At 73.8% G+C, this 113,698-nt stretch carries 104 protein-coding genes, 1 pseudogene and 1 riboswitch (1 of these 106 cut by a window edge); of the genes and pseudogenes, 72 read left to right on the forward strand and 33 right to left on the reverse strand.

What is annotated here, in order from left to right:
* Together AC07B0_RS32930 and AC07B0_RS32935 are read left to right on the forward strand one after the other, a co-directional pair.
* The coding region (locus AC07B0_RS32930; RefSeq protein ID WP_450913074.1) for a methionine adenosyltransferase domain-containing protein at positions 1-141 on the forward strand (141 nt) is incomplete at its 5' end.
* Positions 142-218: 77 nt separating this feature from the next.
* Positions 219-2,318 carry a primosomal protein N' gene (locus AC07B0_RS32935; protein ID WP_478899678.1) on the forward strand — a complete coding sequence of 700 codons (2,100 nt, stop codon included), beginning with the start codon at positions 219-221 and terminating at the stop codon, positions 2,316-2,318.
* Positions 2,319-2,468: 150 nt separating this feature from the next.
* On the opposite strand, the gene AC07B0_RS32940 is transcribed toward AC07B0_RS32935, so the two are convergent.
* Positions 2,469-3,002 (reverse strand): hypothetical protein, encoded by a 534-nt coding sequence (locus AC07B0_RS32940; RefSeq protein ID WP_356876693.1) that lies wholly within the window; start codon positions 3,000-3,002, stop codon positions 2,469-2,471.
* A gap of 253 nt (positions 3,003-3,255) precedes the next feature.
* On the opposite strand from AC07B0_RS32940, the gene fmt reads away from it, so the two are divergent.
* The 7 genes from fmt to AC07B0_RS32975 all read left to right on the forward strand — a co-directional run bounded on the left by fmt (position 3,256) and on the right by AC07B0_RS32975 (position 8,918).
* Positions 3,256-4,200, forward strand: a complete 945-nt coding sequence (fmt, locus tag AC07B0_RS32945) for a methionyl-tRNA formyltransferase (protein ID WP_478899679.1) — start codon at positions 3,256-3,258, stop codon at positions 4,198-4,200.
* 118 nt (positions 4,201-4,318) lie between these two features.
* The gene (locus tag AC07B0_RS32950; RefSeq protein WP_356876697.1) at positions 4,319-5,788 is read left to right on the forward strand and encodes an RsmB/NOP family class I SAM-dependent RNA methyltransferase; all 1,470 of its coding nucleotides are present in this window, start codon (positions 4,319-4,321) and stop codon (positions 5,786-5,788) included.
* A 98-nt stretch (positions 5,789-5,886) separates the two neighbouring features.
* A complete protein-coding gene (gene rpe, locus AC07B0_RS32955; protein ID WP_356876699.1) occupies positions 5,887-6,573 on the forward strand; it encodes a ribulose-phosphate 3-epimerase in 687 nt (228 codons plus the stop codon).
* Positions 6,574-6,711: 138 nt separating this feature from the next.
* Positions 6,712-7,725, forward strand: a complete 1,014-nt coding sequence (locus AC07B0_RS32960; RefSeq protein WP_281205210.1) for a sugar-binding transcriptional regulator — start codon at positions 6,712-6,714, stop codon at positions 7,723-7,725.
* Positions 7,726-7,820: 95 nt separating this feature from the next.
* Positions 7,821-8,042 carry a CarD family transcriptional regulator gene (locus tag AC07B0_RS32965; protein ID WP_281205152.1) on the forward strand — a complete coding sequence of 74 codons (222 nt, stop codon included), beginning with the start codon at positions 7,821-7,823 and terminating at the stop codon, positions 8,040-8,042.
* 49 nt (positions 8,043-8,091) lie between these two features.
* Complete coding sequence (locus tag AC07B0_RS32970; RefSeq protein ID WP_356876701.1) at positions 8,092-8,556, forward strand: guanyl-specific ribonuclease; 465 nt, start codon at positions 8,092-8,094, stop codon at positions 8,554-8,556.
* Entirely contained in the window at positions 8,553-8,918 is a 366-nt protein-coding gene (locus AC07B0_RS32975; RefSeq protein ID WP_469382083.1) for a barstar family protein, read from the forward strand. Before AC07B0_RS32970 ends, AC07B0_RS32975 begins: the two co-directional genes overlap by 4 nt.
* A 72-nt stretch (positions 8,919-8,990) precedes the next feature.
* Here the strand turns inward: AC07B0_RS32975 and AC07B0_RS32980 are convergent, their stop codons facing one another.
* From AC07B0_RS32980 to AC07B0_RS33000, 5 genes are all read right to left on the reverse strand, one after another.
* Entirely contained in the window at positions 8,991-9,470 is a 480-nt protein-coding gene (locus AC07B0_RS32980) for a group II truncated hemoglobin (protein ID WP_356876705.1), read from the reverse strand.
* Positions 9,467-9,796 carry a putative quinol monooxygenase gene (locus AC07B0_RS32985; protein WP_356876707.1) on the reverse strand — a complete coding sequence of 110 codons (330 nt, stop codon included), beginning with the start codon at positions 9,794-9,796 and terminating at the stop codon, positions 9,467-9,469. The genes AC07B0_RS32980 and AC07B0_RS32985 overlap by 4 nt, the downstream gene beginning before the upstream one ends.
* Before the next feature lie 79 nt (positions 9,797-9,875).
* On the reverse strand, positions 9,876-10,367 hold the full coding sequence (locus AC07B0_RS32990; protein ID WP_469382084.1) for a hypothetical protein: 492 nt from the start codon (positions 10,365-10,367) through the stop codon (positions 9,876-9,878).
* Between the two features lie 55 nt (positions 10,368-10,422).
* On the reverse strand, positions 10,423-12,240 hold the full coding sequence (locus tag AC07B0_RS32995) for an FAD-dependent oxidoreductase (RefSeq protein WP_478899681.1): 1,818 nt from the start codon (positions 12,238-12,240) through the stop codon (positions 10,423-10,425).
* Entirely contained in the window at positions 12,237-12,509 is a 273-nt protein-coding gene (locus AC07B0_RS33000; RefSeq protein ID WP_356876713.1) for a UBP-type zinc finger domain-containing protein, read from the reverse strand. Before AC07B0_RS33000 ends, AC07B0_RS32995 begins: the two co-directional genes overlap by 4 nt.
* Before the next feature lie 277 nt (positions 12,510-12,786).
* On the opposite strand from AC07B0_RS33000, the gene AC07B0_RS33005 reads away from it, so the two are divergent.
* From AC07B0_RS33005 to AC07B0_RS33140, 28 genes and pseudogenes are all read left to right on the forward strand, one after another.
* On the forward strand, positions 12,787-13,611 hold the full coding sequence (locus tag AC07B0_RS33005) for a type 1 glutamine amidotransferase domain-containing protein (protein WP_469382086.1): 825 nt from the start codon (positions 12,787-12,789) through the stop codon (positions 13,609-13,611).
* A gap of 19 nt (positions 13,612-13,630) precedes the next feature.
* Positions 13,631-15,274, forward strand: coding sequence for a thiamine pyrophosphate-binding protein (locus tag AC07B0_RS33010; protein ID WP_478899683.1), 1,644 nt, complete (start codon positions 13,631-13,633; stop codon positions 15,272-15,274).
* Positions 15,275-15,351: 77 nt separating this feature from the next.
* Positions 15,352-15,783: a nuclear transport factor 2 family protein gene (locus AC07B0_RS33015; protein WP_467298494.1), complete on the forward strand. Its 432-nt coding sequence runs from the start codon at positions 15,352-15,354 to the stop codon at positions 15,781-15,783.
* Between the two features lie 13 nt (positions 15,784-15,796).
* A complete protein-coding gene (locus AC07B0_RS33020) occupies positions 15,797-16,252 on the forward strand; it encodes a nuclear transport factor 2 family protein (RefSeq protein WP_356876721.1) in 456 nt (151 codons plus the stop codon).
* A gap of 4 nt (positions 16,253-16,256) precedes the next feature.
* Complete coding sequence (locus AC07B0_RS33025; RefSeq protein ID WP_478899685.1) at positions 16,257-16,637, forward strand: nuclear transport factor 2 family protein; 381 nt, start codon at positions 16,257-16,259, stop codon at positions 16,635-16,637.
* A gap of 12 nt (positions 16,638-16,649) precedes the next feature.
* Positions 16,650-18,254, forward strand: a complete 1,605-nt coding sequence (locus tag AC07B0_RS33030; RefSeq protein ID WP_478899687.1) for a GMC family oxidoreductase — start codon at positions 16,650-16,652, stop codon at positions 18,252-18,254.
* Positions 18,247-18,858 carry a DJ-1/PfpI family protein gene (locus AC07B0_RS33035; protein ID WP_356876727.1) on the forward strand — a complete coding sequence of 204 codons (612 nt, stop codon included), beginning with the start codon at positions 18,247-18,249 and terminating at the stop codon, positions 18,856-18,858. Before AC07B0_RS33030 ends, AC07B0_RS33035 begins: the two co-directional genes overlap by 8 nt.
* Positions 18,858-19,298: a VOC family protein gene (locus AC07B0_RS33040; RefSeq protein ID WP_478899689.1), complete on the forward strand. Its 441-nt coding sequence runs from the start codon at positions 18,858-18,860 to the stop codon at positions 19,296-19,298. The genes AC07B0_RS33035 and AC07B0_RS33040 overlap by 1 nt, the downstream gene beginning before the upstream one ends.
* Positions 19,299-19,301: 3 nt before the next feature.
* On the forward strand, positions 19,302-21,125 hold the full coding sequence (locus AC07B0_RS33045) for an AGE family epimerase/isomerase (RefSeq protein WP_478899691.1): 1,824 nt from the start codon (positions 19,302-19,304) through the stop codon (positions 21,123-21,125).
* 37 nt (positions 21,126-21,162) lie between these two features.
* Positions 21,163-21,513: an STAS domain-containing protein gene (locus AC07B0_RS33050; RefSeq protein ID WP_467298499.1), complete on the forward strand. Its 351-nt coding sequence runs from the start codon at positions 21,163-21,165 to the stop codon at positions 21,511-21,513.
* Entirely contained in the window at positions 21,510-23,651 is a 2,142-nt protein-coding gene (gene glgX, locus AC07B0_RS33055; RefSeq protein ID WP_478899692.1) for a glycogen debranching protein GlgX, read from the forward strand. The genes AC07B0_RS33050 and glgX overlap by 4 nt, the downstream gene beginning before the upstream one ends.
* Positions 23,652-23,677: 26 nt before the next feature.
* Positions 23,678-23,989 carry an STAS domain-containing protein gene (locus tag AC07B0_RS33060; RefSeq protein ID WP_356876737.1) on the forward strand — a complete coding sequence of 104 codons (312 nt, stop codon included), beginning with the start codon at positions 23,678-23,680 and terminating at the stop codon, positions 23,987-23,989.
* A 36-nt stretch (positions 23,990-24,025) separates the two neighbouring features.
* On the forward strand, positions 24,026-24,481 hold the full coding sequence (locus tag AC07B0_RS33065) for an ATP-binding protein (RefSeq protein WP_478899693.1): 456 nt from the start codon (positions 24,026-24,028) through the stop codon (positions 24,479-24,481).
* A complete protein-coding gene (locus tag AC07B0_RS33070; protein ID WP_356876741.1) occupies positions 24,463-25,722 on the forward strand; it encodes a PP2C family protein-serine/threonine phosphatase in 1,260 nt (419 codons plus the stop codon). Before AC07B0_RS33065 ends, AC07B0_RS33070 begins: the two co-directional genes overlap by 19 nt.
* Positions 25,722-26,468, forward strand: coding sequence for a MinD/ParA family ATP-binding protein (locus tag AC07B0_RS33075; RefSeq protein ID WP_469382093.1), 747 nt, complete (start codon positions 25,722-25,724; stop codon positions 26,466-26,468). Before AC07B0_RS33070 ends, AC07B0_RS33075 begins: the two co-directional genes overlap by 1 nt.
* Positions 26,469-26,538: 70 nt before the next feature.
* On the forward strand, positions 26,539-27,279 hold the full coding sequence (locus tag AC07B0_RS33080; protein WP_356876745.1) for a type 1 glutamine amidotransferase domain-containing protein: 741 nt from the start codon (positions 26,539-26,541) through the stop codon (positions 27,277-27,279).
* A gap of 36 nt (positions 27,280-27,315) precedes the next feature.
* Entirely contained in the window at positions 27,316-28,800 is a 1,485-nt protein-coding gene (locus tag AC07B0_RS33085; protein ID WP_356876747.1) for an aldehyde dehydrogenase family protein, read from the forward strand.
* A gap of 36 nt (positions 28,801-28,836) precedes the next feature.
* Positions 28,837-29,448: an NADPH-dependent F420 reductase gene (locus AC07B0_RS33090; protein ID WP_356876749.1), complete on the forward strand. Its 612-nt coding sequence runs from the start codon at positions 28,837-28,839 to the stop codon at positions 29,446-29,448.
* Complete coding sequence (locus tag AC07B0_RS33095) at positions 29,439-29,960, forward strand: (2Fe-2S)-binding protein (RefSeq protein ID WP_478899694.1); 522 nt, start codon at positions 29,439-29,441, stop codon at positions 29,958-29,960. The genes AC07B0_RS33090 and AC07B0_RS33095 overlap by 10 nt, the downstream gene beginning before the upstream one ends.
* The gene (locus tag AC07B0_RS33100; RefSeq protein ID WP_478899695.1) at positions 29,957-32,422 is read left to right on the forward strand and encodes a xanthine dehydrogenase family protein molybdopterin-binding subunit; all 2,466 of its coding nucleotides are present in this window, start codon (positions 29,957-29,959) and stop codon (positions 32,420-32,422) included. Before AC07B0_RS33095 ends, AC07B0_RS33100 begins: the two co-directional genes overlap by 4 nt.
* Complete coding sequence (locus AC07B0_RS33105) at positions 32,419-33,243, forward strand: FAD binding domain-containing protein (protein WP_478899696.1); 825 nt, start codon at positions 32,419-32,421, stop codon at positions 33,241-33,243. The genes AC07B0_RS33100 and AC07B0_RS33105 overlap by 4 nt, the downstream gene beginning before the upstream one ends.
* A 36-nt stretch (positions 33,244-33,279) precedes the next feature.
* Positions 33,280-34,542: an MFS transporter gene (locus AC07B0_RS33110; RefSeq protein WP_356876757.1), complete on the forward strand. Its 1,263-nt coding sequence runs from the start codon at positions 33,280-33,282 to the stop codon at positions 34,540-34,542.
* Positions 34,539-36,038 (forward strand): ATP-binding protein, encoded by a 1,500-nt coding sequence (locus AC07B0_RS33115; RefSeq protein ID WP_478899699.1) that lies wholly within the window; start codon positions 34,539-34,541, stop codon positions 36,036-36,038. The genes AC07B0_RS33110 and AC07B0_RS33115 overlap by 4 nt, the downstream gene beginning before the upstream one ends.
* 14 nt (positions 36,039-36,052) lie before the next feature.
* Positions 36,053-36,394, forward strand: a complete 342-nt coding sequence (locus tag AC07B0_RS33120; RefSeq protein WP_356876761.1) for a nuclear transport factor 2 family protein — start codon at positions 36,053-36,055, stop codon at positions 36,392-36,394.
* Between the two features lie 84 nt (positions 36,395-36,478).
* Positions 36,479-37,123 carry a TMEM175 family protein gene (locus AC07B0_RS33125; protein ID WP_467298521.1) on the forward strand — a complete coding sequence of 215 codons (645 nt, stop codon included), beginning with the start codon at positions 36,479-36,481 and terminating at the stop codon, positions 37,121-37,123.
* A gap of 73 nt (positions 37,124-37,196) precedes the next feature.
* Positions 37,197-38,474 carry an IS701 family transposase gene (locus AC07B0_RS33130; RefSeq protein ID WP_356876765.1) on the forward strand — a complete coding sequence of 426 codons (1,278 nt, stop codon included), beginning with the start codon at positions 37,197-37,199 and terminating at the stop codon, positions 38,472-38,474.
* A gap of 250 nt (positions 38,475-38,724) precedes the next feature.
* Positions 38,725-40,167, forward strand: a complete 1,443-nt coding sequence (locus tag AC07B0_RS33135) for a GuaB1 family IMP dehydrogenase-related protein (RefSeq protein WP_356876767.1) — start codon at positions 38,725-38,727, stop codon at positions 40,165-40,167.
* 222 nt (positions 40,168-40,389) lie between these two features.
* A pseudogene (locus AC07B0_RS33140) lies at positions 40,390-40,937 on the forward strand (sigma-70 family RNA polymerase sigma factor).
* A 143-nt stretch (positions 40,938-41,080) separates the two neighbouring features.
* Here the strand turns inward: AC07B0_RS33140 and AC07B0_RS33145 are convergent.
* The 7 genes from AC07B0_RS33145 to AC07B0_RS33175 all read right to left on the reverse strand — a co-directional run bounded on the left by AC07B0_RS33145 (position 41,081) and on the right by AC07B0_RS33175 (position 50,520).
* Positions 41,081-43,936 carry an ATP-binding protein gene (locus tag AC07B0_RS33145; RefSeq protein ID WP_478899700.1) on the reverse strand — a complete coding sequence of 952 codons (2,856 nt, stop codon included), beginning with the start codon at positions 43,934-43,936 and terminating at the stop codon, positions 41,081-41,083.
* 16 nt (positions 43,937-43,952) lie between these two features.
* Positions 43,953-45,224, reverse strand: coding sequence for a sensor histidine kinase (locus tag AC07B0_RS33150; protein WP_356876773.1), 1,272 nt, complete (start codon positions 45,222-45,224; stop codon positions 43,953-43,955).
* Entirely contained in the window at positions 45,221-46,954 is a 1,734-nt protein-coding gene (locus AC07B0_RS33155; protein ID WP_478899702.1) for a sodium/solute symporter, read from the reverse strand. Before AC07B0_RS33155 ends, AC07B0_RS33150 begins: the two co-directional genes overlap by 4 nt.
* A gap of 91 nt (positions 46,955-47,045) precedes the next feature.
* Positions 47,046-47,321: a hypothetical protein gene (locus tag AC07B0_RS33160; RefSeq protein ID WP_356876777.1), complete on the reverse strand. Its 276-nt coding sequence runs from the start codon at positions 47,319-47,321 to the stop codon at positions 47,046-47,048.
* A gap of 218 nt (positions 47,322-47,539) precedes the next feature.
* On the reverse strand, positions 47,540-48,403 hold the full coding sequence (locus AC07B0_RS33165) for a LytR/AlgR family response regulator transcription factor (RefSeq protein WP_469382105.1): 864 nt from the start codon (positions 48,401-48,403) through the stop codon (positions 47,540-47,542).
* A 93-nt stretch (positions 48,404-48,496) separates the two neighbouring features.
* Positions 48,497-49,474, reverse strand: coding sequence for an SCO0930 family lipoprotein (locus AC07B0_RS33170; RefSeq protein WP_356876781.1), 978 nt, complete (start codon positions 49,472-49,474; stop codon positions 48,497-48,499).
* 116 nt (positions 49,475-49,590) lie between these two features.
* Positions 49,591-50,520, reverse strand: a complete 930-nt coding sequence (locus tag AC07B0_RS33175; protein WP_469382107.1) for a GDSL-type esterase/lipase family protein — start codon at positions 50,518-50,520, stop codon at positions 49,591-49,593.
* Positions 50,521-51,160: 640 nt separating this feature from the next.
* Between AC07B0_RS33175 and AC07B0_RS33180 the strand changes: the two genes are divergently transcribed.
* From AC07B0_RS33180 to AC07B0_RS33190, 3 genes are all read left to right on the forward strand, one after another.
* Entirely contained in the window at positions 51,161-52,615 is a 1,455-nt protein-coding gene (locus AC07B0_RS33180; protein ID WP_356876785.1) for an amino acid permease, read from the forward strand.
* Positions 52,616-52,625: 10 nt separating this feature from the next.
* Positions 52,626-53,081: an Lrp/AsnC family transcriptional regulator gene (locus tag AC07B0_RS33185; protein ID WP_007262967.1), complete on the forward strand. Its 456-nt coding sequence runs from the start codon at positions 52,626-52,628 to the stop codon at positions 53,079-53,081.
* Between the two features lie 67 nt (positions 53,082-53,148).
* On the forward strand, positions 53,149-57,756 hold the full coding sequence (locus AC07B0_RS33190; RefSeq protein WP_478899704.1) for a hypothetical protein: 4,608 nt from the start codon (positions 53,149-53,151) through the stop codon (positions 57,754-57,756).
* Here AC07B0_RS33190 and AC07B0_RS33195 read toward each other — a convergent pair whose 3' ends face one another.
* On the reverse strand, positions 57,757-58,050 hold the full coding sequence (locus AC07B0_RS33195; RefSeq protein WP_356876789.1) for a WhiB family transcriptional regulator: 294 nt from the start codon (positions 58,048-58,050) through the stop codon (positions 57,757-57,759).
* A gap of 256 nt (positions 58,051-58,306) precedes the next feature.
* Complete coding sequence (locus AC07B0_RS33200) at positions 58,307-59,068, reverse strand: GNAT family N-acetyltransferase (protein ID WP_478899706.1); 762 nt, start codon at positions 59,066-59,068, stop codon at positions 58,307-58,309.
* A 150-nt stretch (positions 59,069-59,218) separates the two neighbouring features.
* Here AC07B0_RS33200 and AC07B0_RS33205 point away from each other — a divergent pair, with 150 nt between their 5' ends.
* The 4 genes from AC07B0_RS33205 to AC07B0_RS33220 all read left to right on the forward strand — a co-directional run bounded on the left by AC07B0_RS33205 (position 59,219) and on the right by AC07B0_RS33220 (position 63,355).
* Positions 59,219-59,347 (forward strand): hypothetical protein, encoded by a 129-nt coding sequence (locus tag AC07B0_RS33205; protein ID WP_356876793.1) that lies wholly within the window; start codon positions 59,219-59,221, stop codon positions 59,345-59,347.
* A 614-nt stretch (positions 59,348-59,961) separates the two neighbouring features.
* Positions 59,962-60,591 (forward strand): glutathione S-transferase family protein, encoded by a 630-nt coding sequence (locus AC07B0_RS33210; protein WP_478899708.1) that lies wholly within the window; start codon positions 59,962-59,964, stop codon positions 60,589-60,591.
* Positions 60,592-60,802: 211 nt separating this feature from the next.
* The gene (locus tag AC07B0_RS33215; protein WP_356876797.1) at positions 60,803-61,606 is read left to right on the forward strand and encodes a carbon-nitrogen hydrolase family protein; all 804 of its coding nucleotides are present in this window, start codon (positions 60,803-60,805) and stop codon (positions 61,604-61,606) included.
* Positions 61,607-61,657: 51 nt separating this feature from the next.
* Positions 61,658-63,355 carry a flavin monoamine oxidase family protein gene (locus AC07B0_RS33220; protein ID WP_467298544.1) on the forward strand — a complete coding sequence of 566 codons (1,698 nt, stop codon included), beginning with the start codon at positions 61,658-61,660 and terminating at the stop codon, positions 63,353-63,355.
* Positions 63,356-63,447: 92 nt separating this feature from the next.
* Here the strand turns inward: AC07B0_RS33220 and AC07B0_RS33225 are convergent, their stop codons facing one another.
* The 4 genes from AC07B0_RS33225 to AC07B0_RS33240 form a co-directional block, all read right to left on the reverse strand.
* On the reverse strand, positions 63,448-64,053 hold the full coding sequence (locus tag AC07B0_RS33225) for a hypothetical protein (protein ID WP_356876801.1): 606 nt from the start codon (positions 64,051-64,053) through the stop codon (positions 63,448-63,450).
* A 56-nt stretch (positions 64,054-64,109) separates the two neighbouring features.
* Entirely contained in the window at positions 64,110-64,793 is a 684-nt protein-coding gene (locus tag AC07B0_RS33230; RefSeq protein WP_356876803.1) for a DUF5995 family protein, read from the reverse strand.
* Between the two features lie 87 nt (positions 64,794-64,880).
* On the reverse strand, positions 64,881-66,284 hold the full coding sequence (locus tag AC07B0_RS33235; protein WP_356876905.1) for a uracil-xanthine permease family protein: 1,404 nt from the start codon (positions 66,282-66,284) through the stop codon (positions 64,881-64,883).
* A gap of 79 nt (positions 66,285-66,363) precedes the next feature.
* Entirely contained in the window at positions 66,364-67,578 is a 1,215-nt protein-coding gene (locus AC07B0_RS33240; protein ID WP_356876805.1) for an MFS transporter, read from the reverse strand.
* A gap of 56 nt (positions 67,579-67,634) precedes the next feature.
* Between AC07B0_RS33240 and AC07B0_RS33245 the strand changes: the two genes are divergently transcribed.
* On the forward strand, positions 67,635-68,798 hold the full coding sequence (locus AC07B0_RS33245) for an ROK family transcriptional regulator (RefSeq protein WP_356876907.1): 1,164 nt from the start codon (positions 67,635-67,637) through the stop codon (positions 68,796-68,798).
* Between the two features lie 161 nt (positions 68,799-68,959).
* Here AC07B0_RS33245 and AC07B0_RS33250 read toward each other — a convergent pair whose 3' ends face one another.
* Positions 68,960-69,700, reverse strand: coding sequence for an SDR family oxidoreductase (locus AC07B0_RS33250; protein WP_467298553.1), 741 nt, complete (start codon positions 69,698-69,700; stop codon positions 68,960-68,962).
* Between the two features lie 184 nt (positions 69,701-69,884).
* Positions 69,885-72,254: a chitinase C-terminal domain-containing protein gene (locus tag AC07B0_RS33255; protein ID WP_356876809.1), complete on the reverse strand. Its 2,370-nt coding sequence runs from the start codon at positions 72,252-72,254 to the stop codon at positions 69,885-69,887.
* A gap of 335 nt (positions 72,255-72,589) precedes the next feature.
* Positions 72,590-72,720: riboswitch (FMN riboswitch) on the forward strand.
* Positions 72,721-72,950: 230 nt separating this feature from the next.
* Between AC07B0_RS33255 and ribD the strand changes: the two genes are divergently transcribed.
* The 10 genes from ribD to AC07B0_RS33305 all read left to right on the forward strand — a co-directional run bounded on the left by ribD (position 72,951) and on the right by AC07B0_RS33305 (position 81,582).
* Positions 72,951-74,030 carry a bifunctional diaminohydroxyphosphoribosylaminopyrimidine deaminase/5-amino-6-(5-phosphoribosylamino)uracil reductase RibD gene (ribD, locus tag AC07B0_RS33260; protein ID WP_478899732.1) on the forward strand — a complete coding sequence of 360 codons (1,080 nt, stop codon included), beginning with the start codon at positions 72,951-72,953 and terminating at the stop codon, positions 74,028-74,030.
* A complete protein-coding gene (locus AC07B0_RS33265; protein WP_356876811.1) occupies positions 74,031-74,654 on the forward strand; it encodes a riboflavin synthase in 624 nt (207 codons plus the stop codon).
* Entirely contained in the window at positions 74,651-75,304 is a 654-nt protein-coding gene (locus AC07B0_RS33270; RefSeq protein WP_356876813.1) for a nicotinamide mononucleotide transporter family protein, read from the forward strand. The genes AC07B0_RS33265 and AC07B0_RS33270 overlap by 4 nt, the downstream gene beginning before the upstream one ends.
* Entirely contained in the window at positions 75,301-76,602 is a 1,302-nt protein-coding gene (locus AC07B0_RS33275) for a bifunctional 3,4-dihydroxy-2-butanone-4-phosphate synthase/GTP cyclohydrolase II (protein ID WP_356876815.1), read from the forward strand. The genes AC07B0_RS33270 and AC07B0_RS33275 overlap by 4 nt, the downstream gene beginning before the upstream one ends.
* Positions 76,603-76,686: 84 nt before the next feature.
* A complete protein-coding gene (gene ribH / locus AC07B0_RS33280) occupies positions 76,687-77,172 on the forward strand; it encodes a 6,7-dimethyl-8-ribityllumazine synthase (protein ID WP_007262951.1) in 486 nt (161 codons plus the stop codon).
* A 35-nt stretch (positions 77,173-77,207) separates the two neighbouring features.
* A complete protein-coding gene (locus AC07B0_RS33285) occupies positions 77,208-77,486 on the forward strand; it encodes a phosphoribosyl-ATP diphosphatase (RefSeq protein ID WP_356876817.1) in 279 nt (92 codons plus the stop codon).
* Between the two features lie 68 nt (positions 77,487-77,554).
* Positions 77,555-78,403: an ATP phosphoribosyltransferase gene (gene hisG / locus AC07B0_RS33290; protein ID WP_356876819.1), complete on the forward strand. Its 849-nt coding sequence runs from the start codon at positions 77,555-77,557 to the stop codon at positions 78,401-78,403.
* A gap of 61 nt (positions 78,404-78,464) precedes the next feature.
* Complete coding sequence (locus AC07B0_RS33295) at positions 78,465-78,929, forward strand: PH domain-containing protein (RefSeq protein ID WP_478899710.1); 465 nt, start codon at positions 78,465-78,467, stop codon at positions 78,927-78,929.
* A gap of 200 nt (positions 78,930-79,129) precedes the next feature.
* Complete coding sequence (locus tag AC07B0_RS33300; protein ID WP_356876823.1) at positions 79,130-80,542, forward strand: hemolysin family protein; 1,413 nt, start codon at positions 79,130-79,132, stop codon at positions 80,540-80,542.
* Entirely contained in the window at positions 80,539-81,582 is a 1,044-nt protein-coding gene (locus AC07B0_RS33305) for a hemolysin family protein (protein WP_478866371.1), read from the forward strand. The genes AC07B0_RS33300 and AC07B0_RS33305 overlap by 4 nt, the downstream gene beginning before the upstream one ends.
* A 69-nt stretch (positions 81,583-81,651) precedes the next feature.
* Here the strand turns inward: AC07B0_RS33305 and AC07B0_RS33310 are convergent, their stop codons facing one another.
* The gene (locus AC07B0_RS33310) at positions 81,652-83,595 is read right to left on the reverse strand and encodes an AAA family ATPase (protein WP_356876827.1); all 1,944 of its coding nucleotides are present in this window, start codon (positions 83,593-83,595) and stop codon (positions 81,652-81,654) included.
* Between the two features lie 377 nt (positions 83,596-83,972).
* Positions 83,973-84,608: a uridine kinase family protein gene (locus AC07B0_RS33315; protein WP_478899712.1), complete on the reverse strand. Its 636-nt coding sequence runs from the start codon at positions 84,606-84,608 to the stop codon at positions 83,973-83,975.
* Positions 84,609-84,762: 154 nt separating this feature from the next.
* On the opposite strand from AC07B0_RS33315, the gene AC07B0_RS33320 reads away from it, so the two are divergent.
* From AC07B0_RS33320 to AC07B0_RS33340, 5 genes are all read left to right on the forward strand, one after another.
* Positions 84,763-86,157 carry a peptidase C39 family protein gene (locus AC07B0_RS33320; protein WP_478899714.1) on the forward strand — a complete coding sequence of 465 codons (1,395 nt, stop codon included), beginning with the start codon at positions 84,763-84,765 and terminating at the stop codon, positions 86,155-86,157.
* Positions 86,158-86,239: 82 nt separating this feature from the next.
* Positions 86,240-86,671: an SPW repeat protein gene (locus tag AC07B0_RS33325; protein ID WP_356876833.1), complete on the forward strand. Its 432-nt coding sequence runs from the start codon at positions 86,240-86,242 to the stop codon at positions 86,669-86,671.
* A 137-nt stretch (positions 86,672-86,808) separates the two neighbouring features.
* Positions 86,809-86,961 carry an SCO1431 family membrane protein gene (locus tag AC07B0_RS33330; protein WP_356876835.1) on the forward strand — a complete coding sequence of 51 codons (153 nt, stop codon included), beginning with the start codon at positions 86,809-86,811 and terminating at the stop codon, positions 86,959-86,961.
* Between the two features lie 78 nt (positions 86,962-87,039).
* Positions 87,040-87,741: a TetR/AcrR family transcriptional regulator gene (locus tag AC07B0_RS33335; protein ID WP_356876837.1), complete on the forward strand. Its 702-nt coding sequence runs from the start codon at positions 87,040-87,042 to the stop codon at positions 87,739-87,741.
* Between the two features lie 149 nt (positions 87,742-87,890).
* Positions 87,891-89,063, forward strand: a complete 1,173-nt coding sequence (locus AC07B0_RS33340; protein WP_356876839.1) for an acyl-CoA dehydrogenase family protein — start codon at positions 87,891-87,893, stop codon at positions 89,061-89,063.
* A 20-nt stretch (positions 89,064-89,083) separates the two neighbouring features.
* On the opposite strand, the gene AC07B0_RS33345 is transcribed toward AC07B0_RS33340, so the two are convergent.
* Entirely contained in the window at positions 89,084-89,428 is a 345-nt protein-coding gene (locus AC07B0_RS33345) for a hypothetical protein (RefSeq protein ID WP_478899715.1), read from the reverse strand.
* Positions 89,429-89,703: 275 nt separating this feature from the next.
* Between AC07B0_RS33345 and AC07B0_RS33350 the strand changes: the two genes are divergently transcribed.
* Together AC07B0_RS33350 and AC07B0_RS33355 are read left to right on the forward strand one after the other, a co-directional pair.
* Positions 89,704-90,837, forward strand: coding sequence for an Rv3169 family protein (locus AC07B0_RS33350; protein WP_467298577.1), 1,134 nt, complete (start codon positions 89,704-89,706; stop codon positions 90,835-90,837).
* Positions 90,838-90,854: 17 nt separating this feature from the next.
* The gene (locus AC07B0_RS33355) at positions 90,855-91,955 is read left to right on the forward strand and encodes a phosphotransferase family protein (protein WP_356876845.1); all 1,101 of its coding nucleotides are present in this window, start codon (positions 90,855-90,857) and stop codon (positions 91,953-91,955) included.
* A gap of 13 nt (positions 91,956-91,968) precedes the next feature.
* Here AC07B0_RS33355 and AC07B0_RS33360 read toward each other — a convergent pair whose 3' ends face one another.
* Positions 91,969-92,409, reverse strand: a complete 441-nt coding sequence (locus AC07B0_RS33360) for a hypothetical protein (RefSeq protein WP_356876847.1) — start codon at positions 92,407-92,409, stop codon at positions 91,969-91,971.
* Between the two features lie 218 nt (positions 92,410-92,627).
* On the opposite strand from AC07B0_RS33360, the gene AC07B0_RS33365 reads away from it, so the two are divergent.
* The 4 genes from AC07B0_RS33365 to fxsA all read left to right on the forward strand — a co-directional run bounded on the left by AC07B0_RS33365 (position 92,628) and on the right by fxsA (position 96,532).
* Positions 92,628-93,068, forward strand: a complete 441-nt coding sequence (locus tag AC07B0_RS33365; protein WP_030011705.1) for an Lrp/AsnC family transcriptional regulator — start codon at positions 92,628-92,630, stop codon at positions 93,066-93,068.
* Positions 93,069-93,135: 67 nt separating this feature from the next.
* Positions 93,136-94,770 (forward strand): amidohydrolase, encoded by a 1,635-nt coding sequence (locus AC07B0_RS33370; RefSeq protein WP_469382116.1) that lies wholly within the window; start codon positions 93,136-93,138, stop codon positions 94,768-94,770.
* A gap of 312 nt (positions 94,771-95,082) precedes the next feature.
* Complete coding sequence (locus AC07B0_RS33375; RefSeq protein WP_356876851.1) at positions 95,083-95,850, forward strand: polyprenol monophosphomannose synthase; 768 nt, start codon at positions 95,083-95,085, stop codon at positions 95,848-95,850.
* 88 nt (positions 95,851-95,938) lie between these two features.
* Positions 95,939-96,532 carry an FxsA family membrane protein gene (gene fxsA / locus AC07B0_RS33380; protein WP_478899716.1) on the forward strand — a complete coding sequence of 198 codons (594 nt, stop codon included), beginning with the start codon at positions 95,939-95,941 and terminating at the stop codon, positions 96,530-96,532.
* 74 nt (positions 96,533-96,606) lie between these two features.
* Here the strand turns inward: fxsA and AC07B0_RS33385 are convergent, their stop codons facing one another.
* The 3 genes from AC07B0_RS33385 to AC07B0_RS33395 form a co-directional block, all read right to left on the reverse strand.
* Entirely contained in the window at positions 96,607-96,981 is a 375-nt protein-coding gene (locus tag AC07B0_RS33385) for an RNA polymerase-binding protein RbpA (protein ID WP_007262928.1), read from the reverse strand.
* A gap of 301 nt (positions 96,982-97,282) precedes the next feature.
* Positions 97,283-98,653: an MFS transporter gene (locus AC07B0_RS33390; protein ID WP_356876855.1), complete on the reverse strand. Its 1,371-nt coding sequence runs from the start codon at positions 98,651-98,653 to the stop codon at positions 97,283-97,285.
* A gap of 67 nt (positions 98,654-98,720) precedes the next feature.
* Complete coding sequence (locus tag AC07B0_RS33395) at positions 98,721-99,491, reverse strand: glycerophosphodiester phosphodiesterase family protein (RefSeq protein ID WP_469382118.1); 771 nt, start codon at positions 99,489-99,491, stop codon at positions 98,721-98,723.
* 181 nt (positions 99,492-99,672) lie between these two features.
* Here AC07B0_RS33395 and AC07B0_RS33400 point away from each other — a divergent pair, with 181 nt between their 5' ends.
* Positions 99,673-101,175, forward strand: a complete 1,503-nt coding sequence (locus AC07B0_RS33400; protein WP_356876859.1) for an SCO1417 family PLP biosynthesis transcription factor — start codon at positions 99,673-99,675, stop codon at positions 101,173-101,175.
* 24 nt (positions 101,176-101,199) lie between these two features.
* Here AC07B0_RS33400 and AC07B0_RS33405 read toward each other — a convergent pair whose 3' ends face one another.
* Both AC07B0_RS33405 and AC07B0_RS33410 read right to left on the reverse strand, forming a co-directional pair.
* Entirely contained in the window at positions 101,200-102,846 is a 1,647-nt protein-coding gene (locus AC07B0_RS33405; RefSeq protein WP_467298590.1) for a P-loop NTPase family protein, read from the reverse strand.
* A 56-nt stretch (positions 102,847-102,902) separates the two neighbouring features.
* Positions 102,903-103,097 carry a hypothetical protein gene (locus AC07B0_RS33410; RefSeq protein WP_007262923.1) on the reverse strand — a complete coding sequence of 65 codons (195 nt, stop codon included), beginning with the start codon at positions 103,095-103,097 and terminating at the stop codon, positions 102,903-102,905.
* A 306-nt stretch (positions 103,098-103,403) separates the two neighbouring features.
* Here AC07B0_RS33410 and AC07B0_RS33415 point away from each other — a divergent pair, with 306 nt between their 5' ends.
* Both AC07B0_RS33415 and AC07B0_RS33420 read left to right on the forward strand, forming a co-directional pair.
* Positions 103,404-103,808, forward strand: a complete 405-nt coding sequence (locus tag AC07B0_RS33415) for an ankyrin repeat domain-containing protein (protein WP_478899718.1) — start codon at positions 103,404-103,406, stop codon at positions 103,806-103,808.
* A gap of 342 nt (positions 103,809-104,150) precedes the next feature.
* On the forward strand, positions 104,151-105,548 hold the full coding sequence (locus AC07B0_RS33420; RefSeq protein ID WP_469382120.1) for a HEAT repeat domain-containing protein: 1,398 nt from the start codon (positions 104,151-104,153) through the stop codon (positions 105,546-105,548).
* A 54-nt stretch (positions 105,549-105,602) separates the two neighbouring features.
* Here the strand turns inward: AC07B0_RS33420 and AC07B0_RS33425 are convergent, their stop codons facing one another.
* From AC07B0_RS33425 to AC07B0_RS33435, 3 genes are read right to left on the reverse strand one after another with little or no spacing between them, the layout of a single operon-like run.
* Complete coding sequence (locus AC07B0_RS33425; protein ID WP_478899719.1) at positions 105,603-106,475, reverse strand: 5-oxoprolinase subunit C family protein; 873 nt, start codon at positions 106,473-106,475, stop codon at positions 105,603-105,605.
* Positions 106,472-107,095 (reverse strand): 5-oxoprolinase subunit B family protein, encoded by a 624-nt coding sequence (locus AC07B0_RS33430; RefSeq protein WP_478899720.1) that lies wholly within the window; start codon positions 107,093-107,095, stop codon positions 106,472-106,474. The genes AC07B0_RS33425 and AC07B0_RS33430 overlap by 4 nt, the downstream gene beginning before the upstream one ends.
* On the reverse strand, positions 107,092-107,871 hold the full coding sequence (locus AC07B0_RS33435) for a LamB/YcsF family protein (RefSeq protein ID WP_478899733.1): 780 nt from the start codon (positions 107,869-107,871) through the stop codon (positions 107,092-107,094). The genes AC07B0_RS33430 and AC07B0_RS33435 overlap by 4 nt, the downstream gene beginning before the upstream one ends.
* A gap of 72 nt (positions 107,872-107,943) precedes the next feature.
* Here AC07B0_RS33435 and AC07B0_RS33440 point away from each other — a divergent pair, with 72 nt between their 5' ends.
* From AC07B0_RS33440 to AC07B0_RS33450, 3 genes are all read left to right on the forward strand, one after another.
* Entirely contained in the window at positions 107,944-109,494 is a 1,551-nt protein-coding gene (locus AC07B0_RS33440; RefSeq protein WP_356876870.1) for a hypothetical protein, read from the forward strand.
* Positions 109,495-109,618: 124 nt separating this feature from the next.
* Entirely contained in the window at positions 109,619-110,521 is a 903-nt protein-coding gene (locus tag AC07B0_RS33445) for a hypothetical protein (protein ID WP_478899721.1), read from the forward strand.
* A gap of 53 nt (positions 110,522-110,574) precedes the next feature.
* A protein-coding gene (locus tag AC07B0_RS33450) for a hypothetical protein (RefSeq protein WP_478899723.1) crosses the window boundary here: on the forward strand, positions 110,575-113,698 show its 5' portion. 1,628 nt of this gene lie beyond the right edge of the window; the window shows 3,124 of its 4,752 coding nt (coding positions 1-3,124); it begins with the start codon at positions 110,575-110,577; the stop codon falls past the right edge of the window.

A 113,698-nucleotide genomic window follows, 5' to 3' on the forward strand; every position in this document is an offset into this window, starting at 1 on the left:
GCGATCATCCGTGACCTGGACCTGCTGCGGCCGATCTACGCCCAGACCGCCGCCTACGGCCACTTCGGCCGCGAACTCCCCGACTTCACCTGGGAGCGCACCGACCGCGTCGACGCCCTGCGCACGGCCGCCGGTCTGTAAGACCCTTTCGCGAACGGCCCCGGACCTCCTGAGGTCCGGGGCCGTTCGTTGTCGGCGGCGTTTGGTAAGAATGCTGTGTGAGCAGCGCGAACGATCCCCCGCCGGAACAGCTCGCACTGATCCGGGAGATGGTCGCCGAGGCGAAGGCCAAGGCGCCCAAGGCCAAACCGCGCACCTGGCGCGGAGCCGCCCTCGCCGAGGAACTCCCGGTCGCCCGGGTCTTCGTCAACAAGGGCGTCCTCCACCTCGACCGGCCCTTCGACTACGCCGTGCCCGCCGAGCTCTCCGAGGCGGCGCAGCCCGGCGTCCGCGTCCGGGTGCGCTTCGGCGCGGGCTCCCACCGGGTGCAGGGCGGCCGCCGGGAGGGCGGCGGGCTCATCGACGGGTTCATCGTCGAGCGGCGCGCCGAGTCCGACTACGAGGGGGCGCTGGCCGCCCTGGCCCAGGTCGTCTCGCCCGAGGTGGTCCTCGGCCCCCGCATGCTGGCCCTCGCCCAGGCCGTCGCCGACCGGTACGCGGGCAGCCTGGCCGACGTCCTCCAGCTCGCCCTGCCCCCGCGCAACGCCCGCGCCGAGGCCAAGCCCTCGCCCGAACCGCTCCCCCCGCCCCCCGCGCCCGGGCCCGGCGGCTGGCAACGGTACGGCGCCGGACCCGGCTTCCTGCGCGCCCTCGCCACCGGCGGCACCCCCCGAGCCGTGTGGACCGCGCTGCCCGGCCCCGGCTGGGCCGACGAACTGGCCCGCGCCATGGCGGCCACCCTCGCCTCCGGCCGCGGCGCCCTCGCCGTCGTCCCCGACGGGCGCACCGCCGCCCGGGTCGACGCGGCGCTCACCGCCCTGCTCGGAGAGGGCCGGCACGCACTGCTCACCGCCGACTCCGGCCCCGAGAAGCGCTACCGTCAGTGGCTCGCGGTCAGCCGGGGCTCCGTGCGCGCCGTCGTCGGCACCCGGGCCGCGATGTTCGCCCCCGTACGGGACCTCGGACTCGTCGCGATCTGGGACGACGGCGACTCCAGCCACGCCGACGACCGCGCCCCCTTCCCGCACGTGCGGGAGGTACTGGAACTGCGGGCCGTCAGCGACGGCTGCGGATTCCTCGCCGGGAGCACGAGCTGCACCGTGGAGGCCGCCCAGCTGGTCGAGACCGGCTGGGCCCGGCCGCTGGTCGCCGACCGCGAGACGGTCCGCGCCGCCGCGCCCCGGATCCGCACCGTGGGCGACGAGCTCCTCGCCCGCGACGGGGCGGCCCGCGCCGCGCGACTGCCGAGCCTGGCCTGGGAGACCGTCCGGGAGGGCCTCAAGGACGGTCCCGTACTCGTCCAGGTGCCCCGGCGCGGCTACGTGCCCCGGCTGGCCTGCGAACGCTGCCGCACCCCCGCCCGCTGCACCGTGTGCGCGGGGCCGCTGGAGGCCCCCGACGAGCGGGACCTGCACTGCGGGTGGTGCGGGCGCGCGGAGCCGGCCTGGCACTGCGAGGAGTGCGGTTCCTTCCGGCTGCGGGCCCAGGTCGTGGGCGCGCGGCGGACCGCCGAGGAACTGGGACGGGCCTTCCCGGCCGTGCCCGTACGGACCTCCGGGCGCGACCACGTCCTGGACGAGGTCCCGGACCGGCCCGCCCTGGTGGTGTGCACCCCGGGCGCCGAACCGGTCGCGACGGGCGCCGGGTACGCGGCCGCGCTGCTCCTCGACGGCTGGGCCATGCTGACCCGGCCCGACCTGCGGGCGGGGGAGGAGGCGCTGCGCCGCTGGATCGCCGCCGCCTCCCTGGTGCGGGCCGACGGGCAGGTGGTCGTCGTCGCGGAGCCCACGCTGCGGCCAGTACAGGCCCTGGTGCGCTGGGACCCGGTCGGACACGCCGTACGGGAACTCGCGGACCGGTCCCAGCTGGGGTTCCCGCCGGTCTCCCGGATGGCCGCCGTGGCCGGGCAAGGGGCGGCGCTGGAGGCCTTCCTCGCGGCCGCCGAGCTCCCGCCCGACGCGGAGGTCCTGGGCCCGGTACCGCTGCCCGGGCGGCGCGGGGAGCCCTCGCCCGGCGAGCGGGCCCTGGTACGGGTCCCGCCCGGCAGCGGAGCCGTGCTGGCGGCCGCCCTGAAGTCCGCGCAGGCCGCCCGGATGGCGCGCGGCGTGCCGGCGGGGGAGGCGGTCCGGGTCCGGATCGACCCGCCGGACATCGGCTGACCCGGGGCGCGGTCCCCGCCCCGGGCGCGGGCGGGCACGCCGGAAGCCCCCGGGGGGAGCGACCGGAGCGGTCGCCCCGCCGGGGGCGGGTGGTGCGGAGCCGGGGCCCGGCCGTCGGGGGTCGGCGACCCGGCGGCGACGGGCGCCCGGTCAGCCGTTGCGCGGGCCCGGGAAGGCCGGTGAGCGCGTGGCGGAAGCGGTCTGGGGGGACCCGGCGGCGGAGTCCTCGCGTACGGGCTGCGGCGGTACCGTGCGGGCCGCCGGGATCGTGGGCAGCGGGCCCAGGGTCCGGGTGGTGGTGCCCTCGGCCGGCGGCTCCGCGGACTCGGCGGGCTGCGCGCGGCGGGCCCCGTAGCGGCGGTGCACGGCCTGCTTGGTCACGCCGAGCGCCGAGCCGACGGCGTCCCACGAGAAGCCGAGCGAGCGGTCGAAGTCCACGGCCGCGGTGACCAGGGTCTCGACGCTGTCCCGCAGCTCCTGCGCGAGGCGGACGGTGGGTGCCGGTGCCCTGCCGTAGACGACGAAGCCCGTGGAGGGCCCGGAGCGGCGCGGGCGGTACACGTTGCCGAGCTGGGCGGTGAGCGTACGCAGAGCGTCCACTTGCCGGCGAACCCGCTCGATGTCCCGCACCAGGAGGTGCAGGCTGGCCCGTGCTTGGGCGTCATGGGTGGCGTGGTCGGCCATGGAGAAGCCTCTCGAACCGGTGCTGAAGAGCGGATCGGGCCGCAGACACCGTTCTCATTTCGCGGCCCGTTTCGGTCAATCTCTCTTGACCAACGCGCCACCCGGCGCCCAGGTCACGCACTGGGGGCGTGTCGGCATATGCGAGAGGCGCGCGTGTGTGCGTACGCCCCCTCGGGACCGCAGGTGGGCGGCCCCGCACGGGCCCCATAGACTGGTGTGCTGCTGACAGCCGAGATAGCGAGGTAGGACCCAAGTGAAGCTCGTCTTCGCAGGCACCCCCGAGGTCGCCGTGCCCGCCCTGGACGCCCTGCTCGCCTCCGGGCGCCACGAGGTCGCCGCCGTCATCACCCGGCCCGACGCACCCGCCGGACGGGGCCGCCGCCTCGTCGCCAGCCCCGTCGCCCAGCGCGCCGAGGAGGCCGGGATCGAGGTCCTCAAGCCCGTCCGCCCGCGCGACGAGGAGTTCCAGGCCCGGCTGCGCGAGATCGGCCCGGACTGCTGCCCGGTCGTCGCCTACGGCGCCCTGATCCCCAAGAGCGCCCTCGACATCCCCCGCCACGGATGGGTCAACCTGCACTTCTCGCTGCTGCCCGCCTGGCGCGGGGCAGCGCCCGTGCAGCACTCGCTCATGGCCGGTGACCAGGTCACCGGAGCCTCCACCTTCCGCATCGAGGAGGGGCTGGACACCGGCCCCGTCTTCGGGATCCTCACCGAGGACGTCCGCCCGACGGACACCAGCGGCGACCTGCTGACCCGTCTCGCCTTCGCGGGCTCCGGACTGCTCGCCGCGACCATGGACGGCATCGAGGACGGCACCCTGCGCGCCGTGGAACAGCCCGCCGACGGGATCTCCCTCGCGCCGAAGATCACCGTCGAGGACGCGCGCGTCGACTGGAACGCCCCGGCGCTGCGCGTCGACCGGGTGGTCCGCGGCTGCACCCCGGCCCCGGGCGCGTGGACCGTCTTCCGCGGCGAGCGGCTCAAGCTGATCTCGGTCGGCCTCGTGCCCGACCGCACGGACCTGTCGCCCGGCGTGCTCGCTCCCGCCAAGAACAACGTCTACGCCGGCACCGGCTCGCACGCCGTCGAGCTGCTCTGGGTCCAGCCGCAGGGCAAGAAGCCGATGAAGGCCGCCGACTGGGCGCGCGGGGTGCGGATCGCTCCCGGCGAGCGCCTCGGCGGGGCCGACGTAGGCTGAACCCAGCGGTGACGACCCCGGCGGCGCACGCCCGCGCGGCCCGTCGGCCCGTCACCTTCCTCTTCCGCGATCCTCTTCCGCACACCCGCAGCACTCGTACCTCCGGAGCACCTTTCACGTGAGCGAACAGCCCCGTCGCCGTCCCGCCCAGGGCGGCAAGCCGTCCGGCAAGCAGGCCAAGCCCTACCGCCGGCCGCAGAAGGACCCCGTCCGGATGCTGGCCTTCGAAGCGCTGCGGGCGGTGGGCGAGCGGGACGCGTACGCGAACCTCGTGCTGCCGCCGCTGCTGCGCAAGGCCCGCCAGGACGAGAACTTCCAGGCGCGGGACGCGGCCCTGGCCACCGAGCTCGTCTACGGGACGCTGCGCCGCCAGGGCACGTACGACGCGGTGATCAAGGCCTGCATCGACCGGCCCCTGCGCGAGGTGGACCCTCCGGTCCTGGACGTGCTCTCGCTCGGCGCGCACCAGCTCCTCGGCACCCGCATCCCGACGCACGCCGCCGTCTCGGCGAGCGTGGAGCTGGCGCGGGTGGTGCTCGGCGACGGGCGCGCGAAGTTCGTGAACGCGGTGCTCCGCAAGATCGCCGCGCACGACCTGGACGCCTGGCTGGAGCTGGTGGCCCCGCCGTACGAGGACGACGCCGAGGAACACCTGGCCGTCTACCACTCCCACCCCCGCTGGGTCGTCAGCGCCCTGTGGGACGCGCTGGGCGGCGGGCGCGCGGGCATCGAGGACCTCCTGGAGGCCGACAACGAGCGGCCCGAGGTGACGCTGGTCGCGCGGCCGGGCCGCTCCACCCCCCAGGAGCTGCTGGAGGCCGTCGGCGAGGACTCGGCGCTGCCGGGACGCTGGTCCCCGTACGCGGTCCGGATGGCCGAGGGTGGCGAGCCGGGCGCGCTGGAGGCGGTGCGCGACGGCAGCGCCGGAGTGCAGGACGAGGGCAGCCAGCTGGTGGCGCTGGCCCTGGCGGCGGTCCCGGTCCAGGGCCGGGACGCGCGCTGGCTGGACGGCTGCGCCGGCCCCGGCGGCAAGGCCGCCCTGCTGGGCGCGCTCGCCGCCCGCCGCGGGGCCTTCCTGCTGGCCTCCGAGAAGCAGCCGCACCGGGCGAGGCTCGTCGAGCACGCGCTGGCCGGCAACCCGGGCCCGTACCAGGTCATCGCGGCCGACGGCACGAGGCCGCCGTGGCGGCCGGGCTCCTTCGACCGGGTCCTGATGGACGTCCCCTGCTCCGGCCTCGGCGCGCTGCGGCGCCGCCCGGAGGCCCGGTGGCGGCGGCGGCCGGAGGACCTGGAGGGCTTCGCCCCGCTCCAGCGGGGGCTGCTGCGGCAGGCGCTGTCGGCGGTCCGCGTCGGTGGCGTCGTCGGCTACGCGACCTGCTCCCCGCACCTGGCGGAGACCCGCGTGGTCGTGGACGACGTCCTCAAGGGCCGCGGCGCGGGCGCCGAGCCGGTGGCCGCCGAACTGATCGACGCCCGCCCGTACATGGAGGGCGTACCGGCCCTGGGTGACGGTCCCGACGTCCAGCTGTGGCCGCACCTGCACGGCACGGACGCCATGTACCTGGCGTTGATCCGGCGCACGGCGTAGCCCGGGCCGAGGCCGCCGCCGCGGGGGCGCCGGCGGCCCCGGCCCCGAGTTCCGGGGCCATGGCCGGAAGTGGGCGGGGGCATGGCAGGCTTGGGGGCATGGCCGTTCAGATCAATCCCAGCATCCTGTCCGCCGACTTCGCCCGACTCGCCGAGGAGGCGAGGGCCGTCGAGGGGGCCGACTGGCTGCACGTCGACGTCATGGACAACCACTTCGTCCCGAACCTGACCCTCGGGATGCCGGTCGTGGAGTCGCTCAGCCGCGCCACGGACATCCCGCTGGACCTCCACCTCATGATCGAGGACCCGGACCGCTGGGCGCCGCAGTACGTGGAGGCCGGGGCCGGATCGGTGACCTTCCACGCCGAGGCCGCCGCCGCGCCGGTGCGGCTCGCGCGGGAGATCCGGGCCAAGGGGGCCCGGGCGGCGATGGCGCTGAAGCCGGGCACCCCGATCGAGCAGTACGAGGACATCCTCCCGGAGCTCGACATGGTGCTGATCATGACGGTCGAGCCCGGCTTCGGCGGGCAGTCCTTCCTGGACATCATGCTGCCCAAGGTGCGCCGCACCCGTGAGCTGATCACCAAGCACGGTCTGGACCTGTGGGTCCAGGTCGACGGCGGGGTCTCGGCCTCGACGATCGAGCGGGTCGCCGAGGCCGGCGCGGACGTGTTCGTGGCCGGCAGCGCGGTGTACGGGGCGGTCGATCCGGCCGCCGCGGTGCGGACCCTGCGCGAGCAGGCGGGCGCGGCCATCGCCGCGGCGCCCTGGGCTTGCGACCACTGAGCCAAGCGTTGGTGAACAGCTCGGTGAACGGAAGCCGTCCAGGCTGATCAACGGCCGTCGGATCTGACAGGATGAACGGCGAGTCGAGAGTGTGAACACGACAGTGTGAACAGCAGTGAGGAGAACGCGGTGTCTGCAATGTCGGCGGGACGGTCAGCCCTGCGGATGGGACCCGCGGAGCTGGTGCAGGCGGCGGCCATGGCGCGCCGCTTCTACCTGGAGGGCAAGTCCAAGATCCAGATCGCCGAGGAGTTCGGCGTGAGCCGCTTCAAGGTGGCCCGGGTCCTGGAGACCGCCCTCGAACGCGACCTCGTACGGATCGAGATCCGCGTACCGGCGGAACTGGACGCGGAGCGCTCCGACGCGCTCCGCGCCCGGTACGGGCTGCGGCACGCCGTCGTCGTGGAATCGCCGGCCGACGCCACCGAGGACGCTCCGGATCCGGAGAACCTGGGCGCGGTCGCGGCCGACCTGCTGGGCGAACTCGTCAACGAGGGCGACGTGCTCGGGCTGGCGTGGGGGCGCTCCACCATCCACATGGCCGCCTCCCTCCACCGGCTGCCGCCGTGCACCGTGGTCCAGCTGACCGGCGTGTACGACGCCGGGACCGCCGAGCGCGGGTCCGTGGAGGCCGTGCGCCGGGCCGCGCAGGTGTCCGGCGGGGACGCGCACCCGATCTACGCGCCGATGCTGCTGCCCGACCCGGCGACCGCGGCCGCGCTGCGCGGCCAGACGGGGATCGCGCGGGCCTTCGAGTACTTCGACAAGGTGACCGTCGCCGCCGTCTCGATCGGCTCCTGGGAGCCGGGCATCTCGACCGTCCACGACATGCTGACCGACGAGGAGCGCGCGCACTACGCCTCGCTGGGCGTCGCGGCCGAAATGTCCGCCCATTTGTTCGACGCCGACGGGCGCCGGGTGGGCCGGGACCTCGGCGAGCGGTGCATCACCGTGGAGGCCGACCGGCTGCGCCGGATCCCCGAGGTGGTGGCGATCGCGGGCGGGCTGCGCAAAGCCTCCGCGATCGGCGCGGTGCTCCGCTCGGGCCTCGTGACCAGCCTCGTCACCGACACGGCCGTGGCCGACTACCTGCTGACCGAGTCCGCTCCGGGACTGCGGCCGGCGCTGGACCGGGCCGACCCCGACGACTGACCGGGCCGTTTCCGGACCCCGTGATCGGGATGGTGCCGGAATCGAGACCCGAACAGCGGACCGCGAGGCGCCCCCGGGGGCGCATACTGGCTTCAATGACTAAGTCAGCAGTACCTCGCCGCCATTTGCCGTCCAGCCCGTTCAAGGCCCCCGTGGAACCGCCGCTCCGGCAGTTCAGCGTCGGCGACCGGGTGACTCACGACGAGCACGGCCTCGGCCGTGTCGTCGGTGTTGAGGAGGGAATCGCTGTTCTCGTCGACTTCGGTTCGATCCAGTGCCGTGTCCTGAGTCCGTACACCAAGATGGCCGCTCTCTGAAGCGACCGGGCGATTCGCGAGCGAATCGGATGTTTGGCACGATCGGTGCATGATCCTTCGGAACGTGCCCCGATCATTGCTGCGCGTGCTGGGGGCGCTGTTCCTCTGTGCCGCGCTGGCCGGTGCGGTGGGCTGCGGCGGTGATTCCGCCCCGGCCCCGCCTGCCGCAAGTACCGCCGAGGCCTCCTCCGGAGGTAAGCCCACGGGCGGCCCCGCGCTGCCCGGGTGGGCTAAGGGGATGGCGACCGTACGCGCGGACGCGCTGCCGTCGCAGGCGCGCGAGGTGCTCGCGCTGATCGACAAGGGCGGACCGTACGCCTACCGCCAGGACGGCACCGTCTTCGGGAACTTCGAGAAGGCCCTGCCCCGGCAGAAGCGCGGCTACTACCACGAGTTCACCGTGAGGACACCGGGAGAACGTGACCGCGGGGCCCGGCGGATCGTGACCGGCCAGGGCGGGGAGTTCTACTACACGGACGACCACTACGAGACCTTCAAGGCGGTTCTCCGATGAGCCTGGACCCGCGCCCGCTCGCCCCCGCGCTGAGCGCCGCCGAGGAGGCCGGCTGGACGACGCTGCGGCTGGACCTGGACGGCGTACGGAGCAAGGCCGCGGTGCTGCGCCGCTGCGGGCGGGTGCTGCGGGCGCCGGAGTGGTTCGGCGGCAACTGGGACGCCCTCGCGGACGTGCTGACCGACCTGTCCTGGCTGCCGGCGGCGCCGGGACGGCTGATCGCGGTGACCTCGTGGCGCGCGTACGCGGCCGAGCGGCCCGACGACTGGGAGACCCTCGGGGAGATCCTGGAGGACGCCGTGGACTTCTGGAGCCGGGACGCGGACGGCCGGCCGCCGCTGACGGTGGTGCTGGCGGACTGACGGGGGCGGACCGGCGGCGGCCGGACCGACGGGGCGCCGTGGGGGCGGCGCGAGCTGCCCCCACGGGTGTGTTCACTCCGCCGCCGCCTCCTTCGGGACCCACGGCGGGGTCTGGCCCCAGGACCAGACCGGGATCTTCGCCGCGTCCACCGGAGGGGGGTTGGGGCCCGAGTAGATCAGGGCCATCCGGGTGCCCCACTCGATGTAGTAGACGAACACCGCCCGGAACTCGGGGTCCGTGGGCAGTCCGACCTCGTCGGCGGTGTCCAGCAGCAGGTCTACCCAGCGGCGGCGCTGCCGCTCGGTGATGGCGCGGCCCAGGTGCTTGGTGGCCATGTGCTGGTGGCCGCCGTGGTGGGCCGAGTAGTCCGCCGGGCCGCCGAAGACCTCCGACAGCCAGACCGCGACGTGCCGGGGGTGCCCGGCGTCCATCCCCTCGAAGACCGGGGCCAGGACCTCGTCCCGCAGGGCGTGGGCGTAGAAGGCGTCGGTGAGGCGGACCATCGCCTCTTCGCCGCCCATCCACTCGTAGATCGTGGGCGTGGTGCTCATGACCGGCCGGCGGCCTTTCCCGGACCCGCCACCGCGGTCACGAGGTAGTGCTGCATCTCCTCGATGGCCGTCACGTACGGGCGGATCGCGGCGAAGAACGCCGGGAAGTGCTCGCCCTTGCGGAAGCCGTTCAGGTGGGCGTCGATCGAGGTCCAGCGGATGCGCAGGATGTAGCGCTCCCGCTCCTCCTCGCAGCGGGCCAGTTCGTAGTCGACGCATTCGGGCGAGGCGGCCAGGGCCTCGGCTCCCCGGGCGTACGCCTCCTCGAACGCCTGCTGGTCGTCCAGGGCGATCCGGTAGCGGATGTACTCGACGGTCGTGGTCATGGGTGTGCGTGCCTCTCCCCGGGATCTGGTGGTCTCGGTCACCCTTCCGTGGATCATGGGTGCCCGGAAGGGCTTCGGGTCATGCGGACCCAGACTTCGTGACGTCCGGGCCCTGTTCCCGGACCCGGCGCACCCCGTCGAGGGAGTCGCGCAGCTCGGTGAGCCACGGGTCGGCGTTCTGCCCGACCAGGCGCACGCACCAGGCCAGTGCGTCGGCCCGGCTGCGCGCCACGCCGCCCTCGACCAGGGTGTCGAGGACCTGGCGCTCGGACTGGCGCAGCCGGGTCATGACGGGTACGGCCAGATGGGTGAAGAGGACGGTCTCCTCACCCGACCGAACGCCCCAGGCCACCTTGCGGCGGTACAGCTCCTCCGCCGCCCGGGCGACCTCGACGCGTGCCTCGCGGGTGCGTTCGCGGAACCCCTTGACCGACTCGGCCGCCGGGAGGGTCCCGACGACCGTGATCTCCTCGCGGTCCACGGCGACCGAGACGAGGGACTCGTAGACGTCCGTCGGCAGGCGCTCGGCGAACCACGCGCGGAGCTCTTCGCTCTGTTCGGCTGTAATCATGTAATCAACGTTGCATCCGGTACCGCCTTGATCGCAAGGCCCGGGCCGTTCGCCCTCAGCCCATCGAGCGGTAGCGGTGGATCAGGGACACCGCCATCGCCCCCTCGCCCACGCCCGAGGCCACCCGCTTCACCGAACGGGCGCGCACGTCGCCGGCCGCGAAGACCCCGGGAACGCTGGTCTCCAGCGGGTACGGGGCCCGCTCCAGGCTCCATTCCGCCGGGAGTTCGCCCCCGTTCGCGATCAGGTCGGAGCCGGTGAGGACGAAGCCGTGCTCGTCGCGTTCCACGACCCCGTTCAGCCAGTCCGTGTGCGGCCGGGCGCCGATGAACGTGAACATGAAGCGGGCGGGGACCTCGGTGTCCGCGCCGGTGTCGCCGTCGTGCAGGGTGATCCGCTCCAGGTGCTCGCCGCCGTCGAGGGCGACCACCGTGGTGCGGACCCTGACCTCGATGTTGGGGGTCCGTCCGATCTCGTCGACCAGGTAGCGGGACATGCTCGCCTCCAGGGAGGCGGCGCGGACCAGCACCGTCACCCGGGCCGCGTACTTGGCGAAGTGCACCGCCGCCTGGCCGGCCGAGTTGGCGCCGCCCACGATGAACACGTGCTGTGAGATGCACGCCGAGCTCTCCGTGGTGGCCGCGCCGTAGTACAGGCCCGCGCCCTCGAAACGGTCCGCGCCGGGGGCCTGGAGCCGGTTGTACGAGACCCCGGTCGCCAGCAGCACCGTCTCCGCGCTGATCTCCGTACCGTCCGCCAGGGTCAGGACCTTCGCCGGGTCGTCCCGGGTCAGCGAGACCACCTCCACCGGGTGCAGGATCTCGGCGCCGAACCGGGAGGCCTGGATGGTGGCCCGGCGCGTCAGGTCCCCGCCCGAGAGGCCCGAGGGGAAGCCGAGGTAGTTCTCGATCAGGCTGGAGGTGCCCGCCTGGCCGCCCGGGGCGCGGGAGTCCAGCATCAGCGTGGACAGGCCCTCGGAGGCCGCGTACACCCCGGCGGCGAGCCCCGCGGGCCCGGCGCCGACGATGACGCACTCGTAGTGCGGGCGGGAGGCCGTCGTGGCCAGGCCGAGGCGCCGGGCCAGCTCGGTGTCGGAGGGGGCGGAGAGCACCGCTCCGTCCGGGAAGCGCACCAGGGGCAGTGCCGCGTCGGCCCGGGCGGCGGCGATCACGGTCAGCGCCTCGGGGTCCCGCTCCACGTTGAGGAACCGGAAGGGCTGGCCGTTGCGGGTGAAGAAGTCCCGTACGGCGTGGGTGCCGGGGGAGACCAGGTGGCCGGCGACGATGATCCCGTCGTAGGCGGGGCGGTAGGTCGCCAGCCAGTCCGAGAGCAGGTCGTCCAGCACCGGGAAGAGCCGCTCGTGGGGCGGGTCCCAGGGTTTGAGCAGGTAGTAGTCCAGGCGCACCCGGTTGATGGCGGTGATGGCCGCGTCCGTCTCCGCGTAGGCCGTGAGCAGCACGCGGCGGGCGTCCGGGAAGCGGCTGACCGCCTCCAGCAGGAACTCCACCCCGGTGACGTCCGGCATCCGCTGGTCGACCAGGAACAGCGCGGGATCGTGCCCGCGTTCGTCGAGGGAGTCCAGGATCTTCAGGGCGTCGGCCGCCGAGGAGGCGCCGAGGACCCGGTACCGGTCGCCGTAGGCGCTGCGCAGGTCCCGGCGGACGGCGCGCAGCACCTGGGGGTCGTCGTCCACGGCCAGGATGACGGGCTTGCGGCTCTCCGCCCGCTCGGCGGTGGCAGCGGCGGCGGCGGCAGCGACGTCGGCGACGGCAGCGGCGTCGGCGGTGGTGGTGGGAGTGGTGGCGGCGGGCGCGGCGGCCGGTGCGGCCGCGGCCGGGCCCCGCGCGGCGGCGTCCCCGCGGGCCGCGCTCATGCCGGGTCCAGCATCAGCTGGTCGGCGTAGCACCAGGCCCAGTCCTCGCCGGGCTCGTGCGAGGCCGCGACCGGGTGGCCGCTCGTCCGGTAGTGCCCGGTGGCGTGCCGGTTCTTCGACGAGTCGCAGCAGCCGACGTGCCCGCAGCTCAGGCACATCCGCAGATGGACCCATCCGTCGCCGGTCCGCAGGCACTCCTCGCAGCCCTCGGTGCCGGGTTCCACCGGACGTATCCGGTCGGCGTGGGTGCACAGCAGGTCCGTCGTCATCGTCCCCGTCCCTTTCCTCGCGCACTCCTGCTCCCCGGCCCGCCCGTGGTGCACGGCGCGTCCAGACCATAGGGCGGGCACTCGGAAAAGGTTCATCGATTCGGCCGAAGTCAGGTAGTCCGGAAGCTACTTCATGACCTCTCCGGGCGACTACGTGAGGTGCCCGCACCACCTTGCCCGCTACCTCACGAAGTCGCGTACGGGCGCTTTGACGCAGGCCCCGGGCGCACGCAGTGTGGGGGACGCCAACGACAACAGGCGGCGCCTGGAGGAATCCGTGAGCAGAAAGATTCTGGTCATTGTCTCCGAACACGGATATTGGGCCGAGGAACTCATCGGCCCGGTTTCCACGTTCGACGAGCGGGGCTACGAGACCGTATTCGCGACGCCGACCGGAAAGCGTGCGCACGCACTTCCGCCGAGCCTCGACGCGAACTACGTCGACCCCCCGCTGGGCCGCTCGGTGACCACCGAGGAGAACGCCCGGCTGGGCCGCGAGTTCGAGCAGTCGAGCCGGCTCGACTCCCCGCTCGACATCGAGGCCTGGGTGCCCGAGCGCCCGTACACGAGCGACGAGGGCTACCTGCGCAAGCTGGAGCAGTACCACCGCGATCTGGACGGGCTCGACGCCGACGTCGCCGGATACGACGCGATCCTCGTCGTCGGCGGCAGCGGGCCCATCGCCGACCTCGCCAACAACGAACGCGTGCACGCCCTGATCCTGGCCTTCCGGAAGGCCGGCAAGGTCGTGGCCGCCGAATGCTACGGAGTCGCCTGCCTGGCCTTCGCCCGGGACTGGAGCGACCGCAAGAGCATCATCTGGGGCAAGCACGTGACCGGCCACTGCAAGGAATACGACTACAAGGACGGCACCGGATTCCTCGGTACCGACTTCAACATGGGGCCGCCCCCGTATCCGCTGGAATACATCCTGCGCGACGCGACCGGCCCGCGCGGCGCGTACCACGGGAATTTCGGCAAGCCGGTCTCCGTCATCGTCGACTTCCCCTTCGTCACCGGGCGTTCCACCCCCGATTCCTATCTCACGGGGCAGAAGATCGTGGAAGTGCTGGAGGACGGCCTCACCCGCTACGGCTGGTAAATCCATCAGGGGGAGTTCCATGAAAGCCGAAGCCACTCCCGGACGGGAAAGGCTGATCCAGCAGTTCAAGGCCGACGGCCTGAAGGTGATGTTCGGAAACCCGGGAACGGTGGAACAGGGATTCCTCGACGCGGCGGACGCGGCGGCGGACTTCCGGTACGTCCTCGCCCTCCAGGAAACGGTGGCCGCGGGCGTGGCCGACGGCTACGCCCGCGCCACCGGCGGTGCCGCCCTGCTCCAGCTGCACTCCGGTGTGGGACTGGGCAACGGCATCGGCATGCTCTACCAGTCCCTGCGCGGCCACACCCCGCTCGTCGTGGTCGCCGGCGACGCGGGCGTCCGCTACGACGCCATGGACGCGCAGATGGCCTGCGACCTGGTGGCGATGGCCGGGCCCGTGACCAAGTACGCGACCCGGGTCACCGACCCCCGGTCCGTGCTGCGCACCATCAGGCGGGCCGTGAAGATCGCCCTCACCCCGCCGCGCGGCCCCGTCTTCGTCGCGCTGCCCATGGACGTGCTGGACGAGCTCAACTCCGAACCCGTCCTGCCGGCCACGGTGCCGCTCACCGACGTGGCGCCCTCACCGGCCTCGGTGGGGAGGGCGGCCGAACTGCTGGCCGCCGCCGAACGGCCCGTCGTCCTCGTCGGCGACGGAGTCGCCCTCTCCGGGGCGCAGGCCGAACTCGTCGCCGTCGCCGAGCTGCTGGGCGCCGACGTGTACGAGGTCGACTCCTCCGAGGTGAACATCGCGGCCTCCCACCCGCTGCGCCGGGGCCAGACGGGCCACATGTTCGGCCCGCACAGCAAGGAGCTGATCGGCGCGGCGGACGGGGTGCTGATCGTGGGCACCTACGTCTTCCCCGAGGTGTTCCCCGAACTGGAGAACCCCTTCCGGCCCGGCGCGAAGGTCGTGCACATCGACCTCAACGCCTACGAGATCGCCAAGAACCACCCCGTGGACCTCGGGCTGGCCGCCGATCCGCGGCACGCGCTGCGCGCGCTCGTCGGCGTACTGGAACAGCGGCTCACCCCGGCCCGGCGGGCCGCCGCGGCCGCCCGACTGGACCTGCGGACCCGGGAACGGGCCCGCGCCGCACGGCAGCCCGACGAGGACGGCACGCCGATGGCCGTCTTCCTGCGCACGCTCGCCGAGCGCACCGGCGGGGACCTGATCGTCTTCGACGAGGCGCTGACCACCTCCCCGCTGGTCACCCGCCACCTGCCCCCGGAACGCCCCGGCGACTACCACCTCACCCGGGGCGGATCACTGGGCGTCGGCTTCCCGGGGGCGGTCGGCGCGAAGCTCGCCCGCCCGGACCGGCTCGTCGTCGGCTTCGCGGGCGACGGCGGGGCGATGTACACCTACCAGGCGCTGTGGACCGCGGTCCGGCACGGCATCGACGCCAAGTTCGTGGTCTGCAACAACCGCAAGTACCGGCTGCTCGACGACAACATCGCCCAGTACTGGCGGGAACGGGACATCGCCGAGCACCGCTTCCCGGGCTCCTTCGACCTCTCGCACCCCGAGATCGACTTCGCGGGGCTGGCGCGGGCGCTCGGCGCCGACGGCACCCGCGTGGAGAAGCCGGACGAGGCCGTCGCCGCCGTCGGCCGGATGCTCGACCACCCCGGCCCGTACCTCGTCGACGTCCAGATCTGACCGGCCCCCCGCACCCGGCGCCGCCACCGGCGGCACCGGAACCGACCGAGCGACACCGACGGACAGGAGGAGACCGCATGCCCGCCGAGCGGCTGACCGAGGACGCGATCCGCACGTTCACCGAGAACTGGTACGCGGCCCTGGACCGGCACCTGCCGCTGGACCAGGTGCTCGCGCTCATCACCGAGGACCTGGAGTTCAAGGTCCCGGAGGACACCTTCCTCGGACACGAGGGATTCGGCCGCTGGTACGCGGCCGTCACCCACCGGTTCTTCGACGAGGTGCACACCGTCACCAAGGTCGAGCCCGTCGTCGAGGGGGACCGGGCGATCGTCCGGGTCCTCGTCAACTGGCAGGCCAAGATCTGGGACCCGCCGGCCGCCCGCAGCCAGTGGCTCGGCTTCGACGCCGACCAGACCTGGACCCTGGTGGCCGGCCCGGACGGCCCGCTGATCAAGCAGTACACCGTCAACGAACTGGCGCCGATGCCCGGTTCGGGCTCGCTCTGAGGGGGCGGCGACGATGACCGAAGTGACACGCGAGCGGGTCGGGGCGGCCTACCGCGCCCTCGGCTCCGGCGACCGCGCGCGCATCCTGGAGTACTACGCCGAGGACCTGCGCTGGCTGGTCCCGGGCAACCACCCGCTGGCCGGCTGGTACGAGAGCCTCGACGCCTTCCTGGAGCTGATGGGGCAGACCCACAAGCTCACGGGCGGCACCTTCCGCATGGACCTGGAGGCGGTCCTCGTCGGCGACGGGTGCAGCGCCGACGTGTGCCGCAACGTGGCCCTGCGCGAAGGCGCCGACCCCGCGAGCCTCTCCCCGTACGAGCGGATGGACTACCCGGTCTTCCACTTCATGAGGTGGCGGGACGGCCGGATCGTCGAGGGCCGCGACGGGCTCTTCGGCGATTCGGCGGCCGCCTTCAGCCGCTTCTGGGCGCCCTTCGCGCCGGACGGAACCCGCAGGGACCGATAGGGGGATGAACGCGATGGACGCCCACGAGATCCTCACCAAGTACTACGAGTACGCCAACGCGGGGGACTGGGACCGCTGGTGCGACCTGTTCGCCGAGGACCAGGTCATGGACGAACAGCTGGCCGGACACATCGAGGGCCTGGAGACCCTGCGCTCGATGATGAAGGGCATGGGGAGCATGTACCGGGTCTTCCGGAACGAGCCGGTGCACTTCCTGGTCGACGGGGAGAAGGCCGCCGCCGTCTCCCACCTCAGCGCCGTCAGCCCCTCCGGCGCGGCCATCGAGGCCCAGGTCATGAACTTCTTCCGGATCGTGGACGGACGGATCGCCTACATGGCGAACCACCACGACACCGTCCCCTTCCAGGTGCTGGGCCAGGGCTGAGGGGGAGCGATCGTGGCCACGGAAGAGTACGACTACGTGATCGTCGGCTCCGGCACCGCCGGCAGCGTCCTCGCCGGCCGCCTCTCGCAGGACCCGGACGTCTCCGTCCTGGTCCTGGAGGCGGGCGGCTCCCGCATCCCGCCCGAGGTGGACGACCCGTCCTCCTGGTACAAGCTGCTCGGCGGGCCCGTCGACTGGGGTTACACCAGCGTCCCCCAGCCCGGCCTCGACGGCCGGCGGACGTACGAACCGCGGGGCAAGGCCCCCGGCGGCAGCAGCAACCTCTACATCATGATGCACGTCCGGGGCCACGCCTCGGACTTCGACAACTGGGCCTACCAGGGCGCGGCCGGCTGGTCCCACCAGGACGTCCTGCCCTACTTCGCCCGGCTGGAGGCCCAGGAGGACGTCACCGCCGCCACCACCGGCACCGCCGGCCCGCAGCGCGTCACCCACGCCGGACGGCACGGGCCCAGCCCCGCCTCCCGCGCCTTCATCGACGCGGCCGTCGAACTGGGCCACCGGGAGATCGCCGACTTCAACACCGACGGCCCCCGGGGCGGCCTCTTCGGCACCGGCTGGCACCACATCGACGTGGCCGACGGCCGCCGCCAGGGCGCCCTCGCCGCCTACCTGGAACCGGCTCTCACCCGCCCGAACCTGACCCTGCGCACCAGCGCGCAGAGCACCCGGCTGCTCGTCGACGGGGACGCCTGCACCGGTGTCGAGTACGTACAGCTCCGGCCCGCGGCCGAGTTCCCCGGCCGGACCGTGCGCGACGGCCACAGCGGCGCCGGGGTGCCGGGGACGCACACCGTACGGGCCCGGCGGGAGGTGATCGTGGCCGCCGGGGCGATCGAGTCCCCGAAGCTGCTGCTGCTGTCCGGCATCGGGCACCCCGGGCAGCTGCGCGAGCACGGCATCGGGGTCACCGCGGCCCTGCCCGGGGTCGGCGAGAACTTCCACAACCACGTGCTGACCGGGCTCATGGCGGAGGTCACGCAGGAGCTCCCGCCGCCCGCCCAGAACCTTTCCGAGAGCGCTCTGTTCCTGTCCTCGCGGGCCGGGCTGCCCGCGCCGGACCTGCAGATCGCCTTCGTCCACGTGCCCTTCGACGTGATCGTCGGCCGGGACCACCCGAACACGGTGTCCATCCTGCCGGGCGTCGTACGGCCCGTCTCCCGCGGCTGGATCCGGCTCGCGAGCGCCGACCCGCTGGCCCACCCGCTGATCAACCCGAACTACCTGGGCGACCGGTGGGACCTCGACCGCATGGTGCAGGGCGTCAAGGTGGCCCGGGAGATCTTCGCGACCTCGGCCTTCTCGCCCTGGTACAAGCAGGAACTCCAGCCGGGGCCGGACACGGTCTCCGACGAGGACCTGCGGACCTTCGTGCGGCAGAAGTCCGAGAGCTACCACCACCAGGCCGGCTCCTGCCGCATGGGCCTCGACGACCTGTCCGTCGTCGACCCCGAGCTGCGGGTCCACGGCGTGCGGAACCTGCGCGTCGTCGACGCCTCCGTGATGCCCGCCGTCCCGTCGGGCAACTGCCACACCGCCATCGCGATGATCGCCGAGCGCGCGGCGGACTTCCTGAAGGGGGTGTCCCGTGCCTGATGCCGTCCTGCGCGAGGGTGCGCTGACCGGAACCCGGATCGCGGTCCTGGTCGAGAGCGACTTCTACGAGCCGGAGATCTTCTACTACCGCAGCCGGTTCGCCGAGGAGGGCGCCGAGGTCGACTTCCTGACCCGGCTGTGGGGCAACGGGTCCATCACCTTCTCCGGACACGAGTACCGGGCCCCGTTCACCGCGGACCGCTCCCTGGAGGGGCTGAGCGACGAGGCCCTGCGCCGGTACTCCGCCCTGATCGTGCCCTCCGGCATGGTCGCCGACCGGCTGCGGTACACCGAGGACGTGGACGTGCTCGCGCCCGCCACCGAGCTGCTGCGCCGGGCCTTCGAGGAACCGACCGTCCTCAAGGGGATCATCTGCCACGGCATGTGGCTGGCCTCCTCGATCCCGGGCAAGGTGCGCGGCCGCAAGGTCGTCTGCCACAACAACCTCATCGGTGACGTGCGGAACATGGGGGCCCAGTACGTCGACGAGGACGTGGTCGTCGACGGGGACCTCGTCACCGGCCGCACCGGCGCTCACCACCACCTCTTCGCCCGCCGGATCATCGACCTGGTCGCGGCCGGCCGGGGCAGGGGGGCCGGCTGATGGCGGACGCGGACGGACCGCGCTGGTCGCACGTGGGCCTCAACTGCGTGGACCAGAAGGCCACCGAGGAGTTCTACACCCGGTACTTCGGCTTCTCCCGGGCCCGGGTGGTGGACCTCGGCGAGGCACGGATCGTGTTCCTGCGCAAGGGGGACGCGTACCTGGAGCTCTTCGCCGCAGCCGAGGGGCCCGCCCGGCCGGCGCACGACGACGGACCGCAGGCCCCGGGCCGGATCCGCCACCTCGCCTTCCAGACCGGCAGCGTCGACGCCTTCCTCGCGGACCTGGGCGACGCGGCCGAGGTGACCCTGGGGCCGCTGGACTTCGACGACTTCCTCTGCGGCTGGCGGACCGTGTGGCTGCGCGACCCCGACGGGGTGATCGTCGAGGTCAGCCAGGGATACGAGGACGACCGCTCTCACGACAAGGACGGTGTGTGACACATGGCTGACGCCGTGAACTTCTCCTTCTCCGACACGATCGCGGGCTACGTCGTCCGCTTCGACTCGGCGGCCCGGCTGCTGAGGCTGAAGACCTCCGACGGCCGCGAGTTCGGGATCTCGCTGGGCGGCGACCCGAGCGCCGAGCTGGTGCGCAACCTCGACGAGCCGTACGTCGACGCCTCCGGGCACATCGACGAGATGCTCTCGCCCGGCCGTTTCCTGTTCGTCCACGGGATCCACTACCCGGAGCGGGGCGGGCGGTTCGAGGCCAAGCGGCTGGTCTTCCTGGGCCGCGGGGCGGAGGACTACCGCTTCGAGGAGCCCAGCTGGTGGATCAAGCAGATCGAGTCGCTCGCCGACTTCTACAAGCGGGCGCAGTTCGGCGACGGGCCGGTGGACTTCACCGAGTACCGCACCGAGATCCGGCTCGGCGGCGACAAGACCGCCAGCCACGTCCAGGAGACGGACACCATCTCCCGCCTGGTCTACGGCATGGCCTCGGCCTACCTGCTGACCGGCAAGGACGAGTACCTGGAGGTCGCCGAGCGCGGCACCGAGTACCTGCGCAAGCACATGCGGGTCGTCGACAGCGAGGAGGACGTGGTCTTCTGGTACCACGGCATCAGCGTCGACGGGGACAGCGAACGCAAGCTGTTCACCTCGGAGTTCTCCGACGACTACGACGCCATCCCGATGTACGAGCAGATCTACGCGCTGGCCGGCCCGATCCAGACCTACCGGGTCACCGGTGACGCGCGGATCAAGAACGACGCCGACGCCACCATCCGGCTCTTCGACAAGTTCTTCCTGGACCCGGACCAGGGCGGCTACTACTCGCACATCGACCCGATCCTCTTCAGCGCCGACCACGAGTCGCTGGGCGAGAACGCCGAGCGCAAGAACTGGAACTCGGTCGGCGACCACGCGCCCGCCTACCTGATCAACCTGTACCTCGCGACGGGCGAGCAGAAGTACGCCGACTTCCTCGAGTACACCTTCGACACCATCGCGGACAAGTTCCCCGACTACGAGAACAGCCCCTTCGTCCAGGAACGCTTCAACCGCGACTGGTCCCACGACACCACCCACAGCTGGCAGCAGAACCGGGCGGTCGTCGGGCACAACCTGAAGATCGCCTGGAACCTGATGCGGATGAACTCGCTGAAGGCCAAGCCCGCCTACGAGGAGCTGGCCAGGAAGATCGGCGAGATCATGCCGGCCGTCGGCAGCGACGTGCAGCGCGGCGGCTGGTACGACGTGGTCGAGCGGGTGAAGCGCGGCGACGAGGAGACCCACCGTTTCGCCTGGCACGACCGCAAGGCCTGGTGGCAGCAGGAGCAGGCGATCCTCGCCTACCTCATCCTGAACGGCACGGTCGGCGGCGACGCGAACCTGCGCGAGGCCCGGCAGGCGGAGGCCTTCTACAACACCTTCTTCCTCGACCACGACGAGGGAGCCGTCTACTTCAACGTGCTCGCCGCCGGTACGCCGTACCTGCTCGGCACGGAACGGCTCAAGGGCAGCCACTCGATGTCCATGTACCACTCGGCGGAGCTCTGCTACCTCGCCGCCGTCTACAACAACCTGCTCGTCAACGGCCGGGAGATGGACTTCCACTTCCAGCCCGACCCGGCCGGCCTGCCGGACCGCGTCCTGCGCGTCTCGCCCGACCTGCTGCCCGCGGGCTCGGTGCGGATCGCGTCCGTGGAGATCGACGAGAAGCCGTACGAGGAGTACGACGCGGACGGGCTCACCGTCCGCCTCCCCGACGTCCGGGGACGGGTCAGGGTCAAGGTCCGGCTCCGGCCCGTGACCAAGAAGTAGCGCTCAACGGGGGGCGCCCCAACCAGAGGGGAATGCAATGACACTGAACGTGAAGGAACGCCGGAACAAGACGGGCACCGTGCTCGTCGCCACCGGCGAGATCAACAGCGAGACCTCCGGTGCCCTGCTCCAGGCACTCCTGCCGCTGGTCCGCGAGGACAAGCCGCTGAAGATCGACCTCACCGCCGTCACCTACGTCTCCAGCGCGGGCCTGCGCACGCTGCTCGTGGTCTACCGCGAGGCGCAGCACGCCGGGGTCGCGGTCACCCTGTACGGGGTGAGCGAGGAAGTCCGGTTCGTCATGTCGGCCACCGGCTTCCTCGACTTCTTCGAGACCGGCGAGGCCACGGCCGCCGCGGCCAAGGCCAAGGCGAAGGCCGTGCGATGAGCGACCGTTCCGAGCAGGTCCTGCGCGTCGACGCGTACCCGACCCACGAGGTGGGCGGGTACCGGGTCCGCGCCGGCAAACCGTTCCCGTTCGGGGCCAACGTGGTCCCCGGCGGGGTCAGCTTCTCCGTGTTCTCCGACCGGGCCACCTCCATGACCCTGGTCATCTTCAAGCGCGGAGAGCCCGAGCCGATGGCCGAACTGGAGTTCCCCGAGGAGTTCCGCACCGGCAGCGTCTTCGCCATGACGGTCTTCGGCCTCGACCACGAGAACATCGAGTACGGCTACCGGGCCGACGGCCCCTTCGACCCGGCCACCGGGCACCGCTTCGACGCCCGGCAGATCCTCTCCGACCCCTACGCCCGGCTGATCGCCGGCCGCGACGTGTGGGGCGTGGAGCCGGACTACAGCCGCGGCTACCAGTACCGCTCGCGCGTCTGCCTCCAGGACTTCGACTGGGGCGACGACACCCCGCTGCGGATCCCCGCCGAGGACCTCGTCGTGTACGAGGCCCACGTGCGCGGCTTCACCCGCCACCCCTCCTCGCGGGTCACCGCCCCCGGCACGTTCGCGGGACTGCGGGAGAAGATCCCGTACCTGAAGGAACTCGGGATCAACTGCATCGAACTGCTGCCCGTGTTCGAGTTCGACGAGAGCGACAACCCGCGCAGCAACCCGGAGACCGGCGAGAAGCTCTACGACTACTGGGGCTACAACACCGTCTCCTTCTTCGCGCCCAAGGCCGGATACGCGGCCACCGGACGCTACGGGATGCAGGGCGACGAGTTCCGCACCCTGATCAAGGACCTGCACGCGGCCGGCATCGAGGTCATCCTCGACGTCGTCTTCAACCACACCGCCGAGGGCAACGAGCAGGGTCCGACCATCTCCTTCAAGGGCCTCGACAACGCCACGTACTACATGCTCACGCCCGAGGGGTACTACTTCAACTTCAGCGGCACCGGCAACACGGTCAACTGCAACCACCCCGTCGTGCGCAACTACGTGCTGGACTGCCTGCGCCACTGGGTCGCCGACTACCACATCGACGGATTCCGCTTCGACCTCGCCGCCATCCTCGGCCGGGACCTGGACGGCACCCCGCTGCCCAACCCGCCGCTGCTGGAACTGCTCGCCTTCGACCCCGTCCTGCGGCACACCAAGCTCATCGCCGAGGCCTGGGACGCGGGCGGACTGTACGAGGTCGGCAACTTCCCGGCGTACGGCCGCTGGGCCGAGTGGAACGGCAAGTACCGCGACACCGTCCGCAGCTTCCTCAAGGGCGACCCCGGAGTCACCGGCGAACTGGCGACGCGGATCGCCGGCTCACCCGACCTGTACTCCACCCGCGGGACCTCCGCCTCGGTCAACTTCCTGACCGCGCACGACGGGTTCACCCTCGCGGACCTCGTCTCCTACAACGACAAGCACAACGAGGCCAACGGCGAGGGCAACAACGACGGCGGCAACGACAACGCCAGCTGGAACTGCGGAGCCGAGGGCCCCACCGACGACCCGGAGGTCAACGCGCTGCGGCTGCGCCAGATGAAGAACGCCCTGGCGATCCTCTTCACCAGCCAGGGCATCCCGATGCTGCTGTCCGGGGACGAGGTCGCGCGCACCCAGCAGGGCAACAACAACACCTACTGCCAGGACAACGAACTGTCCTGGTTCGACTGGGACCAGGTCGACCAGAACGCCGAACTCCTGCGCTTCACCCGGGAGATGATCGCCTTCCGCGGCCGCCACCGCGAACTGCGCTCCACCTCCCACCCCACCGGCCGGCTCCGCGACGGCCTCGGCCTGCCCGACATCAGCTGGCACGGGGAACGCGCCTGGCAGCCCGACTGGTCCTCCGAGAGCCGGCTGATCGCGGTGGCCCGCTGCGGCACCGGGGACGACGACGTCGTGTACGTGGCCATGAACGCCCACTGGGAGGCGCACGACCTCGAACTGCCCGCGCTCCCCGGCGGCCGCAGCTGGCACCTGTTCGCCGACACCGGAGCCGGGGCACCGCACGACATCCGCAGCCCCGGAGCGGAACGGGAACTGGACAACGCCGGCAAGTACCTGATCGGCCCGCGCTCGGTGGTGATCCTCGTGGGCCGCGCGAACGACCCCGAACCCCGGGACGCCTGAGACGCCCCGACCGAAGGAGACCTGACATGCCGCTTTCCGTGTCCCTGAGCATCGAGGGCGACACCACCGTGATCGAGCTGACGGGCGAGCTGGACGCCAAGACCGCCCCGGACTTCCACCGCACCATCGAGAAGGCCGCCGGCCACGGCACCAGCACCGTCGAGATCCGCATGGCCGGCGTCGGCTACATGGCCAGCGCCGGACTGCGCTCCCTGGTCTTCGCCCAGCAGAAGGTGGCGGACCACGTCACCATCAAGGTGGTCGGAGCCATCGAACCCGTCTCCCGGACCATCCGGACGGCCGGGCTGGACCGCAGCATCCTGCTCGCCGATGGCTGAGTCCGCGGCCCGCCCCGGCCGGCCCCGGTGAACGACATGGTCGAACTGGCGAGGAAGCCCGCCGTGCTGGAGGTGCCCGCGACGGTGCAGGCACTGGGCGAGATCGCCGCGTTCGTCCTGCGGCTGGCCGGCCGGGCGGGCCTCTGCAAGTCGGCCGTCTACCGGATCCGGCTGGCCGTGGACGAACTGGCCACCAACATCGTCATGCACGGGTACCGGGGCGGCGACGGACGGATCACCGTCCGCGGCCGCTCCGGCCCCGACGGGGTGCGGATCGTCATCGAGGACACCGCCCCCGCGTTCGACCCCGTCGAGGGCCGCCTGCCTCCCGCCCCCGGGGTTCCCCCGGACCGGCGGCGGGTCGGCGGCCTCGGCATCCACCTGGCACTGACCAGCGTGGACGAGTACGCCTACGCACGCAGCGACGGCCGCAACATCAGCACGCTCACTGTGAAGGCCGAGGGGACGGACCCATGCCCTCCACGATCGTGATCATCCTCGACGAGCACCCGCCCCCGCCGCGCGAACTGCTCGACGCGCTGCGGTCGATGGACGCGGAACTCGTCACCCGCACGCTGGCCCAGCTGCACGAGGGCCCGCTGGAGGTACTGCCCGTCGCGGACGTGCTGCTCGCCCCGGCCGAGACCGACGGGGAGGCCGTACGGACCGCCGTCCGCAGGCTGCGGCGCTGGGCCGGGGCCCCCATCGTGGTCGTCTGGACCGCCGGGGACTTCACCGCCCTGGAACGGCACGTCCGCCTCGGCCACGACTACCTCGTACCGCCCTTCCTGCCCGCCCTCGTCGGCGCCCGCCTGCACAGCTGCTCCGAACGGGCCGGACTCGGCCGCACCCTGCGCGAGGCCGACGCCCGCGCCGAACTCATGGGATACGAGAAGGAACTGGAGATCGGCCGCGAGATCCAGGCCGGCTTCCTGCCCGAATCGCTGCCCGTCCCCGCGGGCTGGGAGATCGACGTGCGCTTCCGGCCCGCCCGGCAGGTCGCCGGGGACTTCTACGACGTCTTCGAGCTCTCCCGGGGCCGGCGCCTGGCCGTCGTCGTCGCCGACGTCTGCGACAAGGGCGTCGGCGCCGCCCTCTTCATGGCCCTCATCCGCTCCCTGCTGCGCCACACCGCCGAGAACAGCGGACTCCAGCACCTGATGGCCGCGAGCCGTACCGGCGGCAGCCGCCGCACCCCGGTCGTCGGCGCCACCCCCCTGCTCAACGCGGTCACCGCGACCAACGGCTACCTCACCCGCAACCACCTGCGGCAGGGCTACTTCGCCACCCTCTTCTTCGGCGTGCTCGACCCGCTCACCGGCAGCCTCGTCTACATCAACGGCGGCCACAACCCGCCGCTCCTGCTCTGCGGCGACGGCGGCCTGCCCCGGCCGCTGGACGTCACCGGACCGGCCGTCGGCGTCCTGCCCGACTGCGTCTACACCCTCGGCTACGCCCAGGTGAACCCCGGCGACACCCTCTTCGTGTTCACCGACGGAGTGCCCGAGGCCCGCTGTCCCGAAGGCAGCTTCCTGGGCGACGAGCGGATGCTGGAACTGCTCGGCGGGCCCCCGGCCAGCGGCAAGGACGTCGTCGACCGGATGGACCTCGCGGTCCGCGAGCACACCGGCACCGCCGAACAGCACGACGACGTCACCATGCTGGCCCTGCACCGGCCACGCGCGGCGCGGGGGCCGCACGCGACCGGACCGGGCCACCGGGTGGTGGCCTGATGACCCGGACCATCGTGGTGCACTCGCACCGCGGCGGCACCGGCAAGTCCTCGGTGCTGGCGAACCTCGCGCTGCTCCTCGCGGCCGGGGGACACCGCGTGGGCGCGGTGGACACCGACCTCCAGTCACCCACCCTGGACCTGCTGTTCGGGCTCCCGCCCGGAGCCGGCTCGCTCGCCGACTACCTGCTCGGCCGCTGCGAGATCGAGACCGCGGCCAGGCGGACCGGCGTGCCCGGGCTGTACCTCGTACCGGCCCGGACCGGGACGGCCGCGCTGCGCGAGCTGATGACCACCGGCTACGACGTCGGGCTGCTCCCCGAGGGCTTCGACCGGCTGGCCCGCCACCACGCGCTCGACGTGCTGCTGCTCGACACGCACGCCGGGCTGAACAACGAGTCCGTGACCGCCATGGGCAGCGCCGACGTCGTCCTGATCATGGCCCGGGCGGACCGCATCGACCTCTCCGGGGTGGAGGAGACCATCGCCCTGGTCGGACGGCTCGCCTGCCGGCGGGTCCTGGTCCTGAGCATGGCGCCCGAAGGCATCGACCGGCAGGACGTCCGCCGCAGGGCCGAGGACGTCTACGGCGCACCCCTGGCCGGAGTACTTCCGTACGTACCGGAAATGGCGGCGCTGTACGGCGAGCGCATATTCGTGGACGCCCACCCGGGCCACCCCCTGGTGGGTGAATTCCGCGCGATCCTTTCGGCGCTGGACGCACGTGACGAAGTATCGCGCGCCTGACGCCACCCCCTTACGCCCCCAGCAGGGGGCGTGTTGAATCGGCAGCGAATCCAGAACAAGGAGAACGGTCATGAAGATACTCGTCGTCATGACGGCAAAGGCCACGCTCCACCTGCTGGACGGAGAACAGCACCCCTCGGGATTCTGGGCCGAGGAATTCGCCGTTCCCTACACGGTCTTCCGGGCCGCCGGCCACACCGTGGACGTGGCGACGATCGGGGGCCGCGCCCCCACGGTCGACCAGACCAGCATCGACCCGCAGTTCCTGCGCTGGGTCCGCCCCGAGGGCTCGCCCGACGAGGACGCGGCCAACGCCGCCGCCTACGTCCGCGTGATCGAGGAGACCCCCCAGCTGAAGCAGCCGATCGCCCTGGAATCCCTGGGCGAGAAGGACGTCGCCGGATACGACGGCATCTACGTCAGCGGCGGCCACGGCGCCATCGGCGACCTGCCCAAGTCCGACGAACTGGCCCAGCTGCTGCGCTGGGCCATCGCCCAGGACAAGCCGCTGGCCACCGTCTGCCACGGCCACACCGCGCTCCTCGCCCTGCGCGACGGCGAGGGCCGCTGGCCCTTCGAGGGCTACCGGATGACCGCGTTCTCGCACAGCGAGGAACTGGTCACCAACATGGCCGGCCGGCTCCCCCTGATCCTGGAGGCCGAACTCACCAGACTCGGCGCCCGCTACGAGAAGGCCGAAGCGATCTGGGACTCGCACGTCGTCGTGGACCGCAGGCTCACCACCGGCCAGAACCCGTACTCCTCCAAGGCCCTCGCCGAAACGTTCCTGACCCAGCTCCCGCAGGGCTAGCGAGCCCGCACCGCACCCGACACCGGAAGGTCAGCCATGACCAAGCGCGAGCTCAGCGGCCAGCCCCTGGCCAACCCCGGGAAACTGTTCATCGGAGGCCAGTGGGTCCCCGCCCGGGACGGCCGTACCGAACCGGACGTCAGCCCCGTGGACGGCCAGGAGATCGTGCCGGTGGCGCAGGCGGCCGCGGCCGACGCGGACGCGGCCGTCCAGGCCGCGCGCACGGCGTACGAGGAAGGCCCGTGGAGTCGGCTCTCCGCCCAGGAGCGCGCGCTGCGGCTGAACCGGGTCGGCGAGCTCATCGAGCGCGACCTGGAGGAGATCGCCCTGCTGGAGACGGTGGACATGGGCAAGCCGTTCGCGTTCTCCAGCACCGTCGACGCCCCCATGGCGGCCCAGCTCATGCACTACTACGCCGGCGCGGTGACCCGCGTCGACGGCTCCTCCCGGGCCCCGGCCGGCGGACAGCTCGCCTACACCCTGCGCGAACCGCTCGGAGTGGTGTGCGCCATCACCCCGTTCAACTTCCCGCTGCTGCTGTCCATGACCAAGATCGCCCCGGCCCTCGCGGCCGGCAACACGGTCGTCCACAAGCCCTCCCCGGCCACCCCGCTCACCGCACTGAAGATCGCCGAACTGTTCCAGGAGGCGGAGATCCCGGACGGCGTGCTGAACGTCATCACCGGCCCCGGCGTGGAACTGGGGGAGACCCTCACCGACCACCCCGGCATCGACAAGATCGCCTTCACCGGCTCGACCGTCGTGGGCCAGTCCATCATCCGCAAGGCCGCCGGCACCCTGAAGAAGGTGACGATGGAACTCGGCGGGAAGTCCGCCAACATCGTCTTCGCCGACGCCGACCTCGACGCCGCCGAGGAACTCGCCTTCTTCGGCATCTACTACAACAAGGGCGAGATCTGCACCGCCGGCTCCCGGCTCCTGCTGCACCGCCCCGTCCACGACGAGATGGTCGAACGCCTCGTCCGGCGCGCCGCCGCCCTCAAGCCGGGCGACCCGCGCGACCCCGCCACGCTCTTCGGCCCACTGGCCCACCGCGGCCAGTTCGACAAGGTCAGCTCCTACATCGAGGTCGGCGAGAAGGAAGGCGCGGTGCTGCGCACCGGCGGCACGGGCTGGACCCCCGAAGGAGCCTCCAGCCAGGGCCTGTACTTCCTGCCGACCGTCTTCACCGGCGTCGACAACGGGATGCGGATCGCCCAGGAGGAGATCTTCGGCCCCGTCCTGTCGATCATCCCCTTCGACACCGAGGAGGACGCCGTGCGCATCGCCAACGACAGCGCGTACGGCCTCGCCGCCGGGGTCCACACCAAGGACCTGCGGCGGGCCCACCGGGTCGCGTCCCAGATCAAGGCCGGCACGGTCTGGGTGAATTGCTACAACCAGTACGACCCCGCCGTGCCCTACGGCGGCTACAAGGCCTCCGGCTACGGCCGCGAGTGCGGCCCCGAGTCGCTGGAGAGCTACACCCAGACCAAGTCGGTCTGGATCGGGATGGACTGACGCCGGCCGCGCCGGACGAGCGACTGAGGAGCCTCCATGCAGACGGGCATCATCGGCACCGGCCGGATCGGCTCGGCCCTCGCGAGGATCATGGTGGCGGCGGGCCACCGCGTGGTCCTGGCCAACGCCCGCGGGCCGCGCGCGCTCGCACCCCTGCTGGCCGAACTGGGCCCGGCGGCGCAGGCCGCGGACCCCGTCGCAGCCGCCGGCCGCGCCGACCTCCTGGTGCTGATGGTGCCGTTCGCCGGTGTCCGGGGACTGCTGCCGCCGCACGTCGTCCAGGACAAGGTCCTGATCGACGCCACCAACGCGTTCCCAGCCCCCGGAGAGCCCGCCCCCGCTCCCGGCGGCCGGGGCTCCAGCGAACTGGTCGCCGACTGGTATCCCGGCGCCCGGATCGTGAAATCCCTCAACACCATGCATTTCGAAACCCTCGCCGTCGCCGGAACCGCACCGGGCGAGCGCCTGGCGCATTTCACGGCGGGCGACGACCCGAAAGCGAAGGAAATCGTCGCCGGAATCATCACGGATCTCGGATTCGTGGCCGTCGACACCGGCCCGCTGCATTCCGGAGGAATTCTCCAGCAGCCCGGCGGGCCCCTTTTCAACCGGCCGCTCACGGAAGCGCAGGCGCTCGCATGGATCTGACACTGCACGTGAACGGAAGACCCGAACGGTTCTCGGCACGTCCCAGCGAACTCCTCGTGGAACGGCTGCGCGACGGACTCGGACTGACCGGGACCAAGGTCGGCTGCGACACCGGCCAGTGCGGCACCTGCGTGGTCCGCCTCGACGGCCGGTCCGTCAAGAGCTGCCTGGTCCTCACCGCGGCCGCCGCCGGCTCCGAGGTCACCACCATCGAGGGCGTCACCGCCCCCGGCGGCGAACTGAGCGGACTCCAGGAGGCACTGCGCCAGGAGCACGGCACCCAGTGCGGCTTCTGCACCCCGGGCATGGTCATGGCCCTCGGCGAGCTCGTCGAGAACACCACGGGCGGCGAGCCCCCCACCGAACCGGAGATCCGCGAATGGCTCACCGGCAACCTGTGCCGCTGCACCGGCTACCACAGCGTGGTCCGCGGCGTGCAGCGCGCCTGCGCCCCCGCCGCGCCCGCCGGGGCGGCGACCGGCACGCCCGGGCAGGAGGGAGCGGCGAGATGACCACCGTGACGGGGGAAACCACGGCCACGGCTACAGCTACGGCCACGGCCGAAGCCGGAACCGAAGCCGCGACCGAAGCGGCGCCCGCCGGGGCGGGCGTACTGGGCCGGCCGCTCGACAGCCGCGAGGACCCGCAGCTCCTGCGCGGCGAGGCGACGTACGTGGCGGACATCGACCTGCCGGGCACCGCGCACATGGCGATCCTCGGCAGCACCGTGGCCCACGCGAAGATCCTCTCCATCGACACCGGGCCCGCCGAGCGGCTGCCCGGCGTCCTCAAGGTCGCCACCGCCGCCGACTTCACCGACGTGATGCCGCTGCCCTGCATCTGGATACCCGGCGGGGTCGAGAGCCACTTCCCGCCCCACCCCTACGGACTGCCCGGATCCCGCCCGGTGCTGAGCGGGGACACCGTCCGGCACGTCGGCGACCCCGTCGCCGTCGTCGTCGCCGAGACCCCCCGCCAGGCCGCCGCCGCGCTCGCCGCCATCACCGTCGCCTACGACCCGCTGCCCGTGGTCACCCGCGCCGACGAGGCCCTCGCCGAGGGCGCGCCCCAGCTGCACGAAGCCGTACCCGGCAACCTGAACGCGTACTGGACCTGCGGGGACAAGGACCGCACCGACGCGGCCATCGCCGCCGCCGAGGTCACCGTCGAACTCGACCTGGTCAACCAGCGCACCATCAACAGCCCCATCGAACCCCGCGGAGCGGTCGGCGACTACGACGCCCGCACCGGCGACTACACCCTCTACGCCTCCACCCAGGGTCCCCACAACCACCGCTTCCTGCTCTCCGCGCTGGTCCTCGGGATCCCCTTCAACAAGCTCCGGGTGATCGCCCCGACCGTCGGCGGCAGCTTCGGCACCAAGGGCTACCTGTACCCCGACATGGCGCTCGTGCTGCTGCTCTCCAAGGCCCTCGGCCGGCCCGTGAAATGGGTGGACACCCGCACCGGACTGATGAACTCCACCGTTCAGGGCCGCGACCACCGCCAGCACGTCACCCTCGCCGGCACCCGCGACGGCCGCATCACCGCCGTGCGCTGCACCAGCTACGCCAACCTCGGCGCCTACCCCTCCACCATCGGTCCCGGAGTGGCCACTGCCCTGATGGGCCGCTCCATCAGCGGCATGTACGACATCGACGCGGCCTTCTGCGAGGTCTACGCCGCCTTCACCAACACCGTCTCCCTCGGCGCCCAGCGCGGCAGCGGACGGGCCGAGGCCGCCTTCCTGATGGAACGCCTCGTCGACCGCTACGCCGGCGAGATCGGCATGGACCCGGCGGCCGTACGCCGCAAGAACCTGGTGCCCAAGGAGAAGTTCCCGTACGACAACGGCCTCGGCTGGACGTACGACTCCGGGAACTACCAGCTGAACTTCGACCGGGCGCTGGAGCTGTCCGGCTACGCGGACATGCCCGCCCGCAAGACCGAGGCCCGGGCCCGCGGCAAACGGCTCGGCGTCGGCATCGCCACCTACGTCGCGATCTGCGGGGTCGGCCCCTCCACCCGGATGTCCCAGGAGGGCATGCTCGGCGGCACCTGGGAGAGCGCCAACATCCGTGTCCACCCGACCGGCGAGGTCACCGTCACCGTCGGCTCCGCCTCCACCGGCCAGAGCCACGGCACCGTCTTCGCCCAGGTCGCCGCCGACGAGCTCGGCATCGACCCGGACACCGTCCAGGTGCTGGAGGGCGACACGCAGAAGGCCCCGTACGGGCAGGGCACCTACGGCTCGCGCTCCTACAGCATGGCCGCGCCCGCCGTCGCCCTCACCGCCCGGAAGATCAAGGCCAAGCTGCTCCGGGCCGGAGCCGTCTTCCTCGGCATCCCCGAGGACAAGGCCGTCTACGCGGACGGCAAGGTCCACGAGGCGGGCAACGAGGAGAACGCCAAGACCTTCGCCGAACTCGCGATGGCCATGTGGTACGGCTGGGGCCTGCCCCCGGAGATCGAACCGGCCCTCGACGAGACCACCCACTTCGACCCGCCGGACTTCAACTACCCCTTCGGCACCCACGTCGCCGTCGTCGAGGTCGACGAACTCACCGGCGAGACCGAGGTGGTCGCCTACACCGCCGTCGACGACGCCGGGAACATCGGCAACCCGAAGATCGTCCACGGGCAGATCGAGGGCAGCATCGTCCACGGCCTCGGACAGGCCCTCATGGAGGCCGCCGAGTACGACGAGAACGGCCTGCTCATCAGCTCCGACCTCGGCCACTACGCCCTGCCGCGCGCCGCCGACGTGCCCTTCTTCGCCCTCGACAAGACCGTCACGCCCAGCCCGCACAACCCGCTCGGCGCCAAGGGCGCCGGCGAGATCGCCACCGTGCCGCCCGCCGCCGCCGTCGTCAACGCGGTCGTCGACGCCCTCTCCGACCTGGGCGTCCGGCACATCGACATGCCCCTCACCCCCGAGAAGGTGTGGCGCCGCCTGCGAGGAGAAGACCAGTGATCCTCACCGACTTCGACTACGTCCGGCCCGCCGGCCTGGACGAGGCCCTCGCCCTGCTCGCCGCCGACCCCGGCGCCCGCGCGCTCGCCGGCGGCCAGAGCCTGCTGCCCGAGCTGCGCACCGGCGCCACGACGGCCCGCCTCCTGGTCGACGTACGGCACCTGGAGGAGCTGCGCGGCATCGCGCGGACCGCCGACGGGATCCGGATCGGGGCCCTCACCACCCTCGCCGCGCTCGCCGCCGACCCGCTCGTGCTCGCCGGGGCACCCGAGGCGGCCGCCGCCGCCCGCGCCAACGGCGACCCGCAGGTCCGCAACCTCGGCACCGTCGGCGGGAACCTCGCCGTCACCGGCCGCCCCACCGACCTGCCCGTCGCCGCCCTCGCCGCCGGCGCGACGGTGGAACTGGCCGGGCCCGGCGGGCTCCGCACCGTACCCGCCGAGGACCTCACCGCCTCCGGCGTCCCGTCGGGGGAACTGGTCACCGCCCTGCTGGTGCCCGCCGACGGCCCGGCCGGCGCCTTCGAGAAGACCGCCGACCGCGCCACCCGCTACCCGCTGTGCGCCGCCGCCGTACGGATCACCCCCGACGGGCCGCGGATCGCCGTCACCGGAGCCACCCGGCGCGCCCTGCGCCTGCGCGGGGTCGAGGACCGGCTGCGCGACGGCCCGTACGACACGGAGGCCGTACTCGCGGCCTTCCGCGCCGAGCCCCGGGAACTGTTCGTCCCCGGGCGCGGCACCTCGGCCGAATACCTCGGCCACCTCGCGGGGGTGCTCACCGCCCGCGCCCTGGCGAGGGCCGTCCGCACCCCCGCCTGACGCCGCCCGGTCCCCGGGGGGAGTGGAGCTGACGCCGTGGCCGAACCGACCGAGACGACGACCAGGGGAGACACCGTGCACCGAGGCGCCCGCGCGGCCGCCGCCGGGACCGGACCATCCGGCTTCCGGGTGGTGGGCGCGGTCCTGGTCCTGCTGATGCTCTCCTCCTCCGTACCCTCCGCCCTCTACGTGCTCTACCAGCAGGAGTGGGACCTGTCCTCCGGCACGATCACGGTGGTCTTCGCCCTGTACGCCGTCACCGTGCTCGCCGGACTCCTGCTGTTCGGTTCCCTCTCGGACACCCTCGGCCGCCGGCCCGTCCTCGGCGCCGCACTGGTCCTCGCGATCGTCTCCATGGGCCTGTTCGCCGCCGCCCAGGGCCTCGGCCTGCTGCTCGCCGCCCGCGCCGTGCAGGGCCTCGCGGTGGGCCTGGCCACCGGGGCGATGGGAGCCGCCCTGCTGGAACTCGCCCCCCGGGCGCGGCCCGCCCTCGGAGCGCAGGTCAACAGCGCGGGACCGACCGTCGGGATCGGCCTCGGCGGCATCGGCGCCGGCCTCCTCGTCCAGTACGCGCCCGCGCCGACCGTACTGAGCTACCTGCTGCTGGCCGGGGCCTTCGCGGTCGTCCTGGCCGGGGTGGTCCGGATGGGTGAGAGCGCTCCCGGCGCGGGCGGCCGCTTCCGGGTCGTCCCGCACCGGATCCGGGTGCCCGCCGCCGTACGCGGCCGGTTCGCGGTGCTCGTGCTGACCATCGTCGCCGTCTGGTCGGTCGGCGGGTTCTACCTCTCCCTCGGACCGCACCTGGCCCTGTCCCTGCTCGGCAGCACCAACCACCTCGCCGGCGGGGCGACCGTGGCCCTCCTCGCGGGCGCCGCGACCGGCGCCCAGCTGCTGCTCGGCCGCACCGGGGCGCTGCGAACCGCCGTGCTCGGGCTGCTCGGCCTGCTCGCCGGGCTCGGCCTGGTCCTGCTCGCCCTCGGCCTCGGTTCGGCGTCCCTGTTCCTCGGCGCGACCGCCGTCCTCGGCGCCGGCTGGGGGGCCGCCTTCCTCGGCTCCTTCCGGGCGCTGAGCGCCCTCGCCGCACCCGAACACCGCGGCGAACTCACCGCCGCCGTCTACGTCTTCGCGTACCTGGCCATGAGCGTCCCGGCGGTCCTCGCCGGAATGCTGACCAACATCCACGGACTGCACCGCACCTCGGTCGGTTTCATGGCCGCCGTCGCCGGGGTGTGCGCGCTGGCCCTGCTCGCGACCCTGCGACTGGCCGCCCGCACCAGGGCAGAGGGGAGCACGCCGTGAACACGGCCCTGCTGAGGTCCGCCCTGCGGGAGCTGGAGCTCTTCGCCGCGATCACCGACGACCAGCTGGACTGGCTGGTGGCGGTCTCCGAACCCCGGGTCCTGGCCGACGGGGAGGTCCTCTTCCGCGACGGCGAGGAGGCCACGGGCTTCCACGTGCTGCTCTCCGGAGGCCTGCTCGTCACCAAGGTCGTCGACGGCAGGGAGGAGGTACTCACCCGGCACTCCACCGAGGAGGACGGCGCCGCCGCCGAGGACCACGACGGCAAACCCGCCGCCGCGCACCGCTTCACCGGAGAGCTGCCGCTGCTGACCGACGGCTCCTACGTGGCCACCGCGGCGGCGAGCGGGCCGGCGACGACCGTCGTCGCCTACCCGAAGCCGGTGTTCTTCGAGATGCTGACCCGCTGCCACGGGGTGGCCGCCGTCCTGCTTCCCGTACTGGCCTGGCGGATCAAGTCCTCCGAGGTACAGGCCCGCAAACGGGCCACCGTCGAGGCGCTCGGCACCCTGGCCGCCGGTCTGGCGCACGAACTGAACAACCCGGCCGCCGCCGTGGCCCGCGCCGCGCAGGAACTCGTGCCCGCCCTCGACGGGCTGACCCGCACCGCCCGGGCGTGGGGCGCGGCCGCCTCGGGCGCGGAGCGCACCGTACTGGACCGGCTGGCCGGGGAGCTCGACGCGCTCGGGCCCCCCGCCACCAGCGACCCGCTGGAGCGGGCCGACGCGGAGGAGGAGATCGCGGACTGGGCTGCGGAGACCGGAGCCGGACACGCCGGACTGCTGGGCTCCGGCGCCTCCGACCTCGGCCTGGACCTCCCCTGGCTGCGCAAACGGCTGGAGGGGATCGGCGCGGCCGCCCTGCCCGCCGCCCTCGACCACCTCGCGGCCCTGCTGGAGGCCCGCTCCCTGGCCGCCGAGCTGCGCGCGGCCGGCCCGCGGATCTCCCAACTCGTGTCGGCCACCCGGGATTACGCCAATCTGGACCGGGCCCCCGAGCAGCGTTTCGCGGTGACCGACGGCCTGGAGAACACCCTGGTCGTGCTGAGGTCCAAGCTGACGGGCATCACCATCGTGCGGACGTACGAGCCGGAACTGCCCGAACTGACGGGCCACCCAGGCGAGTTGAACCAGGTGTGGACCAACCTGGTCGACAACGCGGCCGAGGCCATGGAAGGCGCCGGCGTACTCACGCTGCGTGCCCGGGCCGAGGGCGTCTGCATGGTCGTGGAGATCACCGACACCGGCCGCGGCATCCCGGAAGAGGTCCTGCCGCGGATCTTCGAACCCTTCTACACCACCAAGGACGTGGGGAAGGGCACGGGCCTGGGGCTGCACCTCAGCTACCGGATCGTGACCCAGCGCCACCACGGGTCGATCACGGCCCGGTCCCGTCCGGGGGAGACCCGGATGATCGTCCGGCTGCCGCTCGCACCGGCCGCCACCAGCAGTTCCGTCACCGGCGGCGCCGCCGACCGGGGCGCCGCCACCCGCTGAAAAGGGAGTCGAGCATGGCCACGTACGACATCTCCAAGCTGCACCCCGTGTTCGTCCGCCAGATGGAGGCGCTGGCCGCCCTGGACATCGAGGCGGTGATGAAGAACTACACCGACGACGCCGTGCTGCTGCGCTTCGAGGGCGCTTCCGTGGGCATCGACGCCGTTCGCGAGACGTTCACGGGATATCTCACCGTGAAGCCCACCCTGGTCGAACTCCAGGAGTACATCGAAACCGAGGACACCATCTTCTACCGGGCGATCATGAACCTGAACGGCGAACCGGAGCACGCGTTCGGGACGCTCGTCGTCCGCGATGGCCGGATCTGGCGCCAGACCGCCGGATTCGGCGGCTGAGGGTCCTTTCGTGGGTAGCGTGTGCGGGGAGGGCGGGGGAAGTGCCCTCCCCGCACACGCGGACGAATCGGTGAAGGGGAGGTCATGGAGCAGGAAACCAACCGCGTAGAGGCTTTCAGTGACGGCGTATTCGCCATCGTGATCACGATTCTCGTGCTGGAGTTAAAGGTTCCGGAAGAGGAGGGGACCGCACTCTGGCACGGGCTCTGGGAACAATGGCCGCACTACGCCGCTTATCTGGTGAGTTTCCTCATCATCGGCGTGATGTGGGTGAACCACCACACGATCTTCAGCCACCTCAAGCGGGTCGACCGACCGCTGTTGTTCCTGAACCTCCTGGTGCTGATGGTGGTTTCGGTGATTCCGTATACGACCAACGTGCTCGCCGAACACCTCACGGACGGGGAATCGGCCAACGTGGCCGCCATCCTCTACAGTTCGTGGACCGTCGTGTACGCTCTCGCCTTCCTGGGCTTCTGGTGGTACGTCACCCAGGTCGGTCACCTCTTCCACGAAACCGTGGACAAGGAAGGCGCCCGGGCCACGAGGATCCGATTCGGACTGGGCGCGGTCGCCTACCCCTTGACCGTTGTTCTGTCCTTCTTCTCGGCACCCCTCACTCTCGTCGCACATTTCCTGATCGCGCTCTACTACGCGGCGAACCAGATCCCCATCCCGCTCGTGGTAGGGGAAGAGCGGCTCGAATCTGTCAGCGACCTCAGGAAGTAGCCGCCCGGGCCTACGGCCGTTCTCCGCGGTCAAGTAGGGTAAAGGATCTAGTCTGGTCGCGGGGGAGGCCCAGATGGCTCGCGCAGTCCTGCCGGAGGAATCCGCGAAGGAAATCTCCGATTTGATCGACGTGCTGATCTCGCTGTTTTTCGAATCCTTACCCCGGCGGGACCAGCGGAACTGGGCCCGTGTTTATCTGAACGGCCTCGTGCGGACCAGCGGGAAGAAAACGATCCGTAACATCGCCGGAACCGGAGCCAGTTCCGTCGAACAGAGCCTCCAGCAGTTCATCAGCAAATCCCCCTGGGACTGGACACCGGTCCGCCGCTCCCTCGCCCAGCACCTGGAACGCACCGCCCAGCGACCCCTGGCATGGGTCGTGCAGCCCATGGTCATCGAGAAGGCCGGAGACCGGTCCGTGGGCGTCGGCCGGCAGTTCGTCCCCCAGCTCGGCCGCACCGCCAACTGTCAGCAGGCCGGCGGGATCTGGCTCGCCTCCAGCGACGCCAGCTTCCCCGTCGAATGGACCCTCACCCTCCCCGGCCCCTGGACCAGCGAACTGCTCCGCCGCCGCCGGGCCGGCATCCCCGACACCGCACGCTCCCTCACCCCCGCCCAGGACGCCGTGCACGCCGTCCAGCGGATGGCCGCGACCTGGCAGCTCCAGCGCCGGCCGGTCGTGATGGACGTCTCCAACACCGACCTCCCGCAGACCATCGAGGCCTTCGCCCTCCAGGACATCCCCTTCGTCCTCAAGGTCGACGGCTCCCTGCCCGTCTCCTTCGGCGGCGCCGGCCGCCACAAACCCGGGCCGCACACCGCACCCGCCCGCGAGCTCATCGACTCGCTGCGCTCCCAGCGCCGGGTCGTCGAATGGACCCGGCACGGCCGCACCGAGGGAGCGGTCACCCTGCTCACCTCGGCCCCCATCCTCGCCACCCCCTGCGAGGACCGGCCCGCGCCCGCACCGCCCACCCCCCTGCTCCTGTTCGGCGCCTGGACCGAAACCGCCCTGCTGCCCTCCGAGTTCTGGATCACCAACATCGGAGACCGGCCCCTCGCCCAGCTCTTCCTGCTGGCCAAGCTCACCGACCGGGTCTCCCTGGACTTCGCCGAGACCAGCGAACCCGTCGGGATCCGGGACTTCGAAGGCCGCTCCTTCCGCGGCTGGCACCACCACGCCACCCTCGCCAGCGTGGCCCACGCGGCCCGGCTGCTCGGGACCGGCGGACACCACGAGCCCGTGCCCCCCTCCACCCTGCGCTCCCCGCTCCCCGCCCGGCCGGCCGCCGTACTGCCGCCCCGGCCGCTCGTCCCCGGCCAGTCCCCGCGCCGCGCGTACATCCGCTGATGCCGGACATCGCCCGGGACCTGCGGCACCCCGCGGCCCGGGGGCCCCTACGGGACCAAGGTCCCGTAGACCCCTTCCTTCGCCTGCGGGACCAAGGTCCCGTAGGAACGAACCACACGGCCCGGAATGTCCTGGAGGATCGGCCCGGGCGGCGCGAACGCCAGGTCATGGGAGAATGAAGTACGTGCGTTTCCTCGGCGCCCCGTCGAGGCCATAGAAGGATCCTTCGATCGACTGGGATGTTCAGCACGTGCGTTTCCTCAATGACCTGAAGCCGCCGTACGACCTGACGTACGACGATGTGTTCATGGTGCCGAGCCGCTCAGCGGTCGGTTCCCGGCAGGGCGTGGACCTCTCCTCGCCCGACGGCACCGGCACCACCATTCCCCTCGTCGTGGCGAACATGACCGCCATCGCGGGCCGCCGCATGGCCGAGACCGTCGCCCGCCGCGGCGGGATCGTCGTCATCCCGCAGGACATCCCGATCGAGATCGTCACCGACGTCATCTCCTGGGTGAAGACCCGCCACCACGTGCTCGACACCCCGATCACGCTGGCGCCCACCCAGACCGTCGCCGACGCCCTCTCCCTGCTGCCGAAGCGCGCCCACGGCGCCGGCGTCGTCGTCGACGCCGACAACCGCCCGATCGGCGTCGTCACCGACCACGACCTCACCGGCGTGGACCGCTTCACCCAGCTCTCCGAGGTCATGTCGAAGGAGCTCCTGCTCATCGACGCCGACATCGACCCCCGCGACGCCTTCAACCAGCTCGACGCGGGCCACCGCAAGCTGGCCCCCGCCGTCGACAAGGACGGCCGCCTCGTCGGCATCCTGACCCGCAAGGGCGCCCTGCGCGCCACCCTGTACACCCCGGCCACCGACGCCAACGGCAAGCTGCGCATCGCCGCGGCCGTCGGCATCAACGGCGACTTCGCCGCCAAGGCCAAGCAGCTGCTGGACGCCGGTGTGGACACGCTGGTCATCGACACGGCCCACGGCCACCAGGAATCGATGATCAACGCGATCAAGGCCGTCCGCGCGCTGGACCCGCACGTCCCGATCGTCGCCGGCAACATCGTCGCCGCCGAGGGCGTCAAGGACCTCATCGACGCCGGCGCCGACATCATCAAGGTCGGTGTGGGCCCCGGCGCCATGTGCACCACCCGCATGATGACCGGCGTGGGCCGCCCGCAGTTCTCCGCGGTCCTGGAGTGCGCCGCCGAGGCGAAGAAGTACGGCAAGCACGTCTGGGCCGACGGCGGTGTCCGTCACCCGCGCGACGTCGCGATGGCCCTGGCCGCCGGCGCCTCCAACGTCATGATCGGCTCCTGGTTCGCCGGTACGTACGAGTCCCCGGGCGACCTCCAGCAGTCCGCCGACGGGCGCTTCTACAAGGAGTCCTTCGGCATGGCCTCGGCCCGCGCCGTGCGCAACCGCACCTCCGAGGAGTCCGCCTACGACCGCGCCCGCAAGGCGCTGTTCGAAGAGGGCATCTCCACCTCGCGCATGTTCCTCGACCCGACCCGCCCGGGCGTCGAAGACCTGATCGACTCGATCATCGCCGGTGTCCGCTCCTCCTGCACCTACGCCGGTGCGGGCTCCCTCGCGGAGTTCGAGGAGAAGGCCGTCGTCGGCATCCAGTCCGCCGCCGGCTACGCCGAGGGCAAGCCGCTGCACGCCAGCTGGAGCTAGTACCTCTCCGTACAGCCCACCGCACGCCGGCGCCCCGTGGCCCCGGTCCCGCCCCCTCACCGGGGCGGGACCGGGGCCACGGGCGTGTCCGGGGCCGGGCGGCTGCCACTGGCCCGTTCGGCGTGCCGTTCGACCGGTCGGCGCCGGGTCCGCCAGGCGGCGGATAACTCCGTCCGCCGTCCCGGCGAGGCTCGGGGCATCCGACCGGAAGGGGTGACCCAGGTGACCACCACCACCCTCGCGCGCCGCACCACCGAAGAGCAGACCTTCGCACGGCTCCACCGCGAGCACGGCAAGGCGCTCCTCGGGTTCCTCCTCGCCCTCACCCGCGGGGACCGGCACCGCGCCGAGGACCTCGTCCAGGAGACCCTCGTCCGGGCCTGGAAACACCCCGAGGCCCTGGAGAGCACCGACCACGCCTCCCTGCGGCCCTGGCTGTACACCGTCGCCCGGCGTCTGGCCATCGACGCCCGGCGGGCCCGGCTGTCGCGGCCCGCCGAGCTCGGCCCGGAGGCCCTGGAGCAGGCCCCGGCCGCCGATGACCGCACCGAGCAGGCCGTCGCCGCCCTCGACCTCCGGGAAGCGCTGCGCACCCTGAACCCCGACACCGGGCCGTCCTGGTCCAGCTGTACTTCCGCGGGGCGTCGGTGCGCGAGGCCGCCGAAGCCCTGGGAGTGCCGGCCGGAACGGTGAAATCCCGCTCCCACTACGCCCTGCGGGCCCTGCGCGCCCGCCTGCCCGGCTACGACGCCACGGCGGAGACGCCCTGAGGACGCGGCTCAGGAGGCTCCGGGCGAGGCGAGGCGAGGCGAGGCGAGGCGAGGCGAGGCGAGGCGGGGCGAGGCGGGGCGGGGCGGTCCGGCCGACGGGTGTGGACCGTACGGACCGGTCCACACCCTGACGGTCGGCCGGCCTACGGCGTCCGGGGGGCGCGGGCCGCCTCGGCGGCCACGCCCGCCCGGGAGCGGACCTGGAGTTTGGCCAGGATGTGCGAGACGTGGGTCTGCACCGTGCGGGGCGACAGGAACAGGGCGTCCGCGATCTCCGGGTTGGACCTGCCCTGCGCCACCAGCAGGGCCACCTTCAGCTCCGCCGGCGTCAACGCCGCCCAGCCCCCGGCCGCCCGCCGCCGGGCCGAACGGCTGCCCCGGCGGACGCCCAGGGTCCGCAGCCGGGCGTCGGCCCGCGCGACGTCCCACCGCGCACCGAGGCCCTCGTACACCGCCACCGCGGCCGCCAGCGCCTCCCGCGCGCCCGCCAGATCGCCGCGCCACGCCCGCGCCACCGCGAGGTCCTCCAGGGTGTGCCCCCGCGGCAGCGGCCACCCGGCCCGGTCCGCCCTCGCCACCGCCCGCGCGAGCAGCTGCGGATCCTGCCCGAACAGCCCCCGGCAGCGCAGCAGGGCCAGCGCCGGGCCCGGGTACTCGGCCAGGTCGGCCGCCGCCCGGACGCATGCCGCCACAGCCGCCCGCGCCGTACCCGGCTCCCCGCACTCCAGGGCGAGCCGCACCACCTCCGACAGCACCCAGGGCCGGTCGTACACCGTGGCCTCCTGACCCTCCTCCGCCAGCGCGGGCAGCAGCGCGGCGAGCGCTTCGGCCGGCCGGCCGTCCCGTTCCGCCGCCAGGGCCCGCGCCAGCAGCACGTGGGAGCCGTAACGGCGGGCCGCCGCCGAGGCGAACGCGTCCGAGGGCAGGGCCGCCAGCTCCGCCGCCGCCCCCTCCCGCTCGTCGCGGTGCCCCAGCACCAGCGCCCGCAGGCCGCGCACCACCACCGGGAGCCAGCCGTCCGACACCGGCAGGCCGTCCGCCCGCGCCACCCGGTCCAGGGCCGCGTCCCAGTCCCCGAGCCGGTAGTGGAACTCGGCCAGCCGGGCCTCGACCACCACCAGCCGCCCCGTCGACCCCGTCCGCACGGCCAGCTCCCGCGCCTCGCTCAGCGCCGCCGCGACGACCTCGGGCTCGTCGAAGCGGATGTGCCCCTCCGCCTGGTTGGCGAGCAGCAGCAGCCGCATGTCGTCCGCCGCCGGGCAGCGGCGGGCGTACGCGATCCCCTCCGCCACGTGCCGCAGCGACTCCCGCCCCCGGCTCAGGTGGAACAGCGCGTAGGCCATCGCGTGCTGTGCCTCCGCCCCGCAGAGCGGGTCCCCCAGCCGGGCCGCCTCCGCCACCACCGGCCCCGCCAGCGCGTACGCCTCCTGCGGGCGCCGCAGGTCGGCCAGCGCCAGCACCCGGCAGGCCTCCAGGCGCAGCCGGTGCGAAGCCGACGGGAAGGACTCCGCCAGCGCCCGCTCCGTGACCGCCAGGCAGCGTTCCATGTCGCCCGGGATCATCAGCGCCGACACCAGCTTGAAGGCGAGCGCCGCCCTCCGGTCGGGATCGGCGGCCCGCTCGCGCAGGGCGTCCAGCAGCTCCGCCGACTCGGGGCGGCGCAGCAGCAGCGCCGCGTCCGCCAGCGCCTCCTCCAGGGTGTCCAGGGCCGCCCGGTCCTCGCGGGGGCCGTGCGCGAGCGCCCGTTCCAGCAGCTCGGCGGCCGTCTCCGGGGCCACCGGGAGGAGGTCCTGCGCGGAGCCGGCCAGCCAGCGCACCGCCCACGCGTCCGGCGCCCCGGCCCCCAGCAACTGCTCGGCGATGCGCACCGGTTCCAGGCCCGCCCGGGCGAAGGCCCGCGCCGCGTCCTGGTGCAGGGCGGCGCGGACGGCGGCGGGGGTGTCCAGGTACAGGGCCCGGCGGAGCGCCGGATGGCGGAAGCGCAGCACCTCGCCGGTGTCCTCCAGCAGGCCCGCCAGCACCGGCTCCTCCAGTTCCGCGAGCAGCTCCCGCACCGGCCTGTCCTGTACGAGGGCCAGCTCGCGCGGCGTGAACCGGGCTCCGAGCAGCGCCGCGTGCCGCAGGCAGGCACAGGCCGCCCGGGAGAGGTGGTCCAGCCCCCGGGCCACGGAGGCGGGCGGGTCCGGCAACCCGCCGGCTCCGGGTCCCGGTTCGGCGACGCCGCCCACCACCCGCAGGGCCGGCGACCAGGCGCCCAGCAGGTCCCGCAGCAGCCGCGGGTTGCCGCCCGCCAGCGCGGCCGCCTCCCGCAGCCGGGGCCCGGGCGGCGCCCCCAGCAGCTCCCGGACCAGCTCGTCCGAGTCCTGCGGCCCCAGCGGATCCAGCCGCACCACGGCCCCGCCCGGCTCCGCGCACAGCAGCTCCACCTCGGGCCGCCGGGGCAGCGGCTGCCGGGTCGCCGCGAGGAGCAGCGGGAGCCGGCCCGCCCGCGCCGCCCGGACGAGCCGGCCCCACACCAGCAGCGTCGCCGGGTCCGCCCAGTGCAGGTCGTCCAGCACCAGCAGCAGCGGCCCCCGCGCACACCACCCCTCGACCGCCGCCACCAGCAGGTCCATCGCGGCCAGCAGCGCCCCGCCGGGCCGCTGCGCCGCCCCGGCCTCCCGCAGCAGCGCGATCACGGCGGCCCGCCCCGCAGCGGGCGCACCCGGGGCGCCGTCCGGGCCGGGCGGGCGCGGGCCGCCGTCCGGGCCCCCGGGGCCGGCCCCGCCGTCCGGGTACAGGCAGTCCAGTGCCGCGCGCAGCGGCAGACCCACCCCGAGGGCCTCGGCGGCGCCGTACCGCACGCCCAGGCCGAGCGCCTCCGCCTCGGCCACCGCCTCCCGGACCAGCCGGGTCCGGCCCGCGCCGGGTTCGCCCTCCACCACCAGGAGCCCGCCGCCCGGGCCCCGCCGCACCCACTCCCTCAGTTCTTCCCGTTGCCGTTCCCGCCCGACCCGCACGCCGGCCGCCCCTCCGTCACGCCGCGCCGTCCGCAGGATGCCACGGCCCGGCCCGGCGGGGTCCCGTTCTGCCGCTTCCCGGCCCGGAACTGTGCACGCCCGCCCGGTATTTGGGGATCCGTACGGTGATCTTCATGCCGGCGCCGACACCCGTCTCGATGACGAGCCCGTACGCGTCCCCGTAGACCTGCCGCATCCGCTCGTCCACGTTCGGCAGCCCGATCCCCGCCGAACCCGGCCGCTCCCCGGCCAGGATCCGCCGCAGCAGCGCCGGCTCCATCCCGACCCCGTTGTCCTCGATGGTCAGCACCGCCTCCGAGCCCGCGTCCCGGGCGGCGATCGTGATCCGGCACTCCGCCGTGGAGTCCTCCAGCCCGTGCTTCACGGCGTTCTCCACCAGCGGCTGTAGGCACAGGAACGGCACCGCCACCGGCAGAACCTCCGGCGCCACCTGCAGCGTGACCTTCAGCCGGTCCCCGAACCGGGCCCCGGCCAGGGCCAGGTACTGCTCGATCGACCGCAGTTCCTCCGCCAGCGTCGTGAAGTCCCCGTGCCGCCGGAACGAGTACCGGGTGAAGTCCGCGAACTCCAGCAGCAGCTCCCGGGCCCGCTCCGGATCGGTGCGCACGAAGGAGGCGATCGCGGCGAGGGAGTTGAAGATGAAGTGCGGGGAGATCTGCGCCCGCAGCGCCTTGATCTCCGCCTCCATCAGCCCGGTCCGCGCCCGGTCCAGCTCCGACAGCTCCAGCTGGACGGACACCCAGCGGGCCACCTCCGTCGCGGCCCGCACCAGGACCGCCGACTCCCGCGAACCGTAGGCGACGAGCGCCCCCAGCATCCCGTCCTCACCGGTGAGCGGGGCGAACACCGCCCACTTCAGGGGGCATCCGACCCGCTGGCAGTCCGTCCGCACGCTCTGGCTGCGCCCCGACTCCAGCACCTGCGCGACCCGCGCCATCGCCCGCCGCTGGTGGTGGTCGGCGCCCGGGCCGTCCCAGGCCAGCACCGTCTCCCGGTCCGTCAGGCACAGGGCCTCCGTGCCGAGCAGGGAACGCAGCCTCCGGGCCGCCTTGCGGGCGGCGTCCTCGGTGAGCCCGGCCCGCAGCGGGGGAGCGGCCAGCGAGGCGGTGTGCAGGGTGTGGAAGGTGGCCCGCTCGACGGGGGTGCCCAGGTCCAGCCCGGCGGCCCGTTCCCCGCGCACCGCGTGCCACCGGCCGGCGGCCCACCCCAGACCCAGCAGCAGCGCCGCACCCGTCACGGCCAGCACCGCGAGCGCCGCCCCGGTCACCGCGGGGCCCCCGCCCGGTCCCCGGCAACGGCTTCGGGCAGGTGCAGCCGGGCCAGCGCCGCCGCCGTACCGGCCGGGATCCGCGACCGCGTGGCCAGCGACACCAGCACCATCGTCAGGAAGCCCAGCGGCACCGACCACACCGCCGGCCAGGCCAGCAGGGCGTGCGCCCAGCCGGACGGCGCCAGCCCGGCCCGCGTCGCCAGTACGGCGCCCAGCGCGGCCCCGCCACCGGTGAGCAGCCCGGCGACCGCACCCGGCGGGGTCAGCCCGCGCCACCAGATCCCCAGCACCAGCAGCGGGCAGAAGGAGGACGCCGACACGGCGAAGGCCAGCCCGACCGCGTCCGCGACCGGCACCTGGGTGGCCGCCACCGAGCCCGCCAGCGGCACCGCCATCGCCAGCACCACGGCCCAGCGGAACGTCCCCACCCCGCGCCACGGCAGCACGTCCTGGTGCAGTACCCCGGCCACGGCCACGGTCAGACCCGAGGCCGTCGACAGGAACGCGGCGAACGCGCCCCCGGCCAGCAGCGCCCCCAGCAGCTCGCCGAGCAGCCCGCCCAGCATCCGTTCGGGCAGCACGAGCACCGCCGCGTCCGCGTCGCCGGTCAGGGCCAGTTCGGGCGCGTAGATCCGGCCGAGGGCCCCGTACACCTGCGGCAGCAGGTAGAACACCCCGAGCAGACCGAGCACGACCAGGGTGGTGCGCCGGGCGGCCCGCCCGTCGGGGCTGGTGTAGAAGCGCACCGCGACGTGCGGCAGGCCCATGGTGCCGAGGAACGTGGCGAGGATCAGCCCGTACGTGGCGTACAGCCGGTGCACGCGCCGCTCCCCGGACAGCGGCGCCGACCAGCTGGGCTCCGTACCGGCGGCCGTTCCCGCGCGGGCGCCCGGCACCACGCTGTCCGGGGCGAACTCCAGGCGGGTGCGGGCCTCGGCGTTGTGGACGCCGGCCGGCAGGGTCACCGGGGCGCCGGTGTACGGGGTCCCGTCGACCCGGCCCGTCACCGTCACCGTCAGCGGCGCGTCCAGCGACAGCCGGACGTCCTCGGCGAGCGTGACGGAGGTGTGCTCGCGGAACACCGCCGGGGCGTCGAAGGAGGCGCGCGGCGCGCCGTCCCCCGCCCAGGCGGCGATCAGGAAGAAGGCGGGCACCAGCAGGGCGGTGAGCTTGAGCCAGTACTGGAAGGCCTGGACGAAGGTGATGCTGCGCATGCCGCCCGCCGCGACGGCCGCCGTGACGACGAAGGCGACGACGACCCCGCCCGCCCAGTGCGGGGCCCCGGTGAGGATCTCCAGGGTCAGGCCCGCGCCCTGCAACTGCGGGAGCAGGTACAGCCAGCCGACGCCGAGCACGAACAGCACGGCGATCCGGCGCACCGCCCGCGACTGGAGCCGGGCCTCGGCGAAGTCGGGCAGCGTGTAGGCCCCCGACCGCCGCAGCGGGGCCGCGACCAGCACCAGCAGCACCAGGTAGCCGGCGGTGTACCCGACGGGATACCAGAGCATCTCCGGCCCCTGGAGCAGCACCAGTCCCGCGACGCCGAGGAAGGAGGCGGCGGAGAGGTACTCGCCGCTGATGGCCGCCGCGTTCAGGCGGGGCCCGACGGTGCGCGAGGCGACGTAGAAGTCGGAGGTGGTCCGCGATATCCGCAGGCCCAGCGCCCCGACGAGGACCGTGACCAGGACGACTACGGTGACCGCGGTCAGCGCGTACGTCTGGTTCACCGGTGTTCCTTCGACGGGGGAGGGGGTGACCGGAGTCTATGCACCGCCCCGCGCCGGGGAACAGGCACGATCCGGCACGATCCGCCGGCTGTCAGAGGGCCGGGTCGCGGTGTTCCGCGCAGTCCCGGAGGGCGATCTCCAGTTCCACGTACGACTCCTCGGCACGCCGGAACGCGAGCGTCAGGGCCGCCTCGGCGCGGGGCGGCAGCTGCTGCCGGGTGCCCTCGCGGGCCTCGTAGAGCACGTCGGCCCAGCGGGCCGCCGCACTGCGCAGCCGCGCCAGCAGGGCCTCGGCCTCGGCGGGCCCGGCGGCCCGGGTCCGGGGCAGTCCGGTCAGCGCGTCGAGCAGCGCCTCGATCTCGGACATCTGGCTCCTCCCGGGCAGGAAGATCCACGATACGCGCGCCCCGCGGCGCGGCCGCCGGTCCGGACGGCCGCTGCGGCCGACGGCCCCGGCGGATCGCCGTACGCCCGCCCCGGCGCGACGAACGGCGCCCTCGCACGCCGGACGGTCGTACGGTCGGGCACCGGGGCGGGCGGCGTCGCCGGGCCGTCGGGGCGGCAAGGGGCGGCAGGGGGCGGCGGTCAGCCCGTTGCCTGGCGCATCAGGAGGTCCCGCAGTTCGCGCGCGTGGCGCCGGCTGACCTGGAGCTCCGCCGAGCCCACCCGGACGCTCGTCGTGCCGGAGTCCAGGCGCAGTTCGTCGATGCGGCCCAGCGCCACCAGGTGCCGCCGGTGGATCCGTACGAATCCCCGGGCCGCCCAGCGCTCCTCCAGCGTGGAGAGCGGGATGCGCACCAGGTGGCTGCCGTCGTCGGTGTGCAGCCGGGCGTAGTCCCCCTGCGCCTCGACGTAGGCGATGTCCGCGATCGCCACGAACCGGGTGACCCCGCCCAGTTCGACGGCTATCTGGTCCGGGGCGCGTTCGGCGACGCCCGCCTCCGCGGCCGGCCGGCGCGGCGCGGGGGGCGCCGGCGGCCCGGCGGGGACGGCGGCCGGGGAGGGCGGCGGGACGGCGGGCACGGGGCCCGTCCCGGGCTCCGGGGCCGGCGCGGGACGGCCGAGCTGGGCGCGGGCCCGGCGGACGGCCTCGGCGAGCCGCTCCGGCCGTACCGGCTTGAGCACGTAGTCCACGGCCTTGAGGTCGAAGGCCTGCACGGCGAACCCCTCGTGGGCGGTGACGAACACGATCAGCGGCGGCCGGGCGAACCCGGACAGCAGCCGGGCGATGTCCAGCCCGGTCAGCCCGGCCATCTGGATGTCGAGGAACACCACGTCGATGCCGTCGGGGCCGTCCGGGCCGCTCTCCAGCGCCCGTGTGATCCGGCGCAGCGCCTCCGTGGCGTCCGAGGCGCCCTCCGCGCTGCTCACCCGGGGGTCCGAGCGCAGCAGGTACAGGAGCTCTTCCAGGAGGGGCTTCTCGTCGTCGACGGCCAGGGCGCGCAGCATGGGCCGAGTGTAGGCAACGGCCGCGCCCCCGCAAACGGTGCGCGGCCCCTGCCCAGGGGGGATGTGGGCAGGGGCCGCGCGGTCCGGGGCGGGTTACTTCACGGTGATGAGCTTGCCTTCGGGGGAGACCGCGTACCAGGTGCCGCCGACGCCCTGGCCGTTGGTGTCGCCGGGCTTCTTGTCACCGGTGAAGGTGTAGACGGGCCAGCAGTCGACCGTCTGCTGCTTCTTGCCGTCGGGGCGGTCGAGGACCAGGTAGTTCTTCTCGACGATGCCCTTGGCGTTCGCCTTGTCGACCGGCGCGACGACCGGCCACTTGGCCACGCAGTCGCCCTCGCACTTGGAGACCATCGGCCAGGCGGTGTCCGGCTTGAAGCGGTAGACCGTCATGCCCTTGCCGTCGACGATGTGCTCCCCGAGCTTGGGGTCCTTGGCGACGGTGAGGGCCCCCTCCGCGCCCTTGGCGCCCTCCGCGCCTTCCGAGCCGGCCGGGGCGGGCGCGGCGGCCGCCTTCGCGGCCTTCTTGCCGTCGGGGGCCAGGGCGAACCAGGTGCCGCCGACTCCCTGCCCGTTCAGGTCGCCCGGCTTGGTGTCCTTGGCGAAGCGGTACGCGGGCCAGCCGCCCACCGTCAGCTGCTTGCTGCCGTCCTTGCGGACCACCTCGCCCAGCACGGCCGGGTCCATGCCCGCGGCGGCCGTCACGTCGCCCGCGGCGACCACCGGCCAGGTCTTGGCGCAGTCGCCCTCGCAGTTCGAGGCCGGGGGCTTGGCGGTGTCCTTGTCGAACCGGTAGAGGGTGAGTCCGGCGCTGTCGGTGAGGACCGGGCCGAGCTGCTCGGTGCCGGCGACGGTCAGCTGCCCGGCGGGCTTAGCGGCGCCGTCCGCGGCGCCCGCGCCGTACTCGGAGGGCTTGTCGCTGCCGTAGGCGTCGGAGGCGGGAGCCGGGGCGGCCGCGGCGGCGCCGGCCGGCTTGGTGTTGTCGGCCGCCTTGTCGTCCCCGCCGCAGGCCGTCGCCGTGAGGGCGACGACGATGGCGACCGCAGCCAGGGAACTTCCGCGCTTGATACCCATGTTGATCTCTCCCACGTGTGGTGTCTGCCGTGTCCGTCGCCGGACCGCGGCAACTTGCGCAGAACACGGGGCGGGGAGAGCGATCCGTTCAGCGGGATCGGTATGACCTGTTTCACTCACCCGCCGTCGAACCCGGACCGGCGCAGGGCCGTGGCCACAGCGAGGCCGAGAACCCGGTGTCCGGCGTCGTTGGGGTGCAGACCGTCCGCGAGGTGCTCGGATCCCAGCAGGTCACGGCCCGGCAGCAGGGCCAGGCGGCCGTCCCCGGCGGCGATCCGGTCCCGGGTCGCCCGCTCCATCGCGTCGCGCAGGGCGCCCAGGGTGGCGCCGAGCCGGTTCGGGGTGCGTTCGGCGTCGGGGCGCAGCACGGGGGAGAGGAGCAGCAGGGGGGTCCGCGGGTGGCCCTGGCGGATCAGGTCGAGGAAGGTGCGGGTGGTCTCGTACAGCAGCGCGGCGGAGTAGGGCACGCGGGACCAGCAGTTGGTGCCGAAGGCGAGGGTGAGGACGTCGGCGGGGAGCGCGGAGAGCTGCTCGGCGGTGGCGAGTTCCCCGCGCGCGGCGCCCGCGTAGCCGAGGTTCACCGCGTCCCAGCCCATCGCCCGGCCCGTGACCGACGGCCAGCCGTGGGCGGGCCGGGTGGACCACCAGCCCTCGGTGATGGAGTCGCCGTGGACGACCCAGCGCGGGGCGGCGGGGGCGGGCGCGAGGGCGCCGCCGACGCCGCGCAGCCCCAGGATCAGGGGGGACTGCGCCTCGGGCGGGTGGAGGGTGAAGGGGCCGCCGCCGTGCGGCAGTTCGAGGCGTACGACGGATTCCGCGGCGGGTTCGGTGAAGACCTCGGTGAGCAGCCCGTGGCGGTTCCACAGCGCGAAGCCGTGCGCCAGGTCGCGCAGGGCGTCGGTGGGGCCGGGCACCGTCGCCCGGTAGCGGATCTCCACGGCGTGCGCGGAGGCGGTGGTGAACTCCAGACGCACCCCTATGGGGAGGGTGGCCCGCTCGCCCGTGTCCCAGGGCAGCCGCATGGTGTCCGCCGGGTCGGCACGCACGGGCCGGCCCTTGTCCAGCCAGGCGACCCCGCGCAGGAAGGGCGCGGGGTCCTGCCACGGGCCCTCGGGGCTCGGGCTCGGGCTTGGGCTCGGGCTTGGGCTCGGGCTCGGGCTCGGGCTCGGGCTCGGTTCTCTCACTCGTCGCCTCCGGTCGTCGGGTACGGGATCTTCGTGCCGTCTGCCTGTCTGCCTGTCTGCCTGTCTGGCTGCCTGCCGTCCGTGCGTCTGTCGTGGGCCCGCCGGGTTCTCCCGTACCCCGGAGGGGACGGTTCCGACCGCCGCCGGGCGCGGCGCTGACACGTGCCCCCGCCGGGCCGGCTCCAGGGCGGCACGCTGCGACACATCTGACGAAGTATCAAGAAATCCCGCCGAAGGCCCCCGCGCAGTGATCGATCATCCGCGCGCAACAAAGGGCCATCCCGGACAGATCCGCGCAACGATCGTTCGCCAATGTGCAAGGATGGTGCATTACGGGCGGTATCACTCAGCTCGTAGGCTCACTCGCTGTACGTGGAGTGGCGTGGACCGCCTGCTCGGCGGTCCCCCATGCCCAGGCGGGCTCCTCTGCCCGCCTGCTCCTGCTCCGGACCGCTGCGGTCGACGCCTGAATCCCCACCCGCAGTGTCAAAGGAGTCCCCTCGTGCTCGAAACCGGCCAGGCGCCACCGCTCACCTCCGAGCCCCGCAAGCCTGCCCATCCTTTGCTGCGCCGCAAGCCGGTCGAGCAGATGGTCGCCGAAGGCGGCCAGGGCGAGGGCGGCTCGCTGCGCCGCTCCCTCACCATGTGGCAGCTGACGATGATCAGCATCGGCGCCACCCTGGGCACCGGCATCTTCGTCGTCCTCGGCACCGCCGCGCCCAAGGCCGGCCCGGCCGTGACGATCTCCTTCGTCATCGCGGGCCTCACCGCGCTCTTCTCCGCCCTGTCCTACGCGGAGCTGGCCGGATCGGTCCCGGTCTCCGGGTCCTCGTACTCGTACGCGTACGCCACCATGGGCGAGCTCATCGCCTGGATCTGCGGCTGGTGCCTGGTCCTGGAGTACGGGGTGTCCGTCGCGGCGGTCGCCGTCGGCTGGGGCGAGTACCTCAACGAGCTCCTCGACGGCACCATAGGGATCACCATCCCGGAAGCGGTCTCGAACCCGGCCGGCGAGGGCGGCTTCATCAACCTCCCCGCGCTGGTCGTCGTCCTCCTCGCCATGGTCTTCCTGATGCGCGGCGCCAAGGAGAGCGCCCGCATCAACACGATCATGGTCGCGGTGAAGATCGTCACGCTGCTGCTCTTCATCGGCATCGGCTTCATGGGCATCAAGGCCGGCAACTACGCCCCCCTCGCCCCCCTCGGCATCGCCGGCATCAGCGCGGGCGCCGCGACCCTGTTCTTCTCGTACATCGGCTTCGACGCCGCCTCCACCGCCGGTGAAGAGGCCAAGAACCCCAAGCGCGACCTGCCCCGCGCGATCATGCTCTCGCTGCTGATCGTCACCGTGCTGTACGTCCTCGTCGCGTTCGTCGCCGTCGGCGCCATGCCGTGGCAGGACTTCAAGGGCACCGAGGCCGCCCTCGCCCAGATCATGACCGACGTCTCCGGCCACACCTTCTGGGGCGTCGTCCTCGCCGCCGGCGCCGTCGTCGCCATCGCGTCCGTCGTCTTCGCTGTGCTCTACGGCCAGACCCGCATCCTCTTCGCCATGTCCCGCGACGGCCTCGTCCCCAAGGTCTTCGCCAAGGTCGACGGGAAGACCGGCGCCCCCCGCGCCAACGTGGTGATCGTCTCCCTCTTCTGCGGAGTCCTCGCCGCCTTCATCCCGCTGGGCAAGCTCGCCGACGCCACCAGCATCGGCACCCTCTTCGCCTTCGGCCTCGTCAACGTCGCCGTCGTCATCCTGCGCCGGACCCGCCCGGACATGCCGCGCACCTTCAAGGTCGCCCTCTTCCCCGTCACCCCGATCCTCGGCCTCCTCGCCTGCGGCTACATGATGTTCAGCCTGGACACCGCAACCTGGATCGTCTTCGGTGGCTGGATGGCCGCGGGCCTCGTGTTCTACTTCCTGTACGGCATCCGCCGCTCCCGACTGGCCACAGCAGAGAAGTGATCCACCCGCAGTGCGACTGAACGATCTCGACGAACGCATCGTGCACGCCCTCGCCGAGGACGCCCGGCGTTCCTACGCGGACATCGGCTCCGAGGTCGGACTCTCCGCCCCCGCCGTCAAACGCCGCGTCGACCGGCTGCGGGCCGAAGGCGCCATCACCGGCTTCACGGTCCGTGTGGACCCCGCCGCGATGGGCTGGGAGACCGAGGGCTTCATCGAGATCTACTGTCGCCACAACACCTCGCCGGACGACATCCGGCGAGGGCTGGAGCGGTACCCCGAGGTGGTGTCCGCGTCGACCGTCACCGGCGACGCGGACGCCCTCGTCCAGGTCTTCGCCTCCGACATGAGGCACTTCGAGCGCGTCCTGGAGCGCATCGCCGGCGAACCCTTCGTGGAACGCACCAAGTCCGTCCTCGTGCTCTCCCCCCTGCTCCGCCGCTTCACCTCCGGCGCACCCGCCTGACCGGGGCGCCCCGGAGGTGGCGGAACCCGCGAAGGGGCCGTCACACGGGCGTGTGAGGATCGGCGGCATGAAGATCCAGATCCCGCTGCCGTCCGATCCGCACGCCTCGGTCGTCTACACCGACTGGGCCCGCGCGTACGATCCCGCCGCCGGAGCGGCCGCCGCCGCGCTGCTCGACGAGGTCCGCGGCGGCATCCACACCGCCCACGACAAGCCCGGCCGGTTCGTCGACGGCCTGGAGCGGCGCGTGCGGAACCTGGACCCCGCCCACCTGCCCTGGTTCTGGGACACCGTCGGCCACAAGCTCATCGGATGGCACCCGCGCTCCGCCGCCCGCGCCTACGCCCTGGCCCGCAAGGCCGAACGCACCCACCGGCTGCCCGTGGACCCCGACTGGCACCGCGCCAACCTCCTGGTCTTCGCCCGCGCCGGAGCCCTGCCCGCCACCGAGCTGAGCGGCCACCAGGCCTGGCTCGCCGGCGCCCTCGACGGCCCCGCCGCCCACGAGGCGTACGTACGCGTCCTCACCGCCTGGGCCGCCTCGCCCGCCGGACTCCCCGCCGACCTGGCCCGCCGCGTCCGCCTCTCCGCGCGCGGAGCCGGACTGGACCCCGCAGAGGAAGCCCGGGTCCTCGGCCTCGTCCTGGGCGCCGCCCGCGGCAAGGACGTCCCCGACCGGCTCCTCGACGCCGCCCGGGACCTGTTCGCCGCCCACCCCCCGGCCGACGAGGTCAACGCCCTGCTCCTCGACCTGTTCCCCGAGACCCGGGGCGACGCCTCCGCATGGCTGCGGCTCCTGCTGGCCTGCGGCGCCGCCGACGCCGCGACCGACGGCCGGATCACCCCGCAGGACGGTCTCGCCGGCTGGTTCGCCGCGTTCACCCGCCGCTACTCCCACCGCCCCGTCGCCGGCGGCGGCGTCACCCGCCAGCCGATGCCCCCCGAACTCTTCGCCCTGCTGGCCCGCCTAGCACCCAGGCTCCGCGCCGCCGCCACCCCGCTGCGCCTCCACGAGGACCGCTACCGGTGGCCCGGCCTGGACGCCGACCTGCTGGACGCCTGCCTCGCCGAAGGCCTCCCCGTCGAGGACCCCGGCGTCGCCGTCGCCCTGGAGTTCCACCACGGGCAGGGCGGGCAGCGCCGCGACCTCAAGGCCCTCGCCGCCGACCCGCGTTTCGGACCCCGGCTGGAAGGCACCGTCCACGCCGGGCTGCGCACCGCCGGCACGGCCATCACCCGCCTCCCCGAGAACCCCGGCATCACCGCCGAGGTCCACGGCCGCGTCGACGGTCTCCTCGCTGCCCTGCGCGGCGGCGGGCTGGCCGCCGCCGACGAAGCCGTGGACGAGCTGGACACCCTCCTGGACCGGCCCACCGCCCGCGCCCTCGACGGCATCGACGAAGCCCTCGCCGCCCTGGACCTGACCGGCCCCCTCGCGCGCGCCCTGCGGGCCGGACTGCCCGAGGAATGGGCCTGGCCCGCCCTGGAGGACGCCGTCGCGGAACTCGGCGGCCCCGACCGGGTCACCGGAGTCACGAGCACCTGGCCCCTCCTGACCGTCTACGGTCCCGGCCGGGCCGTCACCGTCGACCACGCCGGCCCCCGCGGCCGCTGCGCCTTCGACCTCCCCGACGACGCCACCTCGCACACCGTGCACCACGTCGGCGGACAGTTCCTCGTCAGCTGGAGCACCACCCCCAAGGGCAGCTTCGGCGAGCACGCCTTCTGGGCCGACCGCCCCGACGAGGTCTTCGAGCCGGAGCAGAAGCTCGGCCTGCGCCGCTACGGAGGCATGATCCAGGGCGGCCTCGGCTACCAGTTCGCCACCCCCGACGGCGCCGGCCGCCACGACGGCGTACGCGTCCTGCGCCCCGGCGAGCGCGGCGGCATCGGCTCCCACGAGGTCCAGATGAGCGACGGCCACCACTTCTGGAGCGCCGACACCTTCTGCCGCTGGGGCGCCTGGACCCACGTCGACCCCGCCACCGGAGCCCGGACCGCCGACCGCACCCCGCCCGCCTTCCACACCGCGGCCGCCCTCCCGCCCGGCACCGAACTCTTCGGCGACGTCCAGACCCTCGCCGCGCTGCCCCCCGACGCCCCCGCCTCCCCCCTCGGACAGGACGGCCGCCTCGTCGGCTTCCGCGTCCTCAACCGCACCCCCTACCCGGGCCCCTCCCCGAGGGAGTTCCTCCTCGAAGGCGTCGACGGCCGCACCGCCTCCTACCGCAGCCGGCGCCTCGGCCGCAGGCCCTGGGCCGTCGTACGCATGCCGCAGGGCGGGGAGGACGCCGTACTGGCCGGGCAGGAGACCGTCCGCGCCCACGCCGCCGAGGACAACTCGCTGCTCTGGCAGGTCCAGGGCTTCCCCGGCTCCGACCGGCGCCGCACCCCCGGCTTCGGCGACGCCGCCGGACCCGTCCCGCCGCCCGCCTTCTGGCACTTCCTCACCCCGCGCGACGAAGCCTCCTCCAAGACCCTGCGCGCCGTCGAGGACACTGCCGTACGGGCCCTCCTCGACGCCGCCCTCGCCCACGACCCGGCGCCCGCCCTGCCCGGCCCCCTCGAAGCCCGCGTCGCCGAAGGCGTCGCCCGCGCCGCCCGCCTCGCCGCCGACGTCCTGCGCCGCCGCCGCGCGCTGTCCCGCCGCGTCGCCCTGCTGCGGGCCGAGCCCGCCGTCACGCTGCGCACCGAGGCCCCCGACACCGTCCTCGCCCCCGCCCTGTACGGGCTGCTCGCCGAGCACCGCCGCCACCACGCCCCGGTGCCCCAGCCGCAGCCCGCGCTCCTCACCGCCGTCGCCGCGGACGGCCGCCACCTGCGCGGGGAGATCGACGACGAGACCCGCGTCCTCGCCCGGCCCGCCGCCCCCGCCGACTGGGAGGTGCTCGTCGGCGGGATCGGGGCCGCCGCCTGGCGGGCCGCCGTCGCCACCACCCCCGACGGGGAGCGGGAGGCCCTCGCCGCCCTGCTGGAGACCTGGAGCGGCCAGCCCTTCGCCGAAGCCGGCCGTACCTGGCGCACCGGCCGGGCCGGCGCCGGGGCCCTGGCCACCCACCGCGCCGCCGGGCACGTCCTGGCCTCCGGCACCGTCCGCGAAGGCCTCGCGTGGTTCCTCCAGCCGGCCGCCGACCCCGCGCCGGAAGGCGCCGAAGCCTGCCGGACCCGCACCGTCACCGAGGACGACACCACCCGCCTGCCCCGGCTCCTGGAGCTCCTCGCCACCCGGGGCCCGCTGCCGGTACCGCCCGCCGCGACGGACGCCTTCGCCCGCCTGACCGGGGTCCGCGGCCCCGTCGCGGCCCTGGTCCTCGCCGGCTTCCCCGGCCGCGACCACTACGGCGAACACCTCGCCCTGCTCGGCGGGGCCCCGTACAAGGTCAAGAAGCCGCTCGTCGAGCAGTACGACGAGCTGTGCCGCCGCCTCGGCGACACCGGCCGGCGCGCGGTCCTCGCGGCGGGGCTGCCCGAGGACCCGGCCGAACTGTGGGAACCGGGCGGCACGGAAGCCGCGGCCGGGCGGATGGCCGCGGCCTGGACCGGGCTGCTGGGCGCCGAGGAGCACGCCGACGAGGAGCTCGCCGCCGCCCTCGACGCGGAGCTGGGCCTGGCCGACGGATGGGCCCGCAGCCTCCCCGCCGGCCGCGCCCCCGACGACGAGCCCTTCGGCGAAGCCGGCCTCGTCCTCGTCGGCGACCGCCTCGGCGGCCTCGGCCTGCACCACGCCGGCCCGGACGGCTCCGCCGGGCGGGAGGTCCGCTCCACCGGGCCCGCCCACCGCACGGCCGCCTCCGTGATCGCCTGGGCCCTCACCGAGCGGCCCGTCGGCGACCCGGCCGCCACCGGCGCCCTCGCCCTGTACCGGTCACTGCGCGCCCAGCTCGACGGCCCGGGCGCGCTGATCCCCCTCGGGCAGTTCCAGGACCTGGCCCGGTCGGCCGCGGCCGACCCGCTGTTCACCCCGTACGGGGGCCCGGTGCTGCCCTGCCCCCAGCCGCTCTGGGAGAAGGTCACCGAGGTCTCCACCGCCGTCGACGACGGCCTGTTCGTGGTCGCCGTCCCCTCCGGCGACACCTTCCTGCGGCCCGCCGCCCTGGCCGAACCGGCACGCCTGGAGCGGGCGGAACGGCTGGCCGCCGCCGTCGAGCGGCCCTGGCTGCTCACGGGCCTGCACGGGATCCGGACGCTCCTCGACGGCCTCGGCCGGCTCGCCGACCGCGCGGCCGCCACACCCGTGCCCCCGGGCCGGTACGAGAACGACCCGGCCCTCGGCGCCCCCGACCTGGTCGAAGAGGTCTCCCGCGCCCTGCGCGTCGGCGCGGACGCCGCGGCCCTGTACCTCCAGCTGCTGGCCCTCGCCCGGCCCACCGACCGCAACGTCCGCCGCTGGAACGGCTGGACGGCCGCCCGGCACAAGTCGGCCCAGGCGGAGCTGCTGGCGGCCGGAGCGGTCCTGGCCGGCAAACGGGCCCGTGCGGGCCGCACGGTCTTCCCGCCGGGGGAGTGGACGGAGCTCAAGGCCCCGCACCTCCCGCTGGAGAGCGCCAAACTGGCCGACCACCAGGCCTCGGCCTCGCTGAAGACCCTGCACGCGCCCCTCCTGCGGCTGCTGCCGCCGCTGCCCCCGCACGAACTGTTCGCCCGCGCCTGGGACCGGGCCCGGTCCTCGCGGTAGCTACACCAGTGCGGGGCGGGAGGAGGAGCCGAGCATGGCCCGGCGCTCCTCCTCCGTCAGCCCGCCCCACACCCCGAACGGCTCGCGGGTGCGCAGCGCGTGGTCCAGGCAGGCCGCCCGTACCGGGCAGCCCGCGCAGACCCGCTTCGCGGCCTCGTCCCGTTCGTCGCGCTCCTCCCCCCGCTCGCCCGCGGGGTGGAAGAAGGGGCCGGACCCCAGGCCCCGGCAGGCGGCGCGGGACTGCCAGTCCCAGTGGTGGTGCGCGGATCCGGGCAGCCGGTGGACGTCGGTCATGGCAGTTCCTTTCCGTGGGTTGTCCTCCCGCGTGTGACCGCTGGGAGCCCACTGAAACCCGCCGTCCGCCCCCGTGCCGGGACGCCGGACCGACCGCGCCGGGGCCGGCCGGGAACACCGAGGACGGGAGCGGGGCGGACAGGTGAACAGCCTCTGACCTGCTGGGTGTTCACCGCCCCGACCACTCGCCCGCCGCCCGCGCTCCCGTCCCGGCCGACGTTATGCCAGGCCCTCGCGGCACTCAATGAAGGCCGTGTTAAGCCTTCGTTTCCGCACCGGGCGCGGCCGGTGTGCGCAGCCCGATGAAGACCGGCTCGCGGCGCAGGACGAAGCCCATCGACTCGTACAGCCGGACGGCGCCGGTGTTGGCCGCGGCCGCGTGCAGGAAGGGGCTGTCCCCGCGCTCCCGCACGACGGCGGCCACCGCCCGGACCAGCCGCCCCGCCAGCCCCCGGCCCCGGTGCCCCGGGTGCGTGCACACCGCGCTGATCTCCGCCCAGCCGGGCGGCCGCATGCGCTCCCCGGCCATCGCCACGAGCCGGCCCCCGTGCCGGATCCCGAGGTACGTGCCGAGCTCGACGGTCCGCGGCAGGAACGGTCCGGGCTCGGTCAGCCGGACCAGCTCCAGCATCTCCGGGACGTCGGCCGGCCCGAGCCGCACCGCCTCGGGCTCCGGTGCGGCGCGCACCGCCCGCCCGTCGAGCTGCACGCCGGGTATCGACGCCACCGTCTCCCAGCCCGGCGGCGGGGTGGGCAGCCCGGTCAGCCACACGACCTCGCCGGGCCCGGCCAGGGCGGCGAGCGCCGCCCAGGAGCGGGGGTCGTCCGGGTCCGAGAGCGCGGCGAAGGGGTTCGCGTCCGGCAGGTAGCGCGCGGCCAGGGCGCCGCCCCCGCCGGTCGCGCCGGCCGTGTCCGCCGCGCCGCCGGACCGGGAGAACTGGGCGAACGGCCGGTGCGGGCCGGTCAGCGCCGCCCACACCGGATTGTCCAGCGGGGCAGCCGAGTTGTCGGTGGACATCTGGTACCGGAATCCTTCCATCGGGGTTCGAGGCCGGTGCGACCGCCTTCTTGACGGCCCCCGCACGGCGCCACGAGACTGCGGGGGACGGCCGTTGCCGTCAGCGTCCGTCGCGGGCAGGTTATGCCCGGGCCCCGAGGAGCAGGTGACATGCGAGCGGTGGAGACGACCGGCACACCCGGCGCGGGGGCGCGGACCCCGCGGCGCTGGTGGCTGACCCGGCGCCTGCACATCGACCTCCTCCGCGTCTGCAGCTCCTTCGCCGCCCCGCGCGCCTGACCGGACCACCCCGCCCCCCGGCTCCGCCGCACCGTCCCGCAGCCCCGAACGGGGCCGGGGCGCCCACGCGCGCGGCCGGGCCGGGCCCCGGTCCCCCGTGCGGCGGGGGTCCACCCCCGCCACAGACGCCCGCCCCCGGACCGCACCAGGTCCGAGCGGCCCGTCCCGCCCCTGCGGACGGGACCGGTGGCATCCGCTCCCGCCCTCGGCCAGCCCTGCCCGCATCCAGCCAGCCCCGGAGCGGTCCGCTCCGCCCGCCCCCGACCCGCTCTGCCCGGATCCGACCCGCCCCCGACCCGGTCCGCCCCCAGCCAGCCAGCCAGCCAGCCAGCCAGCCCGCCCGCTCGGAGCGGGCCGGTCCGCCCGCCCCCGACCCGGTTCTGCCCGCCCGGCTCCGCCCCGCGCCCCGGCCGGGCGGGGCCGACGCCGGGCGGGGCCGGCACCGCCCCACCCAGACCCGCCGGCGCCAAGCCCCGCCACGCGGGCGCCTCCCGACCGGACAGCCCCGCCCCGCCCAGACCGGCCCCCGGCCGAGCCCCGCCCGCGCACCCCGGGCCGGGGCCCGGCCCGACCCGTCCCGACCCCGCCGGGGGAAGGGACACAGGAGAGTCGTCATGGTTCCGATGCTCATGCCCCGCACCGCCTCCGTGCCCGCCCCGCGCGGACGGATCGGCGCCGGGTTCTCCCCGGCCCCGCACCGCTACCACCTCTACCTGTCCACCGGCTGTCCGCGCTCCCTGCGCGTGGAGACCGCCCTCGCCCTGCTGGGCCTGACCGGCTCGGTCGGCTCCACCCTGCTCGGCCCGCCCGCCACCCACGCCGCCCTGCGCCGGGCCTACGAGGCCGCCGGGCACCACTACGACGGCGCCCTGGCCGTACCCGCCCTGTGCGACACCTGGAGCGGCCGCGTCGTCAGCAACCACGCCCCCGACATCCTCGACGACCTCGCCGTCCGCCTCGCCGGCCGCCCCGACCTGAGCCCGCCGCTCCCCGCCCGCCTCGCCGGGGCCGTGCGGGCCCTGCTCGACGAGGCCGCGCCGCAGACCGCCCGCGCCGCCGCCCTGGACCTCCTGGAGCGCTGGCTGGCCGTACGGCCGTACGCTCTGGGGGACCGGCCGACCCTCGCCGACGTGGACCTGTGGGTCGCCCTCCTCGACCCCGCCGTCCTGCCCGGCGCGGGCCCGCGGACCCGGGCGTACGTACGGCGCCTGCGCGCCCACCCGGCCTTCGGCACGGCCGCCTGACGCCGCCCGGCCAAAGGGCCCGGGGTCCGGCCGGGACCCGGGCGGGGGCCGCACGACGCGTCGTAGGACACACCGCGCAACGAATCACCGCACAAGCCGCCGAACGCGCAACGAATCGATGCGGCCAGCGCAACGCTCACGGCTTGTCGCGGTCGAACGTCCGAACGTACCGTTTTACGACCCCCTCCCCACCTGCCACAGAGGTACGCCCATGCCCCCGCTGCGCACCGCCCTCCTCCAGAGCTCCGGACGGCTCGGCGACACCGCCGAGAACCTCAAGCAGCTCGACGAGGCCGCGGCGCGCGCCGCACAGGGCGGGGCCGGGCTCCTCGTGACCTCGGAGATGTTCCTGACCGGCTACGCGCTGGACCTCCAGGACGTCCCCGGCCTCGCCGAAGCCGCCGACGGCCCGTCCGCCGTCGCCATCGGCGAGATCGCCCGCCGCCACGGGACCGCCGTCCTGTACGGCTACCCGGAGCGGGCGGCGGACGGGGCGGTCTACAACGCGGCGCAGCTCATCGGCCCCGACGGGACCGCACTCGCGAACTACCGCAAGACCCACCTCTTCGGCTCCTTCGAGCAGGCCGCCTTCACCCCCGGCGACGCCCCCGTCGTCCAGGCGGACCTGAACGGCCTCCGCGTCGGCATCATGATCTGCTACGACGTGGAGTTCCCCGAGAACGTCCGGGCGCACGCGCTCGCCGGAACCGACCTCCTCCTGGTTCCGACCGCGCAGATGCACCCGTTCCAGTTCGTCGCCGAACAGCTGGTCCCCGTCAGGGCCTTCGAGAACCAGATGTACATCGCGTACGTCAACCGCACCGGCCCGGAAGGCGAGTTCGAGTTCGTCGGACTCAGCTGCCTGGCGAGCCCCGACGGGGTCACCCGGACCCGGGCCGGCCGCGGCGAGGAGCTGGTGTTCGGCGAGGCCGACCCCGAGCTGCTGACCGCCTCGCGCGAGACCAACCCGTACCTGCGCGACCGCCGCCCGGGGCTCTACGCCTCCCTCGTCTGAGACCCACTTCCCCCCGCCCCGCCTGCCCCGCCCGCAAGGAGACGTACCCCCATGACGTCCACGGTGCCCACCACCGCCGTCCCGCACAGCGACGGACAGCCCCCGATCACCATGTTCGGGCCGGACTTCCCGTACGCCTACGACGACTTCCTCGCCCACCCCGCGGGCCTGGGCCAGATACCGGCGACCGAGCACGGCACCGAGGTCGCGGTCATCGGCGGCGGACTGTCCGGCATCATCTCCGCCTACGAGCTGATGAAGATGGGCCTCAAGCCCGTCGTCTACGAAGCCGACCAGATCGGCGGCCGCCTGCGCACCGTCGGCTTCGAGGGCGCCGGCACCGAGGAACTGACCGCGGAGATGGGCGCCATGCGCTTCCCGCCGTCCTCCACGGCCCTCCAGCACTACATCGACCTCGTCGGCCTCGTCACCGAGCCGTTCCCGAACCCGCTCGCCGAGGCCACCCCCTCGACGGTCGTCGACCTCAAGGGCGAGACCCACTACGCCGAGACCATCGCCGACCTCCCGCAGGTCTACCGCGACGTGTCCGCCGCGTGGAACGCCTGCCTCGACGAGGGCGCCGACTTCTCCGACATGAACACCGCGATGCGCGAGCGGGACGTCCCGCGCATCCGCGAGATCTGGGCGAAGCTCGTCGAGAAGCTCGACGACGAGACCTTCTACGGGTTCCTCTGCAAGTCCGAGGCCTTCCAGTCCTTCCGCAAGCGCGAGATCTTCGGCCAGGTCGGTTTCGGCACCGGCGGCTGGGACACCGACTTCCCGAACTCCATCCTGGAGATCCTCCGCGTCGTCTACACCGAGGCCGACGACCACCACCGCGGCATCGTCGGCGGCTCGCAGCAGCTGCCGCTGCGCCTGTGGGAGCGCGAGCCCGAGAAGATCGTCCACTGGGCCCAGGGCACCTCCCTGTCCACCCTGCACGACGGCACCCCGCGCCCCGCCGTCACCCGCCTGCACCGCACCGCGGGCAACCGCATCACGGTCACGGACGCCTCCGGCGACATCCGCACGTACCGCGCCGCGATCTTCACCGCCCAGTCCTGGATGCTGCTGTCCAAGATCGCCTGTGACGACACGCTGTTCCCGATCGACCACTGGACGGCGATCGAGCGCACCCACTACATGGAGTCCAGCAAGCTCTTCGTCCCCGTCGACCGCCCCTTCTGGCTCGACAAGGACGAGGAGACGGGCCGCGACGTCATGTCGATGACCCTCACGGACCGCATGACCCGCGGCACCTACCTGCTGGACAACGGCCCGGACAAGCCGGCCGTCATCTGCCTCTCGTACACCTGGTGCGACGACAGCCTGAAGTGGCTGCCGCTGTCCGCGAACGAGCGGATGGAGGTCATGCTGAAGTCCCTCGGCGAGATCTACCCCAAGGTCGACATCCGCCGCCACGTCATCGGCAACCCCGTCACCGTGTCCTGGGAGAACGAGCCCTACTTCATGGGCGCGTTCAAGGCCAACCTCCCGGGCCACTACCGCTACCAGCGGCGCCTGTTCACCCACTTCATGCAGGACCGCCTCCCCGAGGACAAGCGCGGCATCTTCCTCGCGGGCGACGACATCTCCTGGACGGCCGGCTGGGCCGAGGGCGCCGTCCAGACCGCCCTCAACGCCGTCTGGGGCGTCATGCACCACCTCGGCGGCTCCACCGACGCCACCAACCCGGGCCCGGGCGACGTCTACGACGACATCGCCCCGGTCGAGCTCCCCGAGGACTGACCGTCCCCGGAGCCCCCACGACAACGGGCCGCCCCCGCGCGAACAGCGCGGGGGGCGGCCCGTTCCCATTCCCCGACCGGATCGGGACCGGGTCAGGGGCCGCCGCCGGCACCGCCCGCGTCGTCGCCGTGCCACACGGCCTTCCAGCGCACGGCGCGGGCGATGCGCAGGGGGACGTCCCGCTCCGCCGGAGTCCGGTCGGAGGCCACCCCGCAGTGGGCGCACAGGCGGTACACGCCGTAGCCGTCGCTCCACCGCACGCCGCCGTGGTCGGCCTCGCAGACCGGGCAGCCCGGACCGGCGTACGTCCGCGCCCGCAGGATCGCCGGGACCACCGCGGGCAGCGGGCCCAGCGGATGGAACTCCAGGTTCGGGCACGGCACCCACGCCTGCGGCTGCGGCGGCACCGGCCGGCGCACCCCCGCCCGCTTCTGCGCCCGGCGCCGCTCCTGCCAGTCCAGGATGCCCGGCAGCCAGACCTCCCGGGCCGCGTGCAGCTCCTCCACCGCCCGCACCAGGGCGTCCGGGTCGTCCGCCGGGTCCCGGGGGATGCCGGCGCTGCCGCGCAGGTGGTGGAAGGTGGCGCGCAGCCCGTACGGGGCGAACTCCGTCAGGCAGGTGCGCAGCGCCGACAGCCGCCGGTACGGCGGGAGCCCGGTGTCGTGCACCCGTCGGCGGTGCGTCGCGAAGCTGGTCACCGCGTCAGGTTAGTGCCGTGCCGTGCCGGGCGTCGCGACCAGGCGGACCTTTACGGTCACGGCACCAGGGGCGCGAAGGCGAGGGCGGCACGGGGTTTCGGGGCGGTCGGCGTCAGCAGGCAGCGGCCCACCAGGCCGACGCCGGCGTCGAGGGACTCGGTGAACTCCTCCGCCAGTTCGGGGGCGCGGCGCAGCGTCCACAGCAGCCGGGCGGCGGACCAGGCCCCGTCGCGGGCGCGTTCCAGGCTCCAGGAGCCGAGCAGGTGCGTCAGCGGGTCGGCGATCTCCAGGAGGTCCGGGCCCGGCATCAGCTCGTCCCGGATCTGTTCCTCCAGGGCCACCAGCGTGTCCCCGACCCGGTCGAAGTCGGCCTCCAGGGCCGCCGGAGCGCAGTCCAGGGCCCGGCAGGTCGACACCACGGCCAGCGCCAGGTCGTGGCCGATGTGCGCGTTGATCCCGGCCAGCGCGTGCTGGAGCGGACGCACCCCCGGGTGGCGGCGGTACTGGAGCAGCGGCCGCCAGCAGGCCGGTGCCCGGTCCGCCTCCACCGCCGTCAGGTAGCGCTCGGCGAACCGCACGCTCAGGGTCCGCGCGGTCCGGGGCGCGGGGAACCCGCCGTGCTCGATCCGGTGGTGCAGCGTCTGCGTCACCGTCAGGTACACCCGGTTGAAGACGGCGACGCCGTCCTGTGCGGGGAGCCGCTCGTCGAGGGCGCGCATCCGCGCGAGTACCGCTTCCATGTCAGGCAGCGTCGCAGCCCGGACGGGCGGTGCGGGGAACTTGGCCGCAGGCTTCCCCGGTTCGGGCGAAACTCCGGCGGAACCGCGTCAACCCCGCTTGTCGTCGCCGTCCGGGCCGGTCTTCGCGTCGTACTCCGAGGTGCCCGAGTCCAGCAGCGGTTCCTGCGTCTTGAGGTGGGCCGGGGCGAAGTACCGCAGGGCGTGGTAGCCGGTGATCACCACGATGGTGCCGAGGGCGATGCCGCCCAGTTCGAAGCTGTCGGTGATCTGGAGGGTGACCCCGCCGACGCCGATGATGATGCCCGCCGCGGCCGGCACCAGGTTCAGGGGGTTGCGCAGGTCCACGCGTCCGCTGATCCAGATCTGCGCGCCGAGCAGGCCGATCATGCCGTACAGGATCACGGTGATCCCGCCCAGCACCCCGCCCGGGATCGCGGCGACGACCGCGCCGAACTTGGGGCACAGGCCGAAGAGCAGCGCGAAGCCCGCCGCCGCCCAGTAGGCCGCGGTGGAGTAGACGCGGGTGGCCGCCATGACGCCGATGTTCTCGGAGTACGTGGTGTTCGGCGGGCCGCCGACCGCCGTGGACAGCATCGACGCGGCGCCGTCCGCCGCGATCGCGGTGCCGAGCTTGTCGTCGAGCGGGTCGCCGGTCATCTCGCCGACGGCCTTGATGTGCCCGGCGTTCTCCGCGATGAGGGCGATCACGACGGGCAGCGCGATCAGGATCGCCGACCATTCGAAGGCCGGCGCGTGGAAGGACGGCAGCCCGATCCAGTCGGCCTTGCCGACCCCGGACAGGTCCAGGCGCCAGTGGTCGACGGCCTCGGGCCCGCCGGTCGTCGAGTGGATCTTCCCGAAGACGAGGTCGAAGAGCCAGGAGATCGCGTACCCGAAGATCAGGCCCAGGAAGATCGCGATGCGCGACCAGAAGCCGCGCAGGCACACCACCGCGAGCCCGGTGAACAGCATGGTCAGCAGCGCCGTCCACTGGTCCTGCGGCCAGTACGTCGAGGCCGTGACCGGCGCCAGGTTGAAGCCGATCAGCATCACGACCGCGCCCGTCACCACGGGCGGCATCGCCGCGTGGATGATCCGGGCGCCGAACCGCTGCACGGCCAGACCCGCGAGGAACAGGGCGACGCCGACCACGAACACCGCGCCGGTGACGACGGCGCTGTCCCCGCCGCCCGCCCGGATCGCCGCCGCGACACCCACGAAGGACAGGGAACAGCCCAGGTAGGAGGGGACCCGGCCGCGCGTCGCGAGGAGGAAGATGACCGTCGCGATGCCGGACATCATGATGGCCAGGTTGGGATCCAGGCCCATCAGGACCGGGGCGACGAAGCTCGCGCCGAACATCGCGACGACGTGCTGGGCGCCGAGCCCGGCGGTGCGCGGCCACGACAGCCGCTCGTCCGGCCGTACCACCGCGCCGGGAGCGGGGGTCCGCCCGTCTCCGTGCAGGGTCCAGCGCACGCCGAAGCCCATGTTCCACCACTTCCGTTCCAACGGCCCGTCAAGCATCCTGGCGGCCTGCCGCATTCGCCGCGGCAGGCCAGCCGCCATATTACGGGCCGATAGGTGCGGGTTCGTCCCGATTGGCGGGATCCGTGGTGGGCGGCACCGGCTTCTGCCGCAGGACGGCGGCCCCCGCCACCAGCGCGAAGGCCAGCAGCGTGACCAGCCCGAACGACACCACCAGCGAGGTCGCGTCCGCCACCGCACCGATCGCCGACGGAGCGATCAGCCCCGAGGTGTACGTGATCGTCGCGACGCCGGCGATGGCCTGCGCCGGAGCCGGCCCGCTGCGCGCCGCCGCCGCGAAGGCCAGCGGGACCACCACCGCGATGCCCAGCCCGATCAGCGCGAACCCGGCCAGGGCCCCCGCCGGATGCCGGACCGAGACCACCAGCAGCCCGCCCAGGGTGGCCAGTACGCCGCCCGCCCGGACGGTGCGCACGGCCCCGAACCGGTCGACCACCCGGTCCCCGGCGAGCCGGGCCAGGGCCATGGTCAGCGCGAAGGCGGTGGTGGAGGCGGCCGCCAGACCCGCGTCCGTGTGCAGCACGTCCCGCAGGTACACCGCCGACCAGTCCAGGCTCGCACCCTCGGCGAACACGGCGCAGAACCCGACGGCGCCGATCAGCAGGGAGGACTTCGGCGGCAGCGCGAAGTGCGGCGGAGCCTCCGCGTCCTGATCGCCCTTCAGGTCCAGCACCCCCCGTACGGCGACCAGCCCGGCCACGGTCAGGGCGAGCGCGGCCACCACGTGGTGGAGCCGCGCGTCGGCCCCCAGGTGCGCGGCGACCGTCCCGGCGGCCGAGCCCAGCAGCGCGCCCACGCTCCACATGCCGTGCAGCGAGGACATGATCGAGCGGCCGAGCCGGTTCTCGGTCTCCACCCCGAGCGCGTTCATCGCCACGTCCGACATCCCGGAGGTGGCCCCGTAGACGAAGAGCGCGGCGCACAGGGTCACCAGGTTCGGCGCCAGGGCCGGCAGGACCAGGGACAGGGTCCACAGCGACAGCAGCCCCCGCAGGGCGGTGCGGGCGCCGAACCGGTGGTTGATCCGCCCGGCCAGCGGCATCGCGAGCGCCGCGCCCAGGGCGGGGAAGGCCAGGGCGAGGCCCAGGGTGCCGGCGCTGAGCTGCGCGTGGTCCTGGATCCAGGGGATGCGGGTGGCGAAGGAGCCCGTCACGGCGCCGTGCGCGCAGAAGACGGCGGCTATCGCGAAGCGGGCACGGCGCAGCCGCGCCGGGCTGAGGTCGGTTTCCCCGGTCATGCGACGTAAACTATCAGGTACCCTGCCTGATGGTTAGTGCCGTGAACCTCCCTAAGATGGGCGCCGTGACCCCTGCCAAGGTGCTGACGACCGCCTCCGTCCCGTCCCCCGCCTCGCCGAGCACCGCCCGGGCCATGAACGACCGCCTGGCGCTGGAACTCCTCCAGGCCGAGGGTCCGCTGACGGCGACCCAGCTCAAGCAGCTGACCGGCCTGTCCCGGCCCTCCGTCGCCGACCTCGTCGAGCGGCTCACCGGCGCGGGCCTGATCGAGGTCGTGGGAGAGTCCGGAGAACAGCGGCGCGGCCCCAACGCCCGGCTGTACGGGATCGTCGCCCGCCGCGCCCACCTGGCCGCCCTGGACGTCCGTACGGACCGTGCGACGGCCGTCGTCACCGACCTGCTCGGGCGGACCCTGGCCCGGGCCGAACTGCCCGTCGACGCGGTCGGCGAGGCCGTGGACCGGCTGGAGGAGCTCACCCGCGAGGCGGGCGCCGACCGGCTGCACACGGTGGTCGTCGGCGCACCGGGCCTGGTCGCCCCCGCCAGCGGCGAGCTGGGCGACACCATCGGGCTGCCGTCCTGGCACCGGGACCTCGTCACGGCCCTCCAGCGGCGGCTGCCGGCCACGGTGGTCGTGGAGAACGAGACCAACCTCGCCGCCCTGGCCGAGCAGCGCGTCGGCGCCGCCCGCGACCTGGACTCCTTCGTGCTGCTGTGGCTCGGCGCGGGGGTGGGGGCCGCCGTCGTCCTGGACGGGCGGCTGCGCCGGGGCGCCTCCGGCGGGGCCGGCGAGATCGGCTTCCTCCCGGTCCCCGGTACCGCCGGACTGCCCTCCGCCACCGACTGCGGCGGGGGCTTCCACGCCCTGGCGGGCCGCGCGGGGGTGACCGCCCTCGCGGCGGAACACGGTTTCCGCGGTCCGGCGGAGGAGGCCGTCGCCGGGGCCGCCGGGGAGGCCTTCCTCGACGCCCTCGCCGAGCGGCTCGCCCTCGGGGCGGCGGCCGTCGCCGCGGTCCTCGACCCGGGCTGCGTGGTGCTGGGCGGCGAACTCGGCCGCGCGGGCGGCGACGGCCTCGCCGCCCGGGTAGCCCACCGCCTCACCACCCTGACCCCCGTCCCGACGGCGGTCCGCGCCACCGCCCTCGGCGGCCCGGCCGTCATCGAGGGCGCCCGCCTGGCCGCCCGCGAAGCCGCCCAGTCCACCCTCTTCGGCACCTGACCGCCCCGGCCTCGACGCCCGGCCCGGCTCCGGCGCGGCCGGGGTCCGGTGCTCGCCCGGGACCCGGTCCCCGCGCCCGACCCGGCATCAGCACGCGCCCCGGCCCGAGCCCGGCCCCGGCTCCCGCCCGCTCGCCCGCGCGCCGTCGGCCGCGCCCCGGCTCAGCCGCGTGCGCCCCGGAGGTACTCGTCGAAGCCGATCCGGCCCACCGCGTGGGACGGGGCCAGGTTTCCGCCGCGCCGGAAGCCCGCGTACGCCTTTCCGGCGAGCGGGACCTCGACCACCCGGCGGCGCCGCCCGGTCGCCACGAGGCGGACGCGGACCAGTTCCGCCAGGGTGCGGACCTGCGGGCCGCCCATGTCCGCGACGCGGCCCGCCGGGCGGGGCACCGCCAGCTCCGCCAGCCGGTCCGCGACCTCCGGGGCCGCGATCGGCTGCACCCGTACGCCCTTGGGCACCAGCGCCACCGGCAGCTTCGCCGCCGTGTCCGCCACCTGCGCCACCAGATCGTGGAACTGGGTGGTCCGCAGGATCGTGACGCCGAGCCCGGACGCCTCCAGCAGCCGCTCCACCGCCAGCTTCGTCCGGTAGTAGCCGAGCGGCACCACGTCCACCCCGACGATCGAGATGTACACGAGGTTCGTGACGCTCCCCGACCGGCGGGCCGCCCCGACCAGGTGCCGGGCGGCCGCCCCGTCGCCCCCGCGCGGGCTGCTCGCGCAGTGCACGACCACCTCCGCGCCGGCCATCGCCGCGTCCAGCCCACGGCCGTCCCGCAGGTCGACCGGGTGGTCCGGCGCGTGCCGGCTCAGCACCCGGACCTCGTGGCCCCGGTCCCGGAGCCGGGCGACGACCAGGGCTCCGAGGTTCCCGGTGCCTCCGGTGACGAGGATCGTGCTCATGATGTGTCCGTCCCTTCCCGCGCGGTGTGCGTGCACCAGCTGAGACAGGACGGCCCCGCGAAACGTGACAGCCCCGCGGGAGGAACCCGGAAAGCACCACCGGTTGCGCGGGGCGCACGAGGACCCGGTGGCCGCCGGGCCACCGGGTCCTCACGCGCGTTCAGCGGTGCTCACGCACCGGGTGTCAGCAGGCGCCCTGGTCCTTCCAGACGCCCCATTCGCCCGTGGTGCCCGGAGCCTCGTTCTGCGTCCACCACTGGGCCTTCCAGTAGCGGCCGTTGTGCGAGACGACGTTGCCGGTGTTGTAGATCTGGCCCGCCACGTAGGCCGGACCGGTGCAGGTGCCGCCCGGCGGGGTCGTCGGAGGCGTGGTCGGCGGGGTCGTCGGGGGAGTCGTGGGCGGGGTGGTCGGGGGGGTGGTCGGCGGCTGGGTGCCGCCCGGCTCCACGACCGTGGTGCCGCGCGCCAGGTCCCCGGCGAAGGCGTACGTCGTGCCGGAGATGTTCACCGTCCAGTTGGAGGGCGTGGACACCGGCAGGTAGTAGTTGAAGGCCAGGTCGACCGAGGCTCCCGGGGCGAGCGACTGCCACGCCGGCAGCTTCAGCGAAACCCGGTGGAAGTCGCCCTTCAGCCCGCCGACGTTGCTGCCGGTGTGGTCGCTCTTGACGACCTTGGTGCCGAAGCCGGACTGGTCCGAGGCGTTGTTCGGGGCCGAGGTCGAGTAGTCGAACTGGAACTCGGTGCCGCCCGGCAGCGCCGACTTCGTGTTGTTCGTGATCTTGACCTTCGGGGTGAGCGGGTAGTTGGAGTCGCCGAGCTTGAACTCGGTGAACTCCGCCTTCACGTCCACGGCCTGGGCCGGCAGCGCGGTGTTGGACTTCTTCGCCCCGTACGGGGAGGCCGCCTTGAACTTGTCGTACATCAGCGTGGTGAGCGTGTCGCCCATCTCGTACTGGCCCTTGGCGGCGTTCCAGCCGTAGTCGCCGGCCATCTCCCAGACCATGGTGCCGCCGATGCCGCGGTCGACCACGTAGTCCGCCTTGGCGGCGACCGACTGCTCGTCCTCGGTGGAGAGGAACACCTTCTTCTGCGCGTTCCACAGCCACGGCGCGACCAGCGTCGAGTCGTACTTGCGGGCGTAGGTGCCGGTCAGCGCGGTGTTCGCCGGGAAGCCGTACTTGGTGACGTAGTCGCCGACGATCCCCTTCTCCAGGTTCTTGGCGTGCCACATCGGGTTGGAGCCGGCGGGGGACTCGACCCCGTTGGTGTCCTTGTCGTGCCACAGGTTGTCGATGCCGGTCGCGCCGTCACCGCACTTGGTCAGACCCGCGCCGGCCGGGCAGGTGGTCGCGGCCGCCTTGCCCCACAGGCCGTCGGTCCCGCCCTGCACGTTCTTGTGGCCGCGGGTGTAGTACGGCAGGCCGATGTTGATGCGGCCGGCCGGCATGGAGCCGCGGAAGTAGTGGTACGCCCAGTCGGTGTTCAGGTAGCCGATGCCGCCGTACTGGGAGCTGCCGTAGACGTTCGCGGCGGCCAGCTCGGCGTCCTTGCCGTCGTCGAAGAGCGAGGCGTTCGGGCCGACGTACTCGTTCCAGGCGCCGTGCAGGTCGTAGGACATGATGTTGACGTAGTCCAGGTACTTCTGCATCTGGAACGTCTCCATGCCGCGCAGCAGGTAGCCGGAGGAGGGGGCGGCGACGGTCAGCATGTAGTGCTTGCCGTCGGTGGCGCCGGCCCGGTCCAGCTTCTCGCGCAGGCTCTTCATCAGGGCGTCGTAGCCCTTGACGAGGCCCGCGCGGCGGGCGTTGGACAGCTGCCAGTCGAGCGGGTTGCCCGCGTCCTTCATCGTGGTCGGGTACTCGTAGTCGATGTCGACGCCGTTGAACCCGTACTTGCGGATGAACTCGACCGAGGAGTCGGCGAAGGTGTCGATGCCGGCCTGGTTGACCGAGCCGTCGGCGTTGGTCGCCATCGAGTAGAACCCGCCGGAGGCGACCCGGTTGCCGTCGTCGCCGAAGAAGCCGCCGGTCTCCGCCCAGCCGCCGACCGAGATCAGCGTCTTGACGTTCGGGTACTGCTTCTTGAACTTCGTCAGCTGGTTGAAGTGGCCCTTGTAGGGGAGCGACGGGTCCATCTCGGCACCCGCCACGCCCGGCCAGGTCATGCCGGTGGCCGCGTTGTTCACGTTGTCCGAGCCGACCGAGATCTTGTTGTCGGCGCCGACGTGCGCGAAGGCGTAGTTCAGGTGGGTGACCTTGGACCAGGGGATGTTGTTGGCGAGGTAGGCGGGAGTGCCGTCCTTGCCGGTGCGCCAGCCGGTGAAGTAGCCGATGACGCGGCGCTGGTGGTCGGCGCCCATCTTCTCGCGGCCTTCGGAGTCGTAGACCGAGCAGTACGGGACGTCGACCCCGGGGGTCTTGTACAGCCCGTCGGGGCGACAGCTCTCGTTGTCGGCGGCGTGCGAGACGCCCGCGGAGAGCCCGCCGACCAGCAGGCCGGCGATTGCGGCGCCGGATGCCAGGAGCAGCGCTCTCGTACGAGTGGGGGAGGGCATGGTGCCTCCTGGGGAGGGGAGGATGGCAGGACACGACGTGCTCAACAAGCAGAAATGTGGCGCTGGTTGGCCTGTGACGTGCGCACGTCGGCAGGGCCGGCTCCCGGGGAAGATGAAGGGAACGTTAAGAGGACTAGACCAACCCGTCAATAGGTCTGGACCAAAGCCCGGCCGGGAGTACCGGTCCCGCGCGGGCGGGACGCGGGCGGCGCACCGGCCGCGTACAGGTGACCCGCGGTCACCGCTCGAGAACGGCTTGTTTGTGACCCAGGCCACAGCGATTCACTCGCATGGCCGCCGATCACCCGTGGCACACTGGCCCTAAGTACCAGTAGCAGCGCACTCCGGGGTCGGTGTAATTCCGAACCGGCGGTTATAGTCCGCGACCCGTCCGCATCCAGCGGCCGGTTGACCAGGTGAAATTCCTGGACCGACGGTTAAAGTCCGGATGGGAGGCAGTGCGCGGCGGGCAGTCACCGGTACGCCGCCGTCGGCGGTCCATCGGCGTATCCCCAGCGGATACGTCTCGGGATCCAGTCCCGGAACGGACCGTGAATCCGGCCCCGGCGTCCCCGCGTGTACCACCCGCTTCATCTGTCGTCACCCGACAGGCCCCGGAGTCCGTGCCCGATGAGGCAGGAGGACCCGGTGGCGACACACGCCGCGCAGGCAGCACCCGACCCGAGCGCCGTCGCCATGCGCCGGGCCATCGAGCTCGCCGCCCGCGGACTCGGCTCCACCAGCCCCAACCCCGTCGTCGGCTGCGTCATCACCGGCCCCGGGGGCGACGTCGTGGGCGAAGGCTGGCACCAGCGCGCCGGCGGCCCGCACGCCGAGGTCCACGCCCTGCGCGCCGCGGGAGACGCCGCCCGGGGCGGCACCGCCTACGTCACCCTCGAACCCTGCAACCACACCGGCCGTACGGGTCCCTGCGCCGGCGCCCTCGTCGAGGCCGGCGTCGCCCGCGTCGTCTACGCCGTCTCCGACCCGAACCCCCAGGCCAGCGGCGGCGCCGCCACCCTGCGCGCCGCCGGGATCGACACCTCGGCCGGGCTCCTCGCGGACGAGGCCGAGGAGGGCAACGCCGCCTGGCTGACCTCCGTGCGCCTCGGCCGCCCGTACGTCCTGTGGAAGTACGCCGCCACCCTCGACGGCCGTACCGCCGCCGCCGACGGCACCAGCCGCTGGATCACCTGCGCCGAATCCCGCGCCGACGTCCACCGGCTGCGCGCCGAGGCCGACGCCGTCGTCGTCGGCTCCGGCACCCTGCGCGCCGACGACCCCCACCTCGCGGTGCGCGGGATCGAAAGCGCCGTCCAGCCCCTGCGGGTCGTCCTCGACACCCACGCCACCGTCCGGCCCGGCGCCCGCGTCCTCGACGGCGCCGCCCCGACCCTCATCGCCGTCGGACAGGACGCCGACACCGGCCACCTGCCCGGCGTCGACCTGGTCCGGCTGCCCCACGACAAGACCGGCCTCTCGGTCCACGCCCTCCTCGCCGAGCTGCACCGGCGCGGCGTGCGCTCCGTCCTCCTCGAAGGCGGCTCCACCGTGGCGGGCGCCTTCGTCGCCGCCGGAGCCGTCGACAAGGTGGTCGGCTACCTGGCCCCCGTCCTGCTCGGCGCCGGCCCCGCCGCCCTCGCCGACGCCGGGATCGCGACCATCGCCGACGCCCTCCGGCTCACCCTCACCGAGACCACGCGCCTCGGCACGGACATCCGCATCACCGCCACACCCGCACGCCCCTCCCGTCCCACCGCCCCCAAGGAGCACTGAGTGTTCACCGGAATCGTCGAAGAACTGGGCGAGGTCACCGCCGTCGAGCCGCTCGCCGAAGCCTCCCGCTTCCGCCTGCGCGGCCCGGTCGTGACCGAGGGCGCCAAGCACGGTGACTCGATCGCCGTCAACGGCGTCTGCCTGACCGTCGTGGAGACCGCCGACGGCGAGTTCACCGCCGACGTCATGCAGGAGACCCTGAACCGCTCCAGCCTCGGCGCCCTCGCCGCGGGATCCCGCGTCAACCTGGAACGCCCGATGGCCCTCGGCGGACGCCTCGGCGGCCACCTGGTCCAGGGGCACGTGGACGGCACCGGCGAGATCCTCTCCCGCACCCCCTCCGAGCACTGGGAGCTCGTCAAGGTCGCCCTCCCGGCGCAGCTGGCCCGGTACGTCGTGGAGAAGGGCTCCATCACCGTCGACGGCGTCAGCCTGACCGTGGTCGAGGCCGCCGCCGACCACTTCACCATCAGCCTCATCCCCACCACCCTCGCGCTGACCACCCTGGGCATCAAGCAGCCCGGCGACCCGGTCAACCTGGAGGTCGACGTCCTCGCGAAGTACGTCGAACGCCTGCTGGCCGCCGGAGTCGACCCGCTCCACGCGCAGGGAGAGCAGCGATGAGCGCCCTGACCTGGCTCAACACCGAGGCCTTCGCCGTCTTCGGCCAGAAGGTCATCTGGTCCGACATGATCGGCAACCTGATGGGCCTGGCCGCCCTCGCCCTCGGCTGGCGCCGCTCCATATGGACCTGGCCCGCCCAGCTCCTCTCCGGCCTGATCCTGGTCGCCGCGTACGCCTCCGCCCACCTCGCGGGCGGCGTCGGCAAGCAGCTCCTGGTGATCGCCGTAGCCGTCTGGGGCTGGCGCGCCTGGCAGCTCGGCAGGCAGAAGGCCCAGGACGGCACCATCGCCGTGCGCACCGCCACCTGGAAGGAGCGCGGCCTGCTCCTCGCCGGAGCAGCGGCGGGCACCCTCGCCGTCGGCGGCCTGTTCACCCTCGTCCCGACGCTGTCCTGGAGCCCGTGGGCCGACGCCTACATCTTCGTCGGCACGATCGTGGCGATGGTGGCCCAGGCCCGCGGCCTCGTCGAGTTCTGGTTCGCCTGGCTCCTCGTCGACCTCGTCGGCGTCCCCCTCGCCTTCAACAGCGGCCTGGCCTTCTCCGGCCTCGTCTACGTCGTCTACTTCGCCCTCGTCCTGTGGGGCGCGTACGACTGGTACCAGCGCTCGCGCACCAACCCCGCCCCGGCCCTCGAAGGAGCAACGGCATGACCACCCTCAAGCCCGTGCCGGACGTGCCCGACGCCGGTCCGCAGGAGACCTTCCGGCTCGACCCGATCGAGCAGGCCATCCGCGACATCGCCGCGGGCCGGCCGATCGTCGTCGTCGACGACGAGGACCGCGAGAACGAGGGCGACCTCGTCATCGCCGCCGAGAAGGCCACCCCCGAGATCATCGCGTTCATGATGAGCGAGTGCCGCGGCCTGATCTGCGCCCCCATGGAGGGCCCCGAGCTGGACCGGCTCGAACTCCCCCAGATGGTCCAGAACAACACCGAGTCGATGCAGACGGCCTTCACCGTCTCCGTAGACGCGAGCGCCGCCCACGGCGTCAGCACCGGCATCTCCGCCGCCGACCGCGCCACCACCCTGCGCCTGCTGGCCAACGGCTCCAGCGAGCCGTCGGACTTCGTCCGCCCCGGCCACGTCTTCCCGCTGCGCGCCAAGCCCGGCGGCGTACTGGTCCGCAACGGCCACACCGAGGCCGCCGTCGACCTCGCCCGCCTCGCGGGACTGCGCCCCGCCGGAGCCATCGTGGAGATCGCCGGCGAGGACGGCGTCATGCTGCGCCTGCCCGAGCTGATCCCCTTCGCCCGCAAGCACGGACTGACGATCATCTCCATCGAGGACCTGATCGCCTACCGCCGCTCCGCCGAGCCGACCGTGCGCCGCGAGGCCGAGGTCAGCCTGCCGACCTCGTTCGGCGCCTTCACGGCGTACGGCTACCGCTCCACCGTCGACGGCGTCGAGCACGTCGCCCTCGTCCACGGCGACGTCGGCGACGGCTCCGACGTCCTGGTGCGCATGCACTCCGAATGCCTGACCGGCGACATCTTCCAGTCCCAGCGCTGCGACTGCGGCCCCCAGCTGCACGCCTCCATGGCCCGCATCCAGGCCGAGGGCCGGGGCGTCGTCGTCTACCTGCGCGGGCACGAGGGCCGCGGCATCGGACTGCTGTCCAAGCTGCGCGCCTACGAACTCCAGGAACGCGGCCGCGACACCCTCGACGCCAACCTGGAACTGGGCCTGCCCGCCGACGCCCGCGACTACGGGGCCGGGGCCCAGATCCTCGCCGACCTCGGCGTGCGCAGCGTCCGCCTGCTGACCAACAACCCGGACAAGTCCGCCGCGCTGGTCCGCCACGGCATCGCCGTCACCGGCCGGGAGCCCATGCCCGTCGAGGCGGGCGAGCACAACCTGCGGTACCTGCGCACCAAGCGGGACCGCATGGGCCACGACCTGCCCTGGCTGGAGGGGGCCGTGCCCACCTCCGCCTGCGGCAACCAGTAACCACACCCACCGAGACCCGGTCCACCGAGACCCAGTCCACCCAGAACCCCGGAACCACCGGAACCACCACCGAGGAGCAGAGCTGTGAGCGGCAAGGGCGCACCCGAACTGAGCGTGAAGAACTGCGGCGACCTGCGCGTCGCCGTCATCGCGGCGCAGTGGCACGAGAAGGTCATGGACGGTCTGGTCGACGGCGCCCTGCGGGCCCTGCACGAGCTGGGCATCGACGAGCCCACCCTGCTCCGGGTCCCCGGCAGCTTCGAGCTCCCGGTCGTGGCGAAGGTACTCGCCGGTCGCGGTTACGATGCCATCGTCGCCCTCGGAGTGGTCATCCGCGGCGGCACCCCCCACTTCGACTACGTGTGCCAGGGCGTCACCCAGGGCCTGGTGCAGGTGTCGATCGACACCGGAGTTCCCGTCGGCTTCGGCGTTCTGACCTGCGACAACGACGAGCAGGCGCTGGACCGCGCCGGGCTCGAGGGGTCGAACGAGGACAAGGGGCACGAAGCGGTCACCGCCGCCGTCTCCACCGCCATGACCCTGCGGACGGTCAGCGAACCCTGGCGCTGAGTGGCGGCGGGGGACCCCTTATTCTGAGGACCATCATGGCGAACACCTCCAAGACCTTCGAAGAGCTCTTCACGGAGCTCCAGCTCAAGGCCGCCAACGGCGACCCCAGCTCCTCCCGCACCGCCGAGCTCGTGGGCAAGGGCGTCCATGCCATCGGCAAGAAGGTCGTCGAGGAGGCCGCCGAGGTCTGGATGGCCGCCGAGTACGAGGGCAAGGAAGCCGCCGCCGAGGAGATCTCCCAGCTGCTCTACCACGTCCAGGTGATGATGGTGGCGCGCGGGATCTCCCTCGACGACGTCTACGCGCACCTCTAGGCCGGAGCACCACCACGGGCCCCCCGCCCGCCCACACCCTTTCGCACCTACGCACCAAAGGAAGCCCCATGCTGCGCATCGCCGTCCCCAACAAGGGCTCACTCTCCGGAGCGGCGTCGGCGATGCTCCATGAGGCCGGCTACCGCCAGCGCAAGGAGTCCAAGGAACTCGTCACGGTCGACCCCGACAACGAGGTCGAGTTCTTCTACCTCCGCCCGAAGGACATCGCGATCTACGTCGCCTCGGGCAAGCTCGACATCGGCATCACCGGCCGTGACCTGCTGCTGGACTCCGGGGCCAACGCCGAGGAGATCCTCCCGCTGAACTTCGGGCGCTCCACCTTCCGCTACGCCACCAAGCCCGGCACCGCGAAGGGCCCCGAGGACTTCGGCGGGATGACGATCGCCACCTCGTACGAGGGAATCGTCGCCAAGCACCTCGCCGAACTCGGCATCGACGCCGCCATCGTCCACCTGGACGGCGCGGTCGAGACCGCCATCGAACTCGGCGTCGCGCAGATCATCGCGGACGTCGTCGAGACCGGCACCAGCCTGCGCAACGCCGGCCTGGAGGTCATCGGCGAGCCGATCCTCAAGTCCGAGGCGACCGTCATCCGGCGCACCGGAGCCGGCACCGACGACCCCAAGGTCGCCCAGTTCCTGCGCCGCCTCCAGGGCGTCCTGGTGGCCCGCAGCTACGTGATGATGGACTACGACTGCCGCGCCGAGCACCTGGAGCGCGCGGTCGCCCTCACCCCGGGCCTGGAGTCGCCGACGATCTCCCCGCTGCACAACGAGGGCTGGGTCGCCGTCCGAGCGATGGTCCCCGCCAAGGAAGCCCAGCGGATCATGGACGACCTGTACGAGCTCGGCGCGCGTGCGATCCTCACCACCTCGATCCACGCCTGCCGTCTCTGACCCGGCCTTCCCGACAGCCGGTACTTCCCCCCTCGAACCTCTCGCAGAACCGAGCGCACCCATGGCCGAGTCCGCCGCCCACCCCGCACCGCCCGCCCTGCCGGTCACCTTCCGGCCGAACCGGACGCGGGCCGTGCTGCTGAGCGTCGGACTGGCCATGTTCGCGACGATCACCACCGTCGCGCTGCTGCTGGAGAACCTCAGCCCGGGCGAGCGCGTGAGCTTCGTCTTCACCGCCGCCCTGCTGACCTCCGTCCTCGTCCTGCTCAGCCGCCCCAAGGTGGTCGCCGACGAGGCCGGGGTCACCGTGGTCAACCTGACCACCACCCGCCGGCTGGAATGGGCGCAGATCCTGCGCGTCAACCTCCGCCCCGGCGACCCGTGGGTGTTCCTGGACCTCAGCGACGGCACCAGCCTGCCCGTCCTCGGCATCCAGCCCGGAGTCGCCAAGGCCCAGGCGATCGGCGACGCCCGCGCCCTGCGCGCGCTGGCCGAAACCAGGGGAACCGGCGCAAACGACCACTGAGCCCGCCCGGCCTCGTCGCTGCGTCCCATTGCGGCCGCGATCTCAGTGACTACCCTGGTGGCGGGGCGCCGCCGTGCGCCCTCCCACACGCCCCGGGACCCCGAGGCCCGTGGGCACCATCGACCAGAGGAGTGACTCCCTCCAGCAATGGACGGATCGTCCGGTAGTACACGCGCCGCCCTCCCTCCGGAGGCGGCGGCATGACCATCCCGCTACTCCTGCTCCTGGCGGCCTTCGCCCTGATCCTCGCCAACGGTTTCTTCGTGGCGGCCGAATTCGGCCTCGTCACCGTGGAGAGACCCGAGGCCGAACGCGCCGCCGCCGAGGGCGACCGCCGTGCCCGCACGGTCGTCGACGCCCTGCGGGAGCTGTCCTTCCAGCTCTCCGGCACCCAGCTCGGCATCACCATCACCTCCCTCGTCGTCGGCATGCTGGCCGAACCGGCCCTCGCCGCCCTGCTGTCCGGGCCGCTCGCCGCGACCGGCCTGCCCCGGGGAGCCGTCCCCGGCATCGCCGTCGTCATCGGCATGCTGCTCGCCTCCGCCGTCCAGATGGTCGTCGGCGAGCTCGTCCCGAAGAACTGGGCCGTCTCCCGGCCGCTCCAGGTGGCCCGTTTCGTGGCCGGCCCGCAGCAGGTCTTCTCCCGGGCCTTCCGGCCCGTCATCGCCGGCCTCAACTCCGTCGCCAACCGTCTCGTACGGGCGCTCGGGGTCGAGCCGGCCGACGAGATGGCCTCCGCCCGCACCCCCGGCGAACTGGTCTCCCTGGTCCGCCATTCGGCCCAGGCCGGCGCCCTCGAACAGGACACCGCCGACCTCTTCGTACGGACCCTGTCGCTGGGCGAGCTCACCGCCCAGCACGTCATGACCCCCCGCGTGAAGGTCAGCGCCCTCCAGCACACGGCCACCGCGGCCGACGTGCTCAACCTGACCCGGGCCACCGGCCTCTCCCGCTTCCCCGTCTACCGCGAACGCATCGACGAGATCACCGGCGTGGTCCACCTCAAGGACGCCCTCGCCGTACCCGAGGCGGAGCGTTCCCGCACCACCGTCGGCCGGATCTGCGTCGCCCCGCTGCTGGTGCCCGGCTCCCTGCCGGTGCAGCCGCTGCTGGAGCGGCTGCGCTCCGAACAGCCGATGGCCGTGGTCGTCGACGAGTACGGCGGCACGGCCGGAGTGGTCACCCTGGAGGACATCGTGGAGGAACTCGTCGGCGAGGTCCGCGACGAGCACGACCTCGCCGAGGACGGCCACCCCGAACTGGCCGCCGCACCCCCCGAGGACGGCCGCCCCTCCTGGGAGGCCGACGGCAGCTGCCGCGTCCACACCCTGCGCCGCATAGGCCTGGAGGTCCCCGAAGGCCCGTACGAGACCGTCGCCGGCCTCGTCGCGGACCTGCTGGGCCGCATCCCCGCCCCCGGCGACCGCGCCGAGCTCCCCGGCTGGAGGCTGTCCGTCCGCCAGGTCGGCCGCAACCGCGCCGAACGCGTACGCCTGGTCCGCCTCACTGCCCTGCCCGCCACCGGCCTGTACGGACCCGCCTCGGAGGCCCACCGGGCCGGGGCCGGGCGCCCCGCCGCGGCGCCGGCCGAGCTGGAGGACGCCGTCCGATGAACGCACTCCAACTCCTCTTCGCCCTGCTCCTGGTCCTCGCCAACGGCTTCTTCGTCGGCGCCGAGTTCGCGCTCGTCTCCGTACGGCGCAGCCAGATCGAGCCCCTCGCGGCCGGCTCCAAGCGGGCCCGCCAGGTGCTCTACGGGCTGGAGAACCTGCCGCGCATGATGGCCGCCGCCCAGTTCGGCATCACCCTCTGCTCCATCACCCTCGGAGCCGTCGCCGAGCCCACCGTGGCCCGGCTGCTGGAGCCCGTCTTCCACGCCGTCCACGTCCCGCAGCCCCTCATCCACCCGCTCGGCTACGCCGTGGCGCTGTCCGCCGTGGTGTTCCTGCACCTGGTGATCGGCGAGATGGTCCCGAAGAACCTCGCGATGGCCGCCCCCGAGCGGACCGCCCTGTGGTTCAGCCCCGGCCTGGTCGCCTTCGCCCGCGTCTGCGGGCCGGTCACCGCCGCCCTCGGCGCCTGCGCCGCGCTCGTCCTGCGGCTCTTCAAGGTCGAGCCCAAGGACGAGGTCGAAGCCGTCTACACCTCCGCCCAGCTCGGCCGGCTCGTCGAGGACTCCCGGCAGGCCGGGCTCCTCGAACCGGTCGAGCAGGAGCGCCTGGAGGACGCCCTCGAACTGGGCAGCCGCCCGGTCACCGACGTCCTGCTGGCCCGGGAGCGGCTCGTCACCGTCGGCCCGGCCGTCACGCCCCGCCAGATCGAGCAGCTGACGGTCCGCACCGGTTACTCCCGCTTCCCGGTCCGCTCCGACAGCGGCGCCTTCATGGGCTACCTGCACGTGAAGGACGTACTCGACCTGGAGGACCGCGAGCGGGCCGTACCCCAGCGGGTCTGGCGCCGGATGACCACCCTGTGCTCCACCCTGCCCCTCGACGACGCCCTCACCGTCATGCGGCGCGACGCCACCCACCTGGCTCAGGTCGCCGACCCGGCCGGGCGGGTCCTCGGCCTCGTCGCCCTGGAGGACGTCCTGGAGATGCTGGTCGGCGAGGTCCGCGACCCCGCCCACCGGACGTACGCCCGCAGCGCGTAGCCCCCGTCCGGCAGCCGGCCCGGCCCCACCCGCCCCTTCCCGGGCACCGGGGCCGGGCCGGCCACGGCACTAGAGCGGGGGAGACTCCGGCCGCTCCTGCGGGCCGCGGCCGGACAGGACCTCCCCGTAGGCCTGCATCAGGTCCGCCAGCCGCAGCGTCGCCAGGTCGTCCCGCGAGGGCTCCCCGGCGAAGCCCGCCAGCCGCAGGTCCCGGTAGGCGCAGCTCTTCTCGTACAGGGTGCGCAGGAAACGCCCGTTGCCCAGCTCGTCGATCCAGCCCTGTTCGACGACGTGCCCGCTGATGCTGCGCAGCTCCTCCAGGGCCTCCTCGTCCCACCGGTCCCCGTTCGCGTCCGCCAGCACCCCGCCGATCGAGGTCAGTTCCGGGGGCCGGTAGCTCGGGAAGTCCACCCGCGTGGTGAACCGCGAGGACAGCCCCGGGTTGGCGCCGAGGAGGCGGTCCATCCCCGCCGGATAGCCGGCCAGGATCACCACCAGGTGGTCCCGGTTGTCCTCGGCCCGCTTCAGCAGCACCTGGAGGGCCTCGTCCCCGTACGCGTCGCCCTTGCTGTAACCGGAGTTGGAGAGGCTGTACGCCTCGTCGACGAACAGCACCCCGCCGATCGCCGAGTCGATCAGCTCGTTCGCCTTGACCGCCGTCTGCCCGAGGAACTCGCCGACCAGATCGGCCCGTTGCGCCTCCACCAGGTGGTCGCCGCCGAGCAGGCCGAGCGCGTAGAACACCCGGCCCAGGATCCGCGCCACCGTGGTCTTGCCGGTGCCCGAGGGGCCCGAGAAGACGAAGTGCCGTTTCGGAGGCTGCACCGGAAGCCCCTGCGCCGCCCGCAGCCCGGCCATGTGCAACTGCGCGGACAGCGCCTTCACCTGCCGCTTCACCGGCTCCAGCCCGACCATCCGCTCCAGCTCCGCGAGCGCCTCCGCCAGCGCCTGCGGATCGGCGGGCCCGGCGGGCAGCCCGGCCGGGGCGCCCTGGGGCGGTACGGAGACCTTGTGCCGTACGCCCTCCAGCCGGCCCGCGCCGGCCGGCGGCGCGAACCGCTGCTCGGGCGGATCCACGGGCGCCGGCGGATCCGGGTCCACCTGCCCGTCCGCCGCGACGTCCTGGACGGGACCCCCGCCGAGCGCCACCGCCGCGAAGTCCCCGCCCGCCGTCGACAGGCCGTGCCCGGCCAGCCCCTCGCCGAAGTGCCCGGAGATCCCGGCGCAGCCGGCCATGTCGTCGGGGTCGCTGCTGTCCGCGATCGCCGTCAGCCGGGCCGCGGTGTCCATGAACGCCGGATCCACCCGGTGCACCGCCCGGTACAGCGGCAGCGCGGCCGCACTGCGCCCCGTGCCCTCGTGCGCCCGCGCCAGCCAGTACCGCAGCTCCTTGCGCTGCGGCTGCTCGCTGCGGCAGCGCATCAGTGCCGCCGACAGCATCGGCTCGGCCTGCCCGTACATCTCCAGCCGCACCCGCGCCATCCCGCCGAACAGGCCCGCCTCGATGCCCAGCAGCGGATCGTCCACCAGCGGCTCGGTGTGCCGGACCAACTGCTCCCAGTCCTTGACCAGATAGGCCCGGCAGGCGTGCAGGAAGCGCACCTGCGCATCGGCGTCCACCGGCGGCAGCGCGGCGAGGGCCTGGTCCAGCTCGGGCACGTGGCGCCCGTCCAGCCAGTGCGAGGCGTGGGCCAGCAGCAGGTCCCGCCGGCTCTCCAGCACCGGCTGTACCCACCAGCCCAGCCAGTACCAGGAGTTGAGGGTGCGCCGGTGCCGCGCGCGCTGCTCGCCGAACCGGTCCCGGTGCGCGTACATGCGCAGTAAGGCGTTGGTGGTGTCCACGCGGAGCGCGTGCAGGCCCAGCCAGGCGTCGGCCATGGCGGGATCGAGCCCGACGGCCGCCCGGAACTCCTCCTCGGCCTGCGGATAGGCGCCCATGGTGCAGGCGTCCACCCCGCGCAGCCAGGCGAGTTCGGCCGGGGCGTGTGCGCTGCCCGGCATGCCGAAGTCCATCACATCCCCCACAAGCCAGCCCGTGGTGCGCGGCAACCCCCGCGCTGCGCACGCGAGTTGTCCACCCCCGCCGATGAAAGCAGGGCTGCATCGTACCTGCGGTGACGCACCTTACCCAGGGTGCGGCGGGGACGGGTCGCGCGTGCGGTCCGGACGCGCATCGTAACGCACGGTGAGGACCGGTGGGCGGAGCGGCCCGCGGGGCCCCGGACCGGAGCCGGGCCGGGGCAGAACGAAGCCCCCGATCACGGGGGAACAATCGGGGGCTTCGTGTCCGCGGCGGCCTTCGCAGACCGCACATTCAGAACGTAAGGCCGTCGCCGGGGCGTGGTCAAGCGGGTCGGAGGAGGCCCGTGGGCGGCGTTCGGCCGGGCCGCTCAGGCCCGGGGCAGTCCGTCACGTTCGGTGACGGAAGCGGCGGTTCCCGAGGTCGCACCAGCCCCTGAAGTCCACTCGTATCCCGTACCGCTCTGGCGTACCAGGGTGTCGGCGAAGGGGCGCGAAGGGTCGTCCGAGAAGTGCGCGCGCTCCGCGCGCTCCCACCTGTCCCAGAAGTCGGAAAGTTCACGCCCGTCCCGGTTCCTCCCGCGCCCCCAGGCCGTCTCGCGGGCCGTCTCCATCCACAGCAGCCGCGCCAGCCGCGGGCGCAGGGCCCGCCGGCCGGCTCCGACGCCCTCGACGAGCAGCACCGGGGCCGGCTCCAGCACCCGCTCCGGCCCGAAGCGCCGTTCCACCCAGTCGTACGGGGTCCAGTGCGCGGCCCGCCCGGCGGCCAGCGGCTCCAGTACCCGGGTGCTGAGCCGCTCCCACCAGCCGAACAGTTCCTCGTGGGTGGCCACGTCGTCGAGGTGGAGCACGGGAGCCCCGTCCAGGGCCCCGGCGAGCCGCTCCGCGAAGGTGCTCTTCCCCGATCCGGCGTGCCCGTCGATGCCGATCAGCCGGACCGGGCCGAGGGAGGGCGGCAGGGCGGCGAGCTCCCGCGCGAGTGACTCAAGTGACTGCTGTTGCTCCACGCGGCCAGTTTAGAGCGGCGCGTTCACCCCGACGCGTGCCCGCGGCTTCGGTCCGCGGCCCGCGGGAACTGGAAGGGTGGACGAACCGATCCACGGCACCGACCGATCCACGGCACCGACCGATCCACCGCACCGACCCCTGGGGGCCACGCCGATGACCGCACCCACGCCGCGCAGGGCCCTCCTGGCCGTCGCACTCGCCGCCGCCACCGCGGCCGGCCTGCCCGGGGGGAGGGCCTCCGCCGCCGCGGGCCCCGCGCCGGGCCCCGGCCCCGGCCCCCTGCCCGGCGACGCGGGCTCCGCCGCGGCCGGCACCCCGACCGTCGACAACCGCTTCTGGTACGCCCACGCCCACTGGCAGGCCGGCACCCACAGCGGCACCACCGCCGTCGGCGGCGACCGGCCCGGACTGGAGATCGCGACCCCGGCGGGCCGCACCGTCTACACCGATCCGCACCGGGCGAAGAAGTCCACCTGGGAGTACGCCACCTGGACCTCCCCCGTCCACCGCCCGGCCGTCCCCGCCACCGAGGCCATCGCCTCCTGGAACGCCCGCACCCCCGCCGGCACCTGGATCCAGACCGAACTGCGCGGCACCTACACCGACGGCAAGACCACCCCCTGGTACGTGATGGGCCGCTGGGCCTCCGGCGACGCCGACATCCGGCGCACCTCCGTCGACGGCCAGAGGGACGGCAGGACCACCGTCTGGACCGACACCCTGGCCGTCGACGACCCGGCGGGCGGCGTGCGGATCAAGGCGTGGCAGCTGCGCCTGACCCTCTACCGCAAGCCCGGCGCCACCGCCGGCCCCACGGTCTGGCTGGCCGGCGCGATGGTGTCCGACGTACCGGACCGGTTCGCCGTACCGGCCGCCGCCCCCTCCGGGAAGGCGCACGAGCTGAAGGTCCCGCGCTACTCCCAGGAGGTCCACGCGGGCCGCTACCCGGAGTACGACAACGGCGGCGAGGCCTGGTGCAGCCCCACCTCCTCCCAGATGATCATCGAGTTCTGGGGCGGCCGGGCCAGCGCGAAGGCCCTGTCCTGGGTCGACCCCTCCTACCGGGACCCCCAGGTCTGCCACGCGGCCCGCTCCACCTACGACGCCGCCTACAAGGGGTGCGGCAACTGGCCCTTCAACGCCGCCTACGCCGCCACCTACCGGGGCCTCGGGGGCGTCGTCACCCGGCTCACCTCCCTCGCCGACCTGGAGACCCTGGTCCGGGCCGGGATCCCCGTCATCACCTCCCAGTCCTTCCGCACCGAGGAACTCACCGGCGCGGGCTACGGCACGGCGGGCCACCTGATGACCGTGATCGGCTTCACCGCGGCCGGGGACGTCATCGCCAACGACCCCAGCTCGCCCGACAACCCGGCCGTCCGCCGCGTCTACAAGCGCCGGGAGTTCGAGAACATCTGGCTGCGGACGAAGCGCCACAACGCCGCCGGGAAGACCGTCTCCGGCAGCGGGGGCGTCTGCTACCTCTACGGTCCGGCCCGCCCGGGGCCGGTCCAGGCCGCCGCGCTGAAGGCGGTCGGAGTCCTGTGAAAGACGGTCTGGCGCGGAGGGCTTAAAAGTCAGAATATGGGCATAAAGGGCACATAAGGCTTCTCAGAGGAGGCGGCCCGCCATGACCACCCATCCCGGAATCGAACACCACCCGGACCTGGCCGAAATGCGGTCCCGGTTCGAGCGGGTGACCAGCACCCCCGCCGCGCAGGCGGTCGAGGCCCTCGCCCTGATCACGGGCCTGTACCTGGCCGCCTCGCCGTGGATCGCGGGGTTCAGCGGGCTCTCCCCGCTGGCCGTCAACAACCTCATCGCCGGCCTGGCCTTCTGCCTGTGCATGAGCGGACTCGGGTCGGCGTACGAGCGCACCCACGCGATGGCCTGGACGGCGGTCGCGATCGGTGCCTGGACGATCATCGCCCCGTGGGTCATCGCCGGCGAGATGGACACGACCCGCAGCGTGGTCAGCAACATCATCACCGGAGCCGTCGCCCTGTGCCTCGGCCTGGCCATGGTGGCCATGGGCGGCCGCCGGCGCGACGGCGTGACCTGACCGCACGCGGCGCCCGCCGCCGGGCCCCGGCCGCAGCCCGCACCACCGGGCGCGACCGGGGCCCGGCGGCGTGACGCGCGCCACCAGTGACCATCGTCTCTACCGCGAAAGCCGCGAACCCTGGCACATTGGACGGCATGAGCGCAGACAGCCCCGCCCTCCCCGCCCCCGCCCGCAGCACCGCCGCCACCGGCGGCCCCGACGAGGGCTCCTCGTGGCTGGAGCACGTCCTCGGCTGGACCCTCGTGGTGGTCGTCGCCATGTTCGTCACCCAGGTCGGCTGGCTGTAGTTCCCGCGCCCCGGTCCGGGCGCGCCCGGGTCTGCCATACTGCGGGCTCCTGTGGCAGTCCGAGGCTGAGGGCCGAATGTGATCCGTAGTCAACAGCGGGGCGCGACCGGGCGTTCGCAGGTGCGGCGGGCCGAACTCATAGCCATCGGCCGCGCGTTGTTCGCCGACACCCCGTACGACGCCCTCTCCATGGACGACATCGCCCGGCAGGCCGGCGTCGCCAAGGGGCTGATCTACTACTACTTCACGAGCAAGCGCGGCTACTACCTCGCCATCGTCGAGGACTCCGTCGCCGGACTCGTCGCCCGCGCCGTCGGGGACAGGGACCTGCCGGGCGCCGAACGCGTCCGCCGCACGATCGACGGCTACCTCCACTACGCCGAGCACCACCGCGCCGCCTACCGCACCATCGTCACCGGCGGCGTCGGCTCGGACGCCGAGGTCCTCGCGATCCGGGACGCGGTCCGCGAAGAGCTCGCGGCCGCCATCGCCGAGGGCGCCTACGGCACCCGCACCGTCCCGCCCCTCGCCCGTCTCGCCCTGGTCGGCTGGCTCTCCGGGGTCGAGGGCGTCACCCTGGACTGGATCGGTACCCCGGTGGCGGACGGGCAGCCCGGCCGGGCCGCCGTCGGGGCGCTGCTCGTGCGCCAGCTGCGTGCGACGCTGACCGTGATCGAGGAGTTCGTCCCACAGTGTCCCGCCCCTCCGGCGGCCCTCGACGGGACTTCGAAACCCCTCGGCAACGGTGACGATCAAGTACCGGTGACGGAAAGCGTCTGATCGGGCATACTCACACCCGCCGCAGCCGCTCTTCGAGCCCTTCCGTGATCCGGGAGGGCCACGTTCGGCTGTGACAGCACCGAGACCCGGCGCCGCGTCCCACACCTCACGCGTCGCCGCCGTGCCCGACGAGGGAGGAGAGCGCCGCCATGACAGACCGCGCCCCGCAGCCGGTGGAACGTCAGCTGCCCACCGAGGAGTCCCGCGACCTGCTGGCGCTCGTGCGCGAGATCGCCCAGCGGGAGATCCGCCCCCGGGCCGCCGACGAGGAGGAGGCCGGGCGGTTCCCCCGCGAGGTCTTCACCCTGCTGTCCGAGTCCGGGCTGCTCGGACTTCCGTACGCCGGGGAATTCGGCGGCGGGGACCAGCCGTACGAGGTCTACCTCCAGGTCCTGGAGGAGCTCGCGGCCGCCCGCCTGACCGTCGGTCTCGGCGTCAGCGTTCACTCCCTGGCCTGCCACGGCCTCGCCGGCTACGGCACCAAGGAGCAGCGGAGCACCCACCTGCCCGCCATGCTCGGCGGCGGGCTGCTCGGCGCCTACTGCCTCTCCGAGCCGGCCGCCGGCTCGGACGCCGCCTCCCTGACCACCAAGGCGGTCCGCGACGGCGACGACTGGGTGATCACCGGCACCAAGGCCTGGATCACGCACGGCGGCGTCGCCGACTTCTACACCGTCCTGGCGCGCACCGGCGTCCCGGGCCCCAAGGGCATCACGGCCTTCCTGGTCCCCGGCGACGCCCCGGGCCTGACGGCGGCCGTCCCCGAGAAGAAGATGGGCATGAAGGGCTCGCCCACCGCCCAGCTCCACTTCGACGGCGTACGGGTCCCCGACGCGCGGCGCATCGGTGAGGAGGGTCAGGGCTTCGGCATCGCCCTCGCCGCCCTCGACGCGGGCCGGCTCGGCATCGCCGCCTGCGCCATCGGCGTCGCGCAGGCCGCCCTGGACGAGGCCCTCGCGTACGCGCTCGGCCGCAAGCAGTTCGGGCACCCCATCGCCGACTTCCAGGGCCTGCGCTTCATGCTGGCCGACATGGCCACCAAGATCGAGGCGGGCCGGGCGCTCTACCTCGCCGCCGCGCGGCTGCGGGACGCGGGCAAGCCGTTCTCCCGGCAGGCGGCGATGGCCAAGCTGTTCTGCACCGACGCCGCGATGTCCGTGACCACGGACGCCGTGCAGGTACTCGGCGGGTACGGCTACACGGCGGACTTCCCCGTCGAGCGGCTGATGCGCGAGGCGAAGGTGCTCCAGATCGTGGAGGGCACCAACCAGATCCAGCGCATGGTCATCGCCCGCCACCTGGCCGGTCCCGAGACGCGCTGACGCTCGCGCTCCGCCCGGGCTCAGCCGCCGTACAGGGGGCCGCTGGGCCAGATGGGGGACGAGGCGATCCGGTGCCACTCGGGGTCGCGCCGCCCGGGCAGGGTGCGGCCCGCCTCGGTCCAGCGGGCGATCAGGTCGAGGTAGATGGGGGGATCGGGCAGGCGCGGCCGGCCCGTCGGCGGCCGGTCCGCCTGCGTCCGCTCCGCCTGGGGCCGGCCCGTCTGCTGCCGGTCCCCCTGGTGACGGCCCGCCTGCGGCCGGTCCCCCTGCTGCCCGTCCCCTTGCTGAACCGATTCTTCGAACCCGGGCGGTGTCGCCCGCCTGCGGCGTCCCGTCCGTGACGGGGAGGTCTCAACCGTGCTCATGCACGGGCAACGCGGTGCGGCGGCCCCGGGTAATCGACACGTCCCCCCGCCCATCCGTTCGACCCCTCCCACCGCCCGCCCCGCGCGCCGCCGCGGGCCGGGCGCACGCCGGTCCGTCCGGGGCGCACGGGAGCCCGCGCACGGAGGCCGGGGCATGCGCCTGGCCGGTCGTGCCGTGCTGTCAGGATGTGCCACAACTATGGCCCCCGGCCAAGTTTCTGACGTACCGTCATGTCCGCTGTGCAGCTCCCGCCCCCGCGCCCAGGAGGTTTGCCGTGCCCGCGGACCGACCCGTCCCCCTCGACGAATACCCCGTCCACCAGGCCCCTTTGTCGATGAAGCACGTGGTCAGCGGCGACCGCAACGCCTACGACCGCTGCATCTTCCACGTCTTCGACCACGCCGGCCGGGCCGTCCTCATCCTCGGCCTCGGGGTCTACCCCAACGCCGGGGTCATCGACGCCTACGCCACCTTCCGCACCGGCGACCAGCTCCGCGCCGTCCGCGCCTCCGACGCCCTCACCGACGACCGCATGAACCTCTCGGTCGGCCCGCTCTCGATCACCGTCGACGTGCCGCTCAAGAGGTTCACCCTCCGGTGCGACCCCGACCCCGCGGATCCGGACGGGCTCTCGTACGAACTCACCTGGACCGGCGAGTTCCCCGCCGTGTGGGAGCCCCACCACGTCCAGCGCCGCGGCGACCGCCTGATGCTGGAGGGCCGCCGCTTCGTCCAGGCGGGCGGCGTCACCGGCCGCATCCGCGCCGGGGGAGAGGAGTTCACGGTGAGCGCGGGGGAGTGGACGGGCACCCGCGACCGCAGCTGGGGCGTCCGCCCGATCCCCGGCGAGGACGGCGGGCGCGCCGCGCAGGAGCACCGCCCGGAGGGCTTCCACTGGCTCTGGATCCCGGTCCGCTTCGAGGACCGCTTCCTCATGGTCATCGCCCAGGAGGACGCCGACGGCCACCGCACGCTCAGCGAGGCCGTCCAGGTCTTCCCCGAGGGCAGCGGCCGCCGCGACGTCCAGCTCGGCTGGCCCCACACCGACATCCGCTACCGGCCGGGCACCCGCCACCCCGAGGGCGCGGTCGTCCACCTGACCGACCCCTCCCGCAAGCCCCTGGAGCTGGGCGTGGAGATCCTGGCCTCCTCCCCGCTGGCCGTCGGCGCCGGCTACCCGCCCGCCGCCGACTGGCAGCACGGCAGCTGGCAGGGCCGCGGCTGGACCGACCGGCGGGTCTACGACCTCTCCGACCCCGCCGCCCACCCCATGGCCGCCTTCGGCGTCACCGACCACTCGGCCCGCTTCACCCTCGACGGCCGCGTCGGCCACGGCGTCTTCGAACACGGCAGCTTCGGCCGCCACGACCCGAGCGGCTTCACGGACTACTCCTCCGTCGCCCCCTGACCACAGAGAGGCCCGACATGGCGGCCACCGCTCCCCGTCCCCGTACCTCCACCCGTGAGCCGGAAGAGCTCGGCCGGCGCCTCGCCGCCTGGCTCGACGTGCGGCTCCCCGGCGCGCGGGTCACGAACGTCTCCGTCCCCGGCTCGAACGGCATGTCGAGCGAGACCCTGCTCTTCGACATCGAGCACCCGCGGACCCCGCTCCGCGCGTGCGCGCTGCGGCTCGCCGCCGACCCGGCGGCCTACACCGTGTTCCCCACCTACGACATGCCCCGTCAGCACCGGGTGATGGACCTGGTCGCCCGGTACACGGACCTGCCCGTTCCGCGCGTGCAGTGGCTGGAGGAGGATCCGGCGCCGCTGGGCGCGCCCTTCTTCGTCATGGCCCGCGCGGAAGGCCGCGTACCGCCGGACGTGATGCCCTACACGTACGAGGGCAACTGGCTGCACGCCGCGAGCGACGCGGAACGCGCCGTCCTCCAGGAGGCCAGCGTCTCGCTGCTGGCCCGGCTGCACGAGCAGTTCCCGGCGAAAGAGGCCGCGTTCCTGCTGCCGCCGGGGGAGGGCAGTCCGCTGCGCCGGCACGTCGACGCGCAGCGCGCCTACTACGCGTGGGTGGTGGCCGGACTGGCCCCCTCACCGCTGGTCGAGCGGGCCTTCGACCGGCTGGAGGAACTCTGGCCGGCCGACGAGGGCGAGCCCGTCCTCACCTGGGGCGACGCCCGCATCGGCAACGTGGTCTACCGGCCGGACGGCTTCGAACCGGTCGCGGTCCTGGACTGGGAGATGGCCGCCTACGGTCCACGGGAGCTCGACCTGGGCTGGACGGTCTTCCTGCACCGTTTCTTCCAGGACCTGACCGTCGGCTTCGGCCAGCCCGGCCTCCCGGACTTCCTGCGCCGCGAGGACCTGGAACGCCGCTACGCGGAGCTGTCCGGACACATCCCGCGGAACATGGAGTTCCACACCCTGTACGCCGCCCTGCGGCACGGCATCGTCATGCTGCGCATCGCCTACCGGCAGGCGTACTTCGGGGAGGTCGAGATCCCGGCCGATCCCGACGGCCTGATCCTGCACCATGCCGGACTGGCCGCCATGGTGCAGGGAACGTACTGGTAGCCGGAAACCGGACTCAGGCGGCCTGCGCGTGCCGGCGCATCTGCGGCAGCGGGGCCGCCACCGGCCGTACGGGGCGCGAGCCCGGACCGCCGACGTGCGAGAACGGCTGCGTCCGCCAGTCCAGGCCCTGCGGCAGGTCGAGGTGGACGACCTCCAGCTCCTGCTGCTCGGGCTGGAGCACGCCCACGGTCGCCAGCGCGTCCGACACGGGCCGGCCCGTGCCCGCGCACACCGTCAGCCCGAAGGGGTTCCACGGGGTCAGGCAGAGCGCGTGCTGCGGGAGGTGCTCCTCGTCCGCGACGAGGGCGATCGACTGCCCGCAGTCGGGGCAGACCACGTGGTGGAGGTCGAAGCCCTCGCCGAATTCGAGGTCGTCCTCGTCGTCCGCGTACGCGTTCTCGAGCAGTTCCAGGGGCTCCGGTTCGGTGCGACCGGCGCGCTTGGTGTTCGGCATGGATGTACTCCCCCTTGGATGGGCCGGGCGGGCAAGGTTCTTCGGCCACGGCCACAGCAAGCACTTCCCGTCGCGCGGCACGAGTAACCACAAGTGCCGGGTGTACGCCCGTACACCCCTGTGGCTTTCGTCACATGCCCGGCGCAGGTGCCACTTCTGCGTGGACACCGCTGTGCCTGGAGCGGTCCTGGGCAATAGGTTGAGCGGCTATGAGCGCAATGGAGGAGCTGGACCGCCAGATCGTGGATCTGCTCGTGCGGGACGGGCGGATGAGCTACACGGACCTGGGCAAGGCCACCGGACTGTCCACGTCGGCGGTCCATCAGCGAGTACGCCGCCTGGAGCAGCGCGGAGTGATCCGCGGCTACGCGGCCGTCGTCGACCCGGAGGCCGTCGGGCTGCCCTTGACCGCGTTCATCTCGGTCAAGCCGTTCGATCCCAGTGCCCCCGACGACATCGCGGACCGGCTGGCGGGAGTGCCCGAGATCGAGGCCTGCCACAGCGTGGCGGGCGACGAGAACTACATCCTCAAGGTCCGGGTCGCCACGCCCCTGGAGCTGGAGGACCTCCTGGGACGCCTGCGCGCCCTGGCCCACGTCTCGACCCGGACGACCGTGGTCCTCTCCACCCCCTACGAGGCACGCCCGCCGCGCGTGTGACCCCGGGCCGGGCCCGGTCGCGCACCCGGGTCCCGGCGGGTCCCGCGCAGGGGTCAGACTGGTCGGCATGACTGACCGCACCGCCACCTCCGCCGACGCCGCCGGAGCCACCGCACCCGCCCGTACCGTCCTCCTGCGCGGCGGTGAGGTGCACAGCCCCGCCGACCCCTTCGCCACCGCGATGGTCGTCGAGCGCGGGCACGTCGCCTGGGTCGGCTCGGAGGGCGCCGCCGACGCCTTCGCGCAGGGCGTGGACGAGGTCGTGGACCTCGGCGGGGCGCTCGTCACGCCCGCCTTCACCGACGCCCACGTCCACACCACCTCGGCCGGCCTCGCCCTCACCGGCCTGGACCTGACGGGCGCGCGTTCGCTGCCGGACGCGCTGGAACTCGTCCGGGCGTACGCCGCGCGGCGGCCCGCCGACCGGGTGCTCCTCGGGCACGGCTGGGACGCCGCCCGCTGGCCCGAACGCCGCGCCCCGCGCCGGACGGAGCTCGACGAGGCGACCGGCGGCCGCCCGCTCTACCTCAGCCGGATCGACGTCCACTCCGCGGTGGTGACCACCGCCCTGCTGGAGCTGGTCCCCGCGGTACGGCCCGACGGGGACGAGCCGCTGACCCGCGACGACCACCACGCCGTGCGGCGGGCCGCGCTCGCCGCCGTGACCCCGGCCCAGCGCGCCGAGGCCCAGCGGGCCGCCCTGGACCGGGCGGCCTCCCTCGGCATCGGCTCCGTCCACGAGTGCGGCGGGCCGGACATCTCCTCCGCCGAGGACTTCGCGGCCCTGCTGGAGCTGGCGGCGGAGCGGCCCGGGCCGCGCGTCTTCGGCTACTGGGCCGACCGGGACCTGGACCGGGCCAAGGCGCTGGGCGCCGTCGGCGCCGCCGGTGACCTCTTCGTGGACGGGGCCCTCGGCTCGCACACGGCCTGCCTGCACGCCCCGTACGCCGACGCCCCGCACACCGGAACCGGCTACCTGGACGCCGCCGAGGTCGCCGCACACGTGGCCGCCTGTACCCGGGCGGGCCTCCAGGCCGGGTTCCACGCCATCGGCGACGCCGCCGTCGCCGCCGTGGTCGAGGGGGTGCGGGCGGCCGCCGAGGAGGTCGGCCTGGCCCGGATCCGCGCGGCCCGGCACCGGGTCGAACACGCCGAGATGATGACCCCGGCCACCATCGCCGCCTTCGCGGAACTCGGCCTGACCGCCTCCGTGCAGCCCGCCTTCGACGCCGCCTGGGGCGGGGACGAGGGGATGTACGCGGACCGGCTGGGCGTCGACCGCGCCCGCACCCTGAACCCGTACGCGGCCATGCTGAAGGCGGGCGTCCCGCTGGCCTTCGGCTCGGACGCGCCCGTGACCCCGCTCGACCCGTGGGGGACGGTCCGCGCGGCCGCGTTCCACCGCACCCCCGGGCACCGGATCTCCGTACGGGCCGCCTTCGCCGCGCACACCCGAGGCGGCTGGCGGGCCGTGGGCCGTGACGACGCGGGCATCCTCGTCCCCGGAGCCCCGGCCGACTACGCGATCTGGCAGACGGCCGAGCTGGTGGTCCAGGCCCCCGACGACCGGGTCGCCCGGTGGTCCACGGACCCGCGCTCCGGCACCCCCGGCCTGCCCGATCTGAGCCCCGGCGCCGACCTGCCGGTGTGCCTCGCGACGGTGGTCGGCGGCCGGGAGGCATTCGTACGGCCACAGGGGTGATCCGCCCGGCCTCCGTTCGGTGCGGGCGGCCGGGGCCGGATAGGTTCGGCCGGGTCCACCACAGGACGCCCGTGCCGGACGGAGCCGTCTGCTCAGCGCACCCGCGCCTCGGGGGCGAGGGAAGGTTTCGCCGGGCGGCAGGTGGCCCCGGATCGGGGCCCGGCGGTCCAGTAGACAACGGTCACGGTGACCCGCAGCCAGCGGGAGCCGAGCCGGCCCGAAGGCCCGCCGGCCCCGATCGCTGTTCTAAAATCATCCTGCTGTGACCGGTTGGACGAGGCGGGCTGGTCGAGGAACACGCAAGGGGACCCAGTGAGCGACGGCGGACAGCGGACCAACGGGCCGCTCGGCACCACCCTGGTGATCATTCCGACGTACAACGAGGCGGAGAACATCGGCCTGATCGTCGGCCGGGTGCGCGCCGCGGTGCCCGAGGCCCACGTCCTGGTCGCCGACGACAACAGCCCCGACGGGACCGGAAAGCTCGCCGACGAGCTGTCCGCCGAGGACGAGCACGTGCACGTCCTGCACCGCAAGGGCAAGGAAGGCCTCGGCGCCGCCTACCTCGCGGGCTTCGCCTGGGGCCTGGAACACGGCTACGGGGTCCTCGTCGAGATGGACGCCGACGGCTCCCACCGGCCCGAGGAACTGCCCCGGCTGCTGACCGCGCTGCAGGGCGCCGACCTGGTGCTCGGCTCCCGCTGGGTGCCGGGCGGCCGGGTCGTGAACTGGCCCAAGAGCCGGGAGTTCCTCTCCCGCGGCGGCTCCACCTACTCCCGGCTGATGCTGGACGTGCCGATCCGGGACGTCACCGGCGGCTACCGCGCGTTCCGCCGCGAGACCCTGGAGGGGCTGGGCCTGGAGGAGGTCGCCTCCGCGGGCTACTGCTTCCAGGTCGACCTGGCCCGCCGCGCCGTCCGCAAGGGCTTCCGCGTGGTCGAGGTGCCGATCACGTTCGTCGAGCGCGAGCTCGGCGACAGCAAGATGAGCAGGGACATCGTCGTCGAGGCGCTGTGGCGGGTCACCCAGTGGGGCCTCAAGGAGCGCGCGGCCAAGCTCAGGGGCAAGCGCACGTCCTGACGGCCCTGGTGAGCCCGGACGTCCCTTAGGGGATGCCCGGTACCTCCGACTGAGGCCGCTTTTAACCGGGTCCAGGCACACTGGGTGTATGACGACCGGCGTTCCCACTTCGACGGCCCCCCGGCGGCGCTCGCCCGCCCGTACCTTCCTCCCCCTGGCGGTAGCCGCCTGGCTGATCCTGGAGATCTGGCTGCTCAGCCTGGTCGCCGGAATGGCCGGCGGGCTGACCGTCGCGGCACTGATCGCGGGCTCCATGGTCCTCGGCGTGGTGGTCATCAAGCGCGCCGGCCGGCGGGCCTTCCAGAACCTGACCCGCACCTTCCAGGAAGCCCAGGCCCAGGCCATGGCCGGCGAGGCGCCCGCGCAGCCCGCCAAGGGCTCCGGCAACGGCATGACCATGCTGGCCGGACTGCTGCTGATCATGCCCGGACTGCTCTCCGACGCGGCCGGACTGCTCCTGCTGCTGCCGCCGGTGCGGGCGCTGGTCGCCCGCAGGACCGAGCGCGCCCTGGAGCGCAGGATGGCCGCCGCAGCACCGGGCGGTCTCGGCGACGCCTTCACGCAGGCCCGCATCCACTTCCCCGACGGGAAGGTCGTGCCGGGCGAGGTCATCCGCGAGGACGGCTCCGCCGCCCCCGGACAGGGGCCGGACACCGGCTACCGTCCGCCGCTGACCCCCTGAGGGACGACAAGCCGAGGGGCCCCGCCACACAGTGTGGCGGGGCCCCTCGGCTTTTCCGTGATGTCCGTCCGCCGTCAGGCGGACTTGCGGCTGTCCCGCGGATGCACGGCAATGTTCATGGCGCCGGAACGCAGGACGGCCAGCCTCTCGGCCAGCACCTCCTCCAGCTCCTCGCGGGTGCGTCGCTCCATGAGCATGTCCCAGTGCGTTCGCGCAGGCTTGCCCTTCTTCTCTTCGGGCCCGTCCCCGTCCACCAGGAGTGCCATGGCGCCGCACGCCTTGCACTCCCACTCCGGCGGAATTTCTGCCTCAACCGAGAACGGCATCTCAAATCGATGTCCGTTCTGGCATGCGTACTCCACCGCCTGGCGCGGGGCCAGATCGATGCCGCGGTCCGTCTCGTAGCTGGTAACCACGAGCCGCGTACCGCGGAGAGCTCGCTCACTCATGAATCGTGCCTCCCGGGCTTGTCGCCCACAGGACAGGTGTCGCTGTCGTCGTCATCCGGTCAACGTCCGGTCGGCGGTATAGATTCCCGCTCCGGGTCGTGCGTCGCCCGTCGTGCCGCCCCTTGTTGTACCCACCACTGCCCGTTTTGTCACATCTGGCAGCAGATGTCACCCAACGTCTACACTTATCAAGCGCGCAGTAACGGTCCGGCTAGCAGGCCAAAGGCGTACACTACCGGCCCTTCGCTTCAACGTCGAAATTCGTTCGGAATTCGTATCCGCGTCCAGGCCGGTTCCGTCCTCAGACACGCTCGGGAACAGGATTCCCCGCCGCCTCCACCGCGCGCCGCACCGGCACCCTCGCGAGGAGCACGAAACCCAGTGCGAAGAACACCACCAACGAGATGATCGCGTCCCGGTAGCTGCCCGTGACCTGGTAGGTCAGCCCGAAGACCAGGGGTCCCATCCAGCTCAGACCGCGGTCGCTCATCTCGTACGCCGAGAAGTACTCGGCCTCCTTGCCCGCCGGCACCATGTGCGAGAACAGGGAACGCGACAGCGCCTGGCTGCCCCCGAGGACCAGCCCGATCATCGCGGCGAGCGCGAAGAACCACACCGGAGTCCGGGCCGGCAGGAAGTATCCGGCCGCCAGCGTCAGCGCCCACGCGGCGAGCGAACCGAGGATCGTCCGCTTGGCCCCGTACGAGCGGGCGAGGCGGCCCATCCCCAGCGCCCCCGCCACCGCCAGCACCTGGACCAGCAGCACCGCGACGATCAGCGTGGACTGCTCCAGCTCCAGCTCCTCCGAGCCGTAGACCGACGCCTGCGAGATGACCGTCTGCACCCCGTCGTTGTAGATCAGGTACGCCAGCAGGAAGGACAGGGTCAGCGGATAGCGCCGCATGTCCTTCAGCGTCGCGACGAGCTGCCGCCAGCCGCTCACCGCCGCGGCCCCGCCGCCCTCGCGGACCACGGCCCGGTCGCGCAGCCGGCGCAGCGGGACGATCGCGAAGGCCCCCCACCACAGGCCGGCCGACGCCAGGCAGATCCGTACCGCCGCGCCCTCGGAGAGCCCGAAGGAATCGTGGCCCTGGTAGAGCACCAGGTTCAGGACGAGCACCAGGGCGCCCGAGGTGTAGCCGAAGGCCCAGCCTCGCGAGGACACCGTGTCCCGCTCGTCCGGGGTGGCGATCTGCGGCAGGAACGCGTTGTAGAGCACCATCGAGACCGCCAGCGAGGCGTTCGCGACGATGAGCAGCAGCCCGCCCAGCAGGTAGCGGTCGCCGCCCAGGAAGAACATCCCGGCCGTCGCCGTCGCTCCCGTGTACGCGGCAGCCGCCAGCAGCGGCTTCTTGCGCCCGCTGCGGTCCGCCGCGGCCCCGGCCAGCGGCATGACCAGTACGGCCACGATCAGCGACGCCGAGACCGAGTACGCGAAGAAGGACCCGGCCCGCACCGGAATCCCCAGCGGGTGGACGTACCCCTCGGCGTCCGCGGCCGCCTTCGCGACCGCCGTCAGGTACGGCCCGAGGAACACGGTGAGCACGCTCGTCGAGTAGACCGAGCACGCGAAGTCGTAGAAGTACCAGCCATGCTGTTCCCGCTTGCGCGCGGCGGCGGCTCTGCCGTCCTCCGCGCCGGATTCCGTTTCGCTGTCCGTCCGCTCGCTCATGAGCGCCCCCTCGCTGGTCCCCGTACCGCCCGGTCCGCCGGACCGGGCACGGGCACCCGCGGGCACGTCAGGCCCAGGCCCCCCGCCGGTCCAGAACCGTGCGCAAGATGTCGATCCGGTCGGTCATGATGCCATCGACACCCAGGTCCAGAAGCGCTTCCATGCGTTCCGGTTCGTTCACGGTCCAGACGTGCACCTGGAGTCCCCGCGCGTGCGCGGTGCGTACGAACCGGCCGTCGACCACCCGGATCCCCGCCTGGGTCTCCGGCACCTGCGCCGCCACCGCCCCCACCCGCAGGGCCGCCGGGATCGCGTACGAGCGCAGCCGCAGCCCCACCACCCCCCGCACCCCGTACGAGGTCGCCAGCCGCGGACCGGCGATCCTCTGCGCCCTCGCCACCCGGCTCTCCGAGAACGAGCCCACGCACACCCGGTCCCAGACCCCGGCGCGCGCGACCAGGTTGACCAGCGGGTGCAGCGCCGACTCGGCCTTCACGTCGATGTTCCAGCGGGCGTCCGGGAACTCCTCCAGCAGCTCCTCGAACAGCGGCAGCGGCTCCGTGCCCGCCACCCGGGCCTCCCGCACCCGCTTCCACGGCAGCTCGGCGATCCGCCCGTGCCCGTCCGTGACCCGGTCCAGGGTCGCGTCGTGGAAGGCGACGAGCTTGCCGTCGGCCGTCGCGTGCACGTCGGTCTCGAAGTACCGGTACCCGGCGGCGGCGGCCCGGCGGAAGGCGGCGGAGGTGTTCTCCAGCCCGTCCGCGGCCCCGCCCCGGTGGGCGAAGGGAATCGGAGCCGGGTGGTCCAGATACGGGTGGCGAAGGCGTACGTGAGTCACGGCCGCAGTATGCCCCCTGGATCCCCCGGGACGGCGGCAGCCACATGACCCGGCGGTGAACGGGCGGACCCACCTGGCCCGAATGGACCGCACCGTGACAGGGTGGGCCCGCGCAACCAATCCAATACCGGCCCCCGAACCCGCCCGACGGGGCCAATCGGACGAAGGTGGACCCGACGCCATGGCTCAGTGGACCTCAGCGGTCGGTGCCGCGCAGCTCGCCCGGCTCATCGGTTCTCAGCAGGAACGCCCCGGTGCGCCCGGCGCCCGCAAGCTGCCCGCGTACCGCGTCCTGGCCGACGGCATCCGCCTGCTCGTCCTCGAAGGGCGCGTCCCCGTCGCCGCCCGGCTGCCCGCCGAACGGGAGCTGGCCGTCGCCCTCTCCCTCAGCCGGACCACCGTCGCCGCCGCCTACGAGGCCCTGCGCGGGGAGGGCTTCCTGGAATCCCGCCGCGGCGCGGGCAGCTGGACCTCCGTACCGGCCGGGAACCCCCTGCCGGCCCGCGGCCTGGAACCGCTGCCGCCCGAATCCCTCGGCTCCATGATCGACCTCGGCTGCGCCGCGCTCCCCGCCCCCGAGCCCTGGCTCACCAAGGCCGTCCAGGGCGCGCTGGAGGAGCTCCCGCCCTACGCGCACACCCACGGGGACTACCCGGCCGGGCTGCCCGCGCTGCGCCGGATGCTCGCCGACCGCTACACCGAGCGCGGCATCCCGACCATGCCCGAGCAGATCATGGTCACCACCGGGGCCATGGGCGCCATCGACGCCATCTGCAGCCTCTTCGCCGGCCGGGGCGAGCGGATCGCCGTCGAGTCCCCCTCCTACGCCAACATCCTCCAGCTCATGCGCGCCGCCGGGGTCCGCCTCGTGCCCGTCGCCATGGCCGAAGGCCTGACCGGCTGGGACATGGACGTCTGGCGGCAGGTCCTGCGGGACTCCGCCCCGCGCCTGGCCTACGTGGTCGCCGACTTCCACAACCCGACCGGAGCCCTCGCCTCCGACGACCAGCGGCGGGCGATGGTCGAGGCCGCCCGTTCCGCCGGGACCGTCCTGATCGCCGACGAGACCATGGCCGAGCTCCAGCTGGACCCGGACCTGGCCATGCCCCGCCCGGTCTGCTCCTTCGACCCCGCCGGCAGCACGGTCGTCACCGTCGGCTCCGCCAGCAAGGCCTTCTGGGCGGGCATGCGGATCGGCTGGGTCCGCGCGGCCCCCGACGTCATCCGCAGCCTCGTCGCGGCGCGCGCCTACGCCGACCTCGGCACCCCCGTGCTGGAGCAGCTCGCGGTGAACTGGCTGATGCGGACCGGGGGCTGGGAGGAGGCCGTCGGCATCCGCCGGGACCAGGCCCGGGACAACCGGGACGCGCTGGTCGCCGCGGTGCGCCGGGAACTGCCGGACTGGGAGTTCGAGGTTCCGCGGGGCGGGCTGACCCTGTGGGCCCGCGCCGGGGGGCTGTCCGGGTCCCGGCTGGCCGAGGTGGGGGAGCGGGTCGGGGTCCGCGTGCCCTCGGGCCCCCGGTTCGGGGTGGACGGCGCCTTCGAGGGCTACGTCCGGCTGCCGTTCACGGTGGGCGGCCCGGTCGCCGACGAGGCCGCCGCCCGGCTCGCGGCGGCGGCCCGCCTCGTCGGCACGGGCGCCGGCGGGGGCGGCGCGGAACCGCCCCGCACGTTCGTGGCCTGACCCGGGCTCACCTCACGTCGGGGGTCACGGCGCGTCGGCCGGGACCTCCGGACTCTCCGGGGCGTCGATCGACGGCCCCTGGGCCTGCTCCGGGGGCTGCGTCCGCAATGGCCTGGACGGGACGGCGTGGCCCTCCGCCCCGCCCGCGCCGGAGGGGCCCGCGCCCTGGCGTTCCGGCAGCAGCTCCAGCACCGCTTGCCGGTACGCCGGGTGCGTGGCGTCGTCGTACGGGTCCGGCGTCGCCGGTACCTGGAGCCGGTGCACGGGTCCCACGCCCAGCCGCGCGTACCCGCGCCCCGGCGGGACCTGCGCGGTGGGGGTGGTGTGCGGCGGCAGGCCCAGTACGTCGGTGATCTGCTGGACCGGCGCCGGCCCGAGGACGACCCGGGCCCGGGTGTGCTGCCACACCGCGTCGTTCAGGAGCTCCAGGTGCTCAAACTGCTCGGCGACCACCACCGTGATGTGCGCGGCGCGGCCGTGCCGCAGCGGTACCTGCAGCTGCGCGAGCGGGTCCGGCCTGCCGTCGGCGGCCGCGAGGTGCGCCAGTACGCTCGGCCGGTCCAGCAGGATCCACAGCGGACGCCGGGTGTCCTCCGGCGCGGGCCGGCCGGCCTCGCGGGCCCGGTGGGTGGCGATCAGGCGCCGTTCGGTCTCCTGGGCCGCCCACTCCAGAGTGGCCAGGGCTCCGGTCGGGCCGCACTCGACGGCGAGTACGCCCTTGCGCCCCGACAGGCAGGAGTACTCGCCGCTGCCGCCGCCCTCCACGACGAGGACGTCCCCGTCGTGGCGCAGGGCCTGGAGGGCGATCGAGCGCAGGAGGCTGGAGGTGCCGCTGCCGGGCGTGCCGACGGCCAGCAGGTGGGGTTCGGTGGAGCGGGGGCCGGTCCGCCAGATCACGGGCGGCACGTCGCGCGGCTCGTCCCCTTCCACGACGGGCAGGGTGCGCTGCACCCCGGTGGAGTCGGTGAAGCCGAGGACGGTCTCGCCCGGCGAGGTCACGAACGGCTGGGCGGCGATGCCCGTCGGCAGCGCGGCCAGCACGCTCAGGTCGAGTTGGTTGCCCTCCTCGTCCCAGTCGAAGAGGTACTCCCGCCCGCGCCCGGACTTGGCGTGCAGCAGGGCCTCGATCCGGGCCCGCGAGGCGGCCTCGCCGTCGGTGAAGTAGGCCGGGTAGCGGATGCGGAGCCGGGTGACGCGGCCCGCCCCGTCGAACTCGTAGCCGCTGAAGGCCCCGTCCCAGTCGCCGCCGTGGGCGAAGAGCGGACTCGGGTCCTCCGGGATGGAGAAGTACGGCACGAGGGCTTCGTAGAGGGAGCCGAGGCGTTCGGTCTCGGCATCGCTGGGCCCGGACCTCGCGGGGGTGCGGTCGCGCCCCTGCCAGGCCGCCGCCGCCATGAGGGTGATCAGGGCGAGGAGGGGGCCGTAGGGGACGAGACCGACCACCAGGACGCAGGCGGCCCCCAGGAACAGCGCGGGACCACGCTTGTCCTTGGGGGTGTCGGCCCATTTGCGCCGCCCGGCCGAGGCCAGGACGCGCAGTCCGCGTCCGATGACGAGGAGCGGGTGGAGGACGTCCGTGGCGCCGTCGGCGGCCGTGCGAGCGAGGTCGCGGCCCCGTGCGAGCGACGCGGTGCCGCTGCTGAGGATTCGGGGGAGTGGGCGCCGTGCCACGGTCGTCTCCTGGAGTTGTGGGTCGTGCGGGACGGTGCGGTCGGGGCGGGCGGCCGTTAGAGCTTGATCCCGCCGAGAAGGCTCGCGAGGCTCGCCGTACTCGCCGTGATGCTCGGCGCGATGGCGGAACCCGCGAGGAAGAAGCCGAAGAGCGCGCAGACGAACGCGTGCGTCAGCTTCATCCCGTCCTTCTTGAAGAAGAGGAAGCAGATGATGCCGAGCAGGACGACACCTGAGATGGACAGGACCATGAGAAGTTCTCCTGGTGGGTGGGGACGGTCACCATCAGTTCTTCCAGGCTCACAGCAAGTATCAATGCGACAAAAGGTGCATACGGGTGAATCTTGCTGTTTTTCACTTGACCGGCCGCTCCCGGCTGGCGCGCCCGCCTCGGAGGGTGTCGGCCCGATCCTTGCCTCGGGCCGCCCCCGTCATGTCCAGGATCGGGCGCTACCCTGGCGATTCACCCGTACGGACGCAGCGCCGTGCATCCCCCTGCCCCCGCGGCCTGGGGAAACTCTTGCCAGCAAAGCAGCGAGTGGAAGGCGGTACGACCGATGAGCGAGCACCAGGACGACGCCCCCGACGAGGACGTCATCGAACTGGCCACCAAGATCTTCGACCTCGCCCGTCAGGGTGAGACCGAAACGCTGACCGCGTACCTCGACGCCGGGGTCCCCGCGAACCTCACCAACGACCGCGGCGACACCCTCGTCATGCTCGCCGCCTACCACGGGCACGCCGAGGCCGTCACCGCCCTCCTCGCCCGCGGGGCCGAAGCCGACCGCGCCAACGACCGCGGCCAGACCCCGCTCGCGGGCGCCGTCTTCAAGGGCGAGGAAGCCGTCATCCGCGCGCTGCTCGCCGGCGGGGCCGACCCGAACGCCGGAACCCCCTCCGCCGTGGACACGGCCCGCATGTTCGCCAAGGCCGACCTGCTGGAACTCTTCGGAGCAAAGTAATCCGCTTCCGACCCCGTCCCGGCCCCGCCAGGACGGGCCCGTGACCTCACGGCTTGGTCACGGCGGCCTTAAATGTGGTCGCGGCACACAAACCGCCTGGGTCATCATGGCGTCGGATTCGATTCGCGGACATGACGGACGGGCAGGAGCGGGCTGGACACAACAGGTGTTCACACCCACCCCTGCCGCACCGGCCGCCACGGTCGCGAAGCACCGACGAGAGTGAGAAGGCAATGGTCTACATCGAGCGGAACCTGACGGCGAACGTCCTCACATGCTGTTACGCGGCCCTGTGAATCCCGATTCCCGGTTGCGTCCCCAGCTTGATTTGAGGCCATTCCCATGTTCGAACCAGTCATAGCGCCGAGCGGCACCCTGCTCGGGCTCCTCCAGCGGGGCCGCGGCGACGGCACGCTGCACGCCCTCGCGGCGCCCCGGCCCGAGGCCCTCGCGGCCCTGGACCAGTGCGTGCTCCGCGATCCGCGCCAGGACTGGCAGGTCGAGAACCGCTCCCTGTACTACGCCCGCCTGTACCTGGACCTCGACGGCCCCCTCGGCGAGATCGAGGCCCACCTCTTCGGCGCCGACGACCTCGTCGACGAAGAGGACCACCGGACCGGCCTCGCCCTGTCCGTCCTCGGCCACCTGGCCTCCTACGGACGCGACGACGCCCTGATGCTGCTGCGCCGCTACGCGGCCTCCGGCGCGAACTGGGCCTGGGCCCTCGACGAACTCGCCCTGCGCGACGACGACGAAGGCCTGCGCTCCCTCGCCGCCCCCGTACTGGCCCGCTTCCCCGCCACCACCGAGGGCGAGGCGCGGCTGGCCGCCGCCGTGCGCGACGCCTACGAGCCCCGCCCCTGGTGCCTGTGGGAGGAGCTGCCCGCCTACGGGGAGCGCCTGCGCGCCGCCCGGCAGCAGGGCTCCTTCGACCGCTGGCAGCGCCAGATGACCCCCAGCGGCCCCCGACCCGGCTGGGGAGTCCAGGCCGTCTTCGACTGGGCCGCCGACGGGCTGAGCCGCGGCACCCCGCTGCACGTGCCCGCCGCCCGCTGCCTCGCCGCCGTCGCCGCGCCCGAGGACCGTTCCGCCATCCTCGCGGCCGCCGCCGGAGCTTCCGGCGAGGCCGCCCGCGCCACCGCGCTGCACCACCTGGTCCTCGCCGAACCGGAGAACCCGGCCGTCCTGGACCTCATCGAAGCCGCCGGGGACGAGCCCGCCGTAGCCGCCTACGAGCGCATGTGCGGGCCCGCCGCCCTCGACCGGGCCCGCCACTGGGTCCACCGCCCCGACGCCCTCGGAGCGGCCGCCGCGGCCCTCCTCGCGGCACGGGGCGGCCCCGAGGACGCCGCACTCGTCCTCGGAGCCCTCCGCTCCACCGTCCGCGCGTCGGGCCCCGACACCGTGCGGCTCTTCGCCCTCGTCGACGGCGCCGGCCGGCTGTCCATCGGCTGCGCGGCCCCGGTGCTGCGCCACATCTACCGCGAGACGGCCTCCTCCCACCTGCGGGGCCGCACCGCCCGGGCCCTGGCCAGCACGGACCCGACCTTCGCGGCCGGCTTCGCCGTCGAATGCCTCTGGGACTGCGAGGAGACCACCCGCGAGGTGGCCGCCCGCCACGCCGAGACGGCCGACGCCCGCGTGACCCCCCGGCTGCGCCGCCTGGCGACGGACCCGGCGGAAGAGGAAGACGTCCAGTCGGCGGTCCGCAGCCGCATCGCACCGGAGTCGGCGGTGTAGGACCGGGAGGCCGAAGGGGTGGCCGGGGGCACCGGCCGCCCCCGGCCGCGCCCCTCAGCTCCCGCGGACCCCCACGAACCGCACCCGGGTTCCCGGGCGGGCCTGGGCGGCCGCGTCCAGCGGCGGGCCCTGCGGCACGACTCCGACCACCGGATAGCCGCCGGTCACCGGATGATCGGCCAGGAACACCACCGGCAGGCCGTCCGGCGGGACCTGGACCGCCCCGAGCACCATGCCCTCGCTCGGCAGCTCCCCCGCCCGGCCGCGGGCCAGCGGGGGTCCGGCCTCGGTGCGCAGGCCGATCCGGTTCGACGCCGCCGACACCCGGTAGGCCGAAGCCAGCAGTGCCGTCAGGGACGCCGCCGTGAACCAGTCGGCCCTCGGCCCCCACCGCAGCGGCAGGACCAGTTCGGCCGGCGGTCCCGGCACCCGCAGGGCGTCCGCCCCGCGGACGGGATCCGGCCCGGGGGCGCCCACCGGGAGCACCGTCCCGGCCGTCAGGACCGGCGGGCCCAGCCCCGACAGCAGGTCCGTCGAACGGCTGCCCAGCACCGGCGGGACGGCGAACCCTCCCCGCACCGCGACGTAGCAGCGCAGCCCCGGCTCCGCCCGGCCGACGTCCAGCTCCGCACCCGCGCGCAGCCGCAGCGGCGCACCCCAGGCCGCCGGGCGCCCGGAGATCCGTACGGCGCAGGGAGCGCCCGTCACCGCGACCGTCACCGGGGTCAGGGCGCGCAGGGCGACCCCGTCGAGGGTGGTCTCCAGGACCGCCGCGCCGGGCGGGTTGCCCAGCAGCCGGTTGGCCAGGGCGCGCGCCCCCGAGTCGAGGGCGCCGGACCGGGGCACCCCGAGGTGGGCGTACCCGGGGCGGCCGAGGTCCTGGACGGTGGTCAGCGCCCCCGGCCGCAGCACCAGGAGCCCGCTCACGCCCCCGCCTCCGTGAACCGCACCCGTACCCCGGGCGCGAAGAGCGCCGCCGGTTCCCGCGCGGGGTCCCACAGGACCGCGTCGGCCGAACCGATCAGCTGCCAGCCGCCGGGGGAGGAGCGGGGGTAGACGCCCGCGTACTCCCCGGCCAGCGCGAGCGAGCCCGCCGGGACGGCCGTGCGGGGCGTGGCGCGCCGGGGCAGGTGCAGGTGCCCGGGCAGTCCGGTGAGGTAGCCGAAGCCGGGTGCGAACCCGCAGAACGCCACCCGGAAGACGATCCCGCCGACCACCTCCGCGACCTCGCCCGGCGCCACCCCCCAGGCGGCGGCGACCTCCGCCAGGTCGGGGCCGTCGTAGCGGACCGGGACGGTGACCAGGGGCCCCTCGGTCTCCGCCAGCGGCGGCACCTCCCAGCGGGCGATGCGCGCGGCCAGCGGCCCGGGCTCCCGTACGCCGTCCAGCAGCACGGTCCGGGCGGCGGGCACCACCTCCCGCACGCCGTCCAGCTCGCCCGCGTCCCGGCGGCGCAGCACCTCGGCGTGCAGCGCGGCCACCTCGGCGGCCGATCCCACCTCGATCAGCAGCCCCTCGGCCCCCACCGGGAGCACGCGCACCGTCATGCGAACGCCTCCACCCGCACCCCGGCGCCGCCCAGGGCCGCGCGGACCCTGCGGGCCAGCTCCGCGGCCCCGGGGGTGTCGCCGTGCAGGCACAGGGAGCGGGCGGCCACCGCCACCGGAGCGCCGTCGGCGGCCGTGACGGCGCCCTCGGCGGCCATCCGGACGGCCCGTGCGACCACCGCGTCCGGGTCGTGGAGCACCGCGCCCGGCTCGCCGCGCGGGAGCAGCGTCCCGAGGGCCGTGTAGGCGCGGTCGGCGAAGGCCTCCGGTACGGCCTCCAGTCCGGCCTCCTCGGCGGCGGCCAGCAGCAGCGACCCGGGCAGGCCGAGCACCGGCAGGCCCGCGGCCCCGGCGGCGAGGCGGACCCCGGCGACGACCGCGCCGGCCTGGCCCGCGTCGTGGACGGTGCGGTTGTACAGGGCGCCGTGCGGTTTCACGTAGGACACCCGGGAGCCGGCCGCCCGCGCGAAGACCTCCAGCGCCCCGATCTGGTAGGCCACCTCGTCCGCCAGCTCGCCGGGCGGCACGTCCATCGCCCGCCGCCCGAAGCCCGCCAGGTCGCGGTAGGAGACCTGCGCGCCGATCCGTACGCCCCGCTCGGCGGCCAGCTCACAGACCCGGCGCATGATCGACGGATCGCCCGCGTGGAACCCGCAGGCCACGTTGGCGCTCGTCACCACCGACAGCAGGGCCTCGTCGTCGGTCAGCGTCCACCTCCCGAAGCCCTCGCCGAGGTCGGCGTTGAGGTCGATCGCGGCCGCGGGGGATGTGATCATGGAAGCCATGCGGCGAGCGTAGAACAGCGCACCCCCGGCGTTCCACGGTGCCGGGGACGATCCGGCCGAACCATGCCGTTTGGGATGTTGTCCGTTCCACCGCCTAGTCTTTCCGTCGTGACTCTCCCCGCCCCGGCGAAGACCCTTCCGTCCCCGGCGCCGGGCCCGGCCGCCGACGAGGGCCTGGCCCGGCGGCTGCGCGCCCTCGCCTGCACCGCCCCGCTCCACGACCTCGACGTGCGCAAGGCCAATCTGGCCGGCGAGTACGGGGTCTACGCGATGGCGGAGGTCGCGCTGTCCGCGATCGACCTGGTCACCCTCAACATGGACTTCGACACGGGCGCGGACCACGAGCAGATAGTGGCCAGGCTGCTGCCGCGCGTCGCCGCCCAGGCGCCGTCCCGCCCGGCGGCCGAGCACGAGCGCGTCGCCCGCTGGGTGCTGGAGAACCTGATCAACGTCGGCAGCGTCGACCGCGGCTTCCGCGCGATCTACGGCACCTTCGGCCCCGACGGGGTCTACGTCCGCCGCGACTACGACTTCAAGCTGATCGAGGAGGTCCCCGGCTACGGCGGCGCGGTGTACCTGCGGACCACGGACGAGGCGGTCAACGTCCTGGTCGGCGCCCTCGACACCGATGTCACCAGCGCGCAGATCGCCGCCGAGGTCAAGCTGGAGGTGCTGATCAGCCGCGGCCGTCTCGCCGACGCCCAGCTGGCCGCCGAGCAGGCCCGCTACCGCACCGTCCAGTACGCGGAGACCCTGCGCCGCACGCTCGACGCGACGCGGCGCAACGTCCGCGCCGTGGACTGGCTCCAGGCCGTCCCCGACATGATCGCCGAGGCCCTCGACCACGTGGCCGACCGCTACCGCCACGAGAACGCGATCCTCACCAACATCCGCAAGGCCCGCGACGAGGCCGAGGACCCCGACAACAAGCGGCGCGCCGCCGAGCTGGTCGACATCGTCAAGGACTGCATCCGCCGCCACACCCAGCTCCAGTCCCGGCTGCTGGACGCCGGCCCGCTGTTCCGCGCCGAGCAGGACCGGCAGGCGTTCGCCGCCCCCGCGCCCCGGTCGGGGATCGACCTGTACGGCCAGCTCGTGGCCCCGCTGCTGCCCCTGCCCCTCGAACACGCCGTCCGGGTCACCGACGCCTTCTTCGCGGCGGGCACCGGCCTGCGCACGCCCGTCTCCGTCCGGGTCGCCGACCTCGTCGAGATCCTGCTGACCCCGCCCCTGGAGCGGGAGCACCTCGGCGTGGAGATGCCGGAGCCCGACCTCATCGCGACCCCGGACGACAGCCGCTTCAGCGAGGAGCAGCTCGCCGCCGCGACCCGGCTCCTGGACCTCCCGCACGACGCCCCGCGCCGCCTGTCCGGGCTCCTGGCCGAGGCCCGCCGCGGCGACCCGGACCTGCCGTACCTGGTGGCGCTGCTGGCCGTGCACGCGGCGAGCCCGGCCGTGGGCACGGCGTACCGGCAGGGCGAGGAGCGGCTGCTGTTCGCCGTGGACGACGGAACACAGCTGGAGGACCCGGAGTTCGGGGGCGCCGACCTGATCGTCGGCACCGCCCTGCTGGACGCCGCCGGCATGGCGGCGGCCCGCTCGGAGGCGTCATGACCGCCCGCCCCGGGCCGCACCCCGGCCCGGCCGGCCCCGCGACGGTGCCGGCCCCGCACGGGGGAACGCCCCCCGCGGCCACCGCACCACCCCGACCCCACCGCACCGCCGAGGAGACCCACCCGTGAGCGACCACCACGCCGAGCACCCCGCGTGGACCGAGCCCGACGCGGCGTCGGCTCCCGCCCCGGCCGTCTCCTCCGGGGCCCTCACCCCCGCCGACGCCGCGGACGCGGCCCGCCTCGTCGCCTTCGGACTCCAGCCGAAGCTGCTCCCCGCCCGCGACGCCGAGTACGCGGAACTGCTGCGCCGCTACCGCGAGGACCCCGGCTTCGGCCGCCTCGCCGACGCCGTCGCCACCGGGCTGGGCCTCGTCGTCCTGGATGTGTCCCCGCGCGCCGGCATGGCCGTCACCGCCGGGGAGGACTCCGTCTTCGCCGTCCGCATGGGCGACTACGCCCGCCGCACCGCCGCCGACGGCGGGGACCGCTTCCTCCACGGCCTCGCCCACCTCGCCGTCGCCGCCCTCGCCTTCCCGCGCCCCGAGGACCTGGCCGACGACGGCTACATCGGCCGCGTCACCGTCAACGGGGTCGACTCCTTCGTCCGGCAGACCTGCCGCCGCCTGGAGGAGCGCGCCGCGGAGCTCGGCGAGAACACCGACCCGGCCTCCGACACCCCCGGCCTGGAGGCCGCCTGGCGCGTCTACACCCGCCGCAGCGCCACCGGAGCCACCAAGGACGCCCGCCGCCTCGCCGGTTCCACCACCGGCATCGTCGGCAAGGCCGCCGCCTTCCTCACCGAATCGGGCTTCCTCCAGCGCACCGGCGACGATTCCGGCGGCACCTACCGCACCACCCCCCGCTACCAGCTCCAGGTCCGCGACATGGCGGGCAGCGCGGCCATGGCCGAGCTCCTGGAACTCGGCGTGGTCCCCGTCAGCGACGGCTCCGCCAGCCTCCTGCCGCCGCCCGAGGGCGACGACCTGGAACTCGCGGCCGACGCCGGGCTCCCCTTCCACGCCTGAGTCCTGATCCCCGTACGCCCCGCCTCACCCAGACACCACGAGAGTCCGCCGCCATGTACGAGCTGTCCCGGATCCGCCTCTACTCCATCGGGCCCGCCGGCGCGCGCTACGCCGACACCGTGCTCGACCTGCGCGGAGTCGGCGAGCCGGTGCCCCACCCGGCTCCCGCGCAGGCGGAGTTCTTCGAGGACGAGCCCACCGGACCGCCCCGCCGCCCCGCACCCGCCGGCGTGCTGTTCCTGGAGAACGGCGGCGGCAAGTCCGTCCTGCTCAAGCTGATCTTCTCGGTGATGCTGCCCGGCCACCGCAACACCCTCGGCGGCGCCAGCTCCGGCGTCCTGCGCAAGTTCCTGCTCGCCGACGACTGCGGCCACGTCGCCCTGGAGTGGCAGCACACCCAGACCGGCGAGTGCGTCGTCGTCGGCAAGGCCAGCGAATGGCGCGGCCGCCAGGTGTCCAACGACCCCCGCAAGTTCGCCGAGGCCTGGTACTCCTTCCGCCCCGGCCCGGGCCTGAGCCTGGACAACCTGCCCGTCGCCGAGGCCACCTCCGTACGCCCGCCCGTCGAGGGCGTCTCCGGCGCCCGGGGCCGCCGACGCACGATGAAGGGCTTCCGCGACGCCCTCACCGACGCCGGCAAGGCGTACCCGCACCTCGACGTGTACTGGGAGGAGATCCACGACCGCTGGAACGAGCACCTCACCGAGGTCGGCCTCGACCCCGAACTCTTCCGCTACCAGCGCGAGATGAACGCCGACGAGGGCGAGGCCGCCGGCCTCTTCGCGGTCAAGAAGGACTCCGATTTCACCGACCTGCTGCTGCGGGCCGTCACCGACACCCGCGACACGGACGGCCTCGCCGACCTGGTCCACGGCTTCGGCAACAAGCTGGGCCGCCGCGCCGAGCTGATGGCCGAACGCGACTTCACCGCGGGCTCCGTGGACCTGCTCACCCGCATCGTCGAGGCCGCCGCGACCCGCTCCCGGCTCCGCGACGTCCACGCGGGCGCCGAACGCCGTACGCGCACCCTCGCCCGGCGCCTGTCCGCCCGCGCCGCCGGGGAACGGGTCCGCGCCGCCGACCTCGCCCAGCGGGTCACCGGCGCCGCCCACGAGGTCACCGCCGCCGAGTCCGCGCGCACCCGCAGCGCCGCCGTCGCCGCCGAACTCGCCTACCGGCACGCCTCGCTGGCCCTGACCGTCGCCGACAAGGCCGCCGCCGCCCAGCGCCGCGAGCTCCTCGAAGCCCGCACCCTGCACTCCGCCTGGCAGGCCGCCGAAACCGTCCTGCGCCACCGCGCCGCCGCCGACCGCTCCACCCGGGTCGCCGCCGCGATCCTGGAAGCCGAACGGGACGCCGCCCCGGCGCTCGCCGCCCGCGCCACGGCCGCCGCCGCCCTGGTACGCGCCCTGCACACCGCCGCCGAGCACGGCGAGCGCGCCGCCAACGAGGAGGAGGAGCGTTCCGCCGAGCTCCAGACCCTCGGCGAGGGCGCCCACCGCGACGCCACCTCCGCCGCGACGGCCGCCCAGCGCGCCCGCAGCGAGGCCGAACACCTGCGGGCCCGCCTCGCCGAGGTCCAGCAGGAGACCGCCGAGGCCGTCCGGGCCGGCTGGCTCGACGACTCCGCGCCCGACGCCGACCCGGCGCGCGCCGCCCTCGCCGCCAGCGACGCCGAGAAGACCGCGGTCGCCGCCTGGGACGAGGCCCGGGACGCCGCCCACGGCGCGGCCGACGCCGCCCGCGAAGCCGCCGCCGCCGAATCCCGCGCCGAACTCACCGCCGCCCGGGCCGCGGACGCCGCCGACGCGGCCGAAGCCGCCCACGAGGCGGAGTCCCGCGCCGCCGCCTCCCTCGCGGCCTCGCCCCGCCTGGCCGCCCTGCTGGGCCTGCCGTCCGCCCCGGACGCCTCCGTCCCCCCGCCGCGCACCGGCGACTCCACCGGCGCCGTCGCGGCCGTCGCCGGACACGCCGCCGCGGGCACGGAACGCCGTACGCAGGGCGGGGACTCCGGCAGCGGCGCTCCGGCAGCCGCCCCCGGCGCCCACCCCGGCCGCACGGCGGCCCCCGGCGGGCTCACCACCGCCGACCTCGACCGGGGCTCCGACGAACTGCTCCGGATGCTGGCCGACACCGTCGGCTCGGCCGAACGCCAGCTGTTCGAGCTGCGCACGGCCGCCGCCGACGACTCCCGCATCCTCGGCGCGCTCGGCGACGGCGGCCTCCTGCCGCCCGGCCCCGACGTCCTCGCCACCGTCGAGTACCTCGGCGAGCACGGCATCCCCGCCCTCCCCGGCTGGCGCTACCTCGCCCAGTCCGTGGACCCCGCCGACCACGCGGCCGTCCTCGCCGCCCGCCCCGAACTCGTCGACGGCGTCGTCATCACCGACCCCGACACGCACTCCCGCGCCCGCGAGGTCCTCACCGGCGCCGCCCTGCTGCCCCGCTCCACCGTGGCCGTCGGCACCGCCGCGGCCCTGCTCGCCCCCGTCCCGCCGGCCTCCGGCGCCCCCGGCGACACCGGCGTCTTCCTCGTGCCGCCGAACCCGGCCATGCACGACGAGCACGCCGCCGACGAGGAACGCCAGGCCCTGCGCGAGCGCGCCACCGCCCGCGACACCGAGATCCGCGAGCTCGCCGCCCGCCTCTCCGGGGACCGCGAGCTCGCGGCCCGCCTCACCTCCTGGCGCACCGGCTGCCCGCCCGGCCGGCTCGCCGAGCTCGCGCAGCAGGCCGCCGCCGCCCGGACGTTCGCCGAGGAAGCCGACGCCGAACTCGCGGAGGCCCGTACCGTACGCGCCGAGGCCGACGAGGCGGCCGCCGACGCCGCGCGCGTGCGCGACGAGCGCCAGGACACCGCCCAGCGCGCCCGCCGCACGGCCGACCTGCTCTCCGGCCTCGCCCACCGCCTGCGCGAGCGCTCCGGCTGGCAGGCCCGCCTGCGCGTACTCGCCGACGAGGCCGCCGAGTCCGAAGCCCGCGCCGAGGTCTGCCTGGACCGGGCCCGCTCCGCCGACGAGGACCGCCGCGCCGCCCAGCGCGCCGCCGACGACGCCCGCCGCACCGCCCGCGCGCTGCGCGCCGAGCGCGCCGAGATCGCCGGTGCCCCCGAACCCCTGCCCGAGGAGCGGCCCGACGCCCCGAAGGTCCCGCTGCCCGAACTCCGCGAGGCCTACC

This window comes from Streptomyces sp. NPDC044704, from assembly GCF_056433525.1.

Excerpts from the sequence above, each read along its gene's own strand:
- AC07B0_RS33365 (WP_030011705.1), top strand. The coding sequence starts at position 92,628 with ATGGAGGAGCTGGACCGCCAGATCGTGGATCTGCTCGTGCGGGACGGG.
- AC07B0_RS33420 (WP_469382120.1), top strand. The coding sequence starts at position 104,151 with ATGTTCGAACCAGTCATAGCGCCGAGCGGCACCCTGCTCGGGCTCCTC.
- AC07B0_RS33330 (WP_356876835.1), top strand. The coding sequence starts at position 86,809 with ATGAGCGCAGACAGCCCCGCCCTCCCCGCCCCCGCCCGCAGCACCGCC.
- AC07B0_RS33340 (WP_356876839.1), top strand. The coding sequence starts at position 87,891 with ATGACAGACCGCGCCCCGCAGCCGGTGGAACGTCAGCTGCCCACCGAG.
- AC07B0_RS33270 (WP_356876813.1), top strand. The coding sequence starts at position 74,651 with ATGAGCGCCCTGACCTGGCTCAACACCGAGGCCTTCGCCGTCTTCGGC.
- AC07B0_RS33100 (WP_478899695.1), top strand. The coding sequence starts at position 29,957 with ATGACCACCGTGACGGGGGAAACCACGGCCACGGCTACAGCTACGGCC.
- AC07B0_RS32980 (WP_356876705.1), bottom strand. The coding sequence starts at position 9,470 with ATGAGCACCACGCCCACGATCTACGAGTGGATGGGCGGCGAAGAGGCG.
- fxsA (WP_478899716.1), top strand. The coding sequence starts at position 95,939 with ATGACGACCGGCGTTCCCACTTCGACGGCCCCCCGGCGGCGCTCGCCC.
- AC07B0_RS33320 (WP_478899714.1), top strand. The coding sequence starts at position 84,763 with ATGACCGCACCCACGCCGCGCAGGGCCCTCCTGGCCGTCGCACTCGCC.
- AC07B0_RS32990 (WP_469382084.1), bottom strand. The coding sequence starts at position 10,367 with ATGATTACAGCCGAACAGAGCGAAGAGCTCCGCGCGTGGTTCGCCGAG.
- glgX (WP_478899692.1), top strand. The coding sequence starts at position 21,510 with ATGAGCGACCGTTCCGAGCAGGTCCTGCGCGTCGACGCGTACCCGACC.
- AC07B0_RS32995 (WP_478899681.1), bottom strand. The coding sequence starts at position 12,240 with ATGAGCGCGGCCCGCGGGGACGCCGCCGCGCGGGGCCCGGCCGCGGCC.
- AC07B0_RS33125 (WP_467298521.1), top strand. The coding sequence starts at position 36,479 with ATGGAGCAGGAAACCAACCGCGTAGAGGCTTTCAGTGACGGCGTATTC.
- AC07B0_RS33045 (WP_478899691.1), top strand. The coding sequence starts at position 19,302 with ATGGCTGACGCCGTGAACTTCTCCTTCTCCGACACGATCGCGGGCTAC.
- AC07B0_RS33060 (WP_356876737.1), top strand. The coding sequence starts at position 23,678 with ATGCCGCTTTCCGTGTCCCTGAGCATCGAGGGCGACACCACCGTGATC.
- AC07B0_RS33195 (WP_356876789.1), bottom strand. The coding sequence starts at position 58,050 with ATGACCGACGTCCACCGGCTGCCCGGATCCGCGCACCACCACTGGGAC.
- AC07B0_RS33285 (WP_356876817.1), top strand. The coding sequence starts at position 77,208 with ATGGCGAACACCTCCAAGACCTTCGAAGAGCTCTTCACGGAGCTCCAG.
- AC07B0_RS33160 (WP_356876777.1), bottom strand. The coding sequence starts at position 47,321 with ATGTCCGAGATCGAGGCGCTGCTCGACGCGCTGACCGGACTGCCCCGG.
- AC07B0_RS33355 (WP_356876845.1), top strand. The coding sequence starts at position 90,855 with ATGGCGGCCACCGCTCCCCGTCCCCGTACCTCCACCCGTGAGCCGGAA.
- AC07B0_RS33255 (WP_356876809.1), bottom strand. The coding sequence starts at position 72,254 with ATGCCCTCCCCCACTCGTACGAGAGCGCTGCTCCTGGCATCCGGCGCC.
- AC07B0_RS32975 (WP_469382083.1), top strand. The coding sequence starts at position 8,553 with ATGAGCCTGGACCCGCGCCCGCTCGCCCCCGCGCTGAGCGCCGCCGAG.
- AC07B0_RS33080 (WP_356876745.1), top strand. The coding sequence starts at position 26,539 with ATGAAGATACTCGTCGTCATGACGGCAAAGGCCACGCTCCACCTGCTG.
- AC07B0_RS33250 (WP_467298553.1), bottom strand. The coding sequence starts at position 69,700 with ATGAGCACGATCCTCGTCACCGGAGGCACCGGGAACCTCGGAGCCCTG.
- AC07B0_RS33070 (WP_356876741.1), top strand. The coding sequence starts at position 24,463 with ATGCCCTCCACGATCGTGATCATCCTCGACGAGCACCCGCCCCCGCCG.
- AC07B0_RS33010 (WP_478899683.1), top strand. The coding sequence starts at position 13,631 with ATGAAAGCCGAAGCCACTCCCGGACGGGAAAGGCTGATCCAGCAGTTC.
- AC07B0_RS33385 (WP_007262928.1), bottom strand. The coding sequence starts at position 96,981 with ATGAGTGAGCGAGCTCTCCGCGGTACGCGGCTCGTGGTTACCAGCTAC.
- AC07B0_RS33095 (WP_478899694.1), top strand. The coding sequence starts at position 29,439 with ATGGATCTGACACTGCACGTGAACGGAAGACCCGAACGGTTCTCGGCA.
- AC07B0_RS33000 (WP_356876713.1), bottom strand. The coding sequence starts at position 12,509 with ATGACGACGGACCTGCTGTGCACCCACGCCGACCGGATACGTCCGGTG.
- AC07B0_RS33120 (WP_356876761.1), top strand. The coding sequence starts at position 36,053 with ATGGCCACGTACGACATCTCCAAGCTGCACCCCGTGTTCGTCCGCCAG.
- AC07B0_RS33305 (WP_478866371.1), top strand. The coding sequence starts at position 80,539 with ATGAACGCACTCCAACTCCTCTTCGCCCTGCTCCTGGTCCTCGCCAAC.
- AC07B0_RS33065 (WP_478899693.1), top strand. The coding sequence starts at position 24,026 with ATGGTCGAACTGGCGAGGAAGCCCGCCGTGCTGGAGGTGCCCGCGACG.
- AC07B0_RS32965 (WP_281205152.1), top strand. The coding sequence starts at position 7,821 with ATGACTAAGTCAGCAGTACCTCGCCGCCATTTGCCGTCCAGCCCGTTC.
- AC07B0_RS33300 (WP_356876823.1), top strand. The coding sequence starts at position 79,130 with ATGACCATCCCGCTACTCCTGCTCCTGGCGGCCTTCGCCCTGATCCTC.
- AC07B0_RS33410 (WP_007262923.1), bottom strand. The coding sequence starts at position 103,097 with ATGGTCCTGTCCATCTCAGGTGTCGTCCTGCTCGGCATCATCTGCTTC.
- AC07B0_RS33370 (WP_469382116.1), top strand. The coding sequence starts at position 93,136 with ATGACTGACCGCACCGCCACCTCCGCCGACGCCGCCGGAGCCACCGCA.
- AC07B0_RS33435 (WP_478899733.1), bottom strand. The coding sequence starts at position 107,871 with ATGATCACATCCCCCGCGGCCGCGATCGACCTCAACGCCGACCTCGGC.
- AC07B0_RS33130 (WP_356876765.1), top strand. The coding sequence starts at position 37,197 with ATGGCTCGCGCAGTCCTGCCGGAGGAATCCGCGAAGGAAATCTCCGAT.
- AC07B0_RS33415 (WP_478899718.1), top strand. The coding sequence starts at position 103,404 with ATGAGCGAGCACCAGGACGACGCCCCCGACGAGGACGTCATCGAACTG.
- AC07B0_RS32960 (WP_281205210.1), top strand. The coding sequence starts at position 6,712 with ATGTCGGCGGGACGGTCAGCCCTGCGGATGGGACCCGCGGAGCTGGTG.
- AC07B0_RS33390 (WP_356876855.1), bottom strand. The coding sequence starts at position 98,653 with ATGAGCGAGCGGACGGACAGCGAAACGGAATCCGGCGCGGAGGACGGC.
- AC07B0_RS33295 (WP_478899710.1), top strand. The coding sequence starts at position 78,465 with ATGGCCGAGTCCGCCGCCCACCCCGCACCGCCCGCCCTGCCGGTCACC.
- AC07B0_RS32940 (WP_356876693.1), bottom strand. The coding sequence starts at position 3,002 with ATGGCCGACCACGCCACCCATGACGCCCAAGCACGGGCCAGCCTGCAC.
- AC07B0_RS33245 (WP_356876907.1), top strand. The coding sequence starts at position 67,635 with ATGGGCGCCGTGACCCCTGCCAAGGTGCTGACGACCGCCTCCGTCCCG.
- AC07B0_RS33085 (WP_356876747.1), top strand. The coding sequence starts at position 27,316 with ATGACCAAGCGCGAGCTCAGCGGCCAGCCCCTGGCCAACCCCGGGAAA.
- AC07B0_RS33090 (WP_356876749.1), top strand. The coding sequence starts at position 28,837 with ATGCAGACGGGCATCATCGGCACCGGCCGGATCGGCTCGGCCCTCGCG.
- AC07B0_RS33210 (WP_478899708.1), top strand. The coding sequence starts at position 59,962 with ATGGTTCCGATGCTCATGCCCCGCACCGCCTCCGTGCCCGCCCCGCGC.
- AC07B0_RS33430 (WP_478899720.1), bottom strand. The coding sequence starts at position 107,095 with ATGACGGTGCGCGTGCTCCCGGTGGGGGCCGAGGGGCTGCTGATCGAG.
- ribD (WP_478899732.1), top strand. The coding sequence starts at position 72,951 with ATGCGCCGGGCCATCGAGCTCGCCGCCCGCGGACTCGGCTCCACCAGC.
- AC07B0_RS32970 (WP_356876701.1), top strand. The coding sequence starts at position 8,092 with ATGATCCTTCGGAACGTGCCCCGATCATTGCTGCGCGTGCTGGGGGCG.
- AC07B0_RS33015 (WP_467298494.1), top strand. The coding sequence starts at position 15,352 with ATGCCCGCCGAGCGGCTGACCGAGGACGCGATCCGCACGTTCACCGAG.
- AC07B0_RS33240 (WP_356876805.1), bottom strand. The coding sequence starts at position 67,578 with ATGACCGGGGAAACCGACCTCAGCCCGGCGCGGCTGCGCCGTGCCCGC.
- AC07B0_RS33190 (WP_478899704.1), top strand. The coding sequence starts at position 53,149 with ATGAAGATCCAGATCCCGCTGCCGTCCGATCCGCACGCCTCGGTCGTC.
- hisG (WP_356876819.1), top strand. The coding sequence starts at position 77,555 with ATGCTGCGCATCGCCGTCCCCAACAAGGGCTCACTCTCCGGAGCGGCG.
- AC07B0_RS33400 (WP_356876859.1), top strand. The coding sequence starts at position 99,673 with ATGGCTCAGTGGACCTCAGCGGTCGGTGCCGCGCAGCTCGCCCGGCTC.
- AC07B0_RS33050 (WP_467298499.1), top strand. The coding sequence starts at position 21,163 with ATGACACTGAACGTGAAGGAACGCCGGAACAAGACGGGCACCGTGCTC.
- AC07B0_RS33200 (WP_478899706.1), bottom strand. The coding sequence starts at position 59,068 with ATGTCCACCGACAACTCGGCTGCCCCGCTGGACAATCCGGTGTGGGCG.
- AC07B0_RS33310 (WP_356876827.1), bottom strand. The coding sequence starts at position 83,595 with ATGGACTTCGGCATGCCGGGCAGCGCACACGCCCCGGCCGAACTCGCC.
- AC07B0_RS33325 (WP_356876833.1), top strand. The coding sequence starts at position 86,240 with ATGACCACCCATCCCGGAATCGAACACCACCCGGACCTGGCCGAAATG.
- AC07B0_RS33275 (WP_356876815.1), top strand. The coding sequence starts at position 75,301 with ATGACCACCCTCAAGCCCGTGCCGGACGTGCCCGACGCCGGTCCGCAG.
- AC07B0_RS33020 (WP_356876721.1), top strand. The coding sequence starts at position 15,797 with ATGACCGAAGTGACACGCGAGCGGGTCGGGGCGGCCTACCGCGCCCTC.
- AC07B0_RS33230 (WP_356876803.1), bottom strand. The coding sequence starts at position 64,793 with ATGGAAGCGGTACTCGCGCGGATGCGCGCCCTCGACGAGCGGCTCCCC.
- AC07B0_RS33040 (WP_478899689.1), top strand. The coding sequence starts at position 18,858 with ATGGCGGACGCGGACGGACCGCGCTGGTCGCACGTGGGCCTCAACTGC.
- AC07B0_RS33440 (WP_356876870.1), top strand. The coding sequence starts at position 107,944 with ATGCCGTTTGGGATGTTGTCCGTTCCACCGCCTAGTCTTTCCGTCGTG.
- AC07B0_RS33220 (WP_467298544.1), top strand. The coding sequence starts at position 61,658 with ATGACGTCCACGGTGCCCACCACCGCCGTCCCGCACAGCGACGGACAG.
- AC07B0_RS33345 (WP_478899715.1), bottom strand. The coding sequence starts at position 89,428 with ATGAGCACGGTTGAGACCTCCCCGTCACGGACGGGACGCCGCAGGCGG.
- AC07B0_RS32985 (WP_356876707.1), bottom strand. The coding sequence starts at position 9,796 with ATGACCACGACCGTCGAGTACATCCGCTACCGGATCGCCCTGGACGAC.
- AC07B0_RS33215 (WP_356876797.1), top strand. The coding sequence starts at position 60,803 with ATGCCCCCGCTGCGCACCGCCCTCCTCCAGAGCTCCGGACGGCTCGGC.
- AC07B0_RS33170 (WP_356876781.1), bottom strand. The coding sequence starts at position 49,474 with ATGGGTATCAAGCGCGGAAGTTCCCTGGCTGCGGTCGCCATCGTCGTC.
- rpe (WP_356876699.1), top strand. The coding sequence starts at position 5,887 with ATGGCCGTTCAGATCAATCCCAGCATCCTGTCCGCCGACTTCGCCCGA.
- AC07B0_RS33025 (WP_478899685.1), top strand. The coding sequence starts at position 16,257 with ATGAACGCGATGGACGCCCACGAGATCCTCACCAAGTACTACGAGTAC.
- AC07B0_RS33360 (WP_356876847.1), bottom strand. The coding sequence starts at position 92,409 with ATGCCGAACACCAAGCGCGCCGGTCGCACCGAACCGGAGCCCCTGGAA.
- AC07B0_RS33165 (WP_469382105.1), bottom strand. The coding sequence starts at position 48,403 with ATGCTGCGCGCCCTGGCCGTCGACGACGAGAAGCCCCTCCTGGAAGAG.
- AC07B0_RS33235 (WP_356876905.1), bottom strand. The coding sequence starts at position 66,284 with ATGGGCTTCGGCGTGCGCTGGACCCTGCACGGAGACGGGCGGACCCCC.
- AC07B0_RS33205 (WP_356876793.1), top strand. The coding sequence starts at position 59,219 with ATGCGAGCGGTGGAGACGACCGGCACACCCGGCGCGGGGGCGCGGACC.
- AC07B0_RS33075 (WP_469382093.1), top strand. The coding sequence starts at position 25,722 with ATGACCCGGACCATCGTGGTGCACTCGCACCGCGGCGGCACCGGCAAG.